Source organism: Chamaesiphon sp. (assembly GCF_041738855.1).
Classification (GTDB): domain Bacteria; phylum Cyanobacteriota; class Cyanobacteriia; order Cyanobacteriales; family Chamaesiphonaceae; genus Chamaesiphon.
This window is the reverse complement of the sequence record NZ_JBGSPA010000131.1, coordinates 115,343-222,285: the sequence shown is the minus strand read 5'-3', so window position 1 is coordinate 222,285 and position 106,943 is coordinate 115,343. Positions and strand designations below refer to the sequence as shown.

92 protein-coding genes, 1 tRNA gene and 2 pseudogenes (1 of these 95 cut by a window edge) are annotated in these 106,943 nt (G+C 47.7%); 41 read left to right on the top strand and 54 right to left on the bottom strand.

Annotation, left to right across the window (positions count from 1 at the left end; all coding sequences use genetic code 11):
* Nucleotides 1-279: 279 nt before the first annotated feature.
* The 5 genes from ACEW9I_RS12985 to ACEW9I_RS12965 form a co-directional block, all read right to left on the bottom strand.
* Nucleotides 280-702 carry a GNAT family N-acetyltransferase gene (locus ACEW9I_RS12985; RefSeq protein ID WP_373540757.1) on the bottom strand — a complete coding sequence of 141 codons (423 nt, stop codon included), beginning with the start codon at nucleotides 700-702 and terminating at the stop codon, nucleotides 280-282.
* An 89-nt stretch (nucleotides 703-791) separates the two neighbouring features.
* Nucleotides 792-864: transfer RNA gene (locus tag ACEW9I_RS12980), tRNA-Ala, on the bottom strand.
* Between the two features lie 224 nt (nucleotides 865-1,088).
* Nucleotides 1,089-2,870 carry a R3H domain-containing nucleic acid-binding protein gene (locus ACEW9I_RS12975; protein WP_373540746.1) on the bottom strand — a complete coding sequence of 594 codons (1,782 nt, stop codon included), beginning with the start codon at nucleotides 2,868-2,870 and terminating at the stop codon, nucleotides 1,089-1,091.
* Between the two features lie 81 nt (nucleotides 2,871-2,951).
* Nucleotides 2,952-4,061 carry a circadian clock protein LdpA gene (ldpA, locus tag ACEW9I_RS12970; protein ID WP_373540745.1) on the bottom strand — a complete coding sequence of 370 codons (1,110 nt, stop codon included), beginning with the start codon at nucleotides 4,059-4,061 and terminating at the stop codon, nucleotides 2,952-2,954.
* Nucleotides 4,062-4,313: 252 nt separating this feature from the next.
* Entirely contained in the window at nucleotides 4,314-7,976 is a 3,663-nt protein-coding gene (locus ACEW9I_RS12965; protein WP_373540744.1) for a class I SAM-dependent DNA methyltransferase, read from the bottom strand.
* Nucleotides 7,977-8,077: 101 nt separating this feature from the next.
* Here ACEW9I_RS12965 and ACEW9I_RS12960 point away from each other — a divergent pair, with 101 nt between their 5' ends.
* From ACEW9I_RS12960 to recJ, 3 genes are all read left to right on the top strand, one after another.
* Nucleotides 8,078-8,404 carry a hypothetical protein gene (locus tag ACEW9I_RS12960; protein ID WP_373540743.1) on the top strand — a complete coding sequence of 109 codons (327 nt, stop codon included), beginning with the start codon at nucleotides 8,078-8,080 and terminating at the stop codon, nucleotides 8,402-8,404.
* Between the two features lie 291 nt (nucleotides 8,405-8,695).
* Nucleotides 8,696-8,902, top strand: a complete 207-nt coding sequence (locus tag ACEW9I_RS12955; protein ID WP_373540756.1) for an HNH endonuclease — start codon at nucleotides 8,696-8,698, stop codon at nucleotides 8,900-8,902.
* A 179-nt stretch (nucleotides 8,903-9,081) separates the two neighbouring features.
* Nucleotides 9,082-11,055, top strand: coding sequence for a single-stranded-DNA-specific exonuclease RecJ (gene recJ / locus ACEW9I_RS12950; RefSeq protein WP_373540742.1), 1,974 nt, complete (start codon nucleotides 9,082-9,084; stop codon nucleotides 11,053-11,055).
* Nucleotides 11,056-11,368: 313 nt separating this feature from the next.
* Here recJ and ACEW9I_RS12945 read toward each other — a convergent pair whose 3' ends face one another.
* From ACEW9I_RS12945 to ACEW9I_RS12915, 7 genes and pseudogenes are all read right to left on the bottom strand, one after another.
* Complete coding sequence (locus tag ACEW9I_RS12945; protein ID WP_373540755.1) at nucleotides 11,369-13,969, bottom strand: ABC transporter substrate-binding protein; 2,601 nt, start codon at nucleotides 13,967-13,969, stop codon at nucleotides 11,369-11,371.
* A 3-nt stretch (nucleotides 13,970-13,972) separates the two neighbouring features.
* A pseudogene (locus ACEW9I_RS12940) lies at nucleotides 13,973-14,083 on the bottom strand (4-Cys prefix domain-containing protein); the annotation flags it as partial.
* 390 nt (nucleotides 14,084-14,473) lie between these two features.
* Nucleotides 14,474-15,775: a glutamate-1-semialdehyde 2,1-aminomutase gene (gene hemL / locus ACEW9I_RS12935; protein ID WP_373540741.1), complete on the bottom strand. Its 1,302-nt coding sequence runs from the start codon at nucleotides 15,773-15,775 to the stop codon at nucleotides 14,474-14,476.
* A 24-nt stretch (nucleotides 15,776-15,799) separates the two neighbouring features.
* A complete protein-coding gene (locus ACEW9I_RS12930) occupies nucleotides 15,800-16,042 on the bottom strand; it encodes a hypothetical protein (RefSeq protein WP_373540740.1) in 243 nt (80 codons plus the stop codon).
* 7 nt (nucleotides 16,043-16,049) lie between these two features.
* The gene (locus ACEW9I_RS12925; RefSeq protein WP_373540739.1) at nucleotides 16,050-16,922 is read right to left on the bottom strand and encodes a tetratricopeptide repeat protein; all 873 of its coding nucleotides are present in this window, start codon (nucleotides 16,920-16,922) and stop codon (nucleotides 16,050-16,052) included.
* Nucleotides 16,923-17,092: 170 nt separating this feature from the next.
* On the bottom strand, nucleotides 17,093-19,240 hold the full coding sequence (locus tag ACEW9I_RS12920; RefSeq protein WP_373540738.1) for a DUF4335 domain-containing protein: 2,148 nt from the start codon (nucleotides 19,238-19,240) through the stop codon (nucleotides 17,093-17,095).
* 49 nt (nucleotides 19,241-19,289) lie between these two features.
* Nucleotides 19,290-19,892: a DUF3038 domain-containing protein gene (locus tag ACEW9I_RS12915; RefSeq protein ID WP_373540737.1), complete on the bottom strand. Its 603-nt coding sequence runs from the start codon at nucleotides 19,890-19,892 to the stop codon at nucleotides 19,290-19,292.
* A 425-nt stretch (nucleotides 19,893-20,317) separates the two neighbouring features.
* Here ACEW9I_RS12915 and ACEW9I_RS12910 point away from each other — a divergent pair, with 425 nt between their 5' ends.
* From ACEW9I_RS12910 to ACEW9I_RS12895, 4 genes are all read left to right on the top strand, one after another.
* On the top strand, nucleotides 20,318-20,899 hold the full coding sequence (locus ACEW9I_RS12910) for a carbonic anhydrase (RefSeq protein ID WP_373540736.1): 582 nt from the start codon (nucleotides 20,318-20,320) through the stop codon (nucleotides 20,897-20,899).
* 207 nt (nucleotides 20,900-21,106) lie between these two features.
* Entirely contained in the window at nucleotides 21,107-22,954 is a 1,848-nt protein-coding gene (gene ftsH / locus ACEW9I_RS12905; RefSeq protein ID WP_373540735.1) for an ATP-dependent zinc metalloprotease FtsH, read from the top strand.
* A gap of 323 nt (nucleotides 22,955-23,277) precedes the next feature.
* Nucleotides 23,278-24,168, top strand: coding sequence for a hypothetical protein (locus tag ACEW9I_RS12900; RefSeq protein WP_373540734.1), 891 nt, complete (start codon nucleotides 23,278-23,280; stop codon nucleotides 24,166-24,168).
* 568 nt (nucleotides 24,169-24,736) lie between these two features.
* Nucleotides 24,737-25,711 (top strand): glycosyltransferase family 8 protein, encoded by a 975-nt coding sequence (locus ACEW9I_RS12895; protein ID WP_373540733.1) that lies wholly within the window; start codon nucleotides 24,737-24,739, stop codon nucleotides 25,709-25,711.
* Between the two features lie 23 nt (nucleotides 25,712-25,734).
* Here ACEW9I_RS12895 and ACEW9I_RS12890 read toward each other — a convergent pair whose 3' ends face one another.
* The 9 genes from ACEW9I_RS12890 to lipA form a co-directional block, all read right to left on the bottom strand.
* Nucleotides 25,735-26,970: a nucleotidyltransferase family protein gene (locus ACEW9I_RS12890; RefSeq protein ID WP_373540732.1), complete on the bottom strand. Its 1,236-nt coding sequence runs from the start codon at nucleotides 26,968-26,970 to the stop codon at nucleotides 25,735-25,737.
* A 27-nt stretch (nucleotides 26,971-26,997) separates the two neighbouring features.
* Nucleotides 26,998-28,797 (bottom strand): ABC transporter ATP-binding protein, encoded by a 1,800-nt coding sequence (locus tag ACEW9I_RS12885; protein WP_373540731.1) that lies wholly within the window; start codon nucleotides 28,795-28,797, stop codon nucleotides 26,998-27,000.
* Entirely contained in the window at nucleotides 28,794-29,960 is a 1,167-nt protein-coding gene (locus ACEW9I_RS12880; protein WP_373540730.1) for a 50S ribosomal protein L11 methyltransferase, read from the bottom strand. The genes ACEW9I_RS12885 and ACEW9I_RS12880 overlap by 4 nt, the downstream gene beginning before the upstream one ends.
* 54 nt (nucleotides 29,961-30,014) lie before the next feature.
* Nucleotides 30,015-31,118 carry a hypothetical protein gene (locus tag ACEW9I_RS12875; protein ID WP_373540729.1) on the bottom strand — a complete coding sequence of 368 codons (1,104 nt, stop codon included), beginning with the start codon at nucleotides 31,116-31,118 and terminating at the stop codon, nucleotides 30,015-30,017.
* A gap of 15 nt (nucleotides 31,119-31,133) precedes the next feature.
* Nucleotides 31,134-31,265: a hypothetical protein gene (locus ACEW9I_RS12870; RefSeq protein ID WP_373540728.1), complete on the bottom strand. Its 132-nt coding sequence runs from the start codon at nucleotides 31,263-31,265 to the stop codon at nucleotides 31,134-31,136.
* Between the two features lie 61 nt (nucleotides 31,266-31,326).
* Nucleotides 31,327-33,195: an asparagine synthetase B gene (locus ACEW9I_RS12865; protein WP_373540727.1), complete on the bottom strand. Its 1,869-nt coding sequence runs from the start codon at nucleotides 33,193-33,195 to the stop codon at nucleotides 31,327-31,329.
* Nucleotides 33,192-33,668: a lasso peptide biosynthesis B2 protein gene (locus ACEW9I_RS12860; RefSeq protein ID WP_373540726.1), complete on the bottom strand. Its 477-nt coding sequence runs from the start codon at nucleotides 33,666-33,668 to the stop codon at nucleotides 33,192-33,194. The genes ACEW9I_RS12865 and ACEW9I_RS12860 overlap by 4 nt, the downstream gene beginning before the upstream one ends.
* Nucleotides 33,640-33,921 (bottom strand): PqqD family protein, encoded by a 282-nt coding sequence (locus tag ACEW9I_RS12855; RefSeq protein ID WP_373540725.1) that lies wholly within the window; start codon nucleotides 33,919-33,921, stop codon nucleotides 33,640-33,642. Before ACEW9I_RS12855 ends, ACEW9I_RS12860 begins: the two co-directional genes overlap by 29 nt.
* A gap of 405 nt (nucleotides 33,922-34,326) precedes the next feature.
* A complete protein-coding gene (lipA, locus tag ACEW9I_RS12850; RefSeq protein WP_373540724.1) occupies nucleotides 34,327-35,232 on the bottom strand; it encodes a lipoyl synthase in 906 nt (301 codons plus the stop codon).
* 251 nt (nucleotides 35,233-35,483) lie between these two features.
* Here lipA and ACEW9I_RS12845 point away from each other — a divergent pair, with 251 nt between their 5' ends.
* Nucleotides 35,484-36,221, top strand: a complete 738-nt coding sequence (locus ACEW9I_RS12845; RefSeq protein WP_373540723.1) for a response regulator — start codon at nucleotides 35,484-35,486, stop codon at nucleotides 36,219-36,221.
* Between the two features lie 107 nt (nucleotides 36,222-36,328).
* On the opposite strand, the gene recR is transcribed toward ACEW9I_RS12845, so the two are convergent.
* Entirely contained in the window at nucleotides 36,329-36,949 is a 621-nt protein-coding gene (gene recR, locus ACEW9I_RS12840) for a recombination mediator RecR (protein ID WP_373540754.1), read from the bottom strand.
* Nucleotides 36,950-37,703: 754 nt separating this feature from the next.
* Between recR and ACEW9I_RS12835 the strand changes: the two genes are divergently transcribed.
* From ACEW9I_RS12835 to ACEW9I_RS12805, 7 genes are all read left to right on the top strand, one after another.
* Nucleotides 37,704-38,543, top strand: a complete 840-nt coding sequence (locus ACEW9I_RS12835) for a peptidoglycan-binding protein (RefSeq protein ID WP_373540722.1) — start codon at nucleotides 37,704-37,706, stop codon at nucleotides 38,541-38,543.
* Nucleotides 38,544-38,884: 341 nt separating this feature from the next.
* Nucleotides 38,885-40,900 (top strand): biosynthetic arginine decarboxylase, encoded by a 2,016-nt coding sequence (gene speA, locus ACEW9I_RS12830; protein ID WP_373540721.1) that lies wholly within the window; start codon nucleotides 38,885-38,887, stop codon nucleotides 40,898-40,900.
* Nucleotides 40,901-41,144: 244 nt separating this feature from the next.
* Nucleotides 41,145-42,440 (top strand): DUF3086 domain-containing protein, encoded by a 1,296-nt coding sequence (locus tag ACEW9I_RS12825; RefSeq protein WP_373540720.1) that lies wholly within the window; start codon nucleotides 41,145-41,147, stop codon nucleotides 42,438-42,440.
* A gap of 239 nt (nucleotides 42,441-42,679) precedes the next feature.
* Nucleotides 42,680-43,330 carry a glycerol-3-phosphate 1-O-acyltransferase PlsY gene (gene plsY, locus ACEW9I_RS12820; protein ID WP_373540719.1) on the top strand — a complete coding sequence of 217 codons (651 nt, stop codon included), beginning with the start codon at nucleotides 42,680-42,682 and terminating at the stop codon, nucleotides 43,328-43,330.
* Between the two features lie 70 nt (nucleotides 43,331-43,400).
* The gene (locus ACEW9I_RS12815; RefSeq protein WP_373540718.1) at nucleotides 43,401-43,733 is read left to right on the top strand and encodes an SH3 domain-containing protein; all 333 of its coding nucleotides are present in this window, start codon (nucleotides 43,401-43,403) and stop codon (nucleotides 43,731-43,733) included.
* 44 nt (nucleotides 43,734-43,777) lie between these two features.
* Nucleotides 43,778-44,431 carry a M15 family metallopeptidase gene (locus ACEW9I_RS12810; RefSeq protein WP_373540717.1) on the top strand — a complete coding sequence of 218 codons (654 nt, stop codon included), beginning with the start codon at nucleotides 43,778-43,780 and terminating at the stop codon, nucleotides 44,429-44,431.
* 357 nt (nucleotides 44,432-44,788) lie between these two features.
* Nucleotides 44,789-45,433, top strand: coding sequence for a GIY-YIG nuclease family protein (locus ACEW9I_RS12805; protein ID WP_373540753.1), 645 nt, complete (start codon nucleotides 44,789-44,791; stop codon nucleotides 45,431-45,433).
* A 132-nt stretch (nucleotides 45,434-45,565) separates the two neighbouring features.
* Here ACEW9I_RS12805 and ACEW9I_RS12800 read toward each other — a convergent pair whose 3' ends face one another.
* The 6 genes from ACEW9I_RS12800 to ACEW9I_RS12775 all read right to left on the bottom strand — a co-directional run bounded on the left by ACEW9I_RS12800 (nucleotide 45,566) and on the right by ACEW9I_RS12775 (nucleotide 52,358).
* Nucleotides 45,566-45,772 (bottom strand): hypothetical protein, encoded by a 207-nt coding sequence (locus ACEW9I_RS12800; RefSeq protein WP_373540758.1) that lies wholly within the window; start codon nucleotides 45,770-45,772, stop codon nucleotides 45,566-45,568.
* A 162-nt stretch (nucleotides 45,773-45,934) separates the two neighbouring features.
* Nucleotides 45,935-47,371, bottom strand: a complete 1,437-nt coding sequence (locus ACEW9I_RS12795; protein WP_373540716.1) for a BCD family MFS transporter — start codon at nucleotides 47,369-47,371, stop codon at nucleotides 45,935-45,937.
* 196 nt (nucleotides 47,372-47,567) lie between these two features.
* Nucleotides 47,568-48,698, bottom strand: a complete 1,131-nt coding sequence (locus tag ACEW9I_RS12790) for a DegT/DnrJ/EryC1/StrS family aminotransferase (protein WP_373540715.1) — start codon at nucleotides 48,696-48,698, stop codon at nucleotides 47,568-47,570.
* A gap of 172 nt (nucleotides 48,699-48,870) precedes the next feature.
* Nucleotides 48,871-49,641, bottom strand: a complete 771-nt coding sequence (locus tag ACEW9I_RS12785; protein WP_373540714.1) for a class I SAM-dependent methyltransferase — start codon at nucleotides 49,639-49,641, stop codon at nucleotides 48,871-48,873.
* Between the two features lie 62 nt (nucleotides 49,642-49,703).
* Nucleotides 49,704-50,813, bottom strand: a complete 1,110-nt coding sequence (locus tag ACEW9I_RS12780; protein ID WP_373540713.1) for a GNAT family N-acetyltransferase — start codon at nucleotides 50,811-50,813, stop codon at nucleotides 49,704-49,706.
* Nucleotides 50,814-51,326: 513 nt separating this feature from the next.
* Complete coding sequence (locus tag ACEW9I_RS12775; protein WP_373540712.1) at nucleotides 51,327-52,358, bottom strand: hypothetical protein; 1,032 nt, start codon at nucleotides 52,356-52,358, stop codon at nucleotides 51,327-51,329.
* A gap of 370 nt (nucleotides 52,359-52,728) precedes the next feature.
* Here ACEW9I_RS12775 and ACEW9I_RS12770 point away from each other — a divergent pair, with 370 nt between their 5' ends.
* Nucleotides 52,729-54,225: an alpha-amylase gene (locus ACEW9I_RS12770; RefSeq protein WP_373540711.1), complete on the top strand. Its 1,497-nt coding sequence runs from the start codon at nucleotides 52,729-52,731 to the stop codon at nucleotides 54,223-54,225.
* A gap of 103 nt (nucleotides 54,226-54,328) precedes the next feature.
* Here the strand turns inward: ACEW9I_RS12770 and ACEW9I_RS12765 are convergent, their stop codons facing one another.
* Nucleotides 54,329-54,457, bottom strand: a complete 129-nt coding sequence (locus ACEW9I_RS12765) for a hypothetical protein (protein ID WP_373540710.1) — start codon at nucleotides 54,455-54,457, stop codon at nucleotides 54,329-54,331.
* Between the two features lie 77 nt (nucleotides 54,458-54,534).
* Here ACEW9I_RS12765 and ACEW9I_RS12760 point away from each other — a divergent pair, with 77 nt between their 5' ends.
* The 3 genes from ACEW9I_RS12760 to ACEW9I_RS12750 are packed head-to-tail and all read left to right on the top strand — an operon-like array spanning nucleotide 54,535 to nucleotide 56,811.
* Nucleotides 54,535-55,164, top strand: coding sequence for a DUF1003 domain-containing protein (locus ACEW9I_RS12760; RefSeq protein WP_373540709.1), 630 nt, complete (start codon nucleotides 54,535-54,537; stop codon nucleotides 55,162-55,164).
* Nucleotides 55,161-55,862, top strand: a complete 702-nt coding sequence (locus ACEW9I_RS12755; protein WP_373540708.1) for a DUF1003 domain-containing protein — start codon at nucleotides 55,161-55,163, stop codon at nucleotides 55,860-55,862. The genes ACEW9I_RS12760 and ACEW9I_RS12755 overlap by 4 nt, the downstream gene beginning before the upstream one ends.
* Nucleotides 55,852-56,811: a YegS/Rv2252/BmrU family lipid kinase gene (locus ACEW9I_RS12750; protein WP_373540707.1), complete on the top strand. Its 960-nt coding sequence runs from the start codon at nucleotides 55,852-55,854 to the stop codon at nucleotides 56,809-56,811. Before ACEW9I_RS12755 ends, ACEW9I_RS12750 begins: the two co-directional genes overlap by 11 nt.
* Nucleotides 56,812-56,966: 155 nt before the next feature.
* On the opposite strand, the gene ACEW9I_RS12745 is transcribed toward ACEW9I_RS12750, so the two are convergent.
* Nucleotides 56,967-57,680 carry a response regulator gene (locus ACEW9I_RS12745; RefSeq protein ID WP_373540706.1) on the bottom strand — a complete coding sequence of 238 codons (714 nt, stop codon included), beginning with the start codon at nucleotides 57,678-57,680 and terminating at the stop codon, nucleotides 56,967-56,969.
* Nucleotides 57,681-57,847: 167 nt separating this feature from the next.
* Here ACEW9I_RS12745 and ACEW9I_RS12740 point away from each other — a divergent pair, with 167 nt between their 5' ends.
* The 8 genes from ACEW9I_RS12740 (at nucleotide 57,848) to ACEW9I_RS12705 (ending at nucleotide 65,240) form a co-directional block, all read left to right on the top strand.
* Nucleotides 57,848-59,122 (top strand): ATP-binding protein, encoded by a 1,275-nt coding sequence (locus tag ACEW9I_RS12740; RefSeq protein WP_373540705.1) that lies wholly within the window; start codon nucleotides 57,848-57,850, stop codon nucleotides 59,120-59,122.
* 235 nt (nucleotides 59,123-59,357) lie between these two features.
* A complete protein-coding gene (locus tag ACEW9I_RS12735; RefSeq protein ID WP_373540704.1) occupies nucleotides 59,358-61,238 on the top strand; it encodes a CHASE3 domain-containing protein in 1,881 nt (626 codons plus the stop codon).
* Nucleotides 61,238-61,660: a response regulator gene (locus tag ACEW9I_RS12730; RefSeq protein ID WP_373540703.1), complete on the top strand. Its 423-nt coding sequence runs from the start codon at nucleotides 61,238-61,240 to the stop codon at nucleotides 61,658-61,660. The genes ACEW9I_RS12735 and ACEW9I_RS12730 overlap by 1 nt, the downstream gene beginning before the upstream one ends.
* A 399-nt stretch (nucleotides 61,661-62,059) precedes the next feature.
* Entirely contained in the window at nucleotides 62,060-63,265 is a 1,206-nt protein-coding gene (locus ACEW9I_RS12725; protein WP_373540702.1) for an ATP-binding protein, read from the top strand.
* Between the two features lie 377 nt (nucleotides 63,266-63,642).
* Complete coding sequence (locus tag ACEW9I_RS12720; RefSeq protein ID WP_373540701.1) at nucleotides 63,643-63,858, top strand: chlorophyll a/b-binding protein; 216 nt, start codon at nucleotides 63,643-63,645, stop codon at nucleotides 63,856-63,858.
* Nucleotides 63,859-63,874: 16 nt separating this feature from the next.
* A complete protein-coding gene (locus ACEW9I_RS12715; RefSeq protein WP_373540700.1) occupies nucleotides 63,875-64,117 on the top strand; it encodes a hypothetical protein in 243 nt (80 codons plus the stop codon).
* Between the two features lie 56 nt (nucleotides 64,118-64,173).
* Entirely contained in the window at nucleotides 64,174-64,935 is a 762-nt protein-coding gene (locus tag ACEW9I_RS12710; protein ID WP_373540699.1) for a hypothetical protein, read from the top strand.
* A 29-nt stretch (nucleotides 64,936-64,964) separates the two neighbouring features.
* A complete protein-coding gene (locus tag ACEW9I_RS12705; RefSeq protein WP_373540698.1) occupies nucleotides 64,965-65,240 on the top strand; it encodes a hypothetical protein in 276 nt (91 codons plus the stop codon).
* Nucleotides 65,241-65,487: 247 nt separating this feature from the next.
* Here the strand turns inward: ACEW9I_RS12705 and ACEW9I_RS12700 are convergent, their stop codons facing one another.
* Complete coding sequence (locus tag ACEW9I_RS12700; RefSeq protein WP_373540697.1) at nucleotides 65,488-65,871, bottom strand: hypothetical protein; 384 nt, start codon at nucleotides 65,869-65,871, stop codon at nucleotides 65,488-65,490.
* A 294-nt stretch (nucleotides 65,872-66,165) separates the two neighbouring features.
* Between ACEW9I_RS12700 and ACEW9I_RS12695 the strand changes: the two genes are divergently transcribed.
* Nucleotides 66,166-67,665 (top strand): histidine kinase dimerization/phospho-acceptor domain-containing protein, encoded by a 1,500-nt coding sequence (locus ACEW9I_RS12695; RefSeq protein ID WP_373540696.1) that lies wholly within the window; start codon nucleotides 66,166-66,168, stop codon nucleotides 67,663-67,665.
* Nucleotides 67,666-67,712: 47 nt separating this feature from the next.
* Complete coding sequence (locus ACEW9I_RS12690; protein WP_373540695.1) at nucleotides 67,713-68,549, top strand: Cof-type HAD-IIB family hydrolase; 837 nt, start codon at nucleotides 67,713-67,715, stop codon at nucleotides 68,547-68,549.
* 272 nt (nucleotides 68,550-68,821) lie between these two features.
* On the opposite strand, the gene ACEW9I_RS12685 is transcribed toward ACEW9I_RS12690, so the two are convergent.
* The 3 genes from ACEW9I_RS12685 to ACEW9I_RS12675 all read right to left on the bottom strand — a co-directional run bounded on the left by ACEW9I_RS12685 (nucleotide 68,822) and on the right by ACEW9I_RS12675 (nucleotide 73,990).
* Nucleotides 68,822-70,651, bottom strand: coding sequence for an ABC transporter ATP-binding protein (locus ACEW9I_RS12685; protein WP_373540694.1), 1,830 nt, complete (start codon nucleotides 70,649-70,651; stop codon nucleotides 68,822-68,824).
* Nucleotides 70,652-70,803: 152 nt separating this feature from the next.
* The gene (locus ACEW9I_RS12680; RefSeq protein ID WP_373540752.1) at nucleotides 70,804-72,057 is read right to left on the bottom strand and encodes a DUF4912 domain-containing protein; all 1,254 of its coding nucleotides are present in this window, start codon (nucleotides 72,055-72,057) and stop codon (nucleotides 70,804-70,806) included.
* Between the two features lie 424 nt (nucleotides 72,058-72,481).
* Entirely contained in the window at nucleotides 72,482-73,990 is a 1,509-nt protein-coding gene (locus ACEW9I_RS12675; RefSeq protein ID WP_373540693.1) for a site-2 protease family protein, read from the bottom strand.
* A 148-nt stretch (nucleotides 73,991-74,138) separates the two neighbouring features.
* On the opposite strand from ACEW9I_RS12675, the gene ACEW9I_RS12670 reads away from it, so the two are divergent.
* Both ACEW9I_RS12670 and ACEW9I_RS12665 read left to right on the top strand, forming a co-directional pair.
* Entirely contained in the window at nucleotides 74,139-74,795 is a 657-nt protein-coding gene (locus tag ACEW9I_RS12670; RefSeq protein ID WP_373540692.1) for an MBL fold metallo-hydrolase, read from the top strand.
* 181 nt (nucleotides 74,796-74,976) lie between these two features.
* Nucleotides 74,977-75,102 carry a photosystem II protein Y gene (locus tag ACEW9I_RS12665; RefSeq protein WP_373540691.1) on the top strand — a complete coding sequence of 42 codons (126 nt, stop codon included), beginning with the start codon at nucleotides 74,977-74,979 and terminating at the stop codon, nucleotides 75,100-75,102.
* 233 nt (nucleotides 75,103-75,335) lie between these two features.
* Here the strand turns inward: ACEW9I_RS12665 and ACEW9I_RS12660 are convergent, their stop codons facing one another.
* The 3 genes from ACEW9I_RS12660 to ACEW9I_RS12650 form a co-directional block, all read right to left on the bottom strand.
* Nucleotides 75,336-75,554, bottom strand: coding sequence for an NAD(P)H-quinone oxidoreductase subunit O (locus ACEW9I_RS12660; protein WP_373540690.1), 219 nt, complete (start codon nucleotides 75,552-75,554; stop codon nucleotides 75,336-75,338).
* 145 nt (nucleotides 75,555-75,699) lie between these two features.
* Complete coding sequence (locus ACEW9I_RS12655; RefSeq protein ID WP_373540689.1) at nucleotides 75,700-76,614, bottom strand: hypothetical protein; 915 nt, start codon at nucleotides 76,612-76,614, stop codon at nucleotides 75,700-75,702.
* A gap of 333 nt (nucleotides 76,615-76,947) precedes the next feature.
* Nucleotides 76,948-77,547, bottom strand: coding sequence for a DUF1517 domain-containing protein (locus ACEW9I_RS12650; RefSeq protein ID WP_373540688.1), 600 nt, complete (start codon nucleotides 77,545-77,547; stop codon nucleotides 76,948-76,950).
* A 412-nt stretch (nucleotides 77,548-77,959) separates the two neighbouring features.
* On the opposite strand from ACEW9I_RS12650, the gene pgmB reads away from it, so the two are divergent.
* Nucleotides 77,960-78,658 carry a beta-phosphoglucomutase gene (pgmB, locus tag ACEW9I_RS12645; protein ID WP_373540687.1) on the top strand — a complete coding sequence of 233 codons (699 nt, stop codon included), beginning with the start codon at nucleotides 77,960-77,962 and terminating at the stop codon, nucleotides 78,656-78,658.
* A gap of 298 nt (nucleotides 78,659-78,956) precedes the next feature.
* On the opposite strand, the gene cofG is transcribed toward pgmB, so the two are convergent.
* The 8 genes from cofG to lepA all read right to left on the bottom strand — a co-directional run bounded on the left by cofG (nucleotide 78,957) and on the right by lepA (nucleotide 86,641).
* A complete protein-coding gene (gene cofG / locus ACEW9I_RS12640) occupies nucleotides 78,957-79,880 on the bottom strand; it encodes a 7,8-didemethyl-8-hydroxy-5-deazariboflavin synthase subunit CofG (RefSeq protein WP_373540686.1) in 924 nt (307 codons plus the stop codon).
* Between the two features lie 188 nt (nucleotides 79,881-80,068).
* Entirely contained in the window at nucleotides 80,069-81,511 is a 1,443-nt protein-coding gene (locus ACEW9I_RS12635) for an MFS transporter (RefSeq protein ID WP_373540751.1), read from the bottom strand.
* A gap of 8 nt (nucleotides 81,512-81,519) precedes the next feature.
* Complete coding sequence (locus ACEW9I_RS12630) at nucleotides 81,520-82,218, bottom strand: HAD family hydrolase (RefSeq protein WP_373540685.1); 699 nt, start codon at nucleotides 82,216-82,218, stop codon at nucleotides 81,520-81,522.
* A gap of 176 nt (nucleotides 82,219-82,394) precedes the next feature.
* A complete protein-coding gene (locus tag ACEW9I_RS12625) occupies nucleotides 82,395-83,192 on the bottom strand; it encodes a class I SAM-dependent methyltransferase (protein ID WP_373540684.1) in 798 nt (265 codons plus the stop codon).
* A 47-nt stretch (nucleotides 83,193-83,239) separates the two neighbouring features.
* On the bottom strand, nucleotides 83,240-83,989 hold the full coding sequence (locus tag ACEW9I_RS12620; protein WP_373540683.1) for a GNAT family N-acetyltransferase: 750 nt from the start codon (nucleotides 83,987-83,989) through the stop codon (nucleotides 83,240-83,242).
* Nucleotides 83,990-84,121: 132 nt separating this feature from the next.
* Nucleotides 84,122-84,526: a type II toxin-antitoxin system HigA family antitoxin gene (locus tag ACEW9I_RS12615; RefSeq protein ID WP_373540682.1), complete on the bottom strand. Its 405-nt coding sequence runs from the start codon at nucleotides 84,524-84,526 to the stop codon at nucleotides 84,122-84,124.
* Complete coding sequence (locus tag ACEW9I_RS12610) at nucleotides 84,510-84,809, bottom strand: type II toxin-antitoxin system HigB family toxin (RefSeq protein ID WP_373540681.1); 300 nt, start codon at nucleotides 84,807-84,809, stop codon at nucleotides 84,510-84,512. The genes ACEW9I_RS12615 and ACEW9I_RS12610 overlap by 17 nt, the downstream gene beginning before the upstream one ends.
* A 17-nt stretch (nucleotides 84,810-84,826) precedes the next feature.
* Complete coding sequence (gene lepA / locus ACEW9I_RS12605; protein ID WP_373540680.1) at nucleotides 84,827-86,641, bottom strand: translation elongation factor 4; 1,815 nt, start codon at nucleotides 86,639-86,641, stop codon at nucleotides 84,827-84,829.
* A 522-nt stretch (nucleotides 86,642-87,163) separates the two neighbouring features.
* Here lepA and ACEW9I_RS12600 point away from each other — a divergent pair.
* The 4 genes from ACEW9I_RS12600 (at nucleotide 87,164) to ACEW9I_RS12585 (ending at nucleotide 92,360) form a co-directional block, all read left to right on the top strand.
* Nucleotides 87,164-89,644, top strand: a complete 2,481-nt coding sequence (locus tag ACEW9I_RS12600) for a dynamin family protein (RefSeq protein WP_373540679.1) — start codon at nucleotides 87,164-87,166, stop codon at nucleotides 89,642-89,644.
* A gap of 214 nt (nucleotides 89,645-89,858) precedes the next feature.
* The gene (locus ACEW9I_RS12595) at nucleotides 89,859-90,251 is read left to right on the top strand and encodes a hypothetical protein (protein ID WP_373540678.1); all 393 of its coding nucleotides are present in this window, start codon (nucleotides 89,859-89,861) and stop codon (nucleotides 90,249-90,251) included.
* Nucleotides 90,252-90,554: 303 nt separating this feature from the next.
* Entirely contained in the window at nucleotides 90,555-91,127 is a 573-nt protein-coding gene (locus ACEW9I_RS12590) for an RNA 2'-phosphotransferase (RefSeq protein WP_373540677.1), read from the top strand.
* 42 nt (nucleotides 91,128-91,169) lie between these two features.
* Entirely contained in the window at nucleotides 91,170-92,360 is a 1,191-nt protein-coding gene (locus ACEW9I_RS12585; RefSeq protein ID WP_373540676.1) for an AAA family ATPase, read from the top strand.
* A 214-nt stretch (nucleotides 92,361-92,574) separates the two neighbouring features.
* Here ACEW9I_RS12585 and hppD read toward each other — a convergent pair whose 3' ends face one another.
* A complete protein-coding gene (gene hppD / locus ACEW9I_RS12580; protein WP_373540675.1) occupies nucleotides 92,575-93,600 on the bottom strand; it encodes a 4-hydroxyphenylpyruvate dioxygenase in 1,026 nt (341 codons plus the stop codon).
* A gap of 109 nt (nucleotides 93,601-93,709) precedes the next feature.
* On the bottom strand, nucleotides 93,710-94,564 hold the full coding sequence (locus ACEW9I_RS12575; protein ID WP_373540674.1) for a methyltransferase domain-containing protein: 855 nt from the start codon (nucleotides 94,562-94,564) through the stop codon (nucleotides 93,710-93,712).
* A 434-nt stretch (nucleotides 94,565-94,998) separates the two neighbouring features.
* Between ACEW9I_RS12575 and ACEW9I_RS12570 the strand changes: the two genes are divergently transcribed.
* Entirely contained in the window at nucleotides 94,999-95,922 is a 924-nt protein-coding gene (locus ACEW9I_RS12570) for an EamA family transporter (RefSeq protein WP_373540673.1), read from the top strand.
* Between the two features lie 26 nt (nucleotides 95,923-95,948).
* On the opposite strand, the pseudogene ACEW9I_RS12565 reads toward ACEW9I_RS12570, so the two are convergent.
* Nucleotides 95,949-96,110, bottom strand: a pseudogene (locus ACEW9I_RS12565) (type I restriction-modification system subunit M N-terminal domain-containing protein); the annotation flags it as partial.
* 235 nt (nucleotides 96,111-96,345) lie between these two features.
* Here ACEW9I_RS12565 and ACEW9I_RS12560 point away from each other — a divergent pair.
* From ACEW9I_RS12560 to ACEW9I_RS12545, 4 genes are all read left to right on the top strand, one after another.
* Nucleotides 96,346-97,542 carry a hypothetical protein gene (locus ACEW9I_RS12560; protein ID WP_373540672.1) on the top strand — a complete coding sequence of 399 codons (1,197 nt, stop codon included), beginning with the start codon at nucleotides 96,346-96,348 and terminating at the stop codon, nucleotides 97,540-97,542.
* Nucleotides 97,543-97,563: 21 nt separating this feature from the next.
* Nucleotides 97,564-98,736: an OpgC domain-containing protein gene (opgC, locus tag ACEW9I_RS12555; protein ID WP_373540671.1), complete on the top strand. Its 1,173-nt coding sequence runs from the start codon at nucleotides 97,564-97,566 to the stop codon at nucleotides 98,734-98,736.
* Nucleotides 98,737-98,909: 173 nt separating this feature from the next.
* The gene (locus ACEW9I_RS12550) at nucleotides 98,910-100,196 is read left to right on the top strand and encodes a DUF3131 domain-containing protein (RefSeq protein ID WP_373540670.1); all 1,287 of its coding nucleotides are present in this window, start codon (nucleotides 98,910-98,912) and stop codon (nucleotides 100,194-100,196) included.
* The gene (locus ACEW9I_RS12545; RefSeq protein ID WP_373540669.1) at nucleotides 100,180-101,433 is read left to right on the top strand and encodes an SGNH/GDSL hydrolase family protein; all 1,254 of its coding nucleotides are present in this window, start codon (nucleotides 100,180-100,182) and stop codon (nucleotides 101,431-101,433) included. The genes ACEW9I_RS12550 and ACEW9I_RS12545 overlap by 17 nt, the downstream gene beginning before the upstream one ends.
* 342 nt (nucleotides 101,434-101,775) lie before the next feature.
* Here the strand turns inward: ACEW9I_RS12545 and ACEW9I_RS12540 are convergent, their stop codons facing one another.
* From ACEW9I_RS12540 to ACEW9I_RS12515, 6 genes are all read right to left on the bottom strand, one after another.
* Nucleotides 101,776-102,573 (bottom strand): anti-sigma factor antagonist, encoded by a 798-nt coding sequence (locus tag ACEW9I_RS12540; protein WP_373540668.1) that lies wholly within the window; start codon nucleotides 102,571-102,573, stop codon nucleotides 101,776-101,778.
* Between the two features lie 63 nt (nucleotides 102,574-102,636).
* Nucleotides 102,637-103,926, bottom strand: coding sequence for an ATP-binding protein (locus ACEW9I_RS12535; protein WP_373540667.1), 1,290 nt, complete (start codon nucleotides 103,924-103,926; stop codon nucleotides 102,637-102,639).
* Between the two features lie 35 nt (nucleotides 103,927-103,961).
* A complete protein-coding gene (locus ACEW9I_RS12530; RefSeq protein ID WP_373540666.1) occupies nucleotides 103,962-104,330 on the bottom strand; it encodes a response regulator transcription factor in 369 nt (122 codons plus the stop codon).
* A 26-nt stretch (nucleotides 104,331-104,356) separates the two neighbouring features.
* On the bottom strand, nucleotides 104,357-105,604 hold the full coding sequence (locus tag ACEW9I_RS12525) for an ATP-binding protein (RefSeq protein ID WP_373540665.1): 1,248 nt from the start codon (nucleotides 105,602-105,604) through the stop codon (nucleotides 104,357-104,359).
* Nucleotides 105,605-105,658: 54 nt separating this feature from the next.
* A complete protein-coding gene (locus ACEW9I_RS12520; protein WP_373540664.1) occupies nucleotides 105,659-106,246 on the bottom strand; it encodes a heme NO-binding domain-containing protein in 588 nt (195 codons plus the stop codon).
* A gap of 112 nt (nucleotides 106,247-106,358) precedes the next feature.
* Nucleotides 106,359-106,943, bottom strand: partial view of a glycoside hydrolase family 9 protein gene (locus tag ACEW9I_RS12515; protein WP_373540663.1) — the end only. It continues 1,146 nt past the right edge of the window; 585 of the gene's 1,731 nt are visible here — the last part of the coding sequence; its start codon lies beyond the right edge, outside the window — the gene reads right to left on this strand; the stop codon is at nucleotides 106,359-106,361.

Sequence of the window (106,943 nt, the reverse complement as noted above, 5' to 3'; positions counted from 1 at the left end):
GATAAATCTTATTAATTCTTGATTGTTTGTAATTAGTATCAATCTACTAAATGACCGCTAATTATCAACAAGCAGAGCTTATTGATAATAATTTATGAAACACTTAGTTTTTGAGGATTGGTAGTGATTGGCTCAAACACCGTCAGGTAATTGATTTGATGATGAGGCTAGCCTCATCGAACTCAGGTGACTATGTGTGCAGCCTCTGAACGGGGATTTTTGAGGTGAAAGGGAATCGGGCTTGATGTTGACGACACTGAGCAGCTAGCCATCCTCCTGCTAGGCTAGCGGCGATCGATCGAGCACCATCGTGGTGCTACTATTGGGTGCAAAGCCCAGCCGCTCGTAGAAATTTTGTTGGTGAGTGGTGGTGAGATAGATTCTTTCTACTCGCTGCATACAGGGATGTTCGAGGACGGTTGCTACCAATTTTCGCCCCAAGCCTAGCCGCTGATAATCACAGTCGATCACTACATCCCAAATCGTAGCACGATATATGCCATCAGAATTGGCTCTGGCAAAGCCAATTAACTTATCTTTGTCCCAAGCAGATACTACAGGCTCACTGCGATCGAGCGCAATTTGGAGATCGGCGATCTGGCGATCGTTCGCCCAAAAGGCACTTTTGGTTAATAGTGCTTGAAGTTGGTGAAGGTCGATCTCAGCGCGGCGATCGCAAAACCGAATCGATCTACTGGAGATGGATGAATGGGTATCTATACTCACGAGCGGTGGTGCTTTGGTCTGATTTAAGTTATACCAACCAACCCGAGTGGATGTCTATACCTGAATGGAGCTAAGGAGGCTCGAACTCCTGACCTCTGCAATGCCATTGCAGCGCTCTACCAACTGAGCTATGGCCCCAAATTACTATCTTTTAACTTACCCGATCGAGTTTCCTATTGTCAAGGCTTTAGGTCTTAGGCTTTAGGCTTTAGGGGTTGGCGAGCGGTGAAATGAGCGATCGTGTCTGGGCTGGTGCGTTACGGCTTGCGCCTAACACACCTTAAGTGCAATTCGATCGTTTTGTGGCAATTCCCCAAAGCCTAAAGCCTAAAACCTAAAACCTAAAGCCTAAAGCCTAAAACCTAAGCAGGGAAAATCCGTAACCGCCGATTGGGTTCTTCGCCGAAACTGGCAGACTTGAGCCGATAGTGTTCGATCAGTTCGTGCTGCATCTTGCGGACATAACCCGATCGCGGTAATAGTTCGACAGGCTGACCCTTGGGGATGACGATTTGCTCGACTGCCAATCGGGCTTCCTCCAGGGCTTCGACTTCATCATCGCTACCATTAGCGGCAAACAAGCGCAGATCGGCGTCTTCAGGGACGCCTGGATCGTCCATGTGGAGCATTCGGCGGAGGGTGCGGGTGATTTGGGGAATCGTGCCGGACTTGACGCTGTAGATCGGCACTTGACGCACTTTACTGATCTGGCGGAGTTTGGCGTGATTTTTGATGTGTGTCCGCAGAGCGAGGACGGCATCGGCACTGCCCATGTCTTTGGTCAAGATCACTGGGAGATTTAAGACTTCGATCACCTGCTCCAATTCGTCGCGACCGATGCCATAGGGATAGACATGCAGTGGTAACTCTTGCCCATTGGCACCAACGGTGATGCCACTGGACATCATCGCTTCATCATCATCCCAGCTTTGGTCGAGGAGTTGGGCAAAGCCCAGATCTGCTTCGAGTGTGGATTGAGACGCATTGGTGGCTAGCGTGGCAGGCAAGCCGCCAAATCCATTGGGGGTAGGCATCGGCTCCATCCGTCCGGTCGATCGCCAGCCACGGGTCGATGAGGGCACATTGGGAGCGGGCATCAAGCCGTTCTTTGCTGGTGGCGGGAGTTCGCGGACGATCGTCACTTGACCTTGGTCGTTGACGGTGCGGACTTGGGGCGTGGGTTGGCGACCGCGCAGGAGGGTATCGACGATCTCGGCGACGCTATCATGGACGACCCACCGATGGCGTTCTTGCATTTCGACGGCGATTTCAAAGGTGGGAGGTGCTTTGCGTTCGAGGACAGTTTTTTGGGAGGCGCGGCGGCGGGCTTCATCGTCGCCGAGGGTAACCGCTTGAATCCCACCGACGAGATCGGAGAGGGTGGGGTTTTTGAGGAGATTTTCGAGTTTGTTGCCGTGGGCGGTACCGACTAGTTGGACGCCGCGCTCGGCGATAGTGCGGGCGGCGAGGGCTTCTAGTTCGGTACCGATTTCATCGATGACAATCACTTCGGGCATGTGGTTTTCGACGGCTTCGATCATCACTTGGTGCTGAAGTTCGGGGCGGGCGACTTGCATCCGTCTGGCTCTACCGATGGCTGAGTGGGGAATGTCGCCATCACCAGCAATTTCATTACTCGTGTCGATGATGACTACCCGTTTGCCGAGTTCGTCGGCGAGTACCCGCGCTATTTCGCGCAGGGCGGTAGTTTTGCCGACGCCAGGACGACCCAACATCAGGATCGATTTTCCGGTTTCGACCAAATCGCGAATCATTTCGATTGTGCCGTAGACGGCGCGACCGACACGACAAGTCAGCCCGACGATCTCGCCCGTGCGATTGCGCATACAACTGATCCGATGCAGTGTCCGCTCGATCCCAGCCCGATTGTCACCACTAAATAAGCCCAATCGATCGACACAATACGCTAATTCGGCTTTGGTAATCGCAACATCGCTGAGATATTCGGCTCCATCAGCAAATCTCGCTTCTGGATAACGACCCAAATCCATCACTACTTCTATCAAGACGCCGAGTTTGGGATGTTGCTCTAAAGTCAGCCGAATTGATGCTGGTAATACTGCTAACAATTGACCGAGATCGTCGGTAATTTGCATTCTACCCAAACTTAAATTTTCGTCCATTACAGGTTATTACTTTTTGATGTGTGTCTGGAGACTTTTGTTGGAGCGAAAAGCCCTGGCTGGATGGCGAGAGACAATCGGTTACCCTTGCTCTCGATCCCAGTCGCCTGCGACTAACTTGGTACCACTACTCTTCAACTGTCCGACGAGTTCGGCGGCGATCGCCACTGCCGAGCATAATAAGTCTGGATGGCTCTCTAGTTTCCCTGGATTGTCGGTGCATGTCTCCAATCTGTCCAGCAGCGGTGACAACAAGACCCGAGCGTAGCTACCATAAGCAACGCCGTGAACGTGTTTGGTACTGGTTGGTGGTAAAAGTCCTCGTTCCCGTAATTTGGGCACGGTGTAGTGGTTGGTACCGCCAGCTAGTTGCACGAAACCTGGTAGATTCGCCGCCAAAACTTTGGCACCCAATCTAATTGCGGCGTGAGTCGTCCCTGCCCCAATATCTCCACTCATCGGTCTACCGTCGGTTTGCCATAACAGTGTAAACGGTAGTGGGTGCGGATGATAAGTGGCGGCAATCGTCGCGTGAATCGATCGCAAATAGAGGATTAATTCGTCACTATCGGGACAACTAATCGCCACCAATTTGAGATGGTGAGCTACTGGTGCGAGGATGCGCCACAACTGCTCAAAGTCTGCTAAATGCCCTGGCTGAGTATGAATTTCGATCGCGTCGATGCCATCCGACCCCGTGAGATAGGGGAGGATACTACTCGGCGTTGCGGTGCGATCGCGTGTGACAATCGCTCCCAACGGACAAATCGGCAAGCATCGCCCACAGCCATAACAACGACTATCGATGACGCCTTGGTGGGCAATGGCATCAGCCGGACAAATGCGTTCGCACGGACGCGGGCAATCTACCGGACATTGGGAGGAGTCAAATTCTGCTTTGCGAAAATGCGGGTCTACACCATCATTCAAGCTCACCATCAACCAAGGCAACTCCAGCAGTGGCTCTTGCCTACTTTGACTTACCCGTGCCAATTTTTGGGCGATTCTCATCCCATCTTTTGCTGCGGTTATTACCGCTAAATCGGCAGCGACATCGATACAATCAGCTCCCGCCAATGTATAAGCGATCGCGAGACTACGGATGGCTGGTAGATGCCCAAAGCTAGCACCACAGATGAGTTTGAACCATGTACCCCTAGCTAATGAATTTAAGGGTGAAGGATATAGCACTAGGACTTGGATGAATTTTTGCTGACACTATGTGTGTCTAGTGGAAATTTTTTAAGTATGCTGAGTAAAAACATTCATGACAGTCACCCTCTTTTCCCTAAGTTTGTCAGCGTCCTGATGTTATGAATTATATCGAGATTTAGCGGTGCGTGGCTAGGGATCTCGATCGATGTTAATTTTCTGTAATGCGCTCTACCTAAATTGGTGAGGCAGATCCCCGACTTCTTTAAGAAGTCGGGGATCTCGCAGTCTCTAAGCAGTTTGTTGGATTTCGGCATATTGCCAGTAGGTGATGCCTGTATCTTCTCGATCGATAACCACTCCGAACCATTCTAATCGATCGAGATTTTCCCCAATCGCATCGAGTTTCTTCTGGGTATTTTTGCCTGTAAATTGGTTGGCTATTTGCAAGACCGTCCATTCGCCGCTACTGGTGCGCAAGAGGTCGCGGATGGCTGCGAGTTGGGCTTTTGGTTGGGTGGGCCATTTTTGTTGTTCGACGGGGGTTACAGCGGTTTCTGGTGCGATATCGATGCCTGCGATCGCGATTTGGGTAGATTGGGTTTGGGTGGGGGCTTGATATTCGGGGCGGAGCCAGCGGATGTGTCCGTTGCGCTCTTCGGCGGCGCGTTCGGCGTTGAGGGCGACGAGGCGTTCGAGGATGGTTTCGGCGATTTCTGCGGTGGGTTTGCCTGACAAGTCTTGCCAGCCGTAGGCTGCAAATACGGCTGTGTCGAGTTCGTCGTGGATCTGGTTGAGGGTGGAGACGAGGGCGCGATTGTTGTATGCTCGATCGAGTTCGCTAAATGGTGTACCAGCGCGGAGTTTTTCGAGCAGGTTGTACATTCCGGTGATGGTGATGTCGGGATGGGCGGCTTGAACTTGTTTGCGATGGCTGTCCAATCGATCGCCCAATTCTCGAATCTTTTGCTTTTGTTCTGGGGTAGGATCTGGGAAGGGGAAAGCATCAAAACAGGTGGTTTTTGTGTAGACAGGACGGTCTTCTAATGTCCGTCCAGTGCCTAAAGCCCAGCAAGTATGTAAATAACTTGAGAGAATCCCTAAAAAATAGGCATCATCTAATGCAATAACAGTTAATTTAACATCTGGGATGACTGTCGCATCTAAAAAGCTAAAGACTCTATGTTTAGCTGTTTCAACACTTACAATAAATTTTCGCAAATCTTGAATGGCTTGCCTTAACTCAGGTCGATTACGCTCGAATAACCACCAATTTTCTTTTATTTTCTCATCTCGCTCAACAATTCTTTGAGGATAAACACGTTCAAGAAGAATTTGAAATATACTAGGAAAGAGATTTTGGACATCTTTTTCAGTCATTCCAAAACAATCAATAACAAAGACATTCCTATCTTGTTGTGTAATGTCTCTACCATTCTTGTAAGGACGAACAATACTTGCTTCGTTACTGTTTAGGTTGGATGCTGTCTGTCGATCTAAAATAAACCCTGCACCATATACTTTAACCCCAGTACCACATATTTTGGACTGAGCCACCAGTGACTTGACTGAAGTGATATCAATTCCAATCGTTAAATTACTATTTATTTTTCCTGCGCTTTTCCAGTCAATAATAATTTGCTCTGCCGTCTCTTCAGGAATATCTGTTTCTCCTTCAGAAATTACTATTCCAAATCTAGGAATATTTTTAATTTTATTTGATTGATGTAATTCTGCTGATGTCATTGCTATTCTAACCGCAGCACCTTCATCAGTCCAGGGATGATCTGGAATTGCAAAAACTAGCTCGATTGATTTTTTTTGATTGACATGATGTTCAATTATACTTCTCAATCTAATTTGGTTAATACTATTAGTCGTAATAAATCCGAAAATAGTAAGTTGTTTTGCTTGAACTGCTACGGCGGCTTTATGCCACCAATACATGACATAATCAACAGTGTCGGGGATTTCCTTATAGATTGTCCGCAGTGCCTCAACATACCCATCACCTAATCTTTTACGCATTTTAGAGTTACCAATAAAAGGCGGATTTGAGACGATATAATCTGCTTTCGGCCATTCCGCAGCGCGTGGATTTAAGTATTTATAAATAATGACTCGATCGAGAGGATCTGGTACATCCTCCCCTGTCACTGGATGCTTCATCATTTTGCCACCCCAACGCGATCGAATCTCCCCCGTTTTCGCGTCTAGATCTGGCTCCATCCCGTCATAAGCCAACACCGCATCGCGACACTCGATATTTCCAAACGCTTGTAATACTGGCTCCGGCGGTGCTGCATTGCCATACCGCTTGAAATACCATTGCAGATACCCAATCCAGATTACCAGCTCCGCGATCGCCGCTGCCCGTGGATTGATTTCGATCCCCAAAAACTGCGCCGGATTGATTTGCTCTAGCCCTAATTGTACTTCTCCAGCTACATCTACCAGCCGTGCGATCGCTTCTTGCTCCAACCCCTTGAGCAAATCCAATGTTACATACAAAAAATTCCCCGTGCCACAAGCCGGATCGAGAATTTTTACCTGACGCAACTGGGTTAAAAAGGCTTGAATCTCCTGAGTGGCTTGCTTCCGCTGCGCCGCCGTCGGCTCCTTACCCTCGGCTGTTTCTAGTAACCGCTTCAGCTCCAGCTCGATTTCATCCCACTGTTGACGCAACGGCTCCATCACCACCGGACGCACCAACCGCTCCACATACGATCGCGGTGTATAATGTGCCCCTAACCTACTCCGCTCTTTCTTCTCCAACGCCCGTTCTAATAACGTCCCAAAAATCGCGGGTTCCACCTGACTCCAGTCCTTCGCCGCCGCTGCATACAACACCTCTAGCTGCTCCTTGGGCAAGTCAAACGCCGTCGCCTCCTCAAAGAAGCTACCATTGAACCGCAACACCCGCTCAAAGCCAAACGTCCCGCCCGTATTCATCGTTTGCCACAGTTGTTCGATTTCTGGCTTAAATAGCTGGGGATTGGGTATCCAGCGTTCCCGCAACGCCTTACTAAACACCTCACCCTTGAGTAATTCCACATCCTCCGCAAACATCGTAAAAATACACCGCATCAAAAAGTTCGCCACCTCATGCGCCGAGACGGGAGATGGTTCGCCGTCGATACCGCCGTCGATTGAAATCGAGGCTCGTGGTGTAAAGTCCGCCTTCGCGGACTGAGATTTATAGTTCTCCTTCGCAGACTTTGGATCGGGAGACGTTAAACTACTCTTAGTCTGCGTAGGCAGACTTTGCATCACCAGCGGCGGTTTCAACCGCACGCCACCCCGCATACCCGCATCAACCTGAGCGTTATCCTCCAGCCACCGCGACAACTTCGCCAACTCCGCCGCCACCTCCCGCGTCACCCGCGCGCGATACTTCTCAGGGTTGAGCGATTGCGGATCGGTAAAAATTGCCACAAACCTGTCGAATATTTCCGGCTGCGCCAAATCCTTGAGATTAATAGTCTGACGCGCCCCGTAGCTCCCATACTCACCACTAAACCCCTCCCACACCTCAAAATGCGAACCGATATCGCAAGTAATCAACAACGGCGGTAAAGATGGCAACATCCGGTTATAAGCATAGGATTTCGCCTGGTTAAACGCCTGTTGCATCGCATCCCGATAACCCTTCGTCCCCCGTTTCCCATGCCCCTTGGTTGAATTAGTACTTCCCTGCTTCGCCTCAATCAGAAAGCACCCTTCCTTATAAAAGTCCGCAAATCGCGTCGTCTCTGCCTTCTGTCCGAAGAACTTGATGTTTTTGTCAAAACAGTACTTGTCGCCCTCTACACTGCCCTTTGGCGGCGGTTCCGGCACATCTAGAGCCACACACAGATCGCCGAAAAAGGTTTGATAATTTGCCCGTTCGTTCCCCTCCGAACCCAACCACTTAGTCAAGAAGTCTTCAACTCGTTTATTTTCGGCTGCATTCATACAAGTTTAAACCTAGTGAACAGGGGTCTAGCTGAGGTATCTTACCGCTAAGTGACCTACAATGAAAGCATTCCAGCTAAAAGATCGCGTCAACGAGGGTTATGCAAGTTACATTCGATTTGCCAGATGAAGTTGTCACTCAGATCCAACCATTTGCAGACAAACTACCGCAAATCCTGGAGTTGGGTTTGCGAGAACTAAATGCGATCTCTCAGGTAGGATTTTCGGGGATACCTGAAGTTCTAGAATTTCTGGCAAGTCTCCCTTCCAATGAAGCCATTATTGCGCTGCGTCCCTCAGCATCCTTACAAGATCGGATTAGTACTCTAGTAGCAAAAAACCGAACGACGGGCTTAACTCCAGCCGAAGAACAGTTATGGCAAGGGTATCAGTATCTAGAACATATTGTCAGAATGGCAAAGGCTTGAGCTTTAATAAAGCTCAAGGAATCTCAGTCTGAATGAGTACAACCTATATTTCTGTCGCTCTACGTAAACAGGTTTACGAACGGGCAAATGGTTGCTGCGAATATTGCCTCATTCCTGATGTAGCTAACCTGAGTTCGGGATAAGAAATACTCAGCGATTAAAATCGCTGCTTGTGATGCAAAGTCCGCCTACGCGGACTGATTAACTAGTCCGCGTAGGCGGACTTTATAATGTTAGCCCCGATTTCAATCGGTGGCGGGACTAGAACGAAGCGAATATCCTTAACCCGAACTGACGTTAGCTAGTTTTTCAGCTCATGAGATCGACCACATTATTGCTGAAAAACACGATGGACGGACTGAATCCGAAAATTTAGCTCTATCCTGTAATCTGTGCAACAAATATAAAGGTAGCGATCTTGCTTCTGTAGATCCAGAGACAGAAAAAATTGTACCCTTATATCATCCTCGCCAAAATCTCTGGCGCGAACATTTTTGACTGAGCGGGGGCGAATTTATGCCTTTAAGCCCCGTCGGTCGGGTTACAATTCGACTATTGCAATTAAACCGTCGCGATTCTCTTTCAGAGAGGCTCTGCCAACGAGTTGAAGAACGTCAGCTTTTAATCCAAGCTGGAATACTTGAGCCATAAACTCGTCCCTTTCAATTTATTTACTCATGCTTCCTCAACACCGCTGGCAAATAGCACCGAGCAATCCATCCCAAGCGGCGACACTAGCGGCAGGAATCGTGCTGGCACCTGATGAGGCGACATCGCCATTACTCGCCCAGGTGCTGATAAATCGCGGCATCGAGACGCTCGAACAGGCGGAGTTATTCATTCACCCAGAGACAGCAGAATTGCCCTCGCCGTTGACCGAATTTCCCGATTTAGAGCTTAGTCTAGATATCCTGGTAAAAGCGATCGAGCATCAATCCAAAATCGCGATTTGTGGTGACTACGATGCCGATGGGATGACTAGTACTGCATTACTGCTGCGCGCTCTCTCGGCGTTGGGTGCAGATGTGGATTATGCGATTCCCAGTCGGATGTCGGATGGCTATGGGATTAATAAGCGGATTGTGGAGGAGTTTCACGCTGAGGGTGTGAAGCTGATTATCACTGTAGATAATGGCATTTCGGCAGTAGCCGCGATCTCCAGAGCTGTAGAATTAGGCTTACAGGTAATCATTACCGATCACCATGACTTACCGCAGGTATTACCGCCAGCGCAGGCGATTCTCAATCCGAAACTAATTGCCGAATCTTCGGTGTATCGGGCGATCGCGGGTGTGGGTGTCGCTTATCTGTTAGCTTTAGAATTAGCCAATCGACTCAATAAGCCATCTTTGAGCGATGAGTTATTAGAATTATTTACATTGGGGACGATCGCGGATTTAGCACCATTAACTGGCATCAATCGTCGGTTAGTCAAGCAGGGTTTACAACTATTACCCAATTCGCAAGTTACGGGTATCCAAGCCTTAATTGAAATGTCGGGTACCCAAGGTGGCACGGTTGCTAAAAATACCGCCATGAAGCCCGAAGATATCGGGTTTAGATTAGGCCCGAGAATTAATGCGATTGGTAGAATCGACGACCCCCAGATTATTATTAATTTGCTGACAACTAACGATATGGGCGTGGCTTTAGCCAGAGCGATTCAATGCGAACAGGTAAATAAACAACGTCAAGATATGTGTGCCCGAATCGAACAAGAAGCGATCGATCTTATCGAGCATGGTACTTATCATATTAAACAAAATCGCGTTTTAGTTATTGTCCATCCTGGTTGGCATCATGGTGTCATTGGCATCGTTGCTTCGCGCTTAGTCGAACGTTATGGCGTTCCGGTATTTATCGGTACCAATGAAGACGAACATCACATCCGAGGTTCGGCGCGGAGCATTCCAGAGTTTAATGTCTTTAATGCCCTCGAATACTGTCACAATCTGCTCGGAAAATACGGCGGACATCGTGCGGCAGGTGGTTTCTCGATGCCAACAGAAAACCTAGATAAATTTCAACAGCAGCTCAGTGAATTTGCCCACAAGTGTCTCGAAATCGAACATCTCAAACATTTAGTCAAAATCGATGCTGAAGCGTGTTTAGAGGCAATTAACATGTCACTATACGCACAAATTGACGCGATTCATCCCTGTGGGATGGAGAATCCCGATCCGGTATTTTGGACGGCAAATGTACGGGTAATCGAACAAAAAATTGTCGGTAAAGGACACCTCAAATTTACTGTCGATACGCCAGAGTTTTCCAAAGGAATTAAAGCGATCGCGTGGCGATTTGGTGACTACTTCCCACTACCAAAATATCTAGATATCGCCTACAAGCTCAAAGAAAATAACTGGAAAGATTCAAGCTCGATCGAGCTTGAAGTAGTTAGCGTCCGGTTGCCAGTATCCACCCCAAATTATCAATTTAATTACGAACAGCGAGACTATCATTGCAGTATATCTGACGATCGACAGCAACTAAAAATCGTCAATAGTCAAGGTCAAACTCTAGTAGTTAATAAGGGTCAAAAAGTGGGAGAGCTAATGAGAGTGAAAGACTCAGTTGAATCGATCGATATTACTAAGCCATATTATTTTAAGCTGATCGAAACGGCGATCGCAGTATTGCAGATCGATTGAAGTCAACTCTTTTCAGAGTATCACAATAAATAGATATAGTCATTCCAAGTAAGTTCGAGACAAACTAAGATAAGTAAAGCCGCCTATTACATTGGTTCTAGCCGAGCTAACTATCTCACTTTTAGCTGGAATGACTATAAGTATGTAGGTGCAATTATTTATAAAATAGACCGTGCCTAAAACCTAGCTGGTGGGCAGTGCCCACCCTACGCGATATCTGACGTTAATTAACAAAAACCAGGGGTATAAATCCCCCTCATGAGAGAGGATTGTGCTTGGTGTATTCAACTGTCAACTGTCAACTGTCAACTTTTTAATCGATCGGCACAAAGTCATATCCCGTACTAGAAGAGTATTTATAATTACGCGGAGTTTTAGCAACTTTGACTAAAATATATCGCTCAGTCGGCTCACCGTTGGTAAACTGAAATCTACCCGATGCACCCATAAATTCATCCTTAGATAAACTCTTCATCACACTTTCTCGGGAGGGTGAGGCTTGAGCCTCGATCGCCGTACCGACAGCTTTAACCGCATTATAAGAGGTAGCAGTCGCCCAGTTTACTTGCGTATTCCAGAGTTGTTTGGCACCTGTCGAAAATTGCGGTGTACTTTCTGATTCTTGCCAAGATACTCCCATAATCAAACCCTCAGCTTTGCTACCAGCTTTGAGTGTATTGAGATTGTATAAAGCAGTATCGCTCACAACACTGAGTTCGGGATATCTACTCGCTCTGAGTCTCAAAATTTTCAGAGCTTCGCGGCTGGAGCGTCCGACTGGCAATAATAAAATTGCTTCTGCACCTAGTGCCTTGGCTTGCGTGATATAAGCATCCGCATCAAAAGGCGGTGGTGGAGTTGCGGTAGCTGGTGCATAACTAGCTACCGTCGAAAACTTAAACGTCCCGACGACTTCACCACCTTTGGCGGTTAATTTAGTAGCAAATTGATTTTTGAACTCATCATTATATGAGATACTGGGAACATAAAAGATCGCTACTTTGCGTTTGCGATCGACATCAATTAATCGATCGACTAACTTACTGGCGATCGCATCTCCCTTGAGATTGGTTCTAAATATATAAGGTTTATCAACACTAGTGAGTTCGTTAGCCGTACTCATCGGCGCGATAAAAGGTAATTTGTTGCGATCGTAAATACTCGCAGCTTTCATCGTTACATCATTGCGATTGTGACCGACGATGCCCAATATTTCAGGTCGAGCGACTACACTTGCGGCAATACTCTCAATTGTTTTGGGATCGTCGCTATCATCGACGACGCGGAGTTTGATTTTAGGTTCATTTACTGTCCCGAGTTGATTCATCTCCGCTTGAGCCTGAGCAAATCCGCGCAACATTTCGGAAGCGCGATCGAGCGATCGGGCGATCGGTGCAGCGACAGCAATAGTATAACTTGGTCGATCGCCAATTAAGGCATTATTGAGATAAATCCGAGTTTCAGGGGAGTTGGGATTATCAGCCAGAGCAGCTCGGAATTTAGTTACAGCTTCTGGATAATTTTTAGTGGCGATCGCCAAAACCCCCGCTTTTTTTAACTCTTTAAATTTATCACTATCTCTAGTTCCTTCATTGCTCACCAAGATTCTCTCGCCGACACTACTATGACGACTAGACAGATCGTTAGTTGTCGCGACGGGAGTAGCAGCAGGCGGCGATGACCATAATTTGGGAATGCTTAACGCCAGCACAGCCACAATACCAGTCGCTAAGATCCCCAGCGGCAGCCAAGGTTTGCGATCTATTTGGATGTAAGTATCTGCCGCTACCGGAGCCTGATAAATCTGGATCGGCGCACTAGCGATCGGCACAAAAGAGTTGTCGAACTGTAGCGGCGCATCAAGTTCTAGTAATAAGTTGTCGAGATCGAGATCGGCACGATCGAACTCAACCAGATCGCGATCGGGGAGTAGCTCTGTGCGCGGTGGTGTCAGCCTGCCGCTAGGCGCATCCGCAAGAGCAGCTGGAGTTGCCGACAACATCGTCGTCGTACCAGCAGCCGTATTTCCCGATGGGATACTCGCAGTGGTAATACTTAAAGCGGGAACACTCCACGTATCATCCAAGATATCCAAGACATCTCTAGCCGACTCGCAGCGATCTGTCGGCACCTGCTGCAACATCCGAGCGAGGATTGCCGCCAAAGCATCACTCACCTGGAGATCTGGTGTCCGCCATTGCCAATTGCGAGTCTTGCTGACTACATCTTGGGCTTCTTTGCCTGTGAGCAAATTCACACAAGTTACTGCCAAAGTAGCCAAGTCTGATGCGGGATCGATCGACTGTTCTCGCTTCGCCAACAACTGATTTGGCGAAGTGGAGATTGAGTTTGAGTCTACTTGTCCAGCCGTAGCGCGCACAGCCTCAGCTCCAATCTGCTTCACAGCACCAAAATTGGTAAGATAAATTTTGCCTTCTAAATCGCGGATGATATTTGCTGGGGTAAGATCGCGGTGAATCACCTCTTGAAAGTGAACGAATTCCAACGTTCTCAATACTTCCCGTAAGATCAAAACAACTTCTGACTCAGTAAATTTGCCTTTGGCGAGGAGTTCTTGCTCTAAATTTTGACCCGCGATATATTCATGAACCAAATAAAAAAACTGGCGATCGGGAGCGGTAGCTGCGGCGGAGCGATCGAGTTCTACGGCGGCAAACAGGCGCGGAATTTTCGGATGTTTGCCCAATTTTGCCAAGACGCCAGCCTCATGGTGAAATAAGGCGATCGCCACTTCTAACTGGGCAGTAGTCAAACTAGGATCGATCGCTATTTGCGCGATCGTACACCAATTGAGTGCGGGTGTCTGGAGGTCGCAGCCGAGAAAGATCGCCCCGTCTCGGCTCTGTTGCAGTAACTTTTGGGGCGCATACCGTTCGTCTAAAATTAATGGCATCTCGCAGTTAGCGCAATGCATTTGCGGCACAGTTTTCCAAAGTGTCCGATCGTCCAAATCGGCGAAGGAGTTGAGCGGGTGTTCGCAATGAGGACGAGTGCAGTAGATGTCCATAAGATCGATGAGGAGGATTAATCGAAACTGGAAACTAACCGTCAGGAGTAAGCTGCTGGCTGCTTGCAGGTCTATTGGCGCGATCGCGGATTACGATAGTGCGGCTCACTTCGGGGTTACGTACTTTTTTTGACGACAGCTAAATGTTGGATTCGATGTATTTTGGCAAATACATCGTTATCTCTAACTAGACAACACCTTTGCATAATTACATTCTTTAATCTAGACCAAATTGATACTAACTTGTTTCACGATCTTCAGAAATATAGCATTCGCCACGGCAGTTAAGACATTTCGACCATTACGCACAGATCCCCGACTTCTCCAAGAAGTCGGGGATCGATCCTCACCAGCTTGGCTGTTGATAATGTAATTGCGACTCCCTCAGCTCTAGATTTGAGACATGACGATGCGTGCAGCAGCTAGAGTCCGATCGATATCTGCCTCCGTATGTGCCAGCGAAGTGAACCCCGCCTCAAACTGTGATGGTGCCAGATAAATCCCTTGCTCCAACATCCCCCGATGGAACCGACCAAATTTGGTCACATCAGACTTTTTGGCATCTTCAAAGTTATAAACTGGCCCTGCACAGAAGAACAACCCAAACATCCCACTGACACTACCACCACAAGCAGCATGTCCGCTGTCTCTAGCAATTTGTAGCAACCCCTCACTCAACCGCTTGGTGATCTTGTCCAAGTACTCATACGTCCCGGGTTTTTGGAGCAGTTCCAATGTTTTGATCCCCGCTGTCATTGCCAAGGGATTGCCCGATAGTGTACCTGCTTGATACATCGGCCCCGCAGGTGCGACCATTGACATGATCTCCTTGCGTCCGCCATAGGCTCCCACAGGCAATCCGCCCCCGATGACTTTGCCCATCGTCGTCAGATCGGGAGTGACGCCAAACCGCTGCTGTACGCCACCGTAGGAGATGCGGAAGCCAGTCATCACTTCATCGAATACCAACAACGCACCATATTCTTGAGTAAGCGATCGCAATCCTTCCAGAAACCCAGCATCAGGGACGATGAAACCAGCATTCCCGACAATCGGCTCCAAAATCACCCCCGCAATGCTGTCAGGATGGGCAGCAAACAACGCTTTGACTGCTTCGAGATCGTTGTAAGGTGCCGTCAGCGTATCGGCTGTTGTCGATTTGGGGACACCTGGGGAGTCGGGTAAACCTAGAGTAGCCACGCCCGAACCAGCTTTGACCAAGAACATATCCGCATGTCCGTGATAACACCCCTCAAATTTGATAATCTTGTCACGTCCGGTAAAGGCGCGCATCAGCCGCAGGACAGCCATACAAGCTTCAGTGCCGGAATTGACAAATCTCACCATTTCCACGCTCGGAACGGCATCGATCACCATCTCCGCGAGAACGTTTTCCAGGTAGCAGGGCGCACCAAAACTCGTCCCTTTTTCGAGGACGGCATGTAAGGCGGCGATCACTTCGGGGTGAGCGTGTCCGCAGATCGCTGGCCCCCAACTGCCCACATAATCAATATACTGATTGCCATCTACGTCCCAGATGTAAGCATCTTTGACGCGATCGAATACAATCGGTTGACCCCCAACAGATTTAAATGCCCGCACTGGGGAGTTGACGCCTCCTGGCATCAGCTTCTGGGCGGCTGCAAATATCTCTGCGGATTTTGTAGTTTTCAAATTAGATGTAGAAACCAATTTTTTCTCCCAACGGTGATAAAGCTAAATTTTAAGTATTCTCGTACTTATAGATTCGCGACTATTAGTAATTTTAGTAGAGTTGACCCGAATACCCAAGACTAGCTTGACCATAATGTCGATCGATCGTGAACCCATCACCGCCAAAGTCGAGACAACGCGCTCGATTGTCCTGAATTTGCGCTCGTCAGCGGTGCCAGATCGGGAGCGACAACCCGCGATCGTGCCTACAGCAAATCTGATTGGAGATCGACAAGATCCAGTCATCCGATCGCTACTTCGCCACCGCTGGCGGTGTCGCAGGCTTTACTGGTACGGGCTTTGGTGCCGCAGGTGCGGGAGTGCTGAGATTTGGTGCTGTTGTAACCTGGGGTGGTTGGGTAGAGCTAGCCAATTGCTGAATTTGGTCTTTATACTCTGCTGGAGCTAAAGCTACAGCAGCAGTCATCAGGGACTGGGCTTCAGTGAGATTGCCCATTTGTTTAAATACTAAAGCTTTTGCCAAGACCGGACGAAAATCGGCTTTATTGGTCTCGATCGCCGCATCATAGATCCCCAAGGCATCAGCATTCCGCTGTTGGGTGAGATAAATTTGGGCTAGCAATAGCTTGAGTGGGGTGACATCGGTAGTGGCGGTAGCGGTCTTGAGAGCTGACTGCACCGCACCCATTGCCGCTTCAGGACGTTTGGCATCGAGCAACAGACTGACAAGTCCTTGCAGCGCATTGATGTTTTGGGGATCAGTGGCGAGGACGATCCGGTAACTAGCAGTTGCGCCCTCGATATCGCCCAAATATTGCTGGGTTTGACCGAGCAGTACTGTATAGTCTGAAATCTGCGGGTTGAGGGCGGCAATTTTTGCTAATGGTAAGAGGCTACCTTTGATATCACTTAGTTGCAGCCGCGCATCGAGCAAGCCTTTGAGCGCGACTTGGTTGTCTGGCTCTTTTTGCAAGACTTGAGTATAACCTTGTGCTTGCGCCTGAAGTTGACTGGTTTGCGCGGCGGAGAGGCTATTTGGTGCGGTGGCTACTGCGGCACCACCATCGAAGACGATCCCGAAAATTGGAAACAATGAAAATCCAGTCAGAGCCAGCAGCGATACAGCTACAACTAGATTGATGACCCAGCGATGACGATTTAACACAAACTGCTCTCAATTATGGACGATTGGTCTTGTCGATCTTAGTACAAAACTGACTAGTTATTGAAACATCAGCGATCGATTAGAGGGTAGAGGGTAGAGGGAGGGAGGCGAACTTAGGAAGCAAATCGCCAACTCTATGTGACCTACCCTCTACCCTCTCCCCTCTAATTTTAAGGTTCGGTAAACGTATCGACGTTGCCATCAGGCTGAAGCAATACCCGAATCCTTTGGTCGCTGGTACCTGCTGCGGCTGGAGAAACCAGCTTTTGCCCAGGCTTGATGAATTTAGTCTGTTGGAGGTAAGTGGTTGCGGCTTCTCCTTGTGGCGATATCGTCCGCACGATGCCGCTCTTGCCACTGACTTGAAGGACGTATTGCAGCGAATTAGTTTGGGCGGCATTGGCTTTCCACTTGCCTTGGAAGTAGCGTTTGGTCTCCTGGAGCGCGGCATCGGCTCCATCGGTGTTAGCACTGGACTGCAAGGGTCGATCTGGCACGATGGGCGGAGTTTGGGACTCTATTTGCTCGGGATTACTGGGGCTGGGGGTGATGAGATTGGGGTTTTGGGATACTGGCACGATCGGCTCACTTGGCGATGGGTTCGCGTCTGTTTCTGCCGCTTTGACTGGCTTGGTGGTGGCAGCAACTGGAGTTGGTTTGACTTTTGGTTGGGCGGCATTTTTTGGGGTGCTGGGTAGCTCCATCGCTGGGGGATTGAAAGGGATGGGCGCACTGATGGACGGATTGACGATCGGGGATAGATTTGGTGCAGGGATGAGCATCGGTCGTTTGGATACTGAGAGTTTCCCAGGCGCGATCGGTTTGGTGCTAGCGGTACTGGCGGTGACATCGCCAGGGAGGATGAGAGCCTTATTCGGAGCGCGTGATGATGTTAGAGCACCGATCCCAGTGGTGCCTGGCTTAGCGGCGGCAGTAGTTGGGGTTGTGCGGGAGATCGTGTTATCGATCTTGGTAGGGAGTGATGATGGCTGGGTAGAGTTGAGTGGATTGGGGGCGATTGCTGTCCCGCCAGTACTGGCGATAGTCGGGGGTACTACCCCTGGCGCAGTGGCGATCGCCTCAGGTAGTGGAGCGGTTCCCAGTTGGGTGGAGCTAGACGGTGTTGTGAGGCTAGGTGGTACTGGTTGGGGTACTTGAGGTGGTGGCACTGGTTGTGCTTGCCAGGGTGCTGGGGTACCGACAGTAGGCGCAGTGGCGATGGTGCTGGGGTCAGTGGTGGTTGCCGTACCTGGTAAGGTGGCTGGATTGGATTTGGTGGTTGTGACTACAGTGGATTTCTTGATTTTGGTAGGCGGCTCGAACAGATTGAGCTTGCTCACTGCATCTTTGAGTGGGTTGGGATTGGGGTCGAGGATTAGTAACGGCACCCCAACCGCTAGCGTGGCTGCTACCGCCCAAGGTAGAGCCGACAGCCAGGATGACTGCGACCGCCGCTGCCGATAATAAATTTGACTGGGATCTGCTTCGGCTGTGAAGTTTGGTAAGTTTGGCAATGGCGATCGGGCGGTGGCGGTCGCACCAGGCGCGGCGGCGCGATTGCCATTGGCGGGAATATTGGCGCGACTAGGGGTAGCGACAACCCGATCGCTACTGGTGGTGGTGATGTGCTCGGCGACGTATTCATCGAGTACGGTAGCCAAATCGAAGAGTTGGATCGCAGATAGGGTGACTACTTCACCTGCTGTGTGATTGGTTAAAGTGCCCAAATGGAGCTGGTGATCGAGAGAGCGGTTGCCTGTGCCTGTGAGATACGGTGCGGTGGGAGCGGCGGTCGCTGGTGATGTCGGCTCGATCGCGTCTGGATCTAGTTGGTGACGATTTTCCGGCTGGCGATCGCCGAGTAGTCTGGAGATGCTCGGTTTGGCTGCAAAATTCTCTCTGGCACCTTCGCTACTTTTTGTCAAGCTATTTCGCAATCCTGGCAAATTTTTGAGGATGCCCAATCTGGCAGCGAGATTGTCGTCGGGTTGGGGATCGTCGGTTTGACTATTTAAGCCAGTTTGGGCATCCGCGATCGGTGCTGGAGCGGCTGCGGGCTGCTGGCGATCCGTGGTGTTGGGGAGCGGAAATTTGGCGACGAGTTCTGTGATGTATTGGCTGACAATCTGGTGCAGATAGTTTAATTGGTCGGGCTGTCCTGACAAAGTAATGCGGTCTAGTTCGGCTCCATCCAGCGGTTCTAAATGCAGGATAAAGTCGATCGGTGTTCGATCGACCGCTCGGTGCTGTTCTTTGCTAGAAACCATCAGCGTGCAGGTCGGGGCAGCATAAGTGCGTGTTGTCAAGTTATTATCCATAGTTTTTGTCTAAAAATAATTGAGTTCAAATTGAATTGTCAGCACACCGCTAGTCGATCGACTGGACACGTTGCAATAATGCCGCCCAGAGCCGCAGATGTCCGGTAGCTCCGCCGTAAAATAAGAGTTCGACGAGTATTGTCAGAGCTGCTGCTGAAAGTGCATCGTTCGCGAAATGTGGGCTGTTGTGCCCGATCTGACTAGCCTCACGACTCCCGATCTGTGCTTGGTAGATGGTCAGAAAATTGTTGAGATAGTCTGCCAATGCGGGAACTTGAATTGGTAGCTGTGCGGACTGAACTGTCTGGTGCCAATAATCGATATTTTGCCGGATGACAGCTTGATGCGTTTGGGCGAGGCGATTGACAATTAATACTAACGCTTTGAGCCGATCGAGATCGAGCTGTGTGGATGCAGCAAATCGAGCTGATGACCATCGATCGAGCCAATCCGAGAGCAGTGATGCCACCTGTAAATCTGCGGCGACTTGCCTCATTTCCACCCGCTCGATCCGAGTGAGTGCGGCGATCGCGATCGTGACCAAATCTAGCTCTGTAGCGATCCGCTGTAACTGGGATGAGTCGAGCGGTGATGGCAGTGATAGATCGTCTAACTTGGGGGGTGATGCAGGCATCATGTGGAAAGACAACATAGGACAGAGTGTGCGAGTCGCCACAGCCACAACTTCTTTGCAGCTAGATGAGCACAGATAGTGGGCGATCGAAGTGCCAAGTACCAATCCGCTAGTAGTCGAGACAGTGAATATGGGGAAATTGTTGCGCTCGACAACCTGGTGGCAAGTTCGAGTAATGCTGGAGCCAAGATTGACAGTATTAAGCTTCGTTAAACTTCGTCTGTGATATCGGCAATTGTATCACACCGTCTTCCCGATCGATAATCGACATCGATCCTCGGATCTCACGCCCTAAACCTGCCGTGGAGAGGCTAGCTTTTGGTAGAATATAGGAATAAAATGTCCACCACTAACTAAATTCCGATAGCAATCTAGCAAAAACCTGTGTTTGCCAACGACCAATGGAGATCGAGTTGAGTTTTTCTAAATTAGAGTAAATTAACATGCGGGATAGTTGTGAGTGTTTTCAGCACGATCGTCGGGTAGATCTGGCTACGCTCGATCGCCGTCAATTTCTGCGCCATCTCGTGGGTGCGGGAATGCTGACTACAGCCTTGACGATCGCTCCGGCTAGTGCCAGAGCCGAAAAAAAACTCCCCAAGGCTCTAGTCCTCAGTTGCATCGATTATCGCATTTTAGAAGCAGAGCGGTATTTTTTATCACTTCAAAACTTGGGCGGGCAGTACGACTTTACCGCTTTGGCGGGAGCATCGCTAGCTCTGAGTGGGATGCCTCACCAGTACGACGCCGAAGCCTTCTGGGATCAGTTGGATATCTCCTATCGACTCCACCAGATCAAAAAGGTGCTAATCCTCGATCATCAAGACTGTGCTGTCTATCAATACAAGATCGATCCCAATCTGGCTGGCAATCCCGAGCTGGAACTCTCAACCCATACTGAATACCTCAGCAGAGCGTACTGGGCAATCCGCGATCGCTACCCCGATCTCAATATCGAACTCTACTTTGTCAGCCTCAATACTGATGTCAAGCAAATTTCGCCATTGGCCAAAGTCATCACCTAGTCCAGACTACTTCATCACTATTCACCCACATCCAACTCGATAGTTAAGTATATCCACCGACCAGCAATGTTAATTCCCCGCGCAAATATGGCAATAATAAAACTGAAGCTACACTAGAAGATATAAGCCTTGGTTGCAAGCTTATCAACTAACTACTAAGTACAGACACTCAGCATCAGGTGCAGGTATAAGGACAAACATAAATATATGGATAACAGTTCCCAACTTAAATCAAAGCGATTTTCCAAGTCATTCTGGCGATTAGCGGCTGGCTTGCCGATCGTTTTGGGAGTTGTCTGGGGTAGCCCAGTTTTTGCCAAGAGCGATCCCAACACACTGACCTATGGAGAACTTTTCAAGGAAGTCGATCGAGGGGTAGTATCCAAGGTAGAACTCGATCCCGTCACTAAGATCGCCAAAGTCACGGTTGAAGATCCCACCGCCGCCAACAAGCAGCGGATCAAAGAAGTCGTCCTCCTCGATGACAATGCTGAGTTGTATAACAAGCTCAATAGTAAAGGTGTCGAATTTGGCGTCCAGAAGTCGGCCGATCGCAATGCAATTTTTGGACTGCTCGGCAACGTGCTGCTGTTAGTGTTTGTCATCACCGTGCTATCGGCAATCATTCGCCGCTCTGGAAATCCTGGCGGACAAGCGATGAGCTTTGGGAAATCCCGCGCGCGGTTTCAGATGCAGGCAAAAACAGGCGTGATGTTTGAAGATGTCGCCGGAATTGAAGAAGCCAAAGAAGAACTCCAAGAGATCGTGACGTTCTTGCAAGAACCAGAGCGGTTTACCTCCGTTGGTGCCAAAATCCCCAAAGGAGTCCTGTTGGTCGGATCGCCAGGAACGGGCAAAACCCTGATGGCTAAAGCGATCGCTGGTGAAGCAGGCGTCCCGTTTTTTAGTATTTCTGGTTCGGAATTTGTCGAAATGTTTGTCGGTGTCGGTGCCTCTCGCGTCCGCGATGTGTTCAAAAAAGCCAAAGAGAATGCACCCTGCTTGGTATTCATCGATGAAATCGACGCAGTGGGTCGTCAGCGCGGCGTGGGCATCGGTGGCGGTAACGACGAGCGCGAACAGACCCTCAACCAACTGTTGACTGAGATGGACGGATTTGAGGGCAATAACGGCGTGATCATCATCGCGGCTACCAACCGCCCCGATGTGCTCGATACCGCCCTGCTGCGTCCTGGTCGCTTCGATCGCCAGGTGCAAGTCGATCCACCTGACTATAAAGGTCGGTTGGCGATTTTGAAGGTGCATTCTCGCGATAAAAAAATCGCTCCAGAAGTCGCCCTCGAAGCGATCGCGCGGCGGACACCTGGATTTACAGGCGCAGATCTCGCCAATTTGATGAACGAAGCGGCAATTTTTACCGCCCGACGGCACAAAGATGCCATCACCATGTCCGAAATCAATGATGCAATCGATCGGATCGTGATGGGCATGGAAGGTCGTTCGCTGGCTGATGGCAAAAAGCGACGACTCGTTGCTTATCATGAAATCGGTCACGCGCTAGTCGGGGCGATTGTCGGCTACAAGCCACTCCAAAAAGTCACGATCCTCCCACGCGGACGGTCGGCGGGTGCAGCATGGTATCTGCCCGATGAAGAGCAGGGTCTGACTTCTCGCGCCGAATTTTTAGCCGATATCGCGACGACGATGGGCGGTCGCGCGGCCGAAGAAGTCATCTTTGGATCGTCGGAAGTCACCGCTGGTGCTAGTGGCGATATCGAAATGGTGACTCAGACCGCCCGTAACATGATCGTGCGCTATGGGATGTCGAGCCTCGGTCAATTTGCCCTCCAGTCCGATGGTGATTATTCAGAGGAGATTGCTGCGAAAATCGATATCGAAATTCGCAAACTAGTTGAGGCTGGACTAGCCAAAGCGATCGAAATCATCAGTAAAAATCGGCAGTTGGTCGATCTCCTCACAGACTTGTTACTTGACAAAGAAACAATTGAGGGCGAGGAGTTCCGCAAAATTGTCGATCGCGAAACTGGTCGCAATGAGACACTCCAAGCCAAGCCAGTGCTAGCTAGCTCTTAGATTCACGCCCCCCGATGATGCGAACCGCCTTACTGTCATATGTAAGGCGGTTTTTCTATAGCAGTGTCCTCGCACCAGCCAAAGAACCGTCATTACCATGAGCCAATCTCCGACTTTTGTCGGATATCAATCGATTGCTCCTGCCAGTACGATTGATTCAAATGATCGCAGTTGCCACAGCACATCGTCAAACTGTTGCGGCGATGCTCGATCGCCACTTGTAAGACTAACTAACTAATATAATTATCTGACCAGTTACTAACTTATTTATTTTTTAAACTCTACCCTAATTTCCAGATTTTATGTTGAATGAGAGTGCGATTATGTCCAGTGTGTTTGAACTAGATGACGAAAAACTGATCGAACAATTTACCCAAGGTAACGATCGGTTATTGGTTAGTGCCAACCTCAGAATCGAACTAAATGGTGGAGTCACTCAACTATTTACTCGCAGTGGTGAAGCGATCGCAATTATGTATTTACAGAACAAGCCCCGTAGCGTCATCGTCAAACATAGTTCACCCTTCGTAAAATCGCTCGATCGACTGCTGATCGATCGAGATTTTGTGAAATTTGGCAATGCTAATCGTCCAGGCTTTACTGAATACAAACATTTTGTAACTCCAGCGGGATATCGGATCTGGCATACCGAACCAGCAGTATTATGGAAAAAATGGTGGCCGACTGAAAGATTTCAAGATAAACAGCGGTTCAATATGGATATCTTGGTCAACTTTAAACACAACTGGTATCCAGTCCAAAATATCATTGTCAATGCGGGTATGTTTACCATCAAAACGATCGCTGGTCAACTCGAACTCAAGCGAGAAGATCGGGTACTCTGGCTAGCTCAGATCGTGCCCGACAGCACTAATACTACTGGTAATATTTCCCAATCGATCGCCACCACCCCGATCGAGCAACCACATCCTCCCAGCGGACTTAATGTACGATCGCCCGAAGATTTAGCTAAAAAAATTCACCAAAAACAGTTAGAAATCAATCCAGATCGGGCATGGTCGATTATCAAAAAATTGGAACAGCAACTGCAAGCGCAAGTTCAATTAACTACCGCTGCCGAAGATAAAGCCAGTCAACTAGAAAACAGAGCAGTAATTGCTGAACAACGGCTGCAAATCCTCTACAAACATCTCCAAGAAATCGGCGTCAATCCGCGCGACATCTATAGCCGTAACAAAAATACTGCTAATTAAATTAACGTCACTCCACCCGAAATAGGTACTTGAGAGTCAGTCTCATCGCTCTAATTAAGTAATGGCAGTAACGATCGAAATGTCCGATCGGATTAAGCCACAGGAGGTAAAACCGATCGACCCGCATCAGACATTAGCACAGAAATTAAGAGATTTGGCTTAGTGCTACAAAGTTACTATTAGTTACTAACGTAACACCACTTTGTAAATCGACAAGATAGCAATTAGCCAATCAACCTAATTATATTCAAATACAAAAGCCCGTATTCCTCACTGGTAGGGGAATACGGGCTTTTACGATGTGATAATGATAAGACGATTTTAAATTATAGCAGTCGCCAAGTTCATTAGGACGTTTTTTAGATTAGTCCGCGTAGGCGGACTTTGCATTCCGAGCGGCGATTTCAATCGCTGTGTCCTAACAGCCTTGGCGGTTGCCATAAGTGATAATTGGGTTGTTAGGGTGGAGATTAAGACCCTGTTCTTTGTTAATAAATGTAAAGTCAGCCAAATGGCTGGCTTTATACTCGTTTTAGGGCTAAAATGATACAAACTTTTGGTGCATCAGATGAAATCAGAAATATCAGTTGCATTGTGTGCAGACAAAAATGTTGAGGTAAGTTTGCACGTAACTTTGTACTCACTACTGAAGAGTTCTCAACATCCGATTCAAATAAATTTAGTTCAGAAAGGTTATAAGTCTAAAGAGATCGACAATATTCATCGAACGCTACAGCAATTTGCTGGCAAATATCGACTGAATGTCATCGAATTTGATGAAAATGCTTTGTTTGGAAAGTTTAAAGGTCTACACGGAAATCAGTTTAACTTTACCAAACTTATTCTCGCCAATGTTTTACCTAACGATCGGATTATTTATCTCGATAGCGATTTAGTAGTCGGCAAGGATCTGAGTGGACTATTTTCCACCAATCTCAATGAGTTTATCATCGGAGCTTCGTCGATTGAAACGATCGCTGATTCGCTCAGGAGTACTTTCTACCAATCTATTGGCATGAAAAAAGAAGCTAATTACTTCAACAGTGGTGTCATGCTAATGGATTTGAAAAAATGGCGAGAGCTAGATATTACCAGCCAGTGCTTATCATTTGCCAATAAGTATGTCAATCGATTGTCATTTGGTGACGAAGCTGTTTTAAATTGTATTTTCTATGAAAACTTTCAAGCGATCGATGCCTCTTACAATCACCCGTTATACCCAGATTCTGCGCGTCACGGGTCACTCGCAACGCCTTTAGTTCGACAGAATGACCAGAATGAGATCTTTCATTTTGTTGGTTCTCCCAAGCCTTTTGACTTTTTGGGAGAATTCATTCATCCTAACTATGCGATGTTTTCTGATAGTCTCGCACACACTACTTTTAGAAATTACAAAAGTTATCTGGACTTCTCTTTTGCCAAATTAAAACGCACGGTTAATTTATCGCGCTCTTACTATAAGCGTGTAGAAAAAATGGTCGAGTGTCAATTAACTAGCTGGAGAGCACAGATACCCGACTTCTCGAACAAATCGGGTATCTAGCAGTAACGGTCGAAATGTCTTAACTATACATTATCGAACCGAAATAAATATTTTAAACTCAGTCTCATCGCTCTAATTAAGTAATAGAGCGGAAAAAGCGATCGCGGCAACGTCACCAGTTCCCACTCCAACGGCGTTGGCGTCAAAATGGTGTCTACCCAATACCACACTCGATCGCGCAGTGATGGGATCGTGCCACGATAGATCGCATAGTCTCGCCACGTCCAATTGGCATCTGGATCGATCTCCGGCTCATCCCCCTCTGGACTTTGAAATAGCCGCTCTTGAATTTGCGTGGCTAAAATTGGGATGGTTGCGTCGGCGGCGATGGCGGTACAGATCGATGTCGGTAATACCGTACCGAGCAATTGCTGGGCGAGATAAAGTCCCAACAGCAGCATTCTCGTAGTGCCAAATCGTCCTGACAAACGGTGAATATTGTCCCAATCTAGATCTGGATGAGTTCGCAACAATTCAGCCAGATCGCAGATCCAGTAAAGTCGCCACCAGTTATGTTTGGCACCATGAGCGCACAAAAATAATAGCAAATGTGCGGGCGTCAAAGTCGCGATCGACTGAGCACCAAACTCAACTCGCTCGCTCTTCTGCCACAGCAGTTGAGGGTCTGGCGTAAACGAAAAATGGCTTGGTAAAATCGACCAGTGCAGATCGACACATACTTGTTTTTCCTCATGCCAAAAACAATGTTCGTTCCGCAACCCAGCATAGACAACTTGTTGGCTGGCGGTAAGGTCAAATTGAGGCTGATAGCCTAGACTCACTAGCAACTCACTAGCACGGACGACATCAGCTTCCGGGACTAAAATATCTAGATCCAGGAATTGTCTCAGTCCCAAGTTCCCATAAGCAATCTGGGCGAGGATCGGCCCTTTGAATGACAGCAGCGGGATCTGGTGCGTCGCAAATAAGCGACCAAGTTTTACTAACTCTGCTGTCAGGTAGAGATTGCGCTGAAAGTTCTCCTGAAAATTGGTATGAATTTGGGTGGTAACCGCTGACGGGATCTGGTGAGCATCGAGCAGCTCTAACTGGCGATCGATTAGTGGCAGGATATTATGATGGGTTGCTCTCTCTAGAATGTAAGCCCAATCCAACTGCTGAGTGACTAGCTCTGAAATGCGGCTGAGTTGGTGCGGATCTGGATGCGTGTGGCTACAACAGAGTAACAGCTCGATCTCGGATTGGCGATCGGACGATCGCGCGATTCGATCGGGAATTGTCAGAGATGTTAGTGTCATATTGTTGAAGCAAAAAAGATTGGTAATCTAGATCTGGTAGTGCTGTGCTTGGGTGGTAAATAGGCGCGCATACAAGCCTTCTAACTGCATCAACTCAGCGTGAGAGCCACACTCTGCCACCGCTCCATCTGCCAAGACAAAAATCCGATCGACCATTTTGATGGTCGAGAGTCGATGACCGATGACGATCGCCGTCCGACCCTCAACGAGTTGCCGAAACCTGTCAAATACTTCGGCTTCAGCCTGGGGATCGAGCGCACTAGTGGGTTCGTCCAAAATAATCAGTCGAGCATCGCGCAAAAATGTCCGTGCGAGGGCGATTTTTTGCCACTGTCCGATGCTCAACTCTTCGCCATGCTCGAACCAGTTACCCAGCCGCGTATCGAGTCCGTGCGTGAGTCGATCGATCGTCGCAGTGGCTCCAGCCGCCTGTGCTGCTGCCCAAATCCGATCGTCAGTCGGCTCTACTTGGATATCTCCCAACCAGATATTTTCTTTGACGGTGAGTTGGTAGTGGATATAATCTTGAAATAATACACTAATTTGTCGCTGGATGTCGGTTGGTGAATATGTCGCCAAGTCTACCCCATCTAAAGTAATAGTACCCGTCGTCGGCAGATAAAGACGACATAGTAGTTTAATCAGGGTAGTCTTGCCAGCACCATTGGCTCCGACGATCGCGACCACTTCCCCGGGGGCGATGCTCAGGTTCAGATTTTTGAGCACTGGATTTGGACTATTGGTATAACTAAAGCTGACATTTTCCAGATGCAGACCAGTTTGCCACTGCGTGGGTACGGGTTTGGGATCTAGCGGTGCGACGATACTAGGTTGGAGGTCGAGAAAGTGGTAAAAATCTTGGAGAAACAGGCTATTTTCATACAAGCCAATCAGATTGCTCAGCAATTCCCGCAAGAAACCTTGACCGCGCTGGAAAGCTTGATAATACATCACAAAACCCCCTAAAGTAATCGCTCCTTGGATCGTTTGCTGGGCGATCATCCCACCAGCGATACAGATCGTCACCGTCGCACTCCCCTGGGTAATCAGATCGAGCCGCGATTGCTGGGTGGCTAGCTGGACTTTTTCGCGACGGATCGTGGTTCTGAGCGTCTGAAACCACTGCGTAAATAGCTGTCCCAGATCGAATAAGCGAATTTCTTTGGCGTGTAGCTCGGTCGTGAGCAAGGTATGCAAATATTCCGATTGACGTTCGCTCTCCGTCCAAGCCAACAGCCGTCCGTAGGCTTTGCCCGTATACCGGAACCGAACCAAGATCCCTGGAATCGTCGCCAGCAGTAGCAAGGGTGGCACCAGCCAATTGAGAGCCGCTAGCAGGGCAAGGATGCCCAAGAGCGAGAGTCCACTCTGTCCGACTTGGAGGAGACTGGTCAGGACTAGTTGCGGGCGGTAGGTGGCTTGCGCCTGGGCGCGGTGCAAGGTGTTGTAATATTCGGTATTCTCATAATATTCCAAGTCCACCTGGACTGATTTGGTGTGGAGCAAGGTATGCACTCGATCGCTAACAGCTTCGGTTTGGATCGTCTGAGTAAGCTTGCTGAGGGCACTACAGCCATCTCCAAGCAGCGAAACAACCCCGATCGCCCCAATCCAGATCCACGCGGTTTGGAGGGTACCTGTAGCGGCTCTAGCACTCACGCCGATCGTCAATGTGTCGATCAGTTGTTTCATCAGATAGAGCTGTGCTAGTGGCAATACTCCCTGGAGCAGCAATAGCCCCAACCCGACCGCAGTCCAACGGGGGGAACTCTGCCAGACTAGATGTATGGCCCGCTGAAGATTGGCGATCGAAAATTTCAATTTCAACTATATTTCTGAGCTAGCTTGGCTGTATAACTCAAAGCTTTGGCGATCGTCGCAAAGCGATCGGGAAATTGGTGAGTTAACTGGTGGGCGATATCACCCAATGACTTACCTGCTGTCATCGAGTTGAGGATATTTAGGTCGATCTTACCAGCTTCATTCATCGTGGGAATGTAGCGATCGGATTGCTTCTGTAAAGTTTGGGGCGATCGCGGTTCGCCAAAGAAAGTAGACTGTTTAAAATCGGCTTTGAGCTGCTCAGGATCGGCTCCAGTAGTGACTTGAGTCTGCCAAGTCCAAATATAGTCATCACCCACTAAATTGGCTTGGAGAGTCACACAGACGCGATCTCCAACTTCCAACTCTACAGGCTCAGACAACGGCATCCAGGCATTCCCATAAATACAGTTCGGTCGATCTGGGGCATTGGAAAAGCCAATCCCTGCTGCTAAGATGGCATCAAACCAGACACCGATGCCATGAATGGTACCAGATCGCTCGATCGTCCAAGTCATCGTCCCCTTGGCATTGGGTGCGAGGTCGGTAGTATAGTCGAGGGTCGCCCATACTTGCGGCTCGACCAACAATCGATCTGGCTGGATATAATGCCTGTGCCAAGTATTGATCGCAAACTGGCGATTGGCAGTCAAAATACAGCCGTGCGGCGCATCTGCCCAGGGTGACAGATATTTTTGGTGGTAGTAGTCGCGATCGGATACCAGACTTACCCAGATCGTATCTTGAAGCGGGATCTGAATCCCCCCCGGCTTGAGAAATCGCTTGCGGGCATCGGCTATCGCCGCCAGATGATACTGGTGGAGCGGGATCACGCCACGTAGATCGGAAATAAGTACATCTACCTGCTCTGGCAAATCGATCTGAGTAGAGAGAGCTTGGATAAATTCGATTTTGTCAGCACAGTGATTGTCGATCGCGACTTGTCTGGCGACACCAATGGCATCATCAGGTTCGATCGCATAGACTTTCCTGGCTCCAAATTGACATGCCAGCACTGCAAAAAAGCCAGTTCCAGTTCCAATCTCCAAAACGATATCACCAGGCTTCACAGCGGCTGTGAGAGCTGCTACATAAGGCTCGATCCGGGAACTGTCGCTAATCATCTCACCATAGCCAAAAATGCTATAGCCTTGGATCGAATTACTCATCGCAATTTTGGGGTAAAGGGAACGGGGAGATACTATTGGCGCGAACCAACAGCACTATACCGCAGATCGGTGCTGCCGAAAATCCGCGATTAACAACTCGATCGTCTCAACTAACCGTCCGATATCGGTGTGTGGCGTCAGTTGCCGCACGGGGATATATGCTACCACTCGACTCAAGATCTCAAACTCTTGAGCGCGTAGTTGTTTGTCGAGGAGATAGTTGGTGTAGGTGTTTGTTACCAGCGTGATGAGTCGATCCTGAGTCGTCATCGGTGCGATCTGGGGACAGGCTGGATCGTCGGCGCGATCGTTGATATAGTAGATCGCCGCTAAAGGCAATGGTGCTGACTGAAACTGATACCCAGCCTGGTTCAAGTCTAGATAACGTTTGTCCCAAGTGGGATGAGTGGGTACCAATCGCGGCAAAGCCTCGGCATCACCATACAATGCCTGCACGGATGAATCCCACAACCGGATGCGGGGGTAAGCAGATTGCACCCAGAAGGTATCGCCGCGATCGATCAATGGTACTACATCATCAGAGAGTACTGGATAACCTGCCCGCGCAAATGCTGCCGCAGTGGTTGATTTACCCGCTCCGGCAGCTCCGACTAATACTACAACTCGACCGTCAATCGCGATCGCGCTGGCATGAAGACAAACCGTACCGCGCAGCCTGAGTACAAAGCCCAGCATCGGGCCGAGCAGATAGGTAGCCATATCTTCGATGGTCAGCTCGTCTGGCCAAGTTGCCCAAATCTGAGTACCCAACCGACTGACCACAAACGTAGTTCGATCGTCATATCGGCAGTAGAAGTACTCGTTGAGTGGCGAATCTGACTGCCGCTGTTGGCTCTGTCTCGTACCTTGTGAACTGTCTGGATCGCCAGCAGTGAGGGGCGCAGTCACTAGCAAGGGCGCGTCGAGCTTCCATACTTGGAGTAGTGGCACGGATGTAGATCTGTCTAATTCTGACTCTTCCATGCGCGTGTGCCAATTGGGAGTGCCCACTGGGTGAGTTTCACTCAACCAGCTTGGCAGCTCACCCAAGACAACATCGACAATAGGAAGGTCGCCTGCCAGGTTATCGATGGCAATCAGTCCTGGCAAAGCGATATTAACGGTCAAATTTAGACCATAAATCCGATAATATTTCATGGACTAATGAAATTCCTAGGAGGTTTTCCGTCTAGTACCAGTTGTTGCACCATCGGCAGTGGAACCACCCCTTCCCATATTTTGGGTCATCACACTGATGTTTCCATACATCCGAAATTCGGGCTTGTGGTAACTTTGCTTGTTCATAGTTTTAATTTGGGGTAATTTTTAAGTACGCAACCGACAGATACTAACTTAGTTATCAAAACTAAGATGTGTCGTGTCGGCTAGTTGACGATCCTAACTGCAGATCCTTGGTGATGACAGGTAGTGCGCGATCGCACCAATAGGCGAAACTGATGGGGGTAAAGTCTTCCCAGTTTAAATGCTGCTCCAACAATGAAGTAACTTTGTCGATATTAACATAGCTCTCGACGGCGCGTAACACGTTGGCGATTGATGCTCGATCCTGTGGTTGTAAAGTTTTGCTGGTCAATGGATCTCCAGCTAGCGGGGTTTTAGGTCGCAGCCTAATTTCTGCTGGTAAGCTGTGTGTTGTTGCCATCCTCAGCAATGTCTTATTTGTACACCAAGGTGTAGATGGCAATGCAAGTAAATAACTTACCAATCGCAAATCGATAAATGGCAGTCTCACTTCGACTGGAACTCCTGAATGTCCAGGATCGTTTGTCTCCAATAGCGATGCCCACAGGATCGAATTAATCTTGTGATAGGCTGGCGATCGCGGCGAGTCTACTACGGGATCTGGCTCATTGCCAAATTGTGCCCATCGCTGGGGGAGATCGAGCGAGCGCGCAAAGTCTGGATTGAGCCAGTGAGGATATGCCGCTGGAGCTGGTGGGGAATTGCCGCCCCGTCGCAGCCAGCCGAGCAAACCCGACCCCCACTGCGGTTGGAGACCAAAACCAAAATAAGCACGGCTCAAATCCGCTCCGACATCGAATAGTGGCATTGTTTTGAGCATGTCGATCGCGGATGTGGGCGTGAGTGATTCATCACCACCGTCACCGCAAAATACTACGCGACTATGACCTGCTACCCGCCGCAATCGTTCCCCATTGACGATCTCCAGTGGGTTGTTGGCTGGCTCTGGGGTGGGGAACTCTGAGTCGTACCCTTGATAAAGAGTATAGTCATCGGCGACTTGATAATCGATCGGGATGCCCAACCTCGCAGCGGCGAGTCCAGCATAATAGCGTTCGCGATCGGGGATGAGTGTATCGTAGACAATTGTAAAAGCTTTTAAGTCTAGCGGCTGGTTGCGTTGTCTGGCTACTGCCAGTGCTGTAGCCGCAATCGTGGTCGAATCCAGTCCCCCACTAAAAAAGCTGGCAACTCGATCGCTCCGCAGCCGATCTCCCACCGCCTGACCCATCAATTCCTGGAACCTGTCGATATAGTCTTGAGATTGCTTGTACCGGATTAGCTCTGGGACTGGCATCGTCCAATACTGGCGCGACTGCCATCCCCGTGACGACCAAGTTAATGTGTGCGCGGGGGGCAATCTTTGGATATCCGCAAAGATCGTTGTCGCCAGATCGTAATTGAAGTCGAATAGTAATATATCTCCGACCGTCTGCTCGTTCAGCTTGCTGGATACCTGGGCATGTTGGCGCAAACAAGCAATCGTATTACTAAATACTAAACAATCGCCCACCCGCGCATAATAAAACGGCTTCACACCCAAATGATCCCGCGCACAGAACAACCGCTGGGTGCGATCGTCCCAAATCCCAAACGCAAAATCTCCTAATAGATGCTGGGTACAATCATCACCCCACCGCAGATATGCTTGCAAAATTAGCTCGACGTCAGTCAATATTTGCTCATTACTAATAGTTCGATGCGTGAGTTCTAATTTCTCAATCAAGGTATGGCGATCGTCAATCCGTGCGTCGGCGACGATCCAGACTTGACGATCGATCGTGTATGGCTGTGTCTCAGCGGCTGACTCCCAAGTTGTCTGCAACATCGCGTGTCCAAAGCCGACAAATTCCTGCGACCAGATTGTTTGAGCATCTGGCCCTCTAAAAGTCATCACCTCAGTCATCCGGCGTAACCAGCTCGGATCGACAGGTGCCTTATTAGTATGAATCAGCCCCACAATTCCGCTCACAGTTTTTCCTGCATAGATTGTTCAAATGAACGATCGAAAGCTTGATACCGCTGATGGACATCCTCAGTGTCATTGAGCACGATCCCCTGATACTCTACCCAAGCATGGGCTGTAAATATGGTTGACTCTCGCCCGACACCGATCCGGATCTCACTTAATATGCCCTGAGATCGCAACAAAATCCACAATAGCAAAGATTGTTTGAGACAATTTGTCCATCGGCGATGGTAACGCACCGCCACTCGCACCAGTCGTACTGTCGCCCAGACTTGTGACTCGACTGTCCCAGCAACCGCACAGCTCTTGAGCGGTAGCCGCAATAGCATCGCTTGGGTAAACTGCATTCCCTTGAGACTCACCGCGATCGCGATTACAGGCAACAACCATAACGCGTGAACCAGCAGCCAGCGATCGCCACTGGATAGCGTCAAGATCGTGCTGTATTTACGCCGCAGTAACTTCAACCAAGTCATGCTCGACAAATTTGGCGACCAAGTTTAAGAAATCTTGTTTTAACTCTTCAGGATTGACATCGTAGCGATCGAGCAGTCGATCGTAGGCAGTCTGCAATGAGTCAGCTTCTTTCAAACAAGACCACATCGCATTCCCGACATCATCAAGTCCAAAGTATTCTTCACTCTCTAAGTTGAGTAGGACGAGTTCACCGCCCAGATCTTGGACTAAAATATCTTTGTTGACAGCAACCTTCTGTGTAAGTATGAGCATCGATCCACAGCACAAGGGAAAGGGGTATTCAGAGCGATCGTACAAAATGTTATACATTTATGCACACCGTATTTCCTAAGAATATACCATTGATCGGCAAAATCTCACTAGTTATTTGGTTACCCCTTTCAGTGTCCAATTAGATATTTAGGATGGATGGTGGAGGGTAGAGGGTAGCGATGCGCGATACGTAGGGTTCCCCGAGGGTTTAGCGACCCAAACACATGCGGAGGTGCCCTCCGCATGTGTTTGGGTCAAGACAGCGCATCAAGACAGAGGGTGAATGGTGAATGGTGAATGGTGGGTCGAAGGTTGTCTATTTGTTGGATGTTAAGGGAATAGATAGTAGCTGAAATCTAGACAGTGGGCAGTGCCCACCCTCCACAACTGTCAACTATCAACTATCTACCCTTCCCCCGCGTGGTAAGAACTCCGCACCAATGGCCCCGATCGCACCTGCTTGAACCCCAATTCTCTGGCGATTGCGCCCAAGCGATCAAATTCGGCTGGAGTCCAATATTTGACTACAGGTAGATGTTCGAGCGATGGTCGCAGGTATTGTCCGAGCGTGAGTCGATCGCAATCGATCGATCGCAAATCTGTGAGTGTCTCGATGATTTCGGCTTCAGTTTCGCCATGTCCGAGCATCAATCCCGACTTGGTAGGGATACTCGGATTGACTGCTTTGACATGACTCAAAACAGCTAACGATCGCTGGTATTTTGCCCCACGGCGCACTCGATCTTGGAGTCTGGCTACTGTTTCGACATTGTGATTGTAGCAAGCAGGTTTGACGCCAACTACGGTGGCGATCCGCTCCAACTGTGCCGCCTCAGCATCCCGACCGCTCCAGAAATCGGGAGTCAGCACCTCTACCTGAGTCTCAGGGTGGAGATCGCGAATTGCCGCGATCGTCACCACGAACCAACCCGCACCACCATCATCGAGATCGTCCCGCGCTACGGCGGTCAGCACCACGTACCGCAGTCCGAGCAGGGCGACGGCTTCAGCCACCTTTTGGGGTTCTTGGGGGTCGAGGGGCATCGGTGCGTGACCTTTGTCCACCTGACAAAAGCCACAACTGCGAGTGCAAGTCGGCCCCATCAGCAGAAAGCTAGCAGTCTGTTGGGAGTAGCACTCACCGCGATTGGGACAGCGACCTTCCTCGCAGATCGTATGAATTCCGCGCTGTTTGACGATCTGTTGAACTGTCGAAAGTTCGCTAGCCGTACCGATCGATCGCCGCAGCCAAGGGGGGAGGGCTTGAATTTCGTTACGCCAATGCGCTAAGTCTGCGGAAGATGAGGGCATACTCTAGAGATAAGGGGTTTGAAGTTTAGAGATTGGGATCTAGAATCTGGGCTAGTTGTAGGATTAAGAAAGTTTGTAAGGGATGAGTCGATCGATGTTACCCTTGAATTTTAACAATTCTGGGTAGTAATGCATCTGCTCGGGATTTTCTCAACTTGCACTGAAACTAGGTCGAATCATCTGAATTATAGGAACGGGAGTAACAACCAGTAACAACACCTAAGTTCATAACAGACAACAAGGAGTCAAGTGTGGCAACTAGTAAAATCTTGGTAATTGACGATAGTCGTGTGATTCGGAAGACCGTCCGCGATATGCTTCCAGAAGGTGACTTTGAGGTAATTGAGGCAAAAGATGGGTTAGAGGGGATCGGTTTTGTCGAAACAGCCCACCCAGCTTTGATCATGCTCGACTTTATTCTGCCCAAAATGAGTGGCTGGGATGTCTTTCAGCAGATTCAGGCACATCCAGAATATCAAAAGATTCCGTTGGTATTGATGTCTGGGAAAAAAGAAGAAGTCACGAGTAAGATTTCTGAACCCTTTGAGTATTTTGAGTTTATTGAGAAACCATTCGATCGCGTTGTCTTGGCTGAAGCGATCCGCGTGGCAATGACCAAAGCGCGCAAAGCGCGTCCTCGGATGGCGGAGCTACCTGCGGCGGTAGTGAGTGTCGGCGAATCCCCAGTCAGCAATGACGAGATCGCCCAACTGCAAGCCCAACTCACTCGATCGACCGCACAACTCGACCACCTCCAGACAGCGACTGCTACTCAAATTCAAGAACTCCAAGCCCAACTACTCCAAGTCGATCGCGATCGAGTGACAGCCATCGAGCAGTTGACCGCTCAACTTGAGTTCGATCGTCAGACTCAGCAGTTTACACAGGATGCTACAGCACAGCAGACGATCGAACTCAAAACTGATATCGATACACTCAAAAAACAACTCGGTCAACTAGTCGTACTGATTAAGAAAAGACTGACTTAGACAAATTAGGAGCTGGCTAGATCGACAACCGATCGTGTTCGAGCTATGCGCGTCAACATTGATGCGATCGGTCGCTCGTCTTGGTGGTGTGATGTTACTTCTGAGAACTAACCGATCTCTCGTCTGCCTTCTAGAGCGCGGGCGAGGGTTATTTCGTCTGCATATTCGAGATCGCCACCCATCGGTAGCCCAAAGGCAATTCTGGTAACCTTGGTCAACGGCGCGATCAGTCGTCCCAGATAGAGCGTCGTCGTCTCCCCTTCGACGGTGGGACTGACCGCCACAATCGCTTCTTTGACATCCTGACTGGCGATCCGCCGTAACAACGAAGAGATATTTAGTTGTTCTGGGCCGATCCCGTCCATCGGCGAAATTACCCCACCTAAGACATGGTATTGACCGCTAAATTCGCGCGTTCTTTCTAAGGCGATCACGTCACGAGAATCAGCAACGATACAGATCGTCTGGCGATCGCGTTGGGGATTGCGACAGATCTCACAAATCGGCTCGGCAGACAGATGAGCACAGACCTGACACAATCCCACCTGCTGCTTGGCGTCGATTAATGCTTGAGCCAGTTGTTCGACTTCGGCTGGTGTGCGTTTGAGAATGTGCAGAGCCAACCGCTGGGCAGATTTGGGGCCTACTCCAGGCAAGCGTTGTAGTTGCTCGATTAAATTGGCAAGGGGGCGCGTATAAGCCGTAATCTTAGCTCCTAAACGATCGATTGGATGATTATTATATGCGAAATGGCGATCGACTAAAATCGTATTTTAGCTAGATCGAGGGTAGAGTGTGTTAGAGGTTGTTTCAAAAGTTATTTTTGCCATCCCTAATTGGTTGGAATCCCCTCAAATACCCTCTTAGGCGCAAGCCGCAACGCGCCGATCCGATCTCATATTTGAATGATAGGATGGCAATAAGAGAGTTAGCTACTAAATTTCTTACCGATTGTAACTTCTTGCTCTAGTCTCGCGGGCGATTACTTACTTCGTTGGCATAGCCTCTCTGACAGAGCAGCGCGGCTACGCCAACGATCGCCTACCAAATAAAAAGCCTCAACTCACCAAAGTGAGTCAAGGACGAATAATCAGGGTGCATCTACCACTCCTATATCCATCCCCTCCCTCACACTATCAGGACGAAAATAAATCATCGCCTCACCCCATAAAAAGCCCCAACTTACAACAGTAAGTCAGGGACGAATAATCAGGGTGCATCTACCACTCCTATATCCATCCCCTCCCTCACACTATCAGGACGAAAATAAATCATCGCCTCACCCCATAAAAAGCCCCAACTCACAACAGTAAGTCAGGGACGAATAATCAGGGTGCATCTACCACTCCTATATCCACCCCCTTTGATGCACTATCGGGACGATTTTAGGTGTTAGGTGTTAGGCATTAGGGGTGGATGGTCAATAGTGTCTGAAAGATTCCCCTCGTCCCCGATTTCCTTCTGCTCTCCTCCGCCATACTCATGACTACAGTCAAAGAAGCGATCGAAACGATGATTTTAGCCCGCAATGTCGATACAGGGCGCGTGAGCGGCTTGAGTAGGCAAATCGTCGCGCAAATGAACACCTTACAAACTGGGATCTTGATTAACTTTGAGAACTTACCAGGAATCGGTAGCTCAGGTGAAGCACATCTAAATCTCTATCTCCAAGTTGGAGCTAAAGAAGACTTGCGAGCAGTGCTGCGGGAGGGCAGATCCAAGCAACCCAGCCTCAAAATGACGATTAGCTCTGCTTATCGGACAGTTGCCCAGCAGCATGTGCTTTACCAAACTTACCTGCGCGATCCCAAGCTGATCCCACTGGCTGCCAAACCTGGGAACAGCAATCATGAGGACGGTTTGGCGATCGATGTTAGCAACTACAATGCCTGGAAACCATATTTATTGGCTAATGGCTGGCAATGGCAAGGTAGCAAAGATCCCGTACATTTTTTTAACAATAACGGTCGCGATGATGTGAGCAATCTCGGGGTCAAAGCTTTTCAGAGCCTGTGGAATAAGTACCATCCTGAAGACCAAATGACTTTTGATGGGATCTTTGGTACCCAAACCGCCGTGAAAATGGATCGCTGTCCGATCGCGGGGTTTTTGTTAGTAACCCTATTTCAGCTTGGCGATACGGGGCCGATGGTAACCCGAATTCAGCAGCGGTTGACCAATGTCGGCTTCCCAACCCCCGTCAATGGCTCGTTCGACCAAAAGACCAAAGATGCGGTGATTAGGTTTCAACTCAAGCGGGGATTGGCTGCTGATGGTGATGTAGGGTCGATGACCTTGAAGGCTTTGGGCATTAAATTATAAGCTGAGATATTACCTTACCACCTCAAAACTCGGCCGCCACCATCCACCATCCACCCTCTACCCTCTGTCTTGATGTGCTGTCTTGACCCAAACACATGCGGATGGCACCTCCGCGTGATTTGGGTCGCTAAACCCTCGGGGAACCCTACGTATCGCGCATCGCTACCCTCTACCCCCAAAGATCTACCCTTCGACACTTCAGTTTCGATCGCGTGCGAGGGTATGTTAAAGATGAGCGAGTGCATTCAAACGATCGGGAGATCCGTTGAGAATGCGTTAAAATTAAACAATTAAAGACCCGTCGGATGCGGGAAATATGAGAGTAAGTGGCTAAAAAAGATATGGAATTAAAGCTACCAGGTGCAGACGTAGCTGCTGAGTTGAATGAATTGTTGAAAACTACTTTAGATCCTCAAGTTCAAGCTAAAGTGGGCGTCAAACCTCAGCATCAATTAGAGCAGCCGCCAGCACCTTGGACGATCGAAGACAGCGAGAATCTCTATCGGATTCAAGGCTGGGGGGAACCCTATTTTTCGATCAATGCAGCGGGACATGTGACTGTAGCTCCTCAGGGCGATCGTGGTGGCTCTCTAGACCTGTACGAATTAGTTACATCGCTCCAACAACGCAATTTGGCTCTGCCACTCCTGATTCGGTTTTCAGACATCTTAGAACACCGGATCGAGCGGTTAAATTCCTGTTTTGCCAAGGCGATCGCGCGATACAATTACGGCGGCATCTATAAAGGGGTCTTCCCAGTCAAGTGCAACCAACAAAAGCACCTCGTCGAAGATCTAGTCAAATTCGGCAAGCCTTATCAATTTGGACTAGAAGCAGGTTCCAAGCCAGAGCTAATGATCGCGATCGCGATGCTCAATAATCCTGGAGCATTGCTCATCTGCAACGGCTACAAGGATCGCGAATACATCGAAACGGCGATGCTGGCGCAAAAGTTGGACCAGACACCAATTATCGTCCTCGAACAGATCGAAGAAGTCGAAATCGCGATCGCGGCGGCTCAAGCCCTGGGAATCAAGCCCAATCTCGGCGTCCGTGCCAAACTCAACGCCAAAGGGATCGGTCGCTGGGGCGTATCTAGTGGCGATCGTGCCAAATTTGGGCTGACGATTCCTGAGATTATTATGGTGGTCGATCGGCTCAAGGAAGTCGATATGCTCGACTGCCTCCAACTGCTACACTTCCACATCGGTTCGCAAATTTCTTCGATCTCGGTGATCAAAGATGCGATCGGTGAAGCTAGCAAAATCTACGTCGAACTCGTCCAACTGGGCGCGAACATGAAATATCTGGATGTCGGTGGCGGCTTGGGGATCGACTACGATGGCTCCCAGACCAATTTTCACGCCTCCAAAAACTACGACCTCCAAAACTATGCCAACGATATCGTCGCCGAAGTCCAAGAGACTTGTAGCGACAAAAATATCCCCGTTCCCACCCTCATCAGTGAGAGCGGACGGGCGATCGCATCTCACCAATCCGTGCTGATCTTTGATGTCCTCAGTACCTGCGAAGTTCGCACCGACTTACCCCAACCCGTTACCACCCCCGAGCATCAGATCGTGCGGAACCTGTGGGAAACTTACGAGAGCATCAGCCCCGAAAACTTTCGGGAAGCCTTCTACGATGCCAACCAGTTCAAAGATGAGGCACTCAGCCGCTTCAAATTTGGCTACTTGTCGCTGACAGAGCGATCGCGCGCCGAACAACTCTACTGGGCATGTTGTCAAAAAATCCTCGACATCGCCAAGCGCGAGGAATATCTGCCCGAAGATTTGGAAGAACTCGAACAAATCATGGCATCGATCTACTATATCAATCTGTCTGTGTTCCAGTCAGCTCCAGATAGTTGGGCGATCGATCAATTGTTCCCGATCATGCCAATTCATCGGTTGGCTGAAGAACCCACCCGACGCGGCATTCTCGCCGATCTTACCTGCGATAGCGATGGCAAGATCGACCAATTTATCGATCTCAAAGATGTCAAACACGTCCTCGAACTCCACCCCCTCGAAGCCGAAAAACCCTATTATTTAGGCTTATTCCTCGGCGGCGCGTATCAAGAGATCATGGGCAATCTCCACAACCTATTTGGTGATACCAATGCCGTTCACATCAAGCTCACCCCCAAAGGCTACAAGATCGAACATGTAGTCAAGGGCGATACGATGACTGAAGTCCTTGGTTATGTCCAATACGACGTGGAAGACTTGATCGAGAGCATCCGCCAAAAAGCCGAACAAGCCCTCCTCGACAAGCGGATCTCGATCGCTGAATCCCAACGCCTGCTGCAAAACTACGAACACAGTCTCTCTCAATACACCTACCTAGCCCCATAAACACAGTTGACAGTTGACAGTTGACAGTTGACAGCGATTGGCTATTGGAGTAGGCTTTTCCGAGTTAAAAATCCCCTCCCTAGAGGGGATTTTTTTTGAGAGTGGGCGATCGTCGATCGCAATTTTCGGGTGGCAGCGGAGGTGAGATATAATTGTGAACGAGCGATCGCGATGTAACTTTCTAGTTAGAAGCTGCATCGACGATATATCGCTACTTTTTCCTGTGCTGACTACGCCAAACGCTATGAACCCTGACGGAACTGCCAATCCCAAGCCAGATCGCCGATCGCCCCCACCACCAGAAATCATCGATGTTCAAGTAGTGGAAGAACAGATCGCGTCAGTACCAGAGCCAGTAGAAGATCTTTGGCACAATGAAGAAGTTGCCCAGCAGCCGCCACCAGCGATGACTGACGCTGTCCCGCCAGAGCCAACCGCAGCCTCTATCCCTGAAGATAACTGGGCGATCTTACTAGATGAAATCAGTCAAGAATCCGAATCAGAGCTAGCACCAGAGAGCGAGCCAATAGTCACCCGTGAATCGATCCGACGGGTTGATGATGTCACACTCGCACCATTGCTCCGCACCGAGGCAGAACTTCAGCATCAAATCGCCGCCTTGCAAGCTACCCAATCCCAACTTCAACAACAAATCGCCTCCACCCAAGCCAGTTTCGGACAAATCATCCAAACTGGGATCGCCGATCTCGAACAACGTCGCCAAAAACTGCAAATCTCCGTCGAACAACTCGAACGGAGACGCGATCGCTTACAAACCGAAATTAGCAAAAGTTTTGCGGGTGGCTCTCAAGATGTCGCCATCAGACTTCAGGGCTTCAAGGATTATCTCGTTGGTAGTCTCCAAGATCTAGTCGTCATCGCTGAAGAGATCGAATTTCCCCAACCACCACCCGCCCAGATCCGCCTCCAGACACCACTGGCACAACCATCTGCAATATCTACCACCAGGAACCAACCACCCCAATTTACCGAACCAGCCTTTAAAAGCACCGCTAGCAAAGTCCGCGCCGCGATCGATCGCTATCGCAACGCACCAGATTATTATGCCCCCACTTGGCAACTCCGTCGTACCTTAGAAGCCGTCCATGCTGACAAGGTTTCGGATTGGTTTTTTACCAAAGATGGGCGTGGTGCCGTGCGGACGATGGGGAGTCGCTTACAAAATATCTTGGTAGCCGCTGCGGCAGTATCGGCACTACGCGAGCTATATGGTGACTATCTCCGTACGCTCGTCCTCGCCAACCTACCCGAACGTCTAGGTGACTGGCGTCGAGGCTTTCAGGACTGTTTGGGGCTGTCCAAGGCTGATTTTGGTGCCAATGGCGGGATTATTTTATTTGAAGATCCTGAAGCTTTGGTATCGAAGGTCGATCGAATCGTCGCTAACAAGGAAATGCCCCTAATCATCATCGACAATTCGGAAGGGCAAATCGGTCTATCGATCCTTCAATACCCGCTCTGGCTGGCATTTGCCCCCGATCCGAGTCAACAACTGGATGATTATCGAGAGTATCGGTAGGAGCGGTTTTAGGCTTTAGGCTTTAGGCTTTAGGCTTTAGGCTTTAGGCTTTAGGCTTTAGCTTTGTAGGGTGGGCAGTGCCCACCACAAGGGTTTCAGGTATTATCTCACCAATCGTACCGATCTCCTGAGTTGACAATTGACAGTTGACAGTTGATGGTTACAGGTAGTAAAAATAAGGCACAAGTGGCGCAACCGACTGTTAAATTATTGCTGTGCTCCCAACTTTTAACTTCCAGATGTTATCGAATATTATTATCGCTACAGGTATTTTCATAATTGCCTATTTTCTGGGCTCGTTTCCGACTGGATATCTCGCTGGAAAATTGCTCAAAGGCATCGATATTCGCGAACATGGTTCGGGTTCGACAGGGGCGACGAATGTATTGCGAACATTGGGCAAAGTTCCTGGATCGATCGTCTTACTAATTGATGCAGTTAAAGGTGTACTCGCGATCGCCATCGCCAATACTGTCTTCACCCTCAATCTATTCCCGACTCTTCCCGCCGAGTGGCAAGCTTATCTGGTACCGCTAGCAGCAACAGGAGCGATTTTAGGACATAGTAAATCGATCTGGTTGGATTTCGGTGGTGGTAAATCTGTTGCTACTAGTGTTGGCGTTTTACTCGCAATGTCATGGCAAGTTGGACTTGCAACTATCGTTGTTTTTGGTATGGCATTAGCGGTAAGTCGGATGGTGTCGATTGGTTCGATCGCGGGAGCGGTTTCGGCGACGATGTGGATGCTGGTATTCGATCGACCTTTACCATCGGTGATTTTTGCGATCGTTGGTGGGATTTATGTGATCTGGAGACATAGTGCCAATATCCACCGGATTATCGCTGGTACTGAGCCAAAGTTGGGACAGAAATTAGAATCGAGTACTTAAAATCATGCACGCAATCATCTGGAATCAACTCGATCGCGATTGATGTATTTATAACTAGTGGTAAAGACCTATGAAAATTGAAAAGTATCTAGCAAATATTCCCAAGCTAAGTGTGCTAGCGATCGCCACGATCCTCGTCGGTACCTATTCTAGCTTACCAGCACAAGCTCAAAACGCCTCTGGCAAAGCTTGTCGAGTCACCGATCCAACTGGTACGCCCCTCAATGCGAGACTGCAACCTAATGGTAAAATTGTCAATCGACTGCGAAATGGTCGGACTGTGTATGCTCAGTCAATTTCGACAGATAGTGAGGGCAAACCTTGGGTACTAGTCGCCATTAGAAGTCAGGGAAATTACCGAATTATGGGATACGTATTGAGAGAATTTGTGAGCTGCTACTAGTCAATTGAAAGTAGAGCGTAGTCTGAATCAATCTAGGTTAAAAGATGAATAGGTGGAAATATGCGATCGCCGCATTGTGGATGTGTTGGTTATTAGTTGTGAGCGATCGAGAAATGGCGATCGCTAAAAATCCGCCGCAGTCTCCATCCGATCCGCGTCAATGGACGGAAATATCTGAGGATAAACAGATCGATCTCGATTTTGCTTATGCAACTACCACCAATTTTGTCAAAATCAAACTATATCCATGTGCGCGGTGTTTTTTGCGTAATGATGTCGCCATCGCAGTACGACTAGCGAGTCAACAATTGCAACAACAAGGATACGGCGGATTGAGATTATTTGACTGTTATCGTCCGCAACCGCTCCAACAACAGATGTGGAACATCAAACCCGATGAGCGGTATGTCGCAAATCCACGTAAAGGCTCGGATCACAATCGTGGGACTGCGGTAGATCTAACAATATTGGATCTGCATGGGAAACCGTTGGATCTGGGTACACCGTTTGATGAATTTAGTCCAAAGGCGCACCACAATTATCAACAACTATCACCACAAGTCCTCAAAAATCGATCGCTATTAAAAAAAACAATGGCATCTGTCGGTTTTCGTCACATCGATACCGAATGGTGGCACTATGCTTGGAATGGTAACAAGCCACCGATCGGCAAATGGGTGTGGGATTGTCCAAAATAAGCCCGATTTCTAACCCACATTCCGCACTTCATCAAAAATCGACTACCGCACGATTGTGTCTTGAAAAGGTGCTCTACTTGGGGAAACCCCAAGACCGCACTTTCCGCAAATCGTCGCTCATGTTGCAAAGTCCGCTTTCGCGGACTGGGTTTCTTAGTCCGCGAAGGCGGACTTTGTGTCACTAGCAGCGGTTTCAACCGCTGACTTATTTGAAGTGCGAAATGTGGGATCTAACTATTTGAGGTGAGAGTTGTGGGTAATTGTCTAGAAAAAATGTAAATTCTGGATCGCCCCCAACTAACGACGGTCTACAATAGTTGTTAGCTTGTTCATCTAGAATTGACGATCGTCAAAAATATGTCTGACTTACCGATCGAACATCAAAATGTCCCCACCAATCATCAAGGTTTGCACGATTTTTTGTATAGTGCGGCTGACGAACATGGCGCTACCGCTCAGCAACCACAGTTGGATCTAGATAGCAACAGCATTTTAACTCTGACAGACTGGCAAGCACTAGCGGAAAATGCTCGTGTGGCTGGGGTATATGCCGTTCTAGATAGTGCGGATCGGACTCAATATGTGGGATACTCTCGCAATGTTTTGACCTCCCTCAAGGGGCATCTCGCCGAGCATGGTAGTGATGTTTGCGCTGGTGTGCGGGTACAACCGTTTAAGTTTCCCAAGCGGGAAGAGATGGAAAGTTTGCGCGATACCTGGATTGCGGCGTTAGATACGGTACCTCCTGGAAATACGGGCGCGGGTGGAGTTTGGGCGACTACTGTCGGTGAAATCGCCAAAGCTGCGATGTCTGAGCAGGAACAAGCTGTATATGAAGAGAAAAAGCTAAAACTGCGCCGTGCCATGGCAGATAGCGATCTGAGTCGAGAATTGGATGCCGCCGCTCTGAGCGATGAACAAAAGCGCGATAATTTTACCGCTGCGATGACTGATGACAATTGGAGTGCCGTCATTCAGGAACAAACCGCAGAAACGATCTAGGCTTTAGGTTTTAGGTTTTAGGTTTTAGGTTTTGGGTTTTGGGTTTTAGTAGATATCCTGTAGGACTGGCAGTGCCCACCCGACTTAAAGTACTGCTAAAAACCTCGCAGTCAACTGTCAACTGTCAACTGTTCAATAGTCGCTTTCAGCTACGCAGATCCCCTTACATTTGATACCATTGCTGGCAGTGCGGAGGCAGTGGGGACACAAGATCGGATCGTCCTTGGCAATACGTGGCTGATGATTAGTTTCAGGTGCCAACTTTTCATTGTTGATATCGCTACATTCGTCATCCTTTTGGAGAGACGTTGCGCGAACGGGATGGAGTTCAAACGTCATGAATTATAGGTTTGAAGGATGTGCAATCGGCGATCGATTTCTATACACATCTTAACATATAGCAATTTTTAAGTCAGCTCCTGGTATTTTGGTGCTCATGCGGCTAGTGCCCAACACACCCTACACTCACTAACAACGCAACTATCAGTTATCAATTATCAATTAATCTACATCTGCCGCAATGACTGCCTTAACAGCATCTGTAGCTGTAGTTTGAAACTCGCGCACATTAACCCTGTCGAGCAACTTAACCGCTACAATCATTGCCAGAGCTTGGAGACTAAATACCAACCCATAAGCGATCGCAATATTCGGAAAAATTGACTTGCCAATATCTAAGGCTACACCACCAAAAACTGTCGCCAAACCCTTGGCTAAAGCTTGCGACAAACCCCAGGCACCGATAAATGTTCCCGCAGTTTCGGGTACTGTCAGATCCAACATCAATGTAATCGCTCCAGTCGTCACCAATCCCGAACAGATCCCAAATAACAGTAGCGCCAGTTGGAGGAATACGGGATTGCGAGTAAAACCAGCGACAATCAGCCACAGCATCGATGCCGCTACTAGCATACAACCCAGGCGTGCTGTCTTCTGTTTACCCAGCCTGGGAATAAACCAAAATCCCGCCGCACTCAAGCCGAGTAATGTGCCGCCGCCCCAAAACGCATTTAGTGCCGCTGTTTTGCCAACGGGAAGATCGAACACTTCACCACCATAAGTTTCGAGGATCGGATCTTGGATAAATAATCCTAGTGTCATCACTACCAAAAAGGTAAAAAATACCTGAGTTTGACGACTGGCGGTAAGAATAGATAATGCACGTCCTAATGATAAATGCGTTCCGGTCTGCGGCGTTCCGACTCGACTAGTAAACCGAGAATATTTCTGTTCTACTCCCCAGGTACCGACGACAGTTAAAACACAAACGATCGCCGGAATAATGATAAATAATCGATTAATTTGGGCTTGAACTTGAATAATTGTCGCGTCAACTTCCAATGACTTGAGTAGAGAGCCGATCGTAATCGCTCCCACAATCGTACCGCCAATCAACATCGACCAATCTACTGCGACTAGGCGCGATCGGTCGTCCTCATCGGTGATATCTACTAGCAAAGTAGCAAATGGTGTCGAACACATACTCACCGACAAGCCATACAATGCAAATATAAAACCCAGTAACCCCGCCCAGCCATAGGTAGTCACCGTCCAACCTACCGCCTGGAGACTTGCGCCGAGTTGCCACATCACCTGTACGGCAATCCAAGCATTTGTTACCAGCCCAGCCGCTCCCAGCCAGATATAGCCAGTGCGATGATAACCAAATAATGGCTTGGTATCGGAGAGTTGTCCAAAAATAATTCGCGCTGGTGCTACAAACAGAGTCAGCGCAAGTATTACAGTAGCGATCGTACTTGGTACCGCCAACTCTTTGATCAATACCCGATTGAGTACCCCAAATACCATCACCGACATCATCCCCAAGCCCATCTGAAATAATCCCAGCCGGATCATCGTGGGTAATTTGACCTTGGGGAGGGGTTTGCTGTGAGGGTATCGATTTAGTTCTGGACTAGATAAATCGCCAGTAGTCATGAAATTTAAATATAAAAAATAGATCTAAGTCTGTCTAATTTAGACCACATACCTGAGAACTACCAATGGCAGTGTTCATAAAACTTTAGATTTAGGCTCTTGACAAATAGAATTATTTGTGCGTCTTCGATCGGTAATACCAGAGCAGCAAATCCCCGACTTCTGGAAGAAGTCGGGAATCTTTGGCGTGGCGAATTTACATTCGCGCACACTTGACGATCGCACTAGTCACGCACTCCAGATCTTCATCCGACAAATTGGAGCCAGAAGGCAGACAGAGACCGCGATCGAATAGATCTTCTGACACTTCACCCCCAAAACAGTCGCAATCCTTGAAGATCGGCTGCATGTGGAGCGGCTTCCACACTGGACGCGCTTCGATCTGCTCCTCAGCAAGTGCCAGCCGGATCTGTTCGCGATCGGCACCAAAAGCGACCGGATCGATCGTCAGACAAGTCAGCCAGCGGGTAGCACTTCCCCAGGGAGCTTCGGGCATAAACTCCACCCCTGGGAGCTGTCCCAGGACTCGCTCGTAGACCTCACAATTGCGGCGTCTGGCGGCGACGCGATCGCTCAGTACCAGCAGTTGTCCCCGCCCAATCCCCGCTAGGACATTGCTGAGGCGGTAATTGTAGCCGATTTCTGAATGTTGATAGTGGGGTGCGGGATCGCGGGCTTGAGTTGCCAAGAACTTGGCTTTGGAGGTGATACTGGCATCTTCAGATACCAACATCCCGCCGCCAGAAGTAGTAATAATTTTATTACCATTGAATGAAAAGATCCCGATCTTGCCAAAGGTGCCAGGAGAGCGACCTTTATAAGTCGCGCCCAGAGCCTCAGCCGCATCTTCAATCATCGGTACGTCATACTGTTGGCAAGCAGCGAGGATCGGATCGATATCGGCACTTTGCCCGTAGAGATGCACGAGGATGACGGCTTTGGGCAACTTGCCAACTTGGGCGCGCTGTGCCAAAGCCGCTTGGAGCAACTCAGGGTTCATATTCCAAGACAACCTGTCGCTATCAATAAAAACAGGCTTGGCACCCAGATAGGCAATCGGATTGGCACTAGCCGAAAAAGTCAGGCTCGAACAAAACACTTCATCTCCAACACCAACACCCACGAGTTTTAGTGCCAAGTGAAGCGCAGCCGTACCCGAAGTGACCGCAGTCGCATGACTCGCGCCGACTATTTGGCAAAACTCCCGCTCGAAGGCATCAACATGGGGGCCAACTGGTGCAATCCAATTAGTTTCAAAGGCTTCGGTCACGAACTTGTGCTCGCGATCGCCCATGTGGGGAGTTGAAAGTAGAATAGGTTTTGCCATTGCCAGGAGTTATGAATAAATGAAGGCGGTCTTCAATAGATATACAAATTGCTGTAGACTAGCTCACTACTAGATCTGCTGCCGATCGAGTCGCTAAACTTTATTATACCCAGATCGATCTGAGCGCAATCTGTGTTCCCGCGTAATTAATTATGCATAGATGTCCTGATGACTATTTTTTGACGACAACATATAACATCCCCTCTAGCTGTGCGGTAAGCAATTCGCGATCGGTTGTTTTCATGCTATCTGAGCTAGTTTGGGCATCGGTGCCGATGGCGACGATCTCAAAACCTACCGATTGTAGGAGCTGACAAATTTCGGATGCTCGATACCAGTAGATGTATGGCGGTCGATCGACGATCGAGTTAGGATTTAATTTGCCGCCGAGTTTTAACCACGGTAAATTCTGAATGCTGACGTCGTTGCCGCGCAATTTCCTGAGTGTGCGGAGGTAGGCAAGATAGCTGGCATAGATCGGTTTTGCAATACGTGCATCAAAACTCAAAAAGGAGAATATGCCCGTACCACCTGTAGCTAGAATCCGATAAGCTTCTTGAATAGCTTTGAAGCGATCGCTTTCGGTTTCAATCAGGCAAATAATTTGTTGTAAATAAATAATTTGCTCGAAGCTATTGTCTGGATAGGACAAAGAGATCGCATCACCAACTTGAAAATCAATCCGCCGCTGGGGATCTCGCTCGATCGCACAATCGATTAGTTCGGGTATATAGTCAAATCCAGCTAGATTGGTAAAACCCATCTCTTGCATTTTTAGCAAGATTCTACCGCCATTCGTACCAGCTTCGACTGTTTTGAGATCTGGCTGGAGATATTTTTGGATCAGGTAAGTTTCGGGCGGAAATAGTGTCTGGAGATCGAGCCATGTCTGAAACTCTATACCGTTATTGTATAAGTCTTTATTTGTGTTAGAAGATAACATATATTAGAGTGAGGATATATACTTGTAAATTGGAGGCGATCTCAAATCAAACTACGATCTATTCAAGTCGATATCCGATAACTAGGGAAAAAAGCTGTACTCTGAATTTCTGGCAGCGTCATGCCGATAACTTTAGCTCTTGAGTGTGTTAAGCCATCGTAAACAGCTCGATCGACGATCGCTTCAATCGTCCGAAAAGGTGCTACTCGATCGGAAAAACCAGACTTGAAATAATAGAGAGAATCTTGATGACCACCAAGTCCACCACCCAAGTTCAGGTATTGATTATTTCGCTCTTTTGCCCACCTAATGATGTAATCAAGCATAATTGTAGTAGGTGATTGAGATAAATACTGGGTCTTGGTACCACCTAAGTGATATTGAATTATCCCACTCACTTCAGTAATCAGAGAAGCTGCAATGACTTCGTTATCAACTTCGACAACACACAGAGCGATGCGATCTCCTAATGTCTGAACGAGTTTTTCAAAGTAATCTCTGGTAAAGTAATAAAGTTTAGTAGCATTCACACGACTCATCGTCTCCAAATAAATCTCTATAAATACATCTAAATATTTATCTACAGGTACCATCCTCACTATAAATCCAGCACGCTTTAATTGGTTGATTTTGTGCCGATAACTCGATCTGATTTGTTTCCAGATATCATTGAAATCGAGAGTCAAATCGCACACAACTACGTTCCCACGCGGGGATAATTTTGACCTAAGATCGCGGTCGGGAATAGATCGATCGCTCACAAACATCGAACTGTCAATGTAGCTATTGAGGATGGGATGCAGCCTGATAAATGCCGAACAAATATGATGTTGTTGCCAATGCTCGTAAATTAGATTCAAGCATTTTTTAACAAATACTGGATTTTGACCTGCTGGACTTACCAACATGCCAGGGTAACCATAAGGTGAGATGACATCAAAGATCCGATCGCGATCGACCCAATTGACATCTGCCAGCTGATGGCACTCCCGAACTAAGTATGGTAGAAAAAATACTTCCGCTTCATTCCTAATGACGATCGCTTCAGCAGTGGCATTTTGCCTCTTTGCCTCTAGTTGTAAATATCCAGGCAGATGATAAAAATCGTGAGGGATGGTATTTAGGTACTCTTGCCACTCTAACTCTAATGGCGAAATAACTTGGGCTAGCATAGAGCTTGATGACAATTCCAACTCGATCGTACTCTAAACTTCCTGAGTTTTGTTATTAAAATTGTCACATTAACTCCCATCCGCCCCAATACGGTTCGGTTAGCTAGTTAGGTAGCGGTTGAAACCGCCGCTAGTGATGCAAAGTCCGCCTTCGCGGACTGACAATATCTAAGAAAATGGACTTAACCGAACCGTATTGCCATCCGCCCGATCCTGCCTACTTGACAAAATTGCCTAATTTCAGGTCAAATCCAGTCTCAATCTGGCTTTGAGACGGATAAAGCCTGAAATGGCAGCTCTAAATTGATGAGATTTGCTTACTTACTCCCTTCCCAGTGAAGAATTAGACACCTAGTGTAGAGGTGAATGGCGATTCGCGATACGTTGGCGTAGCCTGCGCTCTGCGCTTACGGCAGAGCCAACGTATCGCGAATTGCTGTCAACTGTCAACTGTCAACTGTCAACTGTCAACTGTCAACTGTCAACTGTCAACTTTTTAACAAACCTCTAGATTTAAATCCAGCCACCCCAGACAGAAGAACTAACACCATTAGTTGTCATAAACGCAGTCAGGTCACTTTTGCTTTGATAGTTGGCGTACTGAATATTGCCATCCTTAAACATTAGTGCCCGCAGTACCGCACTCCCATCACCAAGCTTGAAGTAAAGGTCTTGGAAACCATCTTTATCGTAGTCACCTGCTGCTAGCAGTTTCAAATTATCATTTTTCAAATCACTTTGGAAGCGTGTTTGACTATCAAATGGGCCGCCAACATTTTCAGGCTTGTTTATGAGAGTAGGATCGATATAAATTCCAACGACACGAGTATCGCCATTCAAACCATATTTACTAAAATCGATATCACCATTCACGGCACCGACGCTAGCAAATCGACCAGTTTCTGGATTAACTAAAATACTCTCGAGATCGCCATCTCCCTGAATATCCGCATCTCCAAGTAACTTCCACGAACTGGCACCACCCAAGTTGTTGCCGTCGTAGTCTCGGATCGATGCCATATATTTAGCAGGATCTTTTTTGAAGTCAACTAAAGGTGTTAGAGCTACAGGTGGAACGGGGATAGGGGCATTGAAGATAGTGTACAAATTATACAAGTTGTTCGTCGTGTCGGTGATGAACGCACTTACTAGGGTGTTCTTGACAATTGCTAGTGGCGTAATCCCAAAACTGACGATGGTATCACTACCAGATTGCTTAATCGTCACGTCACTAGCTTTGCTGCTAAGTGGCAGATCGACTTGGATGCCATCCTCTACTGGATTGAAGTCGGTAATGATATTGGGGGCGTTTGGGAGTTTGACTCCACTCAGTTCAAACTGGTCAAAGCCAGCACCGCCAGTGAGGGTGTCATTTTGATAGCCGAAGAGAGAGTCATCACCATCGCCAGCATTTAAAGTATTGCCACCAGCTCCGGTCAAACCGACCACATTATCGCCGCCAGCCAAACCATTGAGGGTATCACCAGTGCGACCGCTGGGGATAAATAAGTTATCGCCAGCAGCAGTTCCATTAATTATTGCCATGTTAATTCTCTTATAGACAATCGGGGGTATTACTCAAAATTGCCATCGGGGCGATCGCCTCGATGGGAGTTGGATGCTATCCACATACGCAGTACACGGCAAGTATATCTGAAAAAGCCAAGTTTAGAAACTTTCTTTTTGAGTCGATCGACTTCACAATTACGACGCCGATCGTGCCCCGATCGATCTGTCTTTAGATAGATTTTTAGTGACCAATTATCCGGTCGATCGATAGAGATTGGGTACCGTTACCAAGCTTAATAAATGCCCCAAATGCCTGATAGACAAGACAGTGTAAATCCATCGAGAATTAATAATGATAATGTTTGACCTTTATCCACCTATTAACCTCTAACAAACAAAAAAAGTCATGTCTGACCCTAACGGTGTAATGATGCAGTATTTTCACTGGTACAATCCAGATGATGGTACTCTGTGGAATCAGGTCGCCGAGAAAGCCAGTGAGTTGGCAGCCGCAGGCATCACCGCGCTGTGGCTACCGCCTGCATACAAAGGGACAGGCGGTGGCATGGATGTCGGCTATGGCGTGTATGACATCTTCGATCTGGGTGAGTTCGATCAAAAAGGCTCAGTGCGAACTAAATACGGCACCAAAGCTGAATATGTCAACGCCATCAAAACCGCCAAACAGGCTGGCATCCAGATCTATGCCGATATCGTGTTCAACCACAAAATGGGTGCTGACAAATCAGAAGAGGTAGAAGCGACCCCATTTGATATGGACAATCGGAACGCACCGATCGGTGAATATCAACAGATCGAAGCCTGGACGCACTTTACATTTCCAGGACGAGACGGCAAATATTCAAGCATGGAATGGCACTGGTGGCATTTTGATGCGATCGATTACAACGCCAAAAATGAGGGCGAATCAGCAGTCTATCTGCTCAAGGGCAAGTCTTTTGATGACAATGTTGACTTAGAAAAGGGTAACTTTGATTACCTGATGGGTTGCGATCTCGATATGCAGAATCCCGAAGTAGTCGGCGAACTCAAGTATTGGGGCGAATGGCACCAAGATACTACCGATGTCGATGGTTTTAGGTTTGATGCCGTCAAGCACGTCTCGGCTGAGTTCTTTCAAGACTGGGTGCAACACGTTCGCGACTATGCCAAGCGCGATCTATTCGCAGTCGGCGAGTATTGGTCTTATGAAGTAGATGCACTGCACCATTTTATCGAAACGACTGACGGGAAAGTGAGTTTATTTGATGCACCACTGCACTACAATTTCCACGTTGCCAGTCAAGGGGGTGAAAACTACGATCTGACCAAAATTTTTGATAATACATTGGTGCAGCACCAGCCAGCATTGGCTGTCACCCTAGTGGAAAATCATGATTCTCAGCCGCTCCAGTCACTCGAATCAGTCGTCGAGCCGTGGTTCAAACCCCTGGCTTACGCGTTGATCTTGCTGCGAGAGGCTGGTTATCCTTGTATTTTTTATGGCGACTATTATGGCGCAAACTATAAAGATAATAAAGGCGGTACCGACTATGAAATCTGGATGGACTGCCATCAATTCTTAATTGACAAGTTCCTAGAAGCTCGCAAAAACTATGCCTATGGCGAACAACATGACTATTTCGACCATCCTAATACGATCGGGTGGGTGAGACTAGGCGACGAGGAACATCCTGGCGGTGTGGCTGTAGTCCTGACCAATGGTGGCGATGGTAACAAATCAATGAGCATTGGACAGCCAAATTGTACTTACATAGATATCACCGAACACGTCAAAGAACCAGTCACTACCAATGATGATGGTTGGGCAGATTTCCGGTGTAACGGCGGCTCGGTATCTGTTTGGGTCAAGCAACAAGAGACTTCAGCAGTTGACAGTTGACAGTTGACAGTTGCGGATGCTATTCAGGCGGAGGATACCTGGCGCAGGTGTTGCAACAGCAGCTCGCGATACGTAGGCTCTGCCGAGGGTTTGCGGATGCTGTTCAGGCGGAGGAACCCTGGTGCATGTGTTGCACCAAGCAGCGAGACAAGACAAGCAGACAGTTGACAGTTGCAATCATTGCTGGGCGGGCGATCCGCCCATTGCGGAGGATACCTCCGCGTGATTGCATCCGCTTGATAAGGGGAGGGCTGGGGTAGGGTAGCAGGACTACGCAGCAAATAATATAACTAAATAAAATAACTATAAATGAACGCAAAATCTCAAAATAACCCCGATCTTAGACCAGACACGTCCACTCCTTCAGCGCAGCGAAATATCTCGATCGAGTCCGAAGCTCTCCCCGAACATATTATCAAAAATGTCGAGAAGATCGATAAGTATCAAACTCAATATCAGCAAAAGAGTAAACCGCATCATCGACTGCTCGATCGCCTTGGGGCAATATTTTGTCAACCCCAGTATCTCTATGGTCAGGTTGTATTTTTTACATTTTGGATCGTCTGTAGCAACTTGGCAGCACGGAACATCATCACGAAGAACTTTCCGCGATTTGACCCCAGCTTTCATGCTCTAGACATCGCCTCGCTACTGGCAACTTCAGGCGTACTGGTATATCAAACTCGGCAGGGCAAACTTAGCGAAGATCGATCGCATTTGATGCTACAGCTCAACCTCGTTACCGAGCAGAAGATCGCCAAATTGATCTCATTGATGGAAGAACTGCGTGTCGATCTGCCCAATGTCAAAAATCGCCACGATATCGAGGCGGAAGTGATGCAGCAAGCCAGTGACCCCCAAGCAATTTTGGAAGTGATCCAACAAATTGCCGAGCAATCTCCTGACTCGGAGCCAGAAACGAAGATCGTTAGCAATTGAGTATAGGTATTTATCTTAAATTAGTCGATCCTCTATTTCTACTTGCTACTATGACCGCCAAAACTTCCCGAAATTTAGTCAGTCAAGATCCTGTAGCAGCAGTCTCGCAGCAAGCTGTCGTAACCGAATTGCTGGAAGAGTCAGTCGAGTCGAGCGCAGTGTCCGAACAAGTGCTCAGAAATATCGAGACGATTACCAACTATCAAGAGCGGTACCACAAAAGTGCATCGATCGCGCAACGCGTACTCGACCAGTTTGTCAGTATATTTGGTAAACCGCAATTTCTCTATTTCCAAATCTTGTTTTTTACGATTTGGGAAATCTGCGGTCATTTAGTCGATCTGGGGATGTTGCCAGCTAGTTTTCCACAGATCGATCTGCGCGAACAGTGGTTGGATTTGGCTTCATTATTTATTTCGACCGGAGTATTGGTATCTGAAAATCGCCAGGGCAAACTCAGCGAAGAGCGATCGCATTTGGTGCTCCAACTCAATCTGATTACCGAGCAAAAGATCGCCAAATTGATATCGTTGGTCGAAGAGCTGCGTACCGATCTGCCCAATGTTCGCAACCGCAACGACCTCGAAGCGGAAATGATGAAACAATCGACCGACCCCCAAGTTATTTTGGAAGTCATCCAAAAGATTTCCGACCCATCAGCCATCGAACCAGAGGAGGATACACCCGATGAAACGTAAAGTCAGTTTGATTTTTAATCCAGTTGCCGGACAAGGCAATCCCGAAGTAGATCTAGCAGCGATCGAATCTCTACTCAGCCCCGAAATCGACCTAGAGGTGGTCACTACTACGGCAGACTGCGAACCTGGAGCATTGGCAAAAGCGGCGATCGATCGTGGTGCTGAGGCGATTATTGCCTCCGGTGGGGATGGTACCCTCTCTGCTGTAGCGGCGGCTTTGATGAATACCAATATCCCCCTGGGCATCATTTCGCGTGGTACTGCCAACGCCTTTGCCAATGCCCTGGATCTACCGACGACGATTCCCGAAGCCTGTGAGGCGATTTTGGCTGGCAATACCAAAGTTGTCGATATGGCATGGTGTAACGGCTTGCCGATGGTGCTGTTGGTAGGAATCGGATTTGAAGCTGAGACGGTAAATCTAGCCGATCGCGATGCCAAAAATCGGCTGGGGATGCTGGCTTACGTCCTCGCAGGCATCCAACAACTGCGGAATCTCAAACAGTTTGAAGTCGAAATCGAGCTAGAGGATAAAATTATCAGTGTTTCTGCCGCCGCGATCGCCATTGCCAATGCGGCTCCCGCGACGTCAATTTTGGCTCAAGGCGGCTCGGAAGTAGTCTTTGATGATGGAATGCTCGATCTGACGATCGTCGCACCTGCAACGCCCCTGATCGCGATCGCCACGGCTTTCGATCTCCTCAGTACGACCCTCCGAGGTGAAGCTTCTCAGCGCGATGATGTCGGATTCTTGCGATCGAAGAAGTTCAAGGTGACGACCAATCCGCCGCAGCAAGTAGTCGTAGATGGCGAGGTGATTGGCAGTACGCCTGTAGAGATCGAGTGTATCCCCAAGGGGTTGACTGTGTATGCGCCGCGAGTGGAGGAAATACAGCCACTTGAGAAGTTGGAGGGATTGCCAAATCTAACTATCGAGATGAAGGAGTAGGGGTTGTGGGCGGGTTCGTTCGTTTCTAGCAGAGCTGCGGAGATCTACCCACCCCACCCTGCGGGCACCCCTCCTCGGAGGGGTGGGTAGATCTCCGCAACCAATCACACAGACTGGCATGTGCTAAGTAGCCCGATCGAAGTGGTGAGGGATATCTACGAAATAATCCCCGATCGCAAGGCTCTTACCGCCGCCTCCGTCCGGTCATCAGCACACAGCTTCGCCAAGATATTGCGGACGTGAGTTTTGACAGTCCCCACGGTGATAAATAGCCGCTCGGCGATCGCTACATTGGTACAGCCTGCGACCATCAGTTCGAGGACTTCCCGTTCGCGCTCGGTGACTGGATCGGAGGCGAGTACCTGCTCGTATTCAGGCTCCAACGACCTAATCTCGATCGTTTGCTTGGAGCTATTTGGTTGACTGATGCTCTGTCGCATTTGGCGCAAGACGATACTGGCGATCGCCGGATCGATCCACGCATTGCCACTATGAGTCATGTTGATGGCTTCGATCAGTTGCTCGATGCCGACATCTTTCATACAATATGAATCCGCGCCAGCCGCAAAAGCAGCGATCACCGTCTCTTCACTCCCCAGCATCGTCAGCATGATCACTTTGGTCGCCACTGTTGGCTGCTGCTTCTGATACTGGCGGAATTTTTGGGTCAACTCGATCCCATCCATCCCTGGCAACCCAATATCTACCAAGGCTACATCCACCTCAGTGTTTTGCAACAATGCCAGCCCTTGCGGCCCAGTTGTCGCCTCACCGACTACTTGAATCCCTGACTGGATCTGCAACACAGTCCGCAGACCGATCCGCACCACATCATGATCTTCCACCAAGATTACCCGAATATCACTCATATCAAACAACCTCTGAGAATCGATCGTTTACAGACTATTAAATTCATATTAATTGCTAACCCATTACTTTTGAAGATCGCACGCGGATCTAACTATAGGCTGATTTTTATACCACTATTACTAAGTACAATGTTTTTACACTACCACGTTATTCTCGCGGGGATCTAATGACCCAAAGTGTTAATACCGACTCTATCGATCGACAGAGATATCGGCATCCAACTGTAGTCAATAGTCTGAAATTGGGTGATGATAATATCACCCACCACCGCTGTCTGCTCGAACGGATCGCAACGATCGTCTGGGCGACAGATCGAGTAGGCGAAGCTCAAGGCGAACATGTCGATTGGGCGGCTTTTACTGGGCAGACGACAGCGCAGATGCAGGCTGACGGCTGGCTGGAAGCAGTGCATCCCGCAGACCGCGCTGCTACAGTTAACGCGTGGGTAGTAGCTGTCGAGCAAGCCACTCCTTTCCAAGTCCAGTATCAATTACGGCATCATAGCGGCGCATATCGGTGGATGGATGTCCAGGGAGTACCAGTCCTCAACCCTGATGGCTCGATCGCGCAATGGGTGGGCTGTCATATTGATATTACCGATCTCAAGCTCGCTGAGCTAGTCACTACCACCCAAGCCCAAGAACTAACTCAACTCCAGTTAGCAATCACCCAAATGACCGAATTGCTCGATCGCCGCGAACGGGAATTAGACCAAGTTATCTATACGCTCGCTCACGATCTCCACGCCCCACTCCGCGCGATCGCCAATCTCTCCCAGTGGATCGAAGAAGACATCACCGGACAAGTTTCCGCCCAGAACCAGCAGCAACTCCAGCTCTTACGCAACCGCGTCAACCTCATCCAAGCGATGATCGATGGGTTATTGGCACATTCGCGGATCGGTCGCCGCGAGGTGCGGACTGAGACAGTCGTAGTTGCCGAACTAGTCGCTGAAGTCATTGAGGATCTCGCCCCACCACCCAACTTCGCGATCGCCATCGCCGTCGATTTGCCCACCCTCCAGACCAAACGCGGGTCATTGGCACAAGTATTTTCCCAGCTGATCGGCAATGCGATCCACCATCACCCAGCACTCGGAGCGACGCCGACTGAGGCTGTGGACGGATTGCTACCGACCCGCGTCGATGGCAATATTCAGATTAGTGGACAACTGCGCCCCGACAGTTATGAATTTGCCGTCACTGATGATGGCTGCGGCATTGCCTCAGAGCATCATGAGTCGATCTTTGGGATCTTCAAGACTCTGGCGACCAAAACCGTTGGCGTAGCCTCTCCCGTGGAGCATCGCCCGGGGATGGGACTGCCAATTGTTAAAAAGATCGTCGAAAGCGAAGGGGGGCAGGTCAGAGTATCATCAACTGTGGGCGAGGGCAGCACTTTTCACTTTACCTGGTCGGGATCTACATCAGTCAAAGGATAGAGGGCAGAATGGACTATAATCTATCGTGAATGAACCGCTGACGTGTTTTAAAGTAACATTTACCCATCTGCTTGACACATGAATACACTACTGGCTCCAGCGCAGACCTTTCATTTGAATAAGCTGGTTGACAAGAAGACACAAGTATGCAGTGCGATGGCGATTTGGCAGTAGCATACCAGCTCAGACGGTCGTGCGGTTGTGCAATTACAATCCCGTTAAATATTAGAGTGTGGTGAGTCAAGTAGAAAATGTCATGAAATCTTGGTGGCTAAAAGTTCGTAACTATTGGAAACAGATGCCGATCGAGGGGCGGGGCGCGATCGCCATCTGCATCCCTTTAGTGTGCCTGATTGGTACTGTCGTTGCTTACACCATCTTCCGCCAAAGAATGCTCGCCGCACAGATGTATGTAGACCACACCAACCAAGTATTGTCAAAAAGTCAGAGTAGCTTGATTAGTATCCTCAATGCCGAGACTGCTGTGCGGGGATACTTTATCGCCAAAGAACAAGTTTTTCTCGAACCCTACCAGCAATCGCGAGCGACCCTCAATCCGACCTTGGTCAGTCTCAAACAGCTTGTCGCTGACAATCCCCCCCAGTCACAACGGGTCGAACTACTGATCCAGATCGCCAATATGCGGATGGGTAGACTGGCACAAACTATTGAGCGCGTCCAAGCTGGAGTAGTCAGCCCCCCAGCCACCACGACCCAACGCATCCTCGCTGGCAAGCGCGAAATGGATCGGTTTCGGACAGTGCTAGATGAGTTTGAAGCAGTGGAACGTCGCATCCTCGATCTGCGGAATCGATCGCTTCAGGAACAGCAAGCATTCAATGCTGATGTCATGTGGATGGGGATTGTCGTCGGTTTGAGCGGTACTGCTATTGCTGTCCGGTTGCTGAGGCAACTAGCCATAGAGCTACGAGAGCGAGAATTTCGGCTGCGCGAGAGTCGGAGTACGATCGCCGCGATCGTCTCCAACATCGTCGATGGAGTGACGATCGTCAATGCTCAGGGCAAAATTGAAACTTTCAATCACGCCGCCAGTGAGATGTTTGGATATACTTCCGATGAAGTCATCGGTCACCATTGGCACAAACTATTGAACCAAGAAGCTGACGATACTCAGAAGATGCTGTTCTACGAACCAACTCTACAGATGACAGCAATGCCCAATGGTCAAATCTGGCAAGCGATGGGGCAACGCAAAGACGGCGCATTGTTCCCGATCGAAATCTCGATGAATAGTATTGAATTTGATGACGATCGGATCGCCATCATTCGCGACATCACCGAGCGGCAACAAGCCGCAGCGACACTCGCCGCCAAAGCCGCCCAGCTCACGGCACTCAATACCTCCCTGATGACCACCAACGAACGACTGTTCCAAAGTAATGAAGAACTAGATCGCTTTGCCTATATCACCTCCCACGACCTCAAAGCACCCTTGCGGGCGATCGCCAGCCTCGCCGAGTGGATCGAAGAAGACCTCGGCGAGGCGATTTCCGAAGAGACGCGGATGCAGCTCTACTTGCTACGCGGTCGCGTCTACCGGATGCAGGCACTACTCAATAGCCTGCTGGAATACTCCCGCGCGGGACGCACCCCAGCCGCCGTCCTCACCGTCAACGTCGCCCAACTCCTCCAAAAAATCATCCAGGCTCTAGCACCACCAGCCACTTTTACCGTTACCATCGGGGCGGGAATGCCCACGATGACCACCCGCTGGCAACCCCTAGAACAAGTTTTCACCCACCTCATTGACAATGCTATTCGCCATCACCCTACAAAAGTAGGTATAGTAGAGATATCTGCGACCGATCTGGGCGATCGCTACGAATTCGCCATCACTGACAATGGTGACGGGATCGAACCTGAGTACCAAACTAGAATTTATACAATTTTTCAGACCCTCAAAGCTCGCGATGTCCAAGAAAATATCGGCGCGGGGCTGGCGATCGTCAAGAAAATAGTTGCCGCCGAGGGGGGGATAATTCAGTTAGAATCAATAGCGGGTAGGGGGGCAATCTTCCGGTTCACCTGGCCCAAACAGCCCATCATTCAGTCGGATCTTCCACCTATAATCTCCCAATCCCGATCGAAAAGTTAATGCTAATCAATATTTTACTAGTCGAAGATGACGAAGTAGATATCATGACCGTTCAACGCGCCTTTAAAAAAGGTCACATTGACAACCCGCTTTTTTTAGCAGGCAATGGTATAGAGGCTCTAGCATTGCTGCGTGATACCCCGAGTCAACCATCTTTGATTCCGCCCGAACGCCGCTTGATTCTACTAGATCTCAATATGCCCAAAATGAATGGGCTAGAATTTTTGCACGAATTGCGGGCAGATCCAGCACTCAAACATATCCCTGTCGTCGTACTCACCACCTCCAATGAAGAACGCGACCGCGTTCAAGCCTACGACTTCAATGTCGCTGGCTACATGCTCAAGCCTGTCACCTTCAGCGTCTTTGTCGATCTGATGGTCACGCTCAACAAATACTGGACACACTGCGAAATGACATAATTAAAAAGTTGACAGTTGACAGTTGACAGTTGCGGCGCGCGCTCTGGAGGTTCCCTCCAGGTATAGCGCGACAAGACAGACAGCAATTCGCGATACGTAGGCTCTGCCGAGGGTCTAGCGACAGACTGGATTCTAGTTTAGCAATTCTAATCAAAATCTAAGATGAAGCGATCGCCGCACCACGCCTCTCACAAGCCATCCATACGCAGGGGAGTTTGAGGGGCGGCGTTCCGCTCCTCAACGGGGGGTCTGGGGGTCGGCGGCTCGCGCTCCTCGGCTTTGCAGAGGGTTTAGCGAGACAAGACAGTACCCCCAGATCCGGTTTCTGCCCCCACTAGAAAAATCGCAACCCACAAGTTCTCTTCGTTTGCCGATCCGCTTACCACCAGTATTACAACAATGGACGAAACACTCCAGATCCTGATCGTCGATGATGATGAAGTCGATCGCATGGCGATTAGGCGCGCCCTGATGCGATCGGGACTAGATCTGACCATCACCGAAGCTGACACCTGCGCCGCAGCACTTGCCATCCTCGCCACCACCACCTTTGATTGCACCTTTCTCGACTACGGACTCCCCGACCAAAACGGGCTGACTCTAGTCAAACTCGCCTGTCAACTGGAGATCCAGCACCCCCTCGTCGTCCTCACCGGACAGGGTGACGAACGCCTCGCCGTCGAATTGATGCAAGCAGGGGCTACCGATTACCTCCCCAAATCCCAGATCTCCCCCGAAAACCTCGCCCAAATCCTCCGCAATGCCATCCGGATCGATCGCGCCGAACGCGCCGCGATCGAAACCAGCAAACAACTCCAGGCAAATAACGAGCTACTCCGCCAACAAAACCACGATCTCGAACAACAACGCGCCCAAATCGAAATCCAAAACCTCCAACGCGAAGACTTCATCGCCCACCTCACTCACGATCTCCGCACCCCGCTAGTTGCCGCGAATATCATGTTCAAGCTGTTTGCACAGGAAGCCTTTTGCCCGCTCTCTGCTGACATGCACGAAGCCCTCGGTGCGATGGATCGCAGCAACCAAAACCTCCTAGAGCTAGTCAATACCCTCCTCGAAGTCACCCGCTACGAGTCAGGCAATAAAGCCCTCACCCTGACCAAATGCGATATGTGGGACATCATGCACGCAGTTACCGAAGAACTCCAACCCCTCGCTCGCTACAAAGCGATCGATCTGCACGTCATCACCGATCTTCCCGATCCTGAGTCACTCAAAGTCCTCGGTGACTGCCAAGAAATTCGCCGTGCGATCGCCAATCTCGTCGGTAACGCCCTCAAATTCACTGATACGGGCAAAGTCGAACTCCAGCTCGGTTTCTGTCCCGCCGCCGTTGATGAAGCAGTGGCGATGAATGGCTGGGCGTCGATCGATGTCCAAGACACCGGACTAGGTATGTCTGCCGAAGACCAAACGACAATCTTCGAGCGGTTTCGGACGGGTACCCACAGACAAGCAGGTAGCGGCTTGGGACTGCACCTCGTCGCGCGGATCGTCACCGCCCATTCTGGCACTATCACTGTCACCTCTAAACCCACCCAAGGCAGCCTCTTCACAGTACTGCTACCCATTCATCACTCCTAAGAGAGCTACTACCAATCTCTAACGCTCGATTCTCGCTCCAAAAGCTTCTTCAAGCAGCCTTTGGAGCTGCCCCAATACTGCTCGGTTAATCTAAAAACTAGTTAGTCCGCGTCGGCGGACTTTGTATCACTGGCGGTGACTTCAGTCGCTAGCAGTTCTTAATCCACCCGCTTGCTAGTCGATGTATCTATTGGCTACCACATTAAGTTAATAACTCATCCATTTGACAGATATCCCTAGCCAGTGACGACTGATAAGATTTGTAAAGATAGAGAAATGAAACGCAATAAAGATGCTTCCAACATTTCAAATGGAATGCCAGCTTTACCTGTGACTATCCATCTCGTTATTATCACCACAACCTTGGAGTCCTCATCATGGCAAGTTCTTCCACAAAAGTAGTTCCCGCTGTCAACAACGAACGTAACGCATGGCGTTGGGGCTTTACCCCTCAAGCCGAAATCTGGAATGGTCGCTTTGCAATGCTCGGATTTGTAGCTGCCCTGTTGACCGAATATCTCTCAGGTCAAGGTGTCTTGCACTTCTACAACATTATGCACACCATCACCAATACCACCGTCAACATGCCATAGGCAAAAGTACATTACTGTGTACAGTCAAGCCGATCTGTACGGTCGTTGGTGCGACCTCGCCACCGATCGATTGCTTGGTCTCATTTTAACTCAATCTAAATCTAGAGCAAGCTGCGATCGCAACTTGCTCTATATTCTAGATATTTTGACCGTTGTCACGACAGCAACATCTCCACATTTTCCAGCCGATTCCACCTTGGCACTCATCAGTACAAAATGCTCGCTCAAATTGACAGCAACTGGCAGTGACATTGAGTAACTTTCCCAATCTAGCTCGATCCCGATCGAGTTAAGCCTCACCCAGGAGCCTGACAGATGACAACTACCAATCTCGAGATCGAAAGTTTGAATGTCAAGAGCATGAGTACTCTCAAGTATTATCAACTCTCTTCAGTAACGCCGCCGCATAGTGACTATCTCCGTCGCACAGCAGCCAGAATGTCTCAGATCCAGGAATATCACAAGATCAGCCAGGAATACATTCTCCCCATTCCGTATCTATGTCAGATTTATCATTTGCTCAATCTCAAGCACTTAGAACAAGTGCATGGCTTGAGTCTCAATGGTCTCAAAGTTGGCAGCGTCAGTCAACTTGAAGCCACCAAGATCGGTGGGAGTGTGAAATTCAAAACCAGTCTCAACAAGCCCCTAAATATCTTGAGAATGTGGAGACAGCCTGTGGTGGAAGTAGAGTTGACCCTACATACTCCTTACACGATCGAACTGAGCATTCCGATCTATAAGGGTCGCAAGATTAATATTATTTTCAATGTATTACCATTAGGAAACACCGCTCACAAACTATTTATTGATATTTATAGCGATTTGGTTTTTCCCAAGCCAATTATGCAAATGTTCTTGCACTGTGCCGCTTGTGTCACGCTGTTTGAAGATTTACCATACCTGCACAAACTAGCCAACGGCAATCTGCACCGTCGGGTCAAATCGACAAAAGGCTCCAATCGCGATACGATGCAGCTATTCAAGCGATATGTCGAGCTGTATGGGTCGAGCCTAGACCAACCACACTCGCTCGGTGCTGTCGAACTCCAACCGATATCCGCGCACTCTTACTAAATTTCTAAATTTCGATTTCTAAACTTACTATGTCGCTCCAGTTGCTAACTCAGTTTGTACCAATTATCTTCAGACTCGCTTTTATGGTGGGGTTAGCACTGAGTTTGTTTAGTTATACTCGTTTTGCTTGGAAGACGCTCAAACAAGATTGGAAACACCTCCAGAAACTGCATCAAATCCCATGCGATCGCTGTGTCTTTTTTACAGGTGAATACAATCTCAAGTGTACCGTCCATCCCTCCAAAGCATTGAAAGAAGAAGCGATCGACTGTATGGATTATCGCTCTACCAAATCGTTTAGATAGGTACTTTTTTCCTAGTATTAAATTAAATATCTGGGGTAGTGAGTGGATAGTGGATGGTGAATGGTTGGCAATGCGGGCAGTGAGGCTTTACCCCCAGAAATCTACTCGTTCGCAGAGCGTACCGGAGGTAATCAACCAACCATTGCGCCTAGTTACTGATGAACGAGGTGCGACCGGGTACGTATTTATAAAGAGTCGGAGTAATTAACCAATTACTCCGACTCTTTGAGTGTGATTGAGGGGGAAATTAGCGACGCAACCGATCGGCTGGGTTGTCCACATCGACTTGGACATTGGTCTTGATTTTGACAGGATCGAGATTGACTCCGGTCGGACTATTGTTGCTACCATTGATTTGTTGGGTACTTTGACGACGTTGCGTAGCCCGATCGGTACCGCCTGTTTGCGATTGGACATTGGTAGTGTTGACGCTGTTGCCCACGCAACCGCCTGTCGAACCTTGCTTGACATCATTAGTGCGATTGGTAGGCTTTCCAGAACCATTAATTGACGACTGGAAATTGATATCACTCATGACACATTGAGCACTAACGTGGGGTACTGGCAGCGCAACCAGGGCAGCTAATGTTGCCAATGATAATAAACCAATCGAGCAGGATGAGGCGTTCATAATTTTTTACTAAGGGTAATCTTGCTACCTACTACATCAATACGCAGGGTAATTCCGTAAGTTTTCAAAAGCAGGCGTTCAGAGCTGCCACGCACCTTTGCTGCCCTAGTACAAATGCCTCTGGGCAAATCGCTGTCAACTGTCAACTGTCAACTGTCAACTGTCAACTGTTCTCAACTCTCTAGTTCCAAAATGTTGCTCTAGCCTACTTGTGTGGGAATTTTAGGTATAGACACATCTTATCGACTCGACGATCCTCACTCATTTAGTTATCCCACTGCGGGCACTTGTCCCATGCTCAATTCAGCTCAAGATCTAGATATTAGCCCCAATAGCCACGTAGCTAAGTCTACATCGCCCCCCTCCTCATCACTCATGACTGAATTGAGCAGCGAACCATCGCCAGCCATGCCGATATTTAGTGAAGCCACCGCCCAAGCGATCCGGCTCACAGACACACCTGTCGCCATCCTCACGACGATTGCCGGAGCGGGCTATCAAATTGGGTCAATTTCTGGTTTGGAGCAGTGCCATCTGCCGCCCAACGCCAACTTACGCTTAGAATTAGGTGGCTTGGAATACTGTCACGATCGCACGATCTCCACGAACAGCAATTTTTATAGTGTCACCAATTGCCGCCAACATCCCCAACTAGCTCAGTCGTCGCTGTGTCAAACGTATAGGATACAGGCATATTTAGGCGTACCCATTATCACTGCTGCTGGCGATCGCTTGGGGACGATCGCGATTTTAGACTTCAAACCGCGCCACTTTAGCGATCGCGATATTGACTTACTCCAACTAGTCAGCCGTCTAGTTGCCAGTGAATTCGAGCGCAAATTATTGAGTCAAGCCCAACTCACGCGCTGGCTCGGCGATCTCCAGGAGCGAGCGATCGCTGGATTTGACGATCTTGCTGCCGCTGCCGAGCACAGCCATCCAGCCGCACAGCTACCCCCCGAGCTACCCAGTGCAAGTTCTCCCGCTGATATGCTGCCCATACCGACCTATCCTAGCGTCGCCTATCCGCAAGTCCAAACTGCAATCCAGTTCAAACTACTAACTCACCTCGCCCAAGAACTCCGCACCCCACTTACCGCCGTCCTCGGGATGGCGAGTGTCTTGCAGCAGGAAATTTATGGCCCCTTGAGTAGCAAACAAAAGGATTATCTCGGCATTATCCACCACAGCGGCTGTCAACTAGTGACGATCGTCGATGAAATCTCTCAATTAGGCGGCTGTGATTTTCAGCAGCACCACCTGATGCTCAAGTCAGTAGATCTAGAAATGCTCTGTCAACTAGCCATTCAAAGCTTGGAGCCACTCGCCCACAAAAAACAACAGCAGATCGTCCTCAATCTCGGTGATGCTACTGCGCCAGCCATGACGAGCCGGATGTGGTTATTGGACAAAGATAAGGTGCGCCAAATCGTCTACTATCTCTGTCTGAGCTTGATTCATGCCAGTACTATGGAGTCTGAGATCTCGATCCGACTCACCGATCGCGCCGATGGATTGCAAATTCAGATCGCCACCAACGATCCTCACGCCATCATCACTGAGCTGGAGCTAGATCCAAATATCGCACCACCGCTCTCACTAGCGATCGCCACCACCACGCCCAGCCACACTACCGAAACACAGCTAGGGCAACTGCGGATCGGTCTGGGCTTATCGCTCAGTCATAGCCTCGCAGCTTCACATGGTGGCAATATCGAAGTGACGATCGAGCGGCGGGGCTACCAACTCACCTTACCGTTGATTATTGCCGATCGCCCGTCCGCGCCGATCTGACAATATGCTAGGCTGATACGTGGCTTGAGATCCATACCCATACAACCATGTCATCAGCTAGCACCGCCCCTATCAAACTCCTGATTGTCGATATCGATGGGACGATCGCGGGCAACTCCAACCAAGTGAGTCCCCGAGTCAAACACGCGATCGCTGCTGCCCAAGCTCAAGGCGTCCGCGTTGGCATTGCCACGGGGAGAATGTATCAGTCGGCACTACGATTTCACCATGAAATCGGTGCCGATCTGCCACTGATCGCTTATCAAGGTGCCTGGATTCAAGATCCCGCGACGGGCACAATTCATCAACATCTTCCCGTACCGATCGCGATTGCGACCGAATTGCTCGATTATTTCGAGCAGTCCTATTTGTTAGACAAATTATCCATTCATGTCTATCGCGACGATCGGCTGTATGTCCGCGAAGTCAATCCCGATACTGAATTATATATCGGACGCAGTGGCGTCGAAGTGATTCCTACTCCAGATCTGCGGACAGTCTTGACTGATTGCCCCACCAAAATCCTCGCGATGTCTTCAGATCTCGCCCTGATCCAATCTCTACTCACCGAATTGCGTCACCGCTACTCGCCAGAGCAGCTCCACGTCACTACTTCCGTACCGATCTTCTTGGAAACTACTCAAGCTGGCGTGAATAAAGGTACCGCGATTGATTATCTGGTGCGCGAACTTGGCATCACCGCCGCCAATGTCCTCGCGATCGGGGATAACTATAATGATGTCGAAATGCTTGCATACGCTGGCATCGGCGTTGCGATGGGCAATGCGCCTGCTGATGTGCGATCGTTTGGGGATTGGGTCGCGCCAGATATCGAGGCGGATGGTGTTGCTGTGGCGATCGACAAATTCATTCTCAATGCCTGAGCGATCGAGTTCTAGATTGTAGGGTGTGTTAGCGAGTAGCGTAACGCACCATCTCAGACTATCTCAAAATTCTCAGTAACTAAATATAAAACCAAAAAGAAGACCGACGACTGGCCGTGTTTCGTCTCGGTCTTCTTCTTGATTCGCTCCTCACACTAAACAAAGAATACTCGATCGCGCTGCTTTTGTCAATCCTTTAGCTGAGATAAATTTGTGAGTCGATTGTTGAGCGATCGGACTGCTGTGGTTTCGCTCGTGAATTGACGCTACACCTATGTTCCGAGCATCTGAAGCTGATACAAGCTGGCGTACAAGCCGCCTTGCGCTAGCAGTACTTCATGAGAACCGGATTCGATCAGGGTGCCTTGTTTGAGGACAAAGATCCGATCGACGTTGCGGATGGTGGAGAGACGGTGGGCGATGATAATGGCGGTACGATCGATAATCAGGCGATTGAGAGCATCTTGTACTAGTACTTCCGTGCCGACATCGAGGCTGGCGGTGGCTTCGTCGAGTACCAAGATGCGGGGATTGCGGATAATCGATCGGGCGAAGGCGATTAACTGTTTTTGTCCGGCGGAGAGATTGGAACCGCGTTCGCGGAGTTTGGTATCGTAACCTTGGGGGAGTTGGGTGATAAATCGATCGATATTTGTCGATCGCGCTGCTGCTAGAATTTCCGCTTCGGTGTAGGATTCACCGAGGGTGATATTCATGCGGACATCCCCCGCAAACAAAAAGCCGTCTTGCAGGATTACGCCCAAATAGCGGCGGAGTTCGGCTTGAGTGATTTTTTTGATATCTACGCCGTCAACGAGGATACGACCCTTTGTCGGCTCGTAGAGACGGCACAGCAAGCGGACGATCGAGCTTTTGCCCGCGCCCGTTGGGCCGACTAAGGCGATCTTTTCGCCCGGTTTGATGGTGAAGTCCAGATCGCGAATCACGTAGTCATCGTCATTGTAGGCAAACCAGACGTGCTCGAACCGAATTTCCCCCTGAGCGGCACTATCGATATGAGTTAGATGCAAGCTCTGAGCATCATCGATATCTTTAATTTCGATCGGTTCATTGAGAATATCGTTAATCCGTTCGACTGCCGTAAATCCAGCTTGAATTGCGGTGAACTTCTCGGCAAATTGTCGCAGTGGATCGAACAGTCTTTGAGCATACAAAATAAATGCTGATAATGTCCCAATCTCCAGCGTGCGATCGAGTACCATCAAGCCACCTAGCCAGAGGACGCCAGCGATCGCCACGAGCGAGATCCATTCTAAGGTTGCGGATACGGCTGAGTCATGAAAGTTGGTTTTATCGATTTCTTTGATATAGCGATCGCGGATTGTCCGAAATAGTTCGGCGTTGTATTTTTCACGCCGAAACAATTGCACGACATCGATGCCGACGACGTTTTCTTGTACCATCGAGTTGAGCAGCGATAACTCTTCTCGCCCCCGATAATTGGCTTTGCGATATTCATGCTGAAAGTAGATGACCAATGCCGCCACTGGAATCATCATCAGCAGTAGCATCGTGGCAATTTGCCACTGCAACATGAACATATAATAAATCATCACAAAGATCGACAGCAGATCGCTGATAATCCCAATTGCCCCATTGGTAAAGACATCTCCCAACGCCTCAACATCACTGGTCAAGCGGGTAATCAACTTTCCCACAGGCGTCCGATCGAAAAATCTCACGGCTAATGACGTCACGCGATCGAATAAATCATTGCGAATATCAGCGGTGATTTGTTGACCGATGCGTTGAGCGGTATAACCTTGAATTGCGGTCAATACCAATCTAATGATGACTGTAGCCATCAGGAGCAAAGTCAGTAAGTTCAAGCCATCCAACATTGGTAGATTGCTGACAAAATCCCAGGTTTTTTCATTTCTAATTTTGGAAATCGCCTGACCGATAATCAATGGTTGGATCGCATTGGAAATCGCGAGGGGGATTAATAATCCAAATGAGATGAAAAATAATTTACCATTGCGACGAGCATAAGGTAGTAACCTCAATAATAGTCGCCAATCATTATCTGGCATGACTGACGATTTTTGTTGGCGGTCGCGAGATTTTGTCACATTAGTCATTGTCTGGGGAATGTAGGATAGGGATGAGACTGGAGATCGTCAGCTCTGTGATTCGATCCTAACAAATTATCCCCATCAACCACGCGGTTGATGGGGATAATTTAAACTACTGACTAAATAGTCAGGATTACCGATTGCTGATGCTATTTTCGCTAGAACCATTCAGCGATGGCTTCTTCCTTGGTGTTAGTATTCCGCGAAGGCGTCGAGCGATCGAACGTCATGTGTACCGAGCGTTGTTGTTCGCCATCTTTGGCAACAGCGACGATCGGGTAGTCGATATTCCCATCCTGGAAGGACATCTGGAAGCGGAACGTACCATCGGGATTGAGCTTGATTTGGCGTCCGCCGATCGATACTGCTGCATCGGGTTCGGTAGCACCGTAAACGATCAATTCGGCATCAGCAATCAGCCAGAATTGCCGCTGACGATCGCCCATTTCCATCCCCATTCCCGACATTCCGACGCCAGACATCCCCACGCCAGACATATTCCCAAAATTGGTCGGTTGCGCCCACATCCCCATCCCTGACGGGAACACAAACGAACTTACCGACTCCAAGGGTGACTGCTGCATCGAACCATAGAGCGATCCAGAAATCCGCAGGGATTCGATCGATTCTGTCATGCCAAAGATCCGCTCGTAGATCGCATTTTGTTCGGTATTGCCACCAGCCATCTCCGTCATCCCCGCCGCACCAGTACCAGTCCCAGTACTATCAGCTCCTGTTCCCTGCTTATGGCTAGGCGGTATGAGTTCGACAAAAGTTTTTTCGATCAATTCTTCTTCCCACGGTACGGTGATGAAGATATCTTCGATCCAATCCGAGGGATAAACAGGTGGAATCCCGACAGATGCCGATCGCGCCAATACCAACCAGCGACCATCACCACAACGATAACCGATATCGATCGTGTAAGTGCGATCGCTCACTGGGATCGGCAGGTACCACTCCTGCGCCATTTCATCGATCGGATATTCTTGGATACTGTGCGGACTTTGATGTTCTAAATTGATATCCGTAACATCATAAATCCGCAGTGCCAATTGTTGTCCGCCGTGGTGGCGCAGTTCATTTTTGTGCTCGATCGGAATGTCCCAATAAGCATAAGCCCATTGTGGATCGCGCGCCAGCAAGACAATCCGACTGTCTCCATAGCCACTAGGCAAATCACCCAATCCTTCATCTACATCTGCTAGTGCCGCAGCAGTAAGATCGACATCGATTCCGAGTTCAAATTTGCCTGCTTCCACTGTTAATTGTGCCTCCAGTTCGGTAGATGGACTATGGGTAGAATTGTTCTGAATTTTTTGAATCTCTTCCAGGAGCTGGGATTTCCGCATCCTGCTGTAGCGTGACACTCCACAAACACTCGCCACTCGGCGTAGTTGTCTGAGCGTCATTTCTTCTAATGCGTTGTCTTTGGTCACGATCCGAATCTCCGAATTAAGGTGTAGCTCTAAATTTCGCAAACTTGGATTACACTTGTTGTCATGTTCAGAAAATCTACTACTGTGCGCCAGTCGATGCAGTTGCTAACTGGAGCTGGCGCGATCGAGCGAATTTCTAGGATCTACTAGATTGCGATTTCTCAAAGATACGACCGTTGACTAAAGTTACTAACTGCTGGATTGGGAAATCCTGCGGTATTAGCGATCTTTAGTTGTGGTGTACGATCCCATCTAACAAAAATTTGCCCCGATCCGTCAAGGGGGGATCGCCCTCAATTTATCGGGTTTAACGATGTTACGCCATTTCGGGTTTAGTTATTGTCAAGAAACCATGACAAATAATTAGCGAGTGATGAATGTAGCTTATTTGACTGATTTAAATATCTAATAACTGCATCAAGATCGGCGGTACTGGCATCAAAATCAGGATTAAAATTCCCAAAATGATCACGCCAAGGACATCGCGCCAAGTATTGAGTTCGGACACATCATTGAGTGCGGGTTCATCGATTGCGGGAATCAATGACACCACGATCGCCAAAAATAGCAAATCGGTATTACCAAATTCTGAAGCGCGATAGCGGATAAAACCGAGGATAACCAAGACGATTTTACTCAACTGACTGACGATCGCACTCGGTTTTTGACCGAACATCGCATGGACGATATAACCGCCATCTAGTCGCCGCAATGGCATCAAATTGATGGTGATAATCAGCAGACTGATATAAGCCGCGATCGCTACATTGTCCAGATCGATCGCGCGTTGGGCGACAAATGCACTCCCCAATGCTAACTTGCTCAATAATGTCATTAGCAGCGAAAAGCGCGGATCGAAAGCATGAAAACTAAACAGTGTAGCTCTCAGATCTAATGGCACTGTTTCTGATTGCGCTAGTCCCCAAAACAAGAGCGGAATCGAAACTACCAACCCTAGAGTTGAAGCGACAAACCCCAGATCGAATACTGCTTTCCGGTTGGGAATGGGCGATCGAATTTGAACCAGACAGCCATAAGTACCTGGGAAAAATGGTAGGGGGATAAAATAGGGTAACGTCGTATCAATTTTGTAAAACTTGGCAACAAAGTAGCGTCCGAAATCACGGAGTCCTAAGATAAAAATAATACTCACAGCATAAGGTAATCCCGCCGTGAGAATATCGCTAATACTGCCCTTGGGCAACCGCGCCAACGCCGCGCCAAAGTAAGTAGTCGGCACGAGCGTCAGTACAAACAACATCCCCACCACAGCATAATCGAGCCAGCGACGCGATCGCGTAATCAAGGTCTGCTGGGGACGCGGTACCAGTGCGAAAAAGGGCTTGCCCGTCGATAAACTATATTGAAATAAAATAAAGAAGCGATCGCCGAATAATTCTTCAACATTTTGGACGATCGTCGCATAGGCATTGTCGGCATCAGTCCGTAGCTTACCGCGACACAATACCGCTTGCGGACGATACTCAATCTTGTCCAAAAAAAACACATTCCACGCAAAACAAGTTCTGAGCATTGCCTCTTCTGCGGCTTCGATCGGTCTCAGGACTGGCGTCTCGACGATCGCCTGATCTGATGGTAAGAGGGCGATCTCTGGGATCTGAGTCGGATCGCCAGCAGGCAGAGTATCCATGCGCGGTGACGATCGCCGCCACCCCAGCAGTCGCCAGTATAGCAGCCAGCAAATCGCGCAGATGCCCATCGCGATCGGTAGCGGTGGTACTTGTTTACTCCAAGTGACTGCCGCGCCTGTGACGAGCGGTGGTGTCATCAGGATCGCCCACAGCATCCACAGTGGAGCTGCGGTCATCTGACTCACTGTCTGGCGTAAAATAATATACGTCAGAATTCCCGATAAAATTAAGATGAATAGTAAAGACAACCACATGAATAAAATTATGAGTAATCGATCGAACTGAAACTAATTATCACCATCGATGTGTTGCGCGCACTACTCGCCCGAGCTGACATTCATCGAGGTACTTATCGATCTTGGAAATTGCTAAAATATAAATTCTCGCTCGGTTCGCGCTGTCATGCCGCTTTCAGATTTGCCTACTCCCTCACTTTCAACTAAATTCCCTGCTAGCAAGCTGCCCGCAGAGATTTTGCCAGGAATTTTTGCATTTGCACCCAACCGCGATACTTTGGGCGGTACTGCTTATGCGATCTTAACTCCGATCGGGAATATTTTAATCGATAGCCCAGCTTGGAATGATGTCAATCGCCAGTTCTTGCGCGATCGCCTCGGCGTTAAGTGGCTGATAATTACTCACCGTGGCGGCATCGGACAAACCACTGCGATCGCGACTGAATGCGGTTGTGAAGTTATTATTCAAGAACAAGAAGCATACTTACTTCCAGAGCTTAAAGTTACTACTTTCCAGCACAGTTTAGACATTAACGATAGCATACATGCAATTTGGACACCTGGGCACTCACCTGGCTCGGCTTGTATCTATTATGCTGGCGCGGGCGGTGTGTTATTTACAGGTAGACATCTATTGCCCAACGGACTGGGGGAGGCGGTGCCGCTGCGGACTGCCAAAACTTTTCACTGGCACCGCCAACTACGCAGTGTTGATGCGATCTGGGCACATTTTCCCGCCCGTTCACTCACTCACATCTGTCCTGGTGCTAGTGTGGGCTTACTGCTTGGCAAGGGGACGATTGCCGTCAACCAACCGTTGTAATCCTCTTTATTAGCGGTGTTAGTGTCGATTGACACCAACACCGCCGGATCCCAAATCGATCGGGTGCAAGTGGCGATCGGAGTTTGAAGATCCGACTAATACCACCGCCTAATTCTGCTAGAGTAAATAAGCGATATTCGATCGCGCGGCACATCTTTTACTGCTCATCAAGGAACTAATTATGGACTTCGACTTTCGGCTTTTGATCGTGCTTGCACCTCTGGCGGCAGCGGCTGGTTGGGCAGTTTTCAATATTTTCCCCGCCGCGCTCAAACAAATCAACGAACTCCTCCGCGATAAAAACTAGTCCACACTAGCTGCATAGCGCGATCGAGTTATGGAGTGATGCCACTAGTGACATCATTCTCATAACATCTCGCAATTACCACCACATCAAATATTGAGTGCTAAGTATCGCAACCGCCACAGTGCTGAGGACATGACAACGACTTCCCGTCGTCGCTCATGGTGCAAAGTCTGCCTCCGCAGACTAAAAGGCAGAGTGTCTTAACTGTCTTGGCTATTGCTATAGCTAGATGATTAGGTGCCAAATCCTTCGAGCTGATCGAGACGCAGCCAGATGTTTGGGGTCGGAACTTGCCCGAATTTCACTAGCGCATAATCACCGCGCAGATCTAGCACTTCACCCTTGGTATTAAATAAATATTTGGGGAACCTAGCATCGCTAGCTTTTGCTTCGAGACTATTGGCAAGCGTACTTGCGATCGCTCGAACTGCATCTCCTTTCTTGAGTGCCATAATTAAATTTTGGGTACGACGGTCAGTTACCAGAATACTATAGGTTTTAGGCTTTAGGGGTTAGGGGATTTAGGCTTTAGACGTTAGGGAATTTAGACGTTTTAAAACCTAAAGCCTAAAGCCTAATACCTAAAACCTATCCACCTTAGCGACGGCGGCTACCAAATCCCGAACCAGAACGGCTGCGACCACCACTGCCAAAACTCCGGCTGGAGCCGCCTGAAGGACGAGTATATGTAGAGCGTCGATCGGATTGACGGAGGGTGCTACTGCCAAATCCCGAACCAGTGGCACGATTGCGCTCGATCGATCGATTGGTAGTATTCCGGTTGAAATTGTTATTGAAGTTATTGTTGTTATTCAATCTTCCAGTCGTCCGCAGCGTCGTCCGATTGACTACTGCTGGTGGGGCAGTATTGTAGCGCGTTTGGTAACCTTGGACAGCTTGACCGTAGTTGGTGCCGTAGCCACCATAACCGCGCAATCCACCCGAACTGTATACTGGGGGTACATAGTACTGTGGTCTGAATAGCATACTGCCGATCGCTTGTCCGGCAAGTGAGCCAGCGACAGAGCCAGCAAACGGCGTCCAGAAGCTAGATTCTCGCTTGACGACTACAGTCTCTTGCTGTCCGGTTTGGGGATTGGTTTGAGCTTGGGTGACGTTGTGGACGTACTCGATTTTGAAGTCCTCTGGCACATGCAGGGAACTTTGCCCATTTTCAGACTTGAAATAAGCCTTTTCACTAGCTTTGACCTCTTCATCAGTCAATCTTGCCATCTGAAGATTGGTGGTGCGGTACACAGGTGGCGTACCAGCAGGTGTATTCAACAGCATGAGGGTATATTCACCGTTGGCATCATTGTAGGTGGCTTGCTGAACGGGATACTTGCCAGCAGCGATCGGCTTTTGGTTGGTATTGTTACTGACAGCGGGATTTTGGGTCGAAGTGTTGGTCTGTCGATCTTGTCCCGGCGATCGATTCTCATTGCCACCACAGGCGACAGAAGTAACCGATAAGGTCAAAGCCATAAAAATTATCACTAATCGACGTAACATATAGGCTGATTTCATGACTGTTGTATTTTCTTATGTTAACTAATTATCAGGTCTATTTGCCATCCACAATTTCAGCCGCCAGTCTCCGCTAGATGTGTTGCTTTACAGGAAGATCCGCCACAGCGAATTATCTCAAAACAATCCTCGATCGCCACCTTTTAATATAACTTTAACGGATAATTCGATCGCCAAAGTACCGAGTCAACCGATGGTTTCGATCTGGGTAACCGCATCTATCATTAACATCAGTAATACTGTACGCACAGTTATTACCGAGCGAGAGATTTTGGAAGTTGCCAAACTCGCTCGGTAGTAGTAGGTAGATTTGAGTCTTTACAACGGAATCAGCTCGGGAAAGTTTTGCAGTACTTGGTCGTCGGTCAATTCATCACCAAATCGGGCTGGTGAAAAGTGAACGTAAATTGCTCGTAAGCGGTTTTGATAATGCAGATTAATTAGTGATTTTAAGGCAATCTTCATCGCTGACATATTCGATAGATCTGCCTCGATCGTCGGCTCTTCACCTTCCAATGCTACAGTGAGCATCAGAATGAGATTGCGGGTGGGGGGTAGAGTGAGCTGGGCGTTGGGATTGTTAGGTTCGTTGAAATCTGGTTCGCTCAAATACCGCGCAGCTGAATCCGTGAATAATTCGTTGGCATAGTCACCCGCGCCGCCCTCGTCCCAGAATACATCACCTTCATTGGCTGCCGATCGCCAGTAGGTATCGTATTGCAATAAGTTCTGACAGATCTCGACCAATCCTTCACCGACGATGGTGAGGTCGCCATCAGCTTCGATCGCTTGTCTGGCAGCTTGGTTTAAGATGCCTAGTAGGGGGGAGACTTCTTCGCCGCCTAGATGTAAAAAAATTCTCGATACGACAAATTGGGTTTTGCCTGTGAGTTTATTGAATTGGTCGCGTAAGCTCATAATAGGAGATGGGATAGGGAATAGGAATAGTCATGTAGGGCGGTCACTCTCCACCATCTATGTTTGACGATGATGCTCTCGTCGCCAATATTTGTACCGTCTCACTTATCAACTGGCGACTGTCTGACTTGCCTGAGTCTAAAGACTTCGCAAGCACGAGCGGCAACTCTCAACTGCCAACTTAACTATCCAATCCATTCTAAAACATGATTCCAACTCTACTGGGGGTCGCGATCGATCTTTAACTTTTGACAAGATTTGCGACTAATCTGTCCCACATGTCTCTGAGTGGGTTATGTAGAAGCACAATTGGCAATTATTTCCAGGACTTAGTGCCAGATGTGAGCATAATTAGAGTAGGCGATCCGACCTTAAATTACGATCTAGAATAGTCGATCGACATCACATAACGATGAATATACTGGAGCGCGATCCACACATCATAGCAGTCATCTTTGACCTTGATGGCGTAATTACCAACACAGTCTACTTTCATTACCTTTCATGGCAACAACTCGCCGATGAAGAGGGCATTCCCTTTAACAAACAGATTCACGATCGGGGAATGCTAGGACTAAATCGCGAAGATGCACTCCATTATCTGTTAGGCGATCGTCAGCTCACCCACATCCAGCAACAACTATTATTAAACCGCAAAAATGATTACTATCTCGCACTAATTAACGAACTCAATCGAGTACACCTATTGCCAGGAATTGATAATTTATTGGTAGAACTACATTTTGCTGGCATCAAACTTGCGCTGGGATCTTCGAGTAAAAATGCTGAAATGGTCTTGCAACGACTCGGCATCCGCCACTTTTTCAATTGTATAGCTGACGGTCATAGTGTCCCCCACCTCAAGCCCGCTCCTGATGTCTTTCTTCATGCTGCCGATCTCTTGCAAGTCTCGCCCCATCAGTGCTTGGTCGTCGAAGATGCTCCCGCAGGTGTCGCTGCTGGGTTGGCGGCGGGGATGTGGGTACTGGGCGTGGGTCCCTACGAACGATTGGCGCAGGCACATTTGGTCTTACCAACGTTATCAGGCATCGGCTGGGCGGATATTCTCGCCAAAGTCAATTATTATCACCGCTCGGGACACGGCATCTGACTGTAGACAGGCCCTAGTCGGACGTGTTGCAATACGGTTCGGTTAAGTCCATTTTCTTAGATATTGTCAGTCCGCGAAGGCGGACTTTGCGTCACTAGCGGCGGTTTCAACCGCTACCTAACTAGCTAACCGAACCGTATTGGGACGTGTTGGGTTGTCTCCTGGCGGAGAGGCTACGCCAACGCGTTGCTCTGCTTGGTGCGCTAAACCCTCGGCAGAGCCGAGGATCGCGCATCCGCTACCCAACCTACAGATCTCACCATTCACCATTCACCATCCGCCACATCTAAAGATATACTTACAATCTTCGACTTAAATTATCCGGTAGATAATGCTGATAATCTGGATAAACAGGCAACCTCGGCTGTAAATCCCAACCAGCCTGAGCTAGAATTGTTGTTAATTCTGATAGTTGTAAATGATGATAGTCAGGATTGACTTCATCTTTGGGTACGATCCCACCCAAATCTCTGGCTCCTGCCGTCAAACATGCGAGTAATAAGTCTGAAGTGGGAATTAAATTGGGGGGAATTTGAATTGTAATCTGGGCAGGTAAGATGCTTTTAGCTAACTCGATGACTGTAGGTAGTTTGGTAATATCAAAACCCAATCCGGCAAAACTTTCCTGACGGCCAGGACTATATGGTTGTAAGATTACTTCTTGAATATGTCCCCAGCGATCGTGAAGATCGGCGATCGCTTGTAAGCTAATTTCCCAATCTCTATCGGATTCACCAATCCCTAATAATAATCCGGTGGTAAAGGGAATCTGTAATCGACCCGCCCATTCCAGTTGTGCGAGCCTGATTGCAGGTATTTTACTCGGTGCATGACGATGAACGCCTTGCAATAAGATGGGGTCTAGAGATTCCAACATCAATCCCATCGAGACATTTACTTTTGCCAATCGCTCCATTTCGATGAAGCTCAAAGGGCCAGCATTAGTATGTGGTAAAAAGCCAAATTCGAGAGCTAAATTACATAGCTCATAGATGCGATCGATCCAAGCTTGTCGGCGTGCAGAGTGGGGATGAACTTCACCACTGAGAATCAAAATCTCACAGATCCCCGTACCTTGAAGATCGGTGAGAATTTGGGTAGCTCGATCGATTGTCATCCAGCTATCTGTTCCAGGATCGACCCGAAAGTTGCAGTAAGTACACCGATTGAAGCACTCATAAGTAGGGACGATCGTATATGCGGGACTATAAGTAATTTGCATTCATGGTGGATGGTGGATGGTGGATGGTGGATGAGTGACTCATCGATCGCAGATCGGAGTCAAGCCAATACGGTTCGGTTAGCTAGTTAGGTAGCGGTTGAAACCGCCGCTAGTGATGCAAAGTCCGCCTTCGCGGACTGACAATATCTAAGAAAATGGACTTAACCGAACCGTATTGGGAGTCAAGCCTATGATTCTCGACGACGTTCGGCCAATTGGAGTAGAATTTGTTGGTGAAGTTCGCGGGTAATCGGGTAAAAATAAGCAAAAACTAAGCCAGCAAGTAGGGAGATGGTGGGGATCGGACCGATCGCGAGTCGGATTGCTAGCAGTACGGCTGGTGGCTGATCTGGAGTGGGAATCAGGTCGGTAGGATGCCGATATCCAGTCCATTCCAAACTTTGTAAAACTACCGCTACGGCGACACCCAAACAGATTTTTTGGAGAAATGCCATGAAACTATAAAACAGTCCCTCGCGGCGTTGTCCAGTTTCGAGTTCGTCTAGCTCGATGACATCTGGCAACATCGACCACGGCACCAAATACGCCGTAGACACCCCCAGTCCCGCCAAAATGGCTAAAGCATATAACTGCACATTTTGACCTGGTTGGAGCAGAAATAAACCCGCTTGGGCGATCGCCCAGAAGCCACTTCCCATGAAGTAAACTGCTTTTTTACCGACTCTTTGGGAGATTTTATTCCAGACAGACAACATCACCAGGGCGGTACCTTGCACCGCGAGGATAATCAGGGGTGAATCTGCTGTTGGTAAGCCCAGGCAACTGACAGCAAAGTAGGGAATAATGGCGGCGGTAAGTTGGAGGCTAAACCAAGAGCACAGATAAATACCAACGACGCACATAAAGGCGCGATTGGTAAATACCGATCGCAATTGCTCCATCAGCGGTGAGGGATCGGTGCGTTCAATTCTGGCGGATTGGTATTGATTGACTAGCTTGGCGCGGGCTTGAGTACCCCACACGCAGTAAAAAATCGGCAGCACTGAAATAATCGCACAGATAATCCCGATCGTCAGATATTGCTGGGCGGGATCGTTGACTTGCTGAAATACAGTTCTGGCAATCAGTAAGGCAACGATACTACCTCCCAGCGAGAACGTAAATCGAAAGCTATTCAAACTCGTGCGTTCGTTATAATCTTCAGTCAGTTCGGCAGTCAAAGCAGTATAGGGGAGACTATACGTCGTAAAAAATGTCCCCAGCAGCATCGATACCAAGGTGTAAAACCAGAACATCCCCCACTGGTTGCTCTCGGGAAACGGAATCAGCCATTGACAGACAAATAACATCCCGAATGGAATCGCTGAGAATAGCATCCAGGGGTAGCGTCTGCCCCATTTTGCCTTGATTTTGGCTCCAAAGATGTCGCCGCGATCGCTCCAAATCCCAATAAATGGATCGATACAAGCGTCCCATACCCTAACTATCAGTTGCGTCGCGCCTGCCAATCCAGGCGCGAGATGGGCGACATCTGTAAAAAAGGGTGAGAGATAAGACAAGAGTAAGATCCCGATGACTGCACCCCCAACATCACCTGCACCGTAGGCAAGTTTGGTGCTAAAGGTCATTTTTTCGATCGGGGGTAATTTAGCCGTCTCAGGCAGATTCATGCTGGGCATTAGTTAGATCCAAAATATGCTTTCACTCGATCGAGTTCTAAATCGGCAAAGGTATCGATCGTCCAATTTGCCTGCCGTTGCAACATGTGAAACGGGTAAGTATGCGCGATCGCGACTGCTTGAATATTAGCCGCTTTTGCAGCTTGCAGTCCGGCAAAAGTATCCTCGATCGCCAGACATTCTGATGCTGATAAGTTTAGATCTGGATAAAGTTTGGTTAACCTTTCGATCGCCAGTAAATATCCGGCTGGATCTGGTATTGGCTGACTGATATCATCCCCAGCGACGATCGCATCAAAGTATAGTCCGATCCGCGCTTGCTTCAATACCAATTCTACTTCCGATCGGCTTGATTCAGTTACAACCACCAATTTGTAGCCATCATTATACATTTGCTCGATGAACCCAATTATGTCAGGATAAATCGGCAATACTTCTAGTTGCTCCACTCTTTGACGATAGGCGATCGCTTTTTTGGATATCAGTTTATCTAAATATTCATCAGTCACATATCGTCCACGTAGTTCCAATAGCTCCTTTAGACATGCTCGATCGCTCCTCCCCACAGATAACTTCCGTGCTTTACCTTGTGATGGTAAGTTCTCAGCTAACAATAATTCATCAATTAGCTCCCGATGAATCGATTCATCCTTGATAATTACTCCATTAAAACTAAATAGAACCGCTTTTAAAACCACACTTAATTGGTGAATGGTGAATGGTGAATGGTGAATGGTTAATAGTGAATTTGATAACCATCTGTAGGTTGGGTTGAACGAATGTGAAACCCAACAACCTCAGCAATAATTTGTGAGTGTTGGGTTGTCTCGTTCCGAGGGGCTACGCCAACGCCTTGCTCAACCCAACCTACCGCCTATCTCTTAACCCCACGAGTGACTTGATTGAGCCAAAATACATCTTTAGTGCGGACTTCATCAAAGCCAGCTCTCCCCAACCAGGCATCGAGATTACCTGCGGCGTATGCTTGGATATATGGTTCCTCAAAGATATTGTTCAACCAATCCAGACTGCGGAGCGTGGTTTGATTGCCATCGAGAATGACGATTTGTCCGCCAGGAGCGAGTAATCGATAGCTCTGAGCGAGAATGGTTTGGGCTGTCGCTGGGGGTGTTTCATGAAACAACAGTGCCGCCGTAATCAGATCGAAACTTCCTGCCTCAAATTGAGATAAATCTGTCGCTGTGCCGTGTTGCCAATCGATCTCCACACCAGCTAGTTTGGCTCGATCTTCAGCAACTGCCAACATGTACGGAGACAAGTCCAAACCCGTCACTACGGCACCTGGAAAGGCTTGCTTGAGTGGGAGCGTCATCGCCCCAGTACCACAGCCTAGATCGAGAATTCGTTGCGGTTGGGAGCGAATTTCGGCGATCGCGCTTTGGCGCACCCACGGCTCATAGGGTGGCAATACATATTGTGTAATCGGATCGTAGGTAATCGCTGCTGTCTGTGTCAAGTATCCACCTTCAATCCCGTGATAGTTTTGAGTGTGATAATACTCAGGATAGACAAATGCGGCTGGTTGATAGCGATCGATTGTACCTTGCCAGTCGATGCGATCGCGCACTACGATCATCTGCTCTTTATCCAACAAACCCCGAATCACAGGCGAGAGAAATTGCTCCCACAATGTATCTTTTCTAATCGCCATAACAATATTAGCTAAAATTTACGTCAGTAAGAAACACTTTCTAATTATCATGCAAGATCCTGGGGGATGAACGCATATTCATACCAATCGCAGACTGGAACATAGCCGATCTGTTGATAAATATGATTAGAGGTCGGGTTTGCTGTATCTGTCAATAAGAAACAGCGATCGCATCCCTCATCAAGTAGCTTTTGGCTTAACGCTGCGACACAAGCAGTAGCATAGCCTTTGCGACGATGTGCTGGTGGCGTATAGACCGAACCAATCAGACCAACATTTTGCGAACGTTGCCTGCCTGCCGCCAGTGAAACTGGAATAGTATCATCTTCCCAAATATAGGTACTCTGGGTCTTTAATCGATGATCTACTACTCGATCGAGATCGGTACCCATCACCTCCCCAATTTCAGCAATAAAGGCAGGAAGCCACTCAATCAACAATGTGCGATCTCGTTCGGTTGCCAATCTTAAATAGCCAGGAATAGTAGCAACTGGTTGTACTTCCCTAAGTTGATGTATTTTATCAACGATCGACAGTCGCCAAGCTTGTCCTGTTATTTGTTGCCATACCTGCAAAAATGTTTTGACATCAGGAACCAGCCCAATGACTCCAGGTAACGGTTCTTGATGTAAATCTTGCGCGATTAAAGTCAAGGCTTCCAGATTTTTGGCTTTAGACAGCAATAGTTTGTGAGGAGGTGTGCGGATTGCTGCTGCTACAATCGCCCCCTTGTCTTCAACCCTCACCAAGTAAGGCGGATCTGGATAGCGATCTGCGTTACTTAGCAGTGTTTGCACAACTCCCAGCAACACATTATTTTCTGCATCATTTTCGAGTAAATATACCTGAGTTCGATTCCAGAATCTATCGATCGTGTCAAATTCATGTAATCGTATGATTACCTCATCTTTAATTTTTACCTAATTTAATTATGATTGTAAGAATATTTTCGGTGATAAGTTAAATCGATTACCCAGAGCTTGCGCCCAAACTGGATCGATCGCTTTTGTTCCTGCCAAAACTTGGGCAACCGATTCACTCGATCCAAATATTTTAGCTAACTCGATCGCATCGATGCCACCAGATTCGATGATATGCTGCAAGACTTCAGATGGATCGGATCGATCGATCGGATAATGTTCTACCTCGTATGCCTCCACCAACATCGCAACTAGATCGTACAGTGCCGACTCTTCAGGCGTTTGATTTTGATTAAAAGTCAACCTTTCTGCCACTGCTAGAAACTGTTCGTATTCATCTTCTGTCTCAATTACCTTCGGCTTTACATCAGCAACAAGCTGACCATATACTTTTAGATTAATAGTTTGGGTCATTTTTCCAGGAATCCTTATCGTAGTCGGGATGCGTTAAAAAGTATTTAAAGTAAACTCGTTGCTTTGCATAATTAATACCCACAATTAGGCGGTAGTTATTTCCTTTAATATTGAAAACAGTAAAATTTCCTACTGCTTCAGCACTACGATATACTTGTCGAACATCTTCCAAATTAGACCAGTTAGCATTTTTGACAACTAAATACCAAGTCTCAACTGCTTTTTTAGCATCTGGATATCGATAAGCTTCATTTCGTAAGTTTTTGATAGCAATTAGACGCATGGCATTTTAGCTTGCTATTAGCTATCTTTGTCCAGTTTCAATACTGCCATAAATGCCTCTTGCGGTACATCTACCGTACCGACAGACTTCATCCGCTTTTTACCTTTGGCTTGCTTTTTGAGCAGTTTCTTCTTCCGAGAGATATCACCGCCATAACATTTTGCGAGGACATCTTTGCGTAGTGCGGGAATACTTTCGCTAGCAATTACCTTCGTACCGATCGCGGCTTGAATTGGTACTTTAAACTGGTGACGGGGAATTAATTCTTTGAGCTTTTCAGTCATCGCCCGACCGATATTATAAGCCTTATCGCGGTGGACGATCATCGCCAGGGCATCGACAGGATCGCCATTGATCAGGAGATCGAGTTTGACGAGGTAGTTTTCGCGATAGCCGATGAGCTGATATTCCATACTCGCATAGCCGCGCGTATTTGACTTCATGCGATCGAAGAAATCAGTCACAACTTCTGCAAGCGGTAGCTCATATATTAGTGTCGTTCTTCCTTTGGTGAGATATTTCATATCCTTGAATTCACCACGCCTGTTTTGACATAGTTCCATCAATGTGCCGACATATTCTTCAGGTGTAATCATCTCCAATTTGACATAGGGTTCCTCGATCTTTTGGCGATGATTGGGATCTGGCAGCGTACTGGGATTGTCAATATAGCTCTCTTCGCCGAGATTGTCAGTCACCCGATAAACTACCGACGGTGCTGTGGTAATCAAGTCGAGATCGTATTCGCGCTCTAGTCGCTCTTGAACGATCTCCATGTGCAACAGTCCCAAAAATCCACAGCGGAAGCCAAACCCCATCGCGCTCGAAGTTTCTGGCTCATAATTCAACGCCGCATCATTGAGGCTCAGTTTATCCAACGCTTCTCGCAGCTCTGGATATTGATCCGCATCTGTCGGGAATAAACCGCAAAATACCATCGGTTTGGCTTCTGCGTAGCCAGGAAGCGACTCAGCCGCCGGATTGTTTACCAGGGTAATCGTATCTCCTACCCGCGCATCCCCCACCGCGCGAATCGATGCGGCGAAATAACCTACCTCGCCAGCGTGTAGCTCGTCTACTTGTACCTGCGTGGGTGAAAGGATGCCAAGTTCGTCGATGACATACTCCTTTTTACTCGCCATCAAGCGGACTTTATCGCCTTTTTTGACACTCCCATCCATGACGCGGAAGTATACGATCACGCCGCGATAACTGTCATAATAGCTATCAAATATCAGAGCGCGGAGTGGTTCGTTAACCGTATCTCTAGGTGGCGGTACTAGCAATACCACAGATTCCAAGATCTCTTTAATTCCAATCCCCTGCTTCGCTGAAGTCAAGATCGCCCCACTACAATCGATCCCAATAATCTCTTCAATCTCGGCGCGAACTCGCTCCGGTTCGGCTCCAGGTAAATCGATCTTATTTAAGACGGGAATAATCTCTAAATTGCTCTCCATCGCCAGATAGACATTCGCCAAAGTTTGCGCCTCTACGCCTTGAGAAGCATCGACGACTAATAAGGCTCCCTCGCAGGCTAGCAGGCTTCTAGACACTTCATAAGTGAAGTCTACATGCCCGGGCGTATCGATCAGATTGAGGACATACTCTTGTCCATCGAGGGCGGTATAATTCATCCGTGCGGCTTGGAGTTTGATCGTGATCCCCCGTTCCCGCTCTAGATCCATATTGTCGAGAAATTGCTCCTTCATTTCTCGGTTGCTGACAGTACCTGTATCCTGCAACAATCGATCGGCAAGTGTAGATTTACCATGATCGATGTGAGCAATAATCGAAAAGTTGCGAATTCGCGAAACAGGCACATTGGTCATAATAGCAATCTGAGGATTTGAAGGCTGTGGGACGATAGCGGTGACGATCGCATAATACTGGTATTTTACAGATACCGTCTAGTTTCTCAGTTTAACGCAAGCCTCCACCAAACAGTTGACAGTTAACCCAAGTTGCTACCCATAACCCCAGCGGTTAGAAACCGCCGCTCGGAGTGCGAAGTCCGCCTTCGCGGACTAATAATTCAGTCCGCGAAGGCGGACTTCGCATCATTAGCCGCGACTTCAGTCGCAGGCAAGAAATAGGTAGCAACTTAAATTAGTTAACAGTTGACAGCTATCAAATTGTAGGGTGTGTTAGCGACAGCGTAACGCACCAGTCGGGGATAATTATTGATGCGTTACGGCTGTCGCCTAACACATCCTACGTCAGCGTAAATCGAACCACAAGATTGTAATATTGGTGCGAGATATGGAGTATGTCAGGGTCAATTTGGGTAACCTAAATGCTAGTAGCAAGATAGCACCATGTTTTCGATTCCAACCACATCCAACCCCCGAAATATGACTCCTCAGCACAGTCCCACTACCCTCCCGCAGTGCCAAAACCTCCAAGCGCAGGTAGATGCAGTCCTCAACCTCCTCAAACAAGAACCGACACTCCAAGCACGAGTAGATACTAGTACCGTCCGCGCATCGCTCAAAAAAGCGATCGCACCGACATTTGAAATCGTCTTTGCTGGGGCATTCAGCGCAGGCAAATCGATGTTAATTAACGCCCTACTGGAGCGAGAACTGCTCTACAGTGCCGAGGGACATGCTACCGGGACAGAGTGTCAGATTGCCTACGCCGAGCCAACACAAGAGCGGGTAGTGTTGACTTTTCTATCTGAGGCAGAAGTGTTGAGTCAGGTGCAACTACTGGGCAAAAAACTTGGCTTAAATCTGCACGATCCGCAACAGGCTACCTTACTATTACAAGAACAAAGTTTGATGGATACGCTTCGCGATTCTTGTATCGCCATCATTCAACAAGAAGGTGGTGAAAGCAAGTCAGAGCGCGCCAAGCAAGCATCAGCATTCAAGCTCCTGATCCAAGGTTTTACCGATAACAAAAAGTATATCGACAAAACTACCAATCGTACCCTCTCGATGGAGCAATTTGATTTTAAAAACCTCCAAGAAGCCGCCAGTTATGCGCGGCGGGGTAGCAATAGCGCGGTATTGCGACGGGTAGAATACTACTGTCATCATCCCCTACTCCAAGATGGTAACGTCCTCGTCGATACTCCAGGCATCGATGCGCCAGTCAAGCGGGACGCCGAACTCACCTATACCAAGATCGAAAATCCCGACACCTCCGCCGTCGTCTGTGTCCTCAAACCTGCCTCATCTGGGGATATGACTAGCGAAGAAACCGAAATGCTCGAACGGATTCGCCAAAATCCTGGCGTTCGCGATCGCGTGTTCTATATCTTCAATCGCATCGATGAAACCTGGTATAATGCCCAACTGCGCCAACGCCTAGACAACCTCATTGGCGAACAATTTCGCGACTCGCAGCGCGTGTACAAAACCAGCGGGTTGTTAGGATTCTGGGGGAGTCAGCTCCGCCAGACAAATGCCAGCGACAGATTTGGGCTAAATTCTTTTTTTGCAGTGAGCGTCACCCCCGATCTTGAAGCTCCCCAGTTTATCAATGAATTCAATCGTTATTGTTCCAGCTCTGGCAAATTATCTGGAGACAAATTTCGGGTAGATGTCCGTAGCTATGAATCAGCAACCGAAAACTACGTCCGCATTCTCACCGAACAGGGAAGTGGATTGGTAGAACAACTCATCAAAGATAGCGGCATCGAAGAATTCCGCACCGCCATTACCCGCTACTTGATGGAAGAGAAACGCCCTTTATTATTAGTAAATCTGGCTGACGATCTCCAACCGATCTGTATCAATCTCCGCCGTAACTATCTCGAAAGTTGGCACTACCTCAAAGCCCAGCCTCAAGATGTCAATGCACTCAAAGAGCAAGAAATCCAACTCCTGAGCAAGCAGCTCAAAGATGTCGGTGACGAGTATAAAGAGCATATCAACGCGATCGTCAATGAAGTAGTCGCCAGCAATACTAACGTCGCTTTTGAGGCTGACTTTACCAAACTCAAAGCCAAAATGGTCAGTCGCTTGGATGAATTGCTGACTACTTTCTCTGTCAGTCACGTTCACCAACAAGCCCAAGCCAGTCATCGCCGTAACTCAGTCGTGCCGCTGATTGGGATTTTGAGTGAAGCCTTTTACTACTTAGCCAATGGTTTAGAAGAAGTATTAGTCGCCGCAGTTACCGAACTCGTCGCCAACTTCTTCCAACAATTAACGACTCAAATTCAGAAACAGGAATATTATCGCAATCTCTATCGGTTATTGGGTAACGACAGCGATATCGAACAAAACCTCAAACAGTTAGAAACGATCGTCTCTAGTGCCCTAATCAATGCGGCGCGGGTAGAATGCGATCGCTATGTCCGCGAACGTCCTGAATTTTTCACAGAAGGCACATCATCCCTATTCCAATTGCGTCAAACGCTCCAACAAGCCTGTCGCGGTTACGATCATTACAATATGATCGAAGCCGAGCCAGCAATTCGGCAGTTATTAAAGATCGACTTTGAAGAAAAAGTTCGCGACACCGTGATGCGATCGTTTCGTCAAGTCATCAATCAATCACTCAACAATCAATTATTACCCATCGCCAATCTCCAAGCCGAACAAATCCTCGCTCAATACGATCGCGCTCGGGCATATTTAGCCAAAGCTCTAGAGAAAGAAGCCGAAGAAAAGATTCGTCAAAATCAACGTCAATTAGCCGAAGTCGAACAACGGATCGGTGTTTTCAATGAGGCAGTTGAGGGAATCAATAGCTGTCTGGAAGCCATGCAGCTAGACAGGCATCGGTTACCAACATTGGATCGATCGGATTTATTATTGTTACCTATTAACGATAATATTCAAGCTTTACAGGAGCTATTAGCTATCGGTGAGGGTAATTAACTTTTAGTGTATTCGATCGGTTGGGATATGTTGTTCTAGCTTTATCTGTGGGTTGGGCGGGTTTGATTTAGATTTTGGTGAAGCCGATATCGATCGCATAAACCCGCACCTACAGATCTAAAAATAGAAAGATCTTCTTAAACTTTTAATTCTATGTTCGTTTTGACTAATGCTGGGGTATTTTATAAATATACTATATTCTCGATTGTTATCTATGAAACTTGATATATATGAGTTTAGGCATATTGTTAATAATATTGGCGATCTATTATTTATAAGTGGCTGTCATCAGCCAATTAATATTTCAGTTGAACTTAATGATGATGCCCAAAATAATATATTCATGAAGCTTGCTTTCCCACTGCTTAATGGGAATTCAGAAATTAGAATATATCAAAGCCAAGCTTTTTTTCTTTATCTAGGTGCTACTGGAGAAGTTTTGAAGCAAATCGAATTTAACAATAGTCATCTTCGAGAAGTACATGGATCGTTCAATACAACGCTTAAACAAATATTAGTATTCGATCGACAACATTCTGATAATCAAGCCAAACGGGCAGAAACATCGATCGATCGCGCATCATTCGGATTAGCCGAGGTGAATTAATCAGATCTGTAGGGGCGGGTTTATGATATGGATATCGATCGCATTAACAATTTGCGATCGAACCCGCCCTCCCCCACTCTCCAGAGAGCATAATCTCCAACCCTTGTTGCATCAGCTTTTATCAAAAATCTCCACGATTGAGCGATCGATCGCTAAATAAATCTTCAAAACTTTTTGAAATAAGGCTTATGGCGATCGCCCTCGATTTTTAGTTAAGGAGAGTGACAGAAGAGGGATAGTCACAGTCGATCTCGATTCTGGGTATGCTAAAGATCGATGAGTTCGCGCAAAATTGCAACTTTTATGGCTGACCACCTGCAAATTCCCCAACGCTACGTTAGAATTAGTAAATATTTATCTAAACACTTGCGCCATCAGCCAGAAAGACTGGGACTGGAACTCTTGCCAGGTGGCTGGATTGAAGTAGATAAGCTGCTAGCAGCAGCATCAGCACAGGGATTTGAGATTAGTCGAGCCGATCTACACCAAGTAGTTGCCACCAATGATAAACAACGTTTTGCATTTGATGAATCCGGCGATTTGATTCGCGCCAATCAGGAACACTCGATCGAGATCGACCTCCAGCTTCTAGTCCAAACTCCCCCAGATACTCTCTATCATGGCACTCATGTCAAAGCGATAACCGCAATTTTGGAATCGGGATTGCAAAAAATGTCTCGTCACCACGTCCATCTCACCACAGATCTGAATATGGCATTCAAGGTGGGTGGTAGGCGAGGCGAAAGTGTCATGTTGGCGATTGATACACCAGCGATGATTGCCGATGGCTATAGCTTTTATCGGACAGAAAACGATGTGTGGTTGGTTGATGCAGTCCCACCACAATATTTAACTCAATTAGATCGCGTGCCATGAGCTTTGCAGCTCGGACAGCAAATTTTAGGATAAAAAATTGATATGGGCTACGATAATTTCAACCAGAATAATAATGCTCAAAATAAAGGGCTATTAGCAGCGGGATGGCGACCACTAAATCGAGATTTGGATATTGGTTTTTTTGCTAGTATTGTCGTAAATGATACCTGGAGTTTGGCGAAACGTAGTGCTGACTTCTTGAGTGATGTTGCCGATGCGCTCAGTCGCAAACAATATGCGTGGTGGGCAAATATTCTCAATGTATTTTCGGATAGCGTTCAGTACGAGTTTAACGAGCTGTGGAACTATATTACCCCCGATCCAGCTTCACCCGATCGCCGTCACAAGGATGTCTTAGTTGCCCAAACCCCGATCGTCCAATTAGTCAGTCGTGATAGTATTCCGATCGAGTATGTCCTCAATCGACTCGAAGAAATCACTATGAAGAATATTCTGGAGATTTTGGGTACCCCCGATCTGATTACTCAGTACTACTGGGAACGGTATTTTTATTATCCTACCGAGCGATTTACCACCTGGGAACGGCTGGAAGTCTTGGGTTATGTTTCGGCATATTGGAAGGAATACGATATCTGGGTACAAGTTGAGACGTATGAAAAAGGCAAACGTCAATATACAATTTCTGCCAAAGATTTAGCCCCATTAATTAGTAAAGCTACTTACGATGTAGCCGTGATTCTAAGTGGCTATAAAAGTCGGGTTGGTAAAATCAATAGTGACTACCCCATTCGATCGTTCTCAGCCGAAATTCAAAGCTTTAGCGATCGCGTCCAGCAAGCGATCCTTGAAGAAGATCGAGTCACTGTCTTGATCGATGGTGCGCCGGGTACGGGTAAAACTGTCTGGACGCAAGCACTCGCCAAAGAAGTATTGATGCCATTGGGTTATGTGATCTTTATTCTCGATCGCGATGCGGTGGAAAATTTTGTCCCGCCAAGTTATCTGGAAAAGATTTGTTTGATTATCAATGAAGCTGATAATTTAGCCAAAAATCGCGCCCTCGAATCCGCTCAAGATAATAGTACCACCGAACATATTTTGAGCTTACTCGATGGTACCCTATATCGCAGCGTCATCGATGAAGGGGGGGTGCATATCGAACAAAAATTGGTAGTATTAATGACTTGTAATACTACCGATCGGATGGACCCTGCTTTATTACGCAAAGGACGGGTTGATTTTACCTATGAATTCGTTCACAAATTTGTTTAGGTAACGATCGTCACATTCCTAGATCGCCGCTCCTCAGCGCAACTGGTACATCTCATCAGGATTTGACATCACAATTGAAATTGACCCTGGGACTTTCTTAGGGGTTGCTGGTGACGCTGATGGGCAACTACCAGCGACGCTTGAGCATTTAGTCAAACCGATCGATCGGCAATGTTATAGTCGGGTAGCCGCCATGACTCTAGTTAATTATTACTTAATTAACTAGATTATACTGTTCGATCGCTTCAAATAAAGCTTGAAAATTTCCCTGCCCAAATCCCTTAGCTCGATTGCGGCGTTCGATGACTTCAAAGAAGAAAGTTGGAGATTCAAAGATCGGTTGAGTAAATATCTGCAACAGTACTGCTTCAGGTAGAGATCTAGACCAATCCATCAAAATTTGTAGACGTTCGAGTTGGTGCCACTCATCAACATTTAATAACAGATTTTGCTCTAATCTAGACCTATTTTGTAAATTAGCATAGTAAGTCTGCGGAATTGGTAGACATCCTAATTCTTGTTGTTGCAATCGATCGACTGTTGCAAAGATATCATCGGTCTGTAATGCGATATGTTGAATCCCCGCACCGCGATTGAGATCCAAAAATTCTTGAATTTGAGAAGTACTCGAACTTGGTTCATTGATATTAAACCGAATTTTTTCACAGGCACTTAGTAGAGCTTTACTTACCAGACCCGATGTCTGTGTCTGAATATCAAATGTCTGTTGAACTTGGAAATCAAATAACTCGCGATACCAATTTACTGCTAGCGATAACTCACCACTACCAACATTTAGCACGATATGGTCGATACCAGTAATTGGTTCATTCAAGCCAACTAGATTTGCAGCTACAGCGGGTGAAGATTCCTGTAAAATTGTATGTTCGAGCGCACCCCAGCCCTGAATTCTCACCCATTGAACATTAGCTGATACTGCTGCAACTGCCAGAATTTCGATCCCCAATCGGTCTATTCTTCGCCTAATTTCAGCTAAATCTGGTACCCGAAATGAAACATCCCGAACACCTGATGGATGCCGTTGGAGATATGCGGCGACAGGACTAGTACTAGTCAATGGTGAAGCGATCGCAAATAATAGATGAGCATTACCGACTAGATATTCGATAGTATGCTCATTTGTGCGATCTTCTAGCTTCCTAAATTCCATTTTCTGGACTAACAATTCCAGTGTTTGGTTAGCGTCCATCACCCAAAAATGAATACAATCTATTTCCATAAAGTCAAAATTCTAAGGCTTATTTCAACAGGATTGAAGCATATTCGTTCGTAGACGATATTTCCGAACTGATAGTTCGCAACTTGACAATCTATTTTCGAGCGAGAGTTTATTTAGTAGCCGCAATCAACCCAAACCGAATCAATCCACTCCGATAACCCTCGCTCATCAATCGCAGTGATAGTGCTGCTTCGATCGTTTTCCAGCCAGCCTTAAATAGTCCAAATATCGCCTGCGGTGTAATCGCCGAATCAATAACTACATCCCAAAATGGTGCGACTGCGGTAGACCAATCATCAGCGCGCAAATCCTTGAATCCGCAGGCTGAGACCATATCGGTGTATTCTGGCAGCGAAATCACATAAGGCAAGCAATAAACTCGGTAGATCTCCTGTAGCAGCTTTTGTTCTTCAGTAGTCAGTGGAGTTGTCGCCGTCGTCGGACGATGACACCAAGTGACAAAAATGAGCTTACCACCTGGTTTTAGTACGCGGTAGCACTCTTGCAAAAATTTCACCTTATCTGGCATGTGTTCGCCGCTTTCCAACGACCACAACAGGTCGAAACTATTGTCAGCAAACGGCATCTCTAGCGCGTTCGCTACCTGAAAATCAGTCTGGGACTGCAAACCAGCCGCGCGCGCTCTTTCCTGGGCGCGGTTGGCTTGCACGGGCGACAGCGTAATCCCCGTGACCCGAGCACCAAATTTTTCAGCCAGATAGAGACTACTCCCACCAATCCCACAGCCAACATCCAGAATATTTTGAGGTCGATCGATCGTCAAGCCATCAGCCCAGCTCAGTATTTCTTCGATCAGGTCGATTTGGGCTTGACGACGATCGAGTTTGATATTGCCATCTTCACCATAATACCCGTGGTGCATGTGTTCGCCCCAGACTTCTTCCCAGAGATTGCTCGAAGCATCATAGAATTCTTGGATTTGTTGAAATAGTTGGGTAGTCATTGCGAAATGTCTTTTGGCTGGCACGTCTCACCTATTTTAGCGGAATAACTGGGGCAGGGTACCCAGTCGTATCGCTTAATACATACTTGGAAAGGAAATTATTAGGGATAATTCCTAGCGCAGCAATTCAACTTGAATTTATACTCTGACTAGGTTTTAAGCTTCATTCACAATCTTGTGCTGGAGATCGACCAATTTCGATCGCCGACTGTGGTCTTAAAAATCTTGGATTCTGATTGAGGTAAAGCTGCTTTTGATACTGAGAATCATCTTGGGGTGAAAGTGTTTGCTATTCCTGGTAATGCCTTAATTGTGTTACGATCGAACTAATAATTAAATATTTTAGGTATAAATTGAGCTAGAGATTAGGTCTATAAAGAAGACTAGAGACGCTCTTCAATCATTGGTGAGTAATAAAACTTACTAACTTATTGATGTCTTCTGCCTATTCTCAGCCATCTGTTATGTGGATTCAATACGCTTTATTTAGCTCCTTTTTGTGGGCAATAGTTCATATCCTTGATGAGTATTGTGTAGACAAGATTTTTAGTAAGCCGTGGTTGGGAGTCATTACCAGTTCTGGTATTTCTGTCGGGATTTTTTTAATAATTCCACTAATGAAGATCGGTGTGGTCATTCCGGCTGGAAATATCCTATTTATTTGCTTAATCACTGGAGCTATTATCCAATTCAGTCAGTTTTTTTACTTTCGTGCTTTGGACAATAGTGATTCTGGTACTGTCGCAGCTTACTGGAATATTACACCCGTGCTGCTACCGATCGCCAGTTATTGGTTATTTGGATATTTAATTACTGGGAATAACTATCTGGGCATTGCCTTATTAGTTATCGCTTCTATTGGGCTATGCACGATCGACAAATTTAGCAGTAGATGGGATACTCTATCTTTAATGTCGATCGCCGCTGGACTTCAAACCGTAGCGATCGTCCTCGAAAAATATATCTTCGGTCAAGCTGACTTTTTCGGAGCCTTTCTAGCGATTAATATTGGGATTATCTTGAGTGGATTAGCTAGTTTAGGCATCAAAGAAGTTCGATCGGTATTAGTCCGAGACTTACCGCAGATTAAGCAGGCTTTACCGATCTTTATCGCGATCGAACTGCTCAACTGGGTAGCTCTTTATACCGGACAAATAGCAGTCAAGCTAGGCGATCCAGCTTTGGTTTCGGCAATCGGAGCTTCTACGCCCGCTTATGCTTTTGGGTTATCGTTACTAATTGCCATATTTGGGCAACGTCTCGATCTCGAAACGCGGCGGAAGTTGCCGATGAAGTGGGGCTTAGTGGGAGTGATGATGGTGGGTGTCTGGTTGATTGGTGCGAGTGCTAGAGGTTGATCTTCCGATCGATCGCGATATTCCGCTCGATTGGCTTTGTTCTCGTCGAGCGTGTGTAGATCGTCCAGCCGCCGCAAAAACAGCAAGTAAGTGATTTGTTCGATCGCTTCTAGCGGATTCGAGATCCCTCCCGTCCAAAAAGCATTCCAGATATTATGGATTTGCGATCTGATTTCGCCCGTTAGCATTGCAATTCTTGGTTGGGGGTAGGGCTTCGAGTATACAGCCAACACCGGATTCATCTGCAGCTTGCCCCAACTTACATTAGTTGGGGCAAGCTGCAAGCAGATCGATTTTAACTTTAGTGCATTGATGCCAATTAGAGTGAAGTTTGAGGGCATCTTAGGTAGAGTCAGTTATAAATTCCAACTGAAGTAAAAGTCTCTGTCAGTGGAGATTAAATCCATAATTCAGATGCAGAAGATGAAATTTCTACCAGTTTTCCGCCGATTTCCACCTTGGCAACAAATATTAGCGACGGGGAGTGTTTCGGCATATTTTCTCCTCAAAACTACCGGATCGTTTGCCACAACGGCAGCTGAGATCGTTGGCTCTAGCAAGATCTCATTCGATCGAAGATCGTCGCCACAACTGATAGCTGGTGCGGATAACTTCAATCCCGATCTGAAAGTACTACCACCAAAAGAATCCATCCCGCTACCACCATCTCCATCACCACTAAATCAGGCAGCACCTTTACCTGGAGCTAATTCTGGCTCGGCTGAAAGTCCAGGCGTAAAGCCTGTTACTGCTGGGGCACCTGTGGCGGTGTTAGAGGGACTGCAACCCAATATTCGTAACGATTGGAATAACTCTGGTCAAGTTAACCGGACGATCGAATCAACAGCAATATTTCGGATCGATAATGGCGATCGGCTCTTATTCACAACTGGTTACAACACTTACGAACAAACAGATACAAAAACTGCCACTAATATTCCAGTGGGGATTAATTGGGAAACCAAAATTAACTCGCTCAAAATTAGTCCGGGAGTTGGCATCGATGTATTAAACGGATCTACTATCCCTACTTTTAATCTCAAGGTGGATTATCCTCTGCTGACGGGATTAACTGTATCTGCCGATCTGCAACAAGGGGCTTACAAGTTTAATGCCAAAACTATCAACAATCAAATTTCAGCATTGCGCTATGGCCCATCGATATTTTGGCAAATAGATAAAGACATGTCCTTATTTTCATCCCTAAAATTAGGCAGCTATAGCGATAACAACCAGGAACAACAATCATTTAGCCGGGTCGAACGCAAGTTTGGTGAATTTTCTGTAGCGGGTAACTTGTTTACCTGGAATTATAAAAATCCCACTGACAAAGGCTACTTTGCGCCGCCAGATTTTCTGGTTTATACAGGTGAAGTTGCCTGGGAAGGTAGTGTGATTCGAGATCTGCTCAGTTGTCGGCTTTCTGCTAGTTTAGGCGGTCAGAATGTCAATGCCACGAGTTCTGATGCTGGCGGCTATCAAACCAAGTGTACAGCGAAGCTATCGCCCTATATTGAAGCGGATCTCGGTTATAGCTTTAGTAATGTCAAAAGTACCGTCCCCGTAATTAATAATGCAAATAGCCAGTCTATTAGTGGTCAGATTCGGGTGAAATTTTAGTCAAATTAAGTTGTAGATATTATGTCGATTATCGCTCCGCCAGTTGCTCACCCAGATTTAACTTCACCTACTAAGCGTCATAAGTTATGGCAGTACGATCCCGAACTTTATGGAAAACGCGATCTGCGGATCGATTTTTTGCGTGGCGTGGCGATCGTGTCGATGGTAGTCAATCATCTAGAATGTCGCTCGTATTTTAATAATATTACTCAAGGACATATCTACGCAAGTTCGGCAGAAGGATTTGTGTTTCTATCTGGCTTCGTGCTGGGATTTGTGACTTTACAACGAATTGATAAAATTGGCTTGACATCGGCAATGCAGAAGTTACTAGAACGAGCGAAGGTATTATATTTCACTAGCTTTATCTTGATTGCTGGGTTGGGATTGTTGAGTATTGTCGCATCAGGAATGACTAGACCGAGTTTCGATCGCGCGCCTGGAGAGTGGTGGCAAATTTTGTTAGCAGCCGCTACGCTCCACCTCGCTCCGCCGATCGTCGATATTTTACAGCTATATGTATTGTGTTTACTTGCTTCCCCAGCAATATTTTGGTTACTTAGAAGGGGCTTATTAGTACCGTTATTAACTGCTTCTTGGACATTGTGGTGGATTCAACAGGTTCATCCCTACTCATTTAGTTTTCAACCACTCGATCGCGCTCACCCGTATTTTGTCTTTAGTACGTGGCAGATCCTCTACGTGTATGGTGTGGCGGCGGGTTATCACAAGGATAAATTAGCCAAAGCATGGAAACGGTTACCAAAAGTCCCGCTAGTCTTGGGGATGATGGCGATCGTGGTTGCAGCTCTAATCGCTGCACATTTCGATCTCCAAATGGGAACGTGGCCTGAGAAGGTGCAAGATCGAGCGTTGTGGTTGCGGTTAACCGATCGGAGTATTAATGGCCCGATTCGATTGGTAACGCTACTGGGCTTATTTTCGCTGATGTTTATGGCTGTAGACAGGTTTTGGGTACCATTGTCTAAAACACTAGGTAATTTGCTGATTCCGCTGGGTCAAAACTCGCTGTATGTCTATATTATTCATGTGCCTGTGACTTTAATCTGGTTTATGATTCCAGGTTTGATTCAGGGGAGTACTTGGTTTGTTAGTCTAGCTCAAGCGATCGCGATCGGGTTGTGTTGGTTGATGGTGAAAAGGGAAGTTTTATTTAAAATTATTCCGCGTTAAAGCGATCTTATGACATTGAGGTAGAGACAATTCATGAATTGCCCCTACCTCAATCGAAGTAGAAAAAAGGCTACGCCAACACATTCGTTCTGCTTGGTGCGCTTCCATGGTCGGGTTCCCCGACCGGAGCGCACCCGCAACCCAACCTACAGTTAATTAAGGAACCCCAAACAATGGAAACAACACCTCGATCGATCGATCCCCGCTGGCAAGCCGTTCTCTGTATCGCGATCGGTTTAACTGGTATCGGCATAAACCAACTACTGACTTGGCAAGAGACTAGCGTCTTACCAGTACCCGTACAGCGCAGTGTACCGCTCACTGGAGAAGATCTTCAACTGGCGCGGAATGCTTGGAAATATTTTGAAACTAATCGACTCCCGACTGGACTTGTATCATCTGCGGCGAAATTTCCAGCTACAACGATGTGGGATGTTGCTAGTCAATTTGCAGGGATGACGGCGGCGCGGGAATTAGACTTCATCTCAGCGGTAGAATTCGATCGCTGGATGGCTCAAGCTCTGGGTTCTCTAGCTAAAATGCCGCTATATAAAGGCGAGTTGCCCAATAAAGCCTACAATGCTGCCACACTCCAACCAGTCAACTATGGCAAATTGGATCAAACCGAAGAAATTGGCTGGTCAGCGATCGATCTGGGTAGATTGGCTCTGTGGCTGGATATTATCGCCCATCGCTATCCCCAGCACCAAGCCGCCTGTAATGCAGTCACAGCCAGATGGAAACTCACTCGACTCGAAAGTCAGGGAAGTCTCATGGGTGCCCATATCAATAAGGGTAAAGAGGAGTGGAATCAAGAAGGACGGTTGGGCTACGAACAGTATGCCGCCTATGGCATGAAAAAATTGGGAGTGGTGGCAAAAAATGCCCTCGATCCCAAAGCACACGAACAGAATGTCGATGTCATGGGGGTGCAAATTCCCGCTGATACTCGCACTAGTTATCATAACTATGTCACTAGCGAACCTTATGTTTTAGATGGGCTAGAAACTGGATTTAAGGCGTTACCTGCTGAATATGCAGGGCGCGTATTGCAAGCACAAACCCGCCGCGCTCAGGCTACCGGACATTTTACCGCTTGGTCCGAGGACAATCTCGATCGCGCACCCTGGTTTGTGTACAATAACGTCCATGTCGATGGTCAAAATTGGAAAAGTTTGACTCCTTCCGGCAAAGATAGCGACAAATTTAGCACCAGCAGCACCAAGACGGCGGTGTCTTGGCAGATGTTGTTCCGCAATCGGTATACCGAACGCAACTACAAAGCTCTCCGGTGGCTAGCAGACCCCGATCGCGGTGTATTTGGCGGGGTATATGAAGGCACTCAAGCAATCAATCGATCGCTCACACTCAATACCAACGGTCAAATCTTAGAAGCAATCCTCTATAGTCACGTTGGTTCGATTCCTTTGGAGGACTGGGCGTATGGTAAATCGCGATAAGCAACGCGGCGCGAATAATTTCATACCCCCCCAAACCCACTTGGAAAGTGGGTTTGGGGGGGTAAACCTCCGCAAATATATTGCTGGGTATCTACTGGGATCGATCGGTATTAGTTGTTGTATTTTGGATACACAGCCGCTAGTTGCTAATTCATCACCTCCACCAACTTTATCGAAAGAGTCCCAACTTCCATCCAAAAAGTTGCCTAAGGTTGTCTTCTTTGGCTCTAGTAGTACGGTAGGATTTGGAACTACTAGAGGCGATCGGCGTTGGACGACACTATTATCGCGGTATCTAGGTTGGGAAGAAATTAATGAAGGATTGTCTGGATCTACTGTTTCCACTGCGCTTCGCAATGGCGAACTCGCCTCGGTACCATCGGGATTAGAACGCTGGCGAGAAAATGTATTATCGCGTAAACCAGATCGAGTCGTTATCCTTTATGGGGTTAATGATGCGTTTCGGCGAATTACCTTGGGGACTGCGATGCAAAGTGGCACCTATAGCGGCGATTTAACGAAGATGTTGACGGAGATGGCGCAGGAATTTAAGCCGCACCAGCTAATTATTAGTAGCTCCCAACCCAATCAAGCTACACTCGATCGACGGCAAGATTACGATCGCGTATTACAATCAACCGCAAAGCAAATCGGTAGTTATTTTCTCGATGCGGGGAATGAAGCTTTCCCACCCTCAGATCTGGCTGATTATTCGGCTGATGGCTTACATCTGAATAATTTGGGTCATGCTGTATTTGCCTCTTATGTGGCAAACAAGATGGTCGATATAGGTATAGAACCTGCGCCTGCACAAGCTCAGGGTGGTAATAATTTCCAAAAAGAAACGCAACCATTACCTGGTGGTTTTTTGTATATCGATCTCCTCGATCCACTCACTTTCGGGCGAGTACGATCGATCGAGACCAAATGGGTAGCTCCAGGACGTGCGAGAATTGCGATCGTCCGTCCCGATGGGCGAGGTGGCTATGAAGCCATCTATCGGACTTCGATCTTGAACGTTACGGCTGGAGTTTCCCGAATTAAGGTGCCCAACTGGTGGGTGCTGGATGACGATCGATTGGCTGTATGGACTGAAGGCAACTGTTTGGGTGGCTACGAACTCCCACCAAACACCAGCGGTCATCTAGCAGCCCCTCAAGGTCATATCATCCGAGACATGACTGCAAATCGCGGTCGCTTGGCTCACCAAGCTCTAGCAATCTACACCATTCCTTAACGAATTAACTATTTATAGCAGTCGCCAGATCGCTCAGGACACTCTAGATTCAGTCCGTGAAGCGAAAAGTGCGGTCTTGGGGTTTCCCCGTCTTGACTCACCTTTTTTGACGGGGAACCCGTCCAAAGGTGAGTCGCAAGTGGAGCACCTTTTCAAGACAGGCGGACTTTGCATCACTAGCGACGATGTGCGGATGGAACCTTTGCTGAGGTCTCCTCGTGCTAAGCGTTCCACCAAGCAGCGGCTCGCGCTCCTCGGCTTTGCCGAGGGTTTAGCGAATCAAGACAAGACAAGACAAGACACAATCGTTGTGTCCTAACAGCCTTGGCGATCGCCATATCATTAATTATCGATTTTATGAGTGCTGTAAAATTCTGTTGGGCTAGGGAAAATTTCAAAAATTTCATCCATACTGCTCAACTCGAACAAAATTTTAATTTGGCGATCGATCGAACAAATGGATAATTGACTATTAACTTCGCGCACCTTTTGAGAAGCCAATACCAAAGCTGCTAATCCAGAACTATCCATGAAGGTGAGATTTTGACAATCTAGCAGTACATTACTAAATCCAGCATTGGCAATTTCAATAATCTCTCGTCGCAATTGGCTACAGTTAGTTACATCCAGAACACCAGTAGGTTGAATGACTTTGACAGGTGCGGCGCGACAAGTCACCGCTCCAGTAGTTGGTTGGACTTGCGATGTCACAGGTTGCAAAGACGATCCTATCGCTCGTTCGAGTTCTTGAGCGTATCTAGTTATCATCATTGTCTGTTTTTCTAAGCGGGTAGAAATCGCCTCACGCAGTTCTCCTGGCGTAAATGGTTTAGTGAGATAATCATCGGCTCCTAAAGACATGCCTTTGCGGAAATCGGCTTTAGTCGCTCTAGCAGAAAGAAAGATAAACGGAATTTTGAGCGTGTCGGGATCTTGACGCAGCGCAACTAGCACATCATAGCCATCGAGTTCGGGCATCATGACATCGCAAATAATTAGATCGGGATGATGCTCTTGCGCTAATTGCACGCCAATTCTGCCATTTTCGGCTATTAAGACATCAAATCCTTCTAATTCTAAAATTTCTTGAATATTTTCACGAATTTTAGTGTCGTCTTCGATCGCGAGGATAGTAGTCATAATAAATACAAGTTTAGTTTATAGTTAATTAAAAATCTATTACATTAGAAATATGAAAAAAGTTCAATTCAGTTCATAAAATGACTTATCATCGGTTTTATCGCATTCTAAGTTGGCGGAAACCTCCGGCGCACAAGCTGCTGCTTTAGCAATTGGTAAATTGACAATAAAATTGGTGCCAACACCAATCTCACTAGTTATGCTAATCGAGCCACCGTGGAGATCGACACATCGTTTGACGATCGATAAACCCAACCCAGTTCCTTGAATGTTATTAACATTGCTGCCGCGATGAAATGCTTCAAATAAACTGACGCGATCTGCTTCAGAGATCCCAATACCACAGTCGCTAACTCGAAAGGTAATATTGCTGGTATTAACTTGGATATCAAACTCAATTTTGCTATCAGGGAATGAATATTTGATACCATTTGAGAGGAGATTAGTCAAAATTTGACGAGTTAATTTTGGGTCGAGCCAGATGAGCAATCCATCGCTAAGATCGATATTTAAATCTAGACTAGATATTGTCATTACAATTCTATTTTCGACATCTTTGCTAATTACCAATTCATCGACTAGATCCTGACAAAATACAATTAAATCAAAAGCAGATCTTTTGCAACTTAGTTTGCCAGCATCAGTTTGGTTGATAAGGAGAATATCTTCCAGCAAAGTGGTCATGTGTTTGACTGAGCTTTGAATTTGTCTGAAATGTTTGCGTTTTTTAGTAATATCTAGCTTGTGGTCATAATCTTCCAACAAACCAGCAGAGGAAGAGATAATTCCTAATGGCGTGCGAAACTCATGAGATGCTGTGTTAATAAACCGAGTTTTAAGTTCGTTGAGTTCTTGTTCTTTAAGCAATTCTTGATGAGTTTCTAGTTGTTTTTTGGTAATTGTAGCAGCCTGTTGCTTCGCTTTGGCTAGGGCAATATTTTGCATATCTAGGCGAAACAACAGATCTTGCGTCGGATCGCGATCTAAAGAGTCAGCAAGTTTCAAAGATAGTCGATCTTTTTTTGTTGGGTCTCTAATTACTGGAGAACCGAGGAAGAGAATAATACCTGGTTCAAGATTTACCATTTGTCCTTTGAGTTTTATTCCAGTATATCGTGAAATTATTAAAAATACTGAATCTTGCTGAGATCTGATTTGCTCAAAGTCTGAACTAATAGCTGGCTTTTTTATGATAAAATGTTCGCCAAATTTGTTGTTTCCTTCAGGTGTACACGGGTGATTTTTCTGTAAAATTGGACCGAAATGAGTAATGTTAAGATCGCGATCGATCGCCAGATGAAAAGGGAATAATTTTGCAAATAGATCGGGAGACAGACAGAATCCAGGTGCCATACATATACTAAACTAAACTCATGACATAAGGTAAATTATGATTCAATCTGCATTGATTCGATCGCTTTGCAGATCTGTTTGGGCGTAAAAGGCTTAGTTAAATAATCATTCGCGCCTAATTTTAGACCTTTTTCGCGATCTTCATCTGTAGATTTTGCAGACAAAAAGATAAATGGAGTTTTAATGGTGGCTGGATTTTGGCGGAGAGAAGAAATTACGCCATAGCCATCGAGTTCGGGCATCATCACATCACAAATTATCAAATTAGGTTGTTGCTCGATCGCAAGTTGCAAGCCAATTTTACCGTTTTCCGCAGTTAGGACATTGAAATCTTCCATTTCTAAAATTTCTTGCAGATTTTCGCGAACATCATATTCGTCTTCGATTACTAAGATAGTTGTCATAAAGTTAGGGAATAGGGGTTATAGCTTTAATTTAAAGGTAAATTGACAATGAATGTTGTGCCAACATCGACTTCGCTAGTGAGATCGATCGTGCCACCATGTAGATCCACACATCGCTTGACAATGGACAAACCTAAACCCGTTCCAGGAATATTGTTGACATTGTCGCCGCGATGGAAGGATTGAAATAACCGAACTCGATCCTCAGTAGAAATGCCAATTCCTCGATCGGCAATTTGGAATGTAACTAATTTGGTAGTAAATATAATATCAAACTGAACTTGGCTATCACCCAGAGTGTATTTAATGGCATTAGAGAGCAAGTTAGTCAAAATTTGACGAACTAATTTAATATCCATAAACACCAAAAACTCTTCCCCCGCGCAGATATTTGCATCAGTATAAGTAATAGTCAAGTTAAAGCGACCTTCAGCATTGCTACTAATTTCGATTTCTTCGATCAGTTCGTGACAAAAAGCGATCGGATCGAATGACGAACGCTTGCACTCTAGTTTACCCGCATCTGTCTGATAAATTAACAAAATATCTTCTAACAGTGTTGTCATATGCTTGACAGCAGATTGTATCCTTTGCCAATGCTTGAGCTTTTTGGGTCGATCGAGTTTATGATCGTAATCTTCAAGTAACCCAGTCGATGAAGAGATAATGCCTAAAGGGGTCCGAAATTCATGGGAAGCAGTAGTAATAAATCGAGTTTTCAACTCGTTTAGTTCTTTTTCCTTAATTAATGCTTTGCGAATTTCGATCTTCTGTTTAGCTAGCTTATCCGCCAACCTTTTACTATCTTTCAAAGAAGTATTTTGGGCTTGGAGTAAAAATAGGAAATCAGCAAGCGGATCGTGAAGGGCAAAATCTGATACTTTGAGCTTAAAATCAGTCATCGCAGTTGGATCTGTAATCCACGGCGATCCTAGAAAGAGGATGACCTCTTCATAGTCGACAAAAACTATTTGACCCTTGAGTTGCATCCCATTGTGGCACGATTCTATTAAGAATAGCGATCTAGGATGAGCACGGATATTGTCAAAATTGGCTTCTACATTTGGTCGTTTAATAATAAAATGTTCTTCAAAATTCTTACAACTTAAAATATCAGGATATAAACGTTTAAGGATAGGTCCAACATGAACGATTTCTAAGTCGCGATTTATGACAATGTAAAATGGAAAAATCGTCGCGAACACATCAGGCAGTGGTGCAAAATCCGGTGTTGATACATATTCAGCAATAGTGACATTTTCTGAAAAATTCATTGTGGCATGACCTGTCTGAGATCGCTAGAAAAAAATAGTGAGTTGAAGTTTCGATTAGTTGTTATTGCTATAAAGAAATTGTTTGAATGGGCATTTAGGTTTATGGCCGATCGATAATTCCTGATGGTCGCTACCTCGATCTTTGCTATTGGTGAGCTGAATATCAACATCGGTATCGAATTTTTCCCCTAAACCTTTGAGCATTCCCACTACCATTGGTGTTAATCCAGGCCGATCTGAATAGTAATGTAGTTTGAGTGACTCCTGTTCTAGATCGGAACAGAGAAAGCTAGGTGGTTGCAGTTCGGGAAAACTTAAACCTACACGGGCATGAAGATTGTCAAGATTTTGCAGAAATTCAGGTAAATTATCACCTGCCATTTCTAGGAGCGAGCCAAACCCTTCACTCGCAGTAAAGAGCAACCAATATTTGCCAAATGCTTCTAAAATATCTGTTGCTGGCATTTCCATGACAGCACTAGCCGCATCGACGAGTCGATAGGTGATCTCATCTGGATAGACATCCATGCTAATAAAGGCTTCGATCTCCACTTCTGCCTTGACTTTAATTTTCTCCCAGGTTTCTTCATCATATTGGCTGCAAACCATATCTTCTAAGCCTTTATTCACCAATCCAAACATCAGCACTAGCTCCTTATGGAAAGTGGGTAGGTATTTAATCTAGCTACTATTTAGAGTACCCAGAATCCGTTCAGAGATTAGTACGCTCGTTGCGAATGTATCGCTTTTTGATTTATTCCTGAGCTGCTACCAGACTCATCAGCGCAATTAGCTCGGCGTTGTAGTCGATCGCGTACTCATTTGTAGCGTAAGATTTGTCATCATCCAGATAGCTGAGGATGCCGCGATGTTTGGGCGCAAGTCCATCTTGAGCATCATTGTTAGCTCCACCGACTAATAAGCCAGGAATATCGATCTTACGAGCGCGAGCAAAAATATGATTGACATGTCGAACTGGGTGGGTACCGATGCCAGTTACAAATGTTTGGTTAAATGGATTGCGCCCTAGTAAATAATCAATTTGGTCGATCGCGGCTTGGCGGTAGGCAGTCCCATCGGTCAATCGATAAGCTAATATTAGCGTCAGCCCATCTGTGGCTGTCATCTTGTTCGATCCCCAGATAAACCGATGATTTGCCAGATGATAGCCACTAGTTGAGACTTTTTTAACGAGTGCATCCGCTCGGTTGAGAATTTGCTGGGCGATCTTTGCTTTAATCTGGCTGGATTGGGGAATTTGGCTCTCACTTAGATAGTTGGCTATCCCCAGCGCGGAAGGATCTTTCCACTCAAATAGAGTGTAGTCAAATTTGGGTAA

Excerpts from the sequence above, each read along its gene's own strand:
- ACEW9I_RS12975 (WP_373540746.1), bottom strand. The coding sequence starts at position 2,870 with ATGGACGAAAATTTAAGTTTGGGTAGAATGCAAATTACCGACGATCTC.
- ACEW9I_RS12965 (WP_373540744.1), bottom strand. The coding sequence starts at position 7,976 with ATGAATGCAGCCGAAAATAAACGAGTTGAAGACTTCTTGACTAAGTGG.
- ACEW9I_RS12960 (WP_373540743.1), top strand. The coding sequence starts at position 8,078 with ATGCAAGTTACATTCGATTTGCCAGATGAAGTTGTCACTCAGATCCAA.
- recJ (WP_373540742.1), top strand. The coding sequence starts at position 9,082 with ATGCTTCCTCAACACCGCTGGCAAATAGCACCGAGCAATCCATCCCAA.
- ACEW9I_RS12945 (WP_373540755.1), bottom strand. The coding sequence starts at position 13,969 with ATGCCATTAATTTTAGACGAACGGTATGCGCCCCAAAAGTTACTGCAA.
- ACEW9I_RS12930 (WP_373540740.1), bottom strand. The coding sequence starts at position 16,042 with ATGACTGGATCTTGTCGATCTCCAATCAGATTTGCTGTAGGCACGATC.
- ACEW9I_RS12920 (WP_373540738.1), bottom strand. The coding sequence starts at position 19,240 with ATGGATAATAACTTGACAACACGCACTTATGCTGCCCCGACCTGCACG.
- ACEW9I_RS12915 (WP_373540737.1), bottom strand. The coding sequence starts at position 19,892 with ATGTTGTCTTTCCACATGATGCCTGCATCACCCCCCAAGTTAGACGAT.
- ACEW9I_RS12910 (WP_373540736.1), top strand. The coding sequence starts at position 20,318 with ATGCGGGATAGTTGTGAGTGTTTTCAGCACGATCGTCGGGTAGATCTG.
- ftsH (WP_373540735.1), top strand. The coding sequence starts at position 21,107 with ATGGATAACAGTTCCCAACTTAAATCAAAGCGATTTTCCAAGTCATTC.
- ACEW9I_RS12900 (WP_373540734.1), top strand. The coding sequence starts at position 23,278 with ATGTCCAGTGTGTTTGAACTAGATGACGAAAAACTGATCGAACAATTT.
- ACEW9I_RS12895 (WP_373540733.1), top strand. The coding sequence starts at position 24,737 with ATGAAATCAGAAATATCAGTTGCATTGTGTGCAGACAAAAATGTTGAG.
- ACEW9I_RS12890 (WP_373540732.1), bottom strand. The coding sequence starts at position 26,970 with ATGACACTAACATCTCTGACAATTCCCGATCGAATCGCGCGATCGTCC.
- ACEW9I_RS12880 (WP_373540730.1), bottom strand. The coding sequence starts at position 29,960 with ATGAGTAATTCGATCCAAGGCTATAGCATTTTTGGCTATGGTGAGATG.
- ACEW9I_RS12875 (WP_373540729.1), bottom strand. The coding sequence starts at position 31,118 with ATGAAATATTATCGGATTTATGGTCTAAATTTGACCGTTAATATCGCT.
- ACEW9I_RS12870 (WP_373540728.1), bottom strand. The coding sequence starts at position 31,265 with ATGAACAAGCAAAGTTACCACAAGCCCGAATTTCGGATGTATGGAAAC.
- ACEW9I_RS12860 (WP_373540726.1), bottom strand. The coding sequence starts at position 33,668 with ATGACTTGGTTGAAGTTACTGCGGCGTAAATACAGCACGATCTTGACG.
- ACEW9I_RS12855 (WP_373540725.1), bottom strand. The coding sequence starts at position 33,921 with ATGCTCATACTTACACAGAAGGTTGCTGTCAACAAAGATATTTTAGTC.
- lipA (WP_373540724.1), bottom strand. The coding sequence starts at position 35,232 with ATGCCCTCATCTTCCGCAGACTTAGCGCATTGGCGTAACGAAATTCAA.
- ACEW9I_RS12835 (WP_373540722.1), top strand. The coding sequence starts at position 37,704 with ATGACTACAGTCAAAGAAGCGATCGAAACGATGATTTTAGCCCGCAAT.
- speA (WP_373540721.1), top strand. The coding sequence starts at position 38,885 with ATGGAATTAAAGCTACCAGGTGCAGACGTAGCTGCTGAGTTGAATGAA.
- ACEW9I_RS12825 (WP_373540720.1), top strand. The coding sequence starts at position 41,145 with ATGAACCCTGACGGAACTGCCAATCCCAAGCCAGATCGCCGATCGCCC.
- plsY (WP_373540719.1), top strand. The coding sequence starts at position 42,680 with ATGTTATCGAATATTATTATCGCTACAGGTATTTTCATAATTGCCTAT.
- ACEW9I_RS12815 (WP_373540718.1), top strand. The coding sequence starts at position 43,401 with ATGAAAATTGAAAAGTATCTAGCAAATATTCCCAAGCTAAGTGTGCTA.
- ACEW9I_RS12810 (WP_373540717.1), top strand. The coding sequence starts at position 43,778 with ATGAATAGGTGGAAATATGCGATCGCCGCATTGTGGATGTGTTGGTTA.
- ACEW9I_RS12805 (WP_373540753.1), top strand. The coding sequence starts at position 44,789 with ATGTCTGACTTACCGATCGAACATCAAAATGTCCCCACCAATCATCAA.
- ACEW9I_RS12800 (WP_373540758.1), bottom strand. The coding sequence starts at position 45,772 with ATGACGTTTGAACTCCATCCCGTTCGCGCAACGTCTCTCCAAAAGGAT.
- ACEW9I_RS12795 (WP_373540716.1), bottom strand. The coding sequence starts at position 47,371 with ATGACTACTGGCGATTTATCTAGTCCAGAACTAAATCGATACCCTCAC.
- ACEW9I_RS12790 (WP_373540715.1), bottom strand. The coding sequence starts at position 48,698 with ATGGCAAAACCTATTCTACTTTCAACTCCCCACATGGGCGATCGCGAG.
- ACEW9I_RS12785 (WP_373540714.1), bottom strand. The coding sequence starts at position 49,641 with ATGTTATCTTCTAACACAAATAAAGACTTATACAATAACGGTATAGAG.
- ACEW9I_RS12780 (WP_373540713.1), bottom strand. The coding sequence starts at position 50,813 with ATGCTAGCCCAAGTTATTTCGCCATTAGAGTTAGAGTGGCAAGAGTAC.
- ACEW9I_RS12775 (WP_373540712.1), bottom strand. The coding sequence starts at position 52,358 with ATGGCAATAATTAATGGAACTGCTGCTGGCGATAACTTATTTATCCCC.
- ACEW9I_RS12770 (WP_373540711.1), top strand. The coding sequence starts at position 52,729 with ATGTCTGACCCTAACGGTGTAATGATGCAGTATTTTCACTGGTACAAT.
- ACEW9I_RS12765 (WP_373540710.1), bottom strand. The coding sequence starts at position 54,457 with ATGCAATCACGCGGAGGTATCCTCCGCAATGGGCGGATCGCCCGCCCA.
- ACEW9I_RS12760 (WP_373540709.1), top strand. The coding sequence starts at position 54,535 with ATGAACGCAAAATCTCAAAATAACCCCGATCTTAGACCAGACACGTCC.
- ACEW9I_RS12750 (WP_373540707.1), top strand. The coding sequence starts at position 55,852 with ATGAAACGTAAAGTCAGTTTGATTTTTAATCCAGTTGCCGGACAAGGC.
- ACEW9I_RS12745 (WP_373540706.1), bottom strand. The coding sequence starts at position 57,680 with ATGAGTGATATTCGGGTAATCTTGGTGGAAGATCATGATGTGGTGCGG.
- ACEW9I_RS12740 (WP_373540705.1), top strand. The coding sequence starts at position 57,848 with ATGACCCAAAGTGTTAATACCGACTCTATCGATCGACAGAGATATCGG.
- ACEW9I_RS12730 (WP_373540703.1), top strand. The coding sequence starts at position 61,238 with ATGCTAATCAATATTTTACTAGTCGAAGATGACGAAGTAGATATCATG.
- ACEW9I_RS12725 (WP_373540702.1), top strand. The coding sequence starts at position 62,060 with ATGGACGAAACACTCCAGATCCTGATCGTCGATGATGATGAAGTCGAT.
- ACEW9I_RS12720 (WP_373540701.1), top strand. The coding sequence starts at position 63,643 with ATGGCAAGTTCTTCCACAAAAGTAGTTCCCGCTGTCAACAACGAACGT.
- ACEW9I_RS12710 (WP_373540699.1), top strand. The coding sequence starts at position 64,174 with ATGACAACTACCAATCTCGAGATCGAAAGTTTGAATGTCAAGAGCATG.
- ACEW9I_RS12705 (WP_373540698.1), top strand. The coding sequence starts at position 64,965 with ATGTCGCTCCAGTTGCTAACTCAGTTTGTACCAATTATCTTCAGACTC.
- ACEW9I_RS12700 (WP_373540697.1), bottom strand. The coding sequence starts at position 65,871 with ATGAACGCCTCATCCTGCTCGATTGGTTTATTATCATTGGCAACATTA.
- ACEW9I_RS12695 (WP_373540696.1), top strand. The coding sequence starts at position 66,166 with ATGCTCAATTCAGCTCAAGATCTAGATATTAGCCCCAATAGCCACGTA.
- ACEW9I_RS12690 (WP_373540695.1), top strand. The coding sequence starts at position 67,713 with ATGTCATCAGCTAGCACCGCCCCTATCAAACTCCTGATTGTCGATATC.
- ACEW9I_RS12685 (WP_373540694.1), bottom strand. The coding sequence starts at position 70,651 with ATGACTAATGTGACAAAATCTCGCGACCGCCAACAAAAATCGTCAGTC.
- ACEW9I_RS12680 (WP_373540752.1), bottom strand. The coding sequence starts at position 72,057 with ATGACGCTCAGACAACTACGCCGAGTGGCGAGTGTTTGTGGAGTGTCA.
- ACEW9I_RS12675 (WP_373540693.1), bottom strand. The coding sequence starts at position 73,990 with ATGTGGTTGTCTTTACTATTCATCTTAATTTTATCGGGAATTCTGACG.
- ACEW9I_RS12670 (WP_373540692.1), top strand. The coding sequence starts at position 74,139 with ATGCCGCTTTCAGATTTGCCTACTCCCTCACTTTCAACTAAATTCCCT.
- ACEW9I_RS12665 (WP_373540691.1), top strand. The coding sequence starts at position 74,977 with ATGGACTTCGACTTTCGGCTTTTGATCGTGCTTGCACCTCTGGCGGCA.
- ACEW9I_RS12660 (WP_373540690.1), bottom strand. The coding sequence starts at position 75,554 with ATGGCACTCAAGAAAGGAGATGCAGTTCGAGCGATCGCAAGTACGCTT.
- ACEW9I_RS12655 (WP_373540689.1), bottom strand. The coding sequence starts at position 76,614 with ATGTTACGTCGATTAGTGATAATTTTTATGGCTTTGACCTTATCGGTT.
- ACEW9I_RS12650 (WP_373540688.1), bottom strand. The coding sequence starts at position 77,547 with ATGAGCTTACGCGACCAATTCAATAAACTCACAGGCAAAACCCAATTT.
- pgmB (WP_373540687.1), top strand. The coding sequence starts at position 77,960 with ATGAATATACTGGAGCGCGATCCACACATCATAGCAGTCATCTTTGAC.
- cofG (WP_373540686.1), bottom strand. The coding sequence starts at position 79,880 with ATGCAAATTACTTATAGTCCCGCATATACGATCGTCCCTACTTATGAG.
- ACEW9I_RS12635 (WP_373540751.1), bottom strand. The coding sequence starts at position 81,511 with ATGAATCTGCCTGAGACGGCTAAATTACCCCCGATCGAAAAAATGACC.
- ACEW9I_RS12625 (WP_373540684.1), bottom strand. The coding sequence starts at position 83,192 with ATGGCGATTAGAAAAGATACATTGTGGGAGCAATTTCTCTCGCCTGTG.
- ACEW9I_RS12615 (WP_373540682.1), bottom strand. The coding sequence starts at position 84,526 with ATGACCCAAACTATTAATCTAAAAGTATATGGTCAGCTTGTTGCTGAT.
- ACEW9I_RS12610 (WP_373540681.1), bottom strand. The coding sequence starts at position 84,809 with ATGCGTCTAATTGCTATCAAAAACTTACGAAATGAAGCTTATCGATAT.
- lepA (WP_373540680.1), bottom strand. The coding sequence starts at position 86,641 with ATGACCAATGTGCCTGTTTCGCGAATTCGCAACTTTTCGATTATTGCT.
- ACEW9I_RS12600 (WP_373540679.1), top strand. The coding sequence starts at position 87,164 with ATGACTCCTCAGCACAGTCCCACTACCCTCCCGCAGTGCCAAAACCTC.
- ACEW9I_RS12595 (WP_373540678.1), top strand. The coding sequence starts at position 89,859 with ATGAAACTTGATATATATGAGTTTAGGCATATTGTTAATAATATTGGC.
- ACEW9I_RS12590 (WP_373540677.1), top strand. The coding sequence starts at position 90,555 with ATGGCTGACCACCTGCAAATTCCCCAACGCTACGTTAGAATTAGTAAA.
- ACEW9I_RS12585 (WP_373540676.1), top strand. The coding sequence starts at position 91,170 with ATGGGCTACGATAATTTCAACCAGAATAATAATGCTCAAAATAAAGGG.
- hppD (WP_373540675.1), bottom strand. The coding sequence starts at position 93,600 with ATGGAAATAGATTGTATTCATTTTTGGGTGATGGACGCTAACCAAACA.
- ACEW9I_RS12575 (WP_373540674.1), bottom strand. The coding sequence starts at position 94,564 with ATGACTACCCAACTATTTCAACAAATCCAAGAATTCTATGATGCTTCG.
- ACEW9I_RS12570 (WP_373540673.1), top strand. The coding sequence starts at position 94,999 with ATGTCTTCTGCCTATTCTCAGCCATCTGTTATGTGGATTCAATACGCT.
- ACEW9I_RS12560 (WP_373540672.1), top strand. The coding sequence starts at position 96,346 with ATGAAATTTCTACCAGTTTTCCGCCGATTTCCACCTTGGCAACAAATA.
- opgC (WP_373540671.1), top strand. The coding sequence starts at position 97,564 with ATGTCGATTATCGCTCCGCCAGTTGCTCACCCAGATTTAACTTCACCT.
- ACEW9I_RS12550 (WP_373540670.1), top strand. The coding sequence starts at position 98,910 with ATGGAAACAACACCTCGATCGATCGATCCCCGCTGGCAAGCCGTTCTC.
- ACEW9I_RS12545 (WP_373540669.1), top strand. The coding sequence starts at position 100,180 with ATGGTAAATCGCGATAAGCAACGCGGCGCGAATAATTTCATACCCCCC.
- ACEW9I_RS12540 (WP_373540668.1), bottom strand. The coding sequence starts at position 102,573 with ATGACTACTATCCTCGCGATCGAAGACGACACTAAAATTCGTGAAAAT.
- ACEW9I_RS12535 (WP_373540667.1), bottom strand. The coding sequence starts at position 103,926 with ATGGCACCTGGATTCTGTCTGTCTCCCGATCTATTTGCAAAATTATTC.
- ACEW9I_RS12530 (WP_373540666.1), bottom strand. The coding sequence starts at position 104,330 with ATGACAACTATCTTAGTAATCGAAGACGAATATGATGTTCGCGAAAAT.
- ACEW9I_RS12525 (WP_373540665.1), bottom strand. The coding sequence starts at position 105,604 with ATGAATTTTTCAGAAAATGTCACTATTGCTGAATATGTATCAACACCG.
- ACEW9I_RS12520 (WP_373540664.1), bottom strand. The coding sequence starts at position 106,246 with ATGTTTGGATTGGTGAATAAAGGCTTAGAAGATATGGTTTGCAGCCAA.